This is a genomic window from Butyricicoccus pullicaecorum, from assembly GCF_002160355.1.
GTDB lineage: Bacteria > Bacillota > Clostridia > Oscillospirales > Butyricicoccaceae > Butyricicoccus > Butyricicoccus pullicaecorum.
The window spans coordinates 57,553-172,895 of the sequence record NZ_NFKK01000004.1; the positions used below are offsets into that span (position 1 = coordinate 57,553).

The following is a 115,343-nucleotide window of genomic DNA, read 5'->3' on the forward strand; positions in this document are numbered from 1 at the left end:
GCGAGCTATCTGAGTAAGCTGTTTAAAAGGGAAGTGGGACAGAATATCAGTGGCTATATCCAGCAGGTGCGTATCGAGCGTGCGAAGGTGTTGCTGCGCACGACGGCAATGAAAACGTATGAGATCGCCGAAGCGGTCGGCATTCCCGACCCGGTGTATTTCTCCAAGCTGTTTAAAAAAGCGACCGGACAGAAACCAAAGGATTTTCGATCGGAAGAGGAAAAGTAAGCACCCAAAATTGAAGTTTGGATCAAACCTTTTCAAAGGTTTGCGGGTTCTCAGGGCAGCGCCCTGAGTCGCGTCCCGCAGGACGCGAAACTCCCCTTTTGAAACCCGGTGTCCGACCCGGGTGGGGGCCGAAACAAACAAAAAAGAAAGACCGTCCCTTCGGACGGTCTTTCCCATGAGCGCACTTTGTGCGCGAAGTATTTCGCTCGCTGCGGCGAGCGATTATTTTTTTATTTTAGTTGATTTTCCCTCGCGGGGGATCGGGAAAATCAAAAGAAGATTCCGCCGTCTGCGGACGGCGGCCAGCCTGCGCGGCTGGACCGCGCCGGGCCTCAGGCCCGGACCCGTTTTCGCCTGCGGGCGGGTTTTCTTCCTTAACCCGCAAACTTTGTGATATAACCCATGACCAGAATCACCACAATCGCGATCGGGACGACGACTGTGCAATAGCCTCTTGCCCAATTCGGGAACTTTCGACCCTTACCGCTATTTGCCTCAGCCATGAAGTTCTTCCAGCCCCAGCCGTTCTTCAGGCAGCAGAACAGGACGTAAATGCACGAGCCGATGGGCAGGATGTTATTGGACACGAGGAAATCTTCGAAATCCAGGATATTACCGCCCAGCAGCTGGACATCGCTCCACAGGTTAAAGCCCAGGACTGCCGGAAGCGACAGAACAAACAGGCCGATGGTGCCGATGAGGCACATCTTTTTACGCGACAGGTTGGGGAACAGGTCGGTAAAGCACGAGATAATGTTCTCCATAACACCGATGACCGTGGACATAGCCGCGAAGATCATAAACAGGAAGAACAGCGCACCCCAGAAGCGGCCGCCCGGCATCTGCTCGAAAACGCTCGGCAGGGTGATGAAGATAAGCGGAGGGCCCGAGCCCGGGTCTACGTCAAAGGCAAAGCATGCCGGAATAACGATCAGACCGGAGCACAGTGCGACAAAGGTATCGAGTGCGGCAACGTTGATGGACTCACCGAGCAGCGAGCGCTCGCGGCCGATGTACGAGCCGAAGATCGCCATGCCGCCCATGCCGACCGACAGGGTAAAGAATGCCTGGCTCATCGCCTGGTACATGACGTTCCAAACACCGTTTTCGGTGATCTTGCTGAAATCCGGGATGAGGTAGTACTGCAGGCCGGCCTGTGCGCCGTCCAGCGTGATCGAACGGATGGCAAGGACTGCCATCAGCACGATCAGCAGCGCCATCATCTTCTTATTGACCGCCTCAACGCCTTCCTTAACGCCCAGCGAGCACACGGCAAAGCCCAGAACAACGGCGATACCCATTGCAATCGTGCTGACCACCGGGTCACCGGTCATCTTCTCAAACGCCTGTCCGACTTCGGCTGCGCTCATGGACGAGAACGAACCGGCAACGTACTTATAGAAGTAAATGAACATCCAGCCTGCAATGGTGGTGTAGAACATCATCAGGATGATATTGCCCGCGATGCCAAAGAAGCTCCACCAATGCCACTTGGTGCCCTTGGGTTCGAGCTCGTGGAACGAGCGCGAAATCGACCGGCGCGATGCGCGTCCGACCGAGAATTCCATCGTCATAACCGGAATACCGAACAGCAGCAGAAATGCCAGATACAGCAGGATAAATGCCGCGCCGCCATACTTACCCGTAATGTACGGGAATCGCCAGACGTTGCCCAGGCCGATTGCACAGCCCGCAGAGATCAGAATAAAGCCCAGTCGCGAGCCAAAGGTCTCTCGATTTTGCATAGTTTTTTTCCTCTCAGAATACAAAACACACGCAGGGGACACGCCCCTGCGTGTGTTCAAGGTCAATGTAACGCTTGATGTGCGCGATTATGCGCCAAACTTCTGGATGTAGCCCATCACGAAGATGAACAGGACGATCAGCGGCAGAATCCAGGTGAAGTAGAACCGCAGCTTGCTCGGGAACTTCAGACCGTTGCCAGTATCTGCCTCTGCGATGAAGTTCTTCCAGCCCCAGCCGTAACGCGAGGTGCAGAACAGCAGATAGACCACAGAACCCAGCGGCAGCAGGTTATTAGAGACGATGAAGTCTTCCAGATCCTGAATGTTGCCGACATGCGGTACCTGGAAACCGCTCCACAGATTGAAGCCCAGGATACACGGCATGGAGATGATCAGAATGAAGATCAGGTTGAGGATGATCGCCTTCTTACGGCTCCAGCCCCACAGGTCGATCGCAAACGAGATGATGTTCTCGAATACCGCGATGATGGTCGTGAAGGCAGCCGCTGCCATGAACATGAAGAACAGCGTGCCCCAGATGCGTCCGCCTGCCATCTGATTGAAGATGTTCGGCAGGGTGATGAACAGCAGGTTCGGGCCGGAGTCTGCCTGAATACCGAATGCCGAGCAGGCCGGGAAGATAATCATGCCCGCCATCAGTGCGACAAAGGTATCCAGAATGGTGATGGAGATCGCTTCGCCGGTCAGCGAGCGCTCCTTGTCAATGTACGAGCCGAAAATAGCCAGTGCGCCGATACCAAGCGACAGGGTGAAGAATGCCTGACCCATTGCAGCAAAGATGGACTCGAACAGGCCGCCCTTTGCCTCGTACAGCTTGGAGAAATCGGGCTTTAAGTAGAATTCCAGACCAGCCGCTGCGCCGTCCAGGGTGACCGAGCGGAACACCAGCACGACGATGATTGCCAGCAGGCCGAGCATGAGGATCTTATTGATCTTCTCAACGCCGCCGCGCAGGCCGAACGAGCAGACCGCGAAGCAAGCCAAAACGACAACTGCCATGCAGATGGTCATATAGCCCGGGCTTTGCAGCATGGTGCTGAACGAGCCGGTGATATAGTCCGGGTCAACGTTTACGAACTCGCCCTTCGCCATCTTATAGACGTAGGCGATCAGCCAGCCGCCGACGGTGGTATAGAATGCCATGAGCAGATAGTTGCCCAGCATCGCGCCGTAGCTGTACAGGTGCCATTTACTGCCCTTGGGTTCAAGCTTATGGAACGAGCGGGCGGCGGAGAGCTGACTTGCTCGGCCGACCGAGAACTCCATAACCATGATGGGCAGTCCGAGGATCAGCAGGAACAGCAGGTAGATGAACACGAAGGCTGCACCGCCATACTGGCCGGTGATGTACGGAAAGCGCCAGACGTTACCCAGACCGATGGCGCATCCGGCAGAGATCAGGATGAAGCCCAGTCTGGAACTAAACTTTTCTCTTTCTTTCATTGTTTGTTACCCCTTCTGCGGAAATCACACCGCGTGGCTCTATTCTAGCACAGTTTATTGCATCATTCAAGGGATAAGCTTGAAGTTGCTTTAACGCTGATGCGATAAAGAAATAAAGGGATACAGGGTGCGGAATGTTATGATTTTGCGTGGATAGGGCGCAAGAAAAAGTGGGTTTGGAGAGAGGAAAAGGGTTTCGGATTGGGAACGGGTTGGGGTGGGGGAGGAGAGGGGAAAGGGAGGAAATGGAAAAGACCGTCTCATGATGAGACGGTCTTTTCATGAGCCTTGCGGATTTAGAAAATACCCCGGTGGGGTATTTTCCCGTAAGGCTGTGGCCGACTTGCTCGGCCAAGCCATGAACGGAAAACGGAAAGTTAGCGCCGTCTGCGGACGGCGCTTGTGTTTTTAATTTGGTTGATTCCCGGGTCGGACACCGGGAATCAAAAGGGGATTCCGCTCGCTGCGGCGAGCGGCCAGCCTGCGCGGCTGGATCGCGCCGGGTCGCAGACCCGGACCCGCTTGTCACCTGCGGGCGGGATTGATTCGGTGATTACCTTACATGTGATATTCTTCTTTATCACTTGCACGGGGCGGTTCCATCGGTCTCAAATTATACGAGATCGCGACGTTCATTGCCGGATTTTCACGCTTAAAGTTACGGGTCAGGCGTTCGCACACCATCTGACCCATTTCATACGTGACCGTGGGCAGCATGACCACGATCTGAGCCGGGCTATATCTGGCGATCATATCGCCGCGGCGCAGGCTCATGCGTGCGCTCTCGATCAAACGCTCCATGACCTTCGCCAGCACGCGGCTTTCGGGCTGGCAGACGCGGTTATCGGTGACGGTCAGCAGACCGATGAACGCTCTGCCGCCATAGCGTGCCAGGCTGCGCGCTTCCAGGCGGTAAATATCCTTGAAAATCTCGTACGGGCATACAAATGCACCCGGCTGGGTATCGCTCTCACGCAGATCGGCGCAAATCGAGTCGATATCCGCACCCACTTTGCGTTCCACCGCTGCAATACGATGGTACAGACCGCGCAGTTCCTCGGACGGCTGCACGCCGAGCTGGTTGTAGTAAAGCTCGGTAATCTGGTTATAATGCTGGATGGCCTCCTGATTGCGGCCGCTCTCAGCCAGTGCAAAAATCAGCTCGCGGTTGATCGACTCGTCCATCTGGTCGATCTCCAGTGCGTCCCGGCACAGCGCGATGATCTGGTCGAACTGTCCGCGGCCGCGCAGAATCTCGATCAGGCGATGCACCGCGCGCAGGTAATAGGTGTGCATGCGGATTTCGGGGCCGGATGCCCACAGTTCTCCGCCTGCATCCGACAAAAATCGTCCGCGATAGCGCTTGCACGCGTCCAGCAGACGCACGCGTGCGGTTTCCTCACTCGCGCGGCCGGACAGGCCTGCCGTGCACAGTGCCTCGAAGTGCTCGAAGTCATAAATGCAGTCCAGCGCCGGATTCCATCGGCACGAACGCTGACGGGCAATGATGAACTCCATGTCTTCCGGCGCGCCGCCTGCTGCAAGCGTCATGCGCAGACGATGCACCAGAATCTTCAGCGCATTGCGCGGATTCTTGCTCTCCTGTCCCGGCCACAGCGCCTCAATAATCTCGTCATTCGGCACGGCGCGGTCGTGGTTTAAGATCAGGTATTCGGCCAGATGTTTGAGCTTTTTCGATCGGCCAATCTGACCGCTGACCAGCTGATCGTCCACATAGATTTCGAAACGTCCCAGCATGCGGACTTCCACCATAGGCATATCTTATTCTCCATTCCCTGTATTTTTCTGATGCATAGACGCATCCCTATTTGGATACATTCCCCGATGGCGTCGGGCGTTCTTTTTATAAATATAACTATATCATAGTTGTTCAGCAGAATCTACGAAATCCGAAAGTTTTTTGCAAATTTTTTGTTACGAAAGGCTGCATCCCTCTGTGGATAACTGTGGATAAACCTGTGGACATTGTTGATAACTTTCGGTTGAGGCTTTCTGTCGAACGCTCTGTTTTTCCCGCTTCTGTTCCCGATTCATTACCTTTCGTATAGTTTCCTGCCGCTTTCTGTCCCTCCCCGTTTGTGGATAACTCTGTGGACATTGTTGATAACTCGACGTTATCATCGCCTTTTTTCCACGGAAATTGACCCTTTTTTCATTACTTATGGTATAACCCCTTTTTTCCACAATACACATCTTCTCTGTGGATAACTTTGTGGACATTGTTGATAACTCTAAGTTAATGCGAACAAACGTACAAAATCACAAAAAAACAGGTATACAGAGCGTAAAATCGTCCATTTCCGCGCACAATATCAAATGATGCCCGGCGGCGCGCCGCCTGCATCCCACTTTTCGCCACTACTTGCAAGGAGGTCTTTTTCGCTATGGATCAGGAAGCCCAATCGTCCACACCTGTGGATAACATCGCCCAGACCGGCTCGGTCACCGCTCGCACCCGCCGCGGTGTCATCCACTCCATCACCATCGTCGGCCAGATCGAAGGCCACATGGAAGCGCCCCAGCAGACCAAAACCACCAAATACGAGCATATTATCCCTCAAATCACCGCGGTTGAGGAGTCCGACGAGATCGACGGCCTGCTCGTACTGCTCAATACGGTCGGCGGCGACGTCGAAGCCGGCCTCGCCATCGCCGAACTCATCGCAGGAATGCGAAAGCCTACTGTTTCCCTCGTCCTCGGCGGCGGTCACTCCATCGGCGTGCCGCTCGCCGTCGCGGCTAAACGCTCGTTTATCGCGCCCTCGGCTGCTATGACCATCCATCCGGTGCGCATGAGCGGTACGGTCATCGCTTCACCCCAGACTTACACCTATTTTCAGAAGATTCAGGAGCGGATTGTCGGGTTTATTACCGCACACAGTCATGTATCAGCAAAGGAATTCACCAGAATGATGATGGAGACCGCAGAATTGTCCGCGGATACCGGTACCATCGTGTCAGGGGAGGAGGCCGTCGCGTGTGGTCTGATCGATCAGGTGGGTAGTTTGTCGGATGCACTCGATGCTCTGCATCAGATGATCGACGCGAGACGACCACTGTGCCCGGTGTGTGGAGTCAGACACGGCGGTTAAAGTACCGCACCAATCACTGAAGCTTTCGCCAGCCTTTCTCGAAAGGCTGCGGGTTCTCAGGGCAGAGCCCTGAGACGCGCTCCGCAGAGCGCGGAACTCTTTCTTGATTTTCGCTTTGCGAAAATCAACTAAAAATAATAAAAAAGCGCGACCCGCAGGTCGCGCAATACTTCGCGCACAAAGTGCGCTCATTAGGAAAGACCGTCCGAAGGGACGGTCTTTCCTTTTTGGCTTGTTTTGGTTGAAACCCGGGGCGGACACCGGGTTTCAAAAGGGGAGTTTCGGACTCTGCGGAGTCCGACTCAGGGCTCTGCCCTGAGAACCCGCAAACCTTTGAAAAGGTTTGATCCAAACTTCAATTAGGAGTGCGGTGCTTTCCGTTACAAAAAAATCCCCGGGGATTTCTCCTCGGGGATTTTCGATTCAATCTTACTTGCCAGCCTTTGCAGCGCGGATTGCCTCGATCATCAGCGGAACTACCTTGAACAGGTCGCCGCAGATGCCGTAATCAGCTACGTCAAAGATCGGAGCGGTATCGTTCTTGTTAACCGCTACGATGCACTCGGAATCCTGCATACCAGCCTTGTGCTGGATTGCGCCCGAGATACCCAGAGCAATGTACAGCTTCGGATGTACGGTCTTACCAGTCTGACCAACCTGGTGGTCAGCGGTCAGCCAGCCGGAGTCGATTGCTGCACGGGAACCGCCCAGTACGCCGCCGAACTCTGCTGCCAGCTCCTTAGCCAGCTCGATGCCCTTCTCAACGTCCTTGGAAATACCACGGCCAACGGATACGACTACCTCAGCGCCGGTCAGGTCAACCAGCTCCTTAGCCTCCTTGACGACTTCCAGAACACGGGTCTTGATGTCAGCCTCAGAGATCGCTACCGGCAGCTTCTCAACAACAACTGCGTTTGCCTTCTCCTCGTTGTACTCGCCCTTCTTCAGTACGCCCGGACGAACGGTTGCCATCTGGGGACGGAAACGGGGGCAGATGATGGTTGCCATCAGGTGACCGCCGAATGCAGGACGGGTCATCTTCAGGTTGCGGTCTTCCTTGTTGATGGAAGCGTACTGTGCCTCGGGCAGAGTGGAGTTCTCCTTCAGGAATGCGATGTACTTCTCTACATCTACATCCAGATGGGTGCAGTCTGCGGTCAGACCGGTGTGCAGACGAGCTGCGCAGCGCGGGCCCAGATCGCGGCCAATGTTGGTTGCTGCGATCAGCATGATCTCAGGCTTCTTCTCCATTACGACGTCGCAGATAACCTTTGCGTAAGCGTCGGTGGTGTAGGTTGCCAGTGCCGGATCGTCGCAAACGTATACCTTGTCAGCACCGTATGCGCCCAGCTCCTTAGCCATGCCCTCGACCTTGTCGCCCAGCAGCAGGCCGCAAACCTCTACGCCCATGTCGTCAGCCAGCTTGCGTGCCTCGGAGATCAGCTCCAGCACGGTCGGCTGCAGCTCGCCCTGGCGCTGCTCGCAGAATACCCATACGCCGGAGAAATCAGCCAGATTGGTATTGTTAAATTCAGCCATTGTAAGTATCCCCTTTCAATCAGATGATGTGCTTCTTCAGCAGCTCTGCAGCCAGCTCGGCAGCAGTGTTCTTGTCTGCGCCTTCCAGCATGCGGCCCTGGCCCTTCTGCGGAGGCGTGAAGGACTTGAAGATGTTGGTCGGAGAGCCCTTCAGACCGATGGTGTCTACCTCGATCAGCGGATCATCCTTCAGGGTGTTGTAGTCGTATACTTCTACCGGCTTCTGGTAGCAGTCGAAGATACCGCCAACAGACATGTAGCGGGGCTCGTTGAGCTCCTTGATGCAGGTCAGCAGGCAGGGAGTCTGGGTCTCGATGGTCATGTAGCCGTCTTCCAGCATACGCTTAACGGTTACCTTCTTGCCCTCGATCTTAACGTCTGCTGCGTAGGAGATCTGCGGGATGTTCAGCTTCTCAGCGATCTGAGAACCTACCTGTGCGGTATCACCGTCGATTGCCTGACGGCCGCAGAATACAACGTCCTCAGCGTCTACGCCGATCTTCTTGATTGCAGCTGCCAGGATCTGGGAAGTTGCAAAGGTATCGGAACCACCGAACTCACGGCCGGATACCAGTACACCGCGGTCTGCGCCCATTGCGAGCAGCTCACGCAGCATGCCCTCTGCCGGAGGGGGACCCATGGTAACAACAACAACTTCGCAGCCGGTGTTGTCCTTCAGGGTCAGTGCAGCCTCGACTGCATTCTTGTCATCCGGGTTGATGATGGTCGCCATGGAGGCGCGGTTGAGGGTGCCGTCCGGATTAACTGCAACCTTACCGGAGGTATCAGGAACCTGCTTTACGCAAACGATAGCTTTCATAATTCAGTAAATCCTCCTTAAGTCTTACTTGCCGATAACCTGGCCGGAAATGACCATACGCTGTACCTGAGAAGTACCCTCGTAGATCTCGGTGATCTTAGCATCACGCATCATGCGCTCTACCGGATACTCACGGGTGTAGCCGTAGCCGCCGAAGATCTGAACACACTGGGTGGTGACCTTCATAGCAACCTCTGCAGCATACAGCTTTGCCATAGCGGCTTCCTTGGTGTAGGGGATGTCATGATCCTTGTTGAATGCAGCGCGGCGAACCAGCAGACGAGCTGCCTCGATTTCGGTTGCCATGTCGGCTACCATCCACTGCAGACCCTGCTTGGTAGCGATCGGCTTGCCGAACTGTACGCGCTCCTTCATGTATGCAATCGCCTTGTCCAGTGCGCCCTGAGCGATACCCAGTGCCTGTGCAGCGATACCGATACGGCCGCCGTCGAGGGTGGTCATAGCGATCTTGAAGCCGCCGTTCTCCTTGCCCAGCAGACGGTCAGCAGACAGACGCATGTCCTCGAAGATCAGCTCGCCGGTCTGGGAGCCGCGGATACCCATCTTATGCTCGATCTTGCCGATGGAGAAGCCCGGGTCATCCTTGTCTACGATGAAGGCAGAAATGCCCTTGTTGCCCTTGGACTTATCGGTCATAGCGAAGATGACGTAAGTATCAGCGCAGCCTGCGCCGGTGATGAAGACCTTAGAGCCGTTGATGATGTAGGAGCCGTCTTCCTGCTTCTCAGCGATGGTCTGCTGAGCAGCGGAGTCGGTGCCGGCATTGGGTTCGGTCAGACCGAATGCGCCAACCTTCTGGCCGGAAATCAGCGGGCGGAGCCACTTTTCCTTCTGCTCCGGGGTGCCGTACTTGAAGATCGGCCAGCAGCAGAGGGTTGCGTGGGACGACAGGATACAGCCGGTCGTGCCGCAGAACTTGGATGCTTCCTCGATGGCGATGGTGTAGCAGATGTTGTCGCCGCCGGAGCCGCCCAGCTCCTTGGGGAACTGAATGCCCAGCAGGCCGTACTTCTGCAGCTTGCGAACGGTCTCCCAGGGATAACGCTCTTCTGCGTCGATCTCAGCCGCGAGGGGCTCGATCTCGTTAACCGCGAACTCGCGGCAGAGCTTCTGCATCATTTCCTGCTCTTTGGTAAGCCTAAAATCCATGCTATGAAACCTCCCAAATAAATTGTTCAAATTTGTGTAACAGTCCACACCTGCGTGCCGCACGCCTGCCGCCCGGAACGTTTGGGCGCGTGCAGAACGCTGGGCAGACCGAAAAGATACGGGTCTTGCGGTATGGTTTTGGTAACGTGCGTTTTTGGCACATCTATAATCATTATACTGCTGGGAAAAAGATTGTCAAGAATTTAACGCGTATTTCTTTGTGTAAAAATTATAGGTTCTCGTTGCATATAGCTGCAAATTTGCAACAAGTTGTGGGGTTTGGGTAATTCTTGATGAAAAGGCGGTCATGTCTCGGACAGGTTTGCGGGTACGTGCACACATGCTGGAAGTTCAACCCAGAACTGGATGCCGCCCGGTACGTTTTCCGCTCCCGTTGTGCCGCCCAGAAGGGCAGCCGATGCGCGCACGATGGACAGTCCGACACCCGTTCCGCCCGATGCGCGCGAGCGCGCCTTGTCCGTTCGGTAGAACTTGTCCCACAGACGGGGCAGCTCTTCCTCGGCCACGCCCTCGCCCTCGTTGAACACGATCACTTTGGCGCCGCCCTGCGCGGTGCGCTGCACGCTCAGCGCAATGCGTCCGCCGTCCGGCGTGTAGCGAATGGCGTTTGTCATGTAGTTCATAATGATCTGGTCGATCTGGTGCGCGTCGCTCTCAATCGTCACGCTGCCCGTACAGGTCACGGTCAGGTCGCGTCCGGTGCGCAGCACCGCGGTCTTGTCCACCGCACGCCGCATGCACTCACCCAGGTCGACCGGCTCGCTCTGCACGCTCTCGCGTCCCAGTTCCAGCCGCGACAGGCTCAACAGCTGGCTCACCATGGTGTTCATGCGGTCGGCTTCCTCGGCAATCGTCGTGCAATAGAAGTCACGGTCTTCGGGCGACTCGGCAACTCCGGCTGTCAGACCCTCGGCGTAGCCCTGAATGAGCGCGATGGGTGTTTTCAGCTCGTGCGAAACGTTGATGATGAACTCACGGCGCATCTCGTCGACCTGTTCCTTCTTCTTGATCTCCTCGGCCAGCTTCTGGTTGGACGTGCGCAGCTCGCGGATGGATTCCTCCAGATGGTCGGACAGCAGGTTGAGCGACTCGCCCAGCTGCCCAATCTCGTCGGTGCGCCCACCCTCGTATTTCTTGGAGAAGTCCAGCCGGGTCATCGCCTTGGCCACCTCGCCCATCTCGATGAGCGGCTTGGTGAAGTGCGATGCCAAAAATGCACTCAGCGCCAGACAGATGAGCAGCGTCACCATGCCCGTGATGACCAAAAAGGTCATGTTGAACATGGAATTTTGCTTCATATAGGTGAACGGGACGCGCTCAACCAGATAATCGTCGCCCAGTTTGCCCACCAGACACAGGAAATTCTCGCGCAGATCACGCATCTGGACGGCCACAAAGTCCACCTCGCCCGCGTTCAGCTTTTGTGGGTCGGCTGCCGACAGCGCCGACTTGACCAGCTGTTCCATGCGCCAGTTGGCAAACACGTTGTGACCAAAAATGTTCTGGCTCTCCTGCGCCGTGTCTGAGTCGTAGATCATCTGTCCGGTCTCGTCGATGATGCTCAGGCGCACGCTGTCGCTGTTCTCGATGCGAAAGAGCACGTCCAGAAAGGCTTTGGAATCACCTGCGTGATAGCTCGTGCGCACTTCCTCGTAAATCTCGGTCAGCGAATTCTGTCGCTGCGCCATGTAATAGCTCTCATAAAAAAACAGGTTCAGACTGGTAATCACCAGAATGAACACCACTGCCACCGCCGCAATCGCCGCGAAAAACTTCACTTTGACCGACCGCATCCGCGCAAATCGCAGCGACAGACCGTTTAAAAATCGCTCGGGCATATCGTTTTTGCCTCCTGATTCTTCAATATAGGGACAAAAAAGGGGATGGCCTGCGGCCATCCCCCTCGCTCTGCCGGGTCAAACCGGCTCTTTTTCCTGATTTCAGACCTTAGTGCATGTCCTTCTCAGCTTCTGCGATTGCTTCTTCCGCAGTCTTGCCGCCGTACAGGATGGACAGCAGGCTCGGAACGTAACGGTCGAACATGCTGAAGCCAACATAGGTCAGACGACGGATGACGTCCAGACCGGGCATGGTGTTCTCGTCTGCAACACCGGTGGTCTTGTAGCGAACTTCACCGTCGGTCATGTCCATCTCGAAGTTACCAACATGCAGGCCGTAGTTTGCACGGGTCAGGTACTCTGCAACTGCTGCACGCTTGTCTTCCTCGACCTTCATGGGCAGGTAGGTCAAAAACAGCATGGTGTGCGGGTTTTCCTTGTATGCCATGAAGCGAACTTCCTTCATTGCCTCGGTATCCATGGAGAAACGAATGCGGTTGTTCTCCTCCTCGAGCGCGAAGTTAAGCTGCATATCTTCCTTATAGTACTTTGCGATTTGCTTCAGATCAAAAGCCATTGTTTTGTCCCTCACTTTTTCTTAGTTGTTGGATTTCGTAAAAGATTGGTATGCCTCCGCGGCAGTCTTTCCTCCGTATAGGATGGCCAGAATGCCCGGCGCATATTTATCGAGCATGCTGTTGCCCAGATAGAGCAGACGGCAAAATGCTTCCCGGTCAATCTCGTTCTCCCGTCCGAGTGCGCCGACAATCTTATAATTGACGTCGCCCTCGTCCAGGTTCATCTCGAACCCACCCAGCACAACACCGTAATTGACGCGGGTGATGTACTCGCACACGGCTGCGCGGTGCTCAGGCGGAACGCTCAGCGGCAGGCGGGAGAGAAAGAGCACGGTACGGCTGTTTAAAATCGTGATATCGAGCGAGACGTTGGACAGCGCTTTGGTCTGAAAGACCACCAGAATGCGGTCGGGGTCTTCCTCGTCAAGATGGTATTCAATGTCCTCTTTTTCCAGATAAGCTTCCAACTTTTCGCGTGACAGCACGGTTTTCACCTCCGTATCCGATATACCCCTAGCATACCACAGCCCGCAGGAAAAGTAAACCAATTTTGGTAGTTTTGACAGATTCCGGCAGGGGAAGGGCAGGGAAAAACCGGGTCAGTCGGCGTCGAAACGGTAGCCGTAGCCGCGTACCGTGCCGATGAGTGTACCGCATGTGCCGAGCTTTGCGCGCAGCTTCTTGATGTGGGTGTCAACCGTGCGCAGATCACCGAAGTAATCATAGCCCCAGACCGCGTTTAAAATGGTTTCACGCGACAGCGCGACCCGGCGGTTGTTCTTGAAGTACACCAGAAGCTCGTACTCCTTGGGGGTCAGCTCGACCGGATTGCCCGCGACCGATACCGCGCGGCTGCGCTCGTCTACGGTCAGATCACCGAAGCTCTCGGCCTCGTCAGCCGGTGCACCCGAACGCTTCAAAAGCGTCTTGACGCGTGCCGCCAGCACCAGCGGCGAAAACGGCTTTGCAACGTAGTCGTCTGCGCCCGATTCCAGACCGTGCAGCTCGTCGGTGTCCTCGGCGCGCGCGGTCAGCATCATCACCGGCAGCGGTTTGCCGTGATCGCCCGCGCGAATGGCCGAAAGCACGGCGAAGCCGTCCATCTTGGGCATCATCACGTCTAAAATCACCAGGGACAGTTCATTCCGGCGCTCGGTCACGATGTCCAGCGCTTCCGCGCCGTCTCCGGCCTCCAATATCGTATGACCGTCCCGGCGCAGAAAATCCGCAACCAGTCTGCGAATACGTGCCTCGTCGTCGGCAATCAGGATTAGTGCCATATATGCGGTCTCCTTCCAAGCGTACTTCATTATTATATCCGATTATACCGGATATTTTTGAATATTTCGTGACCAAATCCGAAATTTTTTGAATTTTTTATAAAAAGAGCACACCTGTCGGTCAGATGTGCTCGAAAAAAGGCTTTATTCTGCTGCGTAGGCTGCGACGATCTCACCGATGTACATGGTGTGATAGTTCTGATCGGCGTACCACTTATCCAGAGTCTCCTGATTGACAAAGTTTTCCTTGGGCATGTCCTGCACAAAGCGCTTGCGGCAAACCAGTACCAGCTCGGCTTCCTCGAACATGACTTCGCCGTCAACCTCGATCGGGGTCAGGCCGGAATCCTTCATCTTATCCATGTCGCGTCCCGACTTGCTGCCCAGTACGTTCAGCGCGTCGCGGTTGCCATCCTTCAGGAAGGTCAGGGTGAAGGTATCGCTCGAGTCGACGAACTCCTTGGTGTAGCGGGTCTGGCGGATGTAAGCGGTCACCGAGGGCTTGCCCCAGATGACACCAACTGCGCCCCAGCTGACCGTCATCATGTTGAACTTGTCCATGCTGCCTGCGCCCACGAGCGCCCACTGCTTGGAGAGCTTCTCAAAGGGGTTAAAGGTGAGCGTGCTTGCGTCGATTTTCTTGAGAGACATGGTAAAAAACCTCCTGTGAAGTGGATTTTTGGGGGTAGGGGAGAACTGATTCCCGCCCGCAGGCGACAATCGGGGTCCAGGGGACGAGTTCCCTGGCGCGGTCCAGCCGCGCAGGCTGGCCGGACTCCGCAGAGTCCGGAATCTCCTTTTGATTTTCCCGTCCCCCGCAAGGGAAAATCAACTAAAATATCGTTCTTTTCTTACGCGCAAAGCGCGTTCATGAAAACCAACCTACCGGATTGGTTTTCCTTCCTCTGTCCTGTCTGCGGTCTTTCCGTTTAAGGGTGCGCACAAAGGGCATAGTTTGGGGAATCCGTTCCGTGGGAACGGATTCCATGAGCGGCCATTGGCCGCAGAGTTTTGCGCGTCCTGCGGGACGCGCTTCTTTTTTATTTTTTAGTTGAAACCCGGGTCGGACACCGGGTTTCAAGTGGGGATTCCGGACTCTGCGGAGTCCGGCTCAGGGCTCTGCCCTGAGAACCCGCAGCCTTTCGAGAAAGGCTGGCGAAAGCTTCAATTATGGGTGCGGTGGCTTTTTAGGGAAGCTGTGCGCGGCGCATCTTCATTTCCCGCCAATCGTCCTTAGAAATCAGGATTTGACGCGGTTTACTGCCCTCAAACGGGCCAACGATGCCGCGTTCCTCCATCTGATCGACGATTCTTGCCGCGCGGGAATAGCCGAGTTTGAGTCTTCTCTGGAGCATGGACACCGATGCCTGACCGCAATCAAGCACCACGTCGATGGCTTCCATGAGCAGTTCGTCTTCCTCGCCGCTGCCGTCACCGCCGCCGCTGCCGCCGCCAGCGCTGTCGCCTGCGGCCTGCTTCTCGATGTGTTCCAAAATTTCCTCGCTGTACTCCGCCGAGCCGTTTTGCTTGACGAACTCGATGACGCGCTCGATCTCGTCATTGGAGATAAAGCAGCCCTGAATACGCTGGGGTTTGCCCTCGCCGAGCGGTGCGTACAGCATATCGCCCTTACCGATGAGTTTTTCCGCGCCGGTCTGGTCGAGGATAATACGCGACTCGATCTGGGACGCAACGGCAAACGCGATACGCGAGGGGATATTTGCCTTCATGATACCGGTGATGACATCAGACGACGGTCGCTGGGTTGCGACGATCAGGTACATACCGGCGGCACGCGCCTTCTGTGCGATACGGCAGATAGAAGTCTCGACTTCCTTAGCTGCGACCATCATAAGATCGGCCAGCTCGTCGATGACGATGACGATTTCGGGCAGAACCTGGTAAGCCTCGGGCGTTCCGCCCTCTATCTCAGCCGCTTCGGCCTTCTTTTTGCGCATGAGGGCGTTGAAGTCCTCGAGTTTACGCACCTGATGATCGGCAAACAGTTTATAGCGGCGCTCCATCTCGCCAACCGCCCAGTTGAGTGCGCCTGCGGCCTTTTTGGGGTCGGTGACGACCGGGATGAGCAGGTGAGGGATGCCGTTATAGTTGCCGAGTTCGACCATTTTGGGGTCGACCATAATCAAGCGAACCTCTTCGGGAGAGGATTTATACAGGAGCGAGATCAGCATGGAGTTGACACACACCGACTTGCCCGAACCGGTGGTACCTGCGATGAGCAAGTGGGGCATCTTTGCGATATTGCCGACGACCGGTGCGCCGGTGATGTCCTTACCGACCGAGAAGGAGACGTGCGACTTGGCCTTTTCGAAGGCTTCCGAGCCCAGAACCTCGCGGATATTGACCATAGTGACCGTTTTATTGGGCACCTCAATGCCGATTGCGACCTTGTCCGGGATGGGTGCGATACGCACCGACACCGCGCCGAGCGACAGGGCGATATCGTCGGACAGGGCAGTGATGCGGCTGAACTTGATGCCGCGCTCGATGGTCAGCTCAAAGCGGGTGACCGACGGGCCGCGCACGATGCCGATGATCTGCGCCTCGATGCCGAACGACTCCAGTGTATCGATCAGACGCTGGCTGTTCTCGGTCAGCTCGGCCTGCACGTTGCCCTTGGAACCGCCCTTGGGCGGGTCGAGCAGGTCAATCGGGGGATGTTCATAGACCGGGGCAGGAGCCTTCTGGCTCTCGTCCATCTGTGCCGACAGGGTGGCCTGCTCGTCCTCCGAGATTTTACCCGGCTTATCCGCAGGCTTGGGCTTGTCCGCGTGAGACGCGGGCTGCTCCCACGGCGGTGTATCGTCCTCTTCGGGTTCCAGTGCGTCGCGGTTTTCCAGCAGGGAAAGGATATCGCCAAAGGCGTTGTCCTCGTCCGCGTCGTCCTCCGCGGACGGTTCGGGGATGTGCACCGACTCGAAGTCCGACTGGTCGCGCACCGCGTCCATCACAAGTTCGGGGATGGACTGGGCGGTCTCGTCCGGCTCGGTCGGGGTGTCGTCCTTATGTACCGACTTGTGCGTCGGCTGGATGTCCTCGTCCTCGTCATCCAGTGCAATGTCGAACGCGGCGCGCTTTTCCGCACGCTGTGCGCGGCGGTTGGCGATGGCCTCGTGCACGTTGGGCAGCACGATCGGGCCGTCGTCGATCTCGTCCTCGTCGTAGTCAGCGTCGAGCGGTCTCAAAGCGTCCCACACCGCGCCCGGTGTGATGCGGCAGATGGTCATAATGTCCGCCAGCAGGCCGATGACGAGCAGGATATTCGCGCCGATGCCCGAAAATGCCCAGCGCAGAATGGTATACAGTCCGCCCGAAATCAGGCCGCCCGCTTGCAGCTTGGCGCCGTCGCCCAGCAGGCGGAAGAGCGTCATGCCGGCTGCGCTGTAATCAGCACCGCAGAAAAAGGCGTGCGCCAGTGCGCCGATGAAGATGGGCAAACAGGCGATGGCCGCACCGCGCAGACGCACCGCGCCGCGGCGGCGTGCAAACAGCAGGCCGCACAGGCCGAAGAGGGCGAACGGCCAGACGTACAGACCCCAGCCGAACAGTCCGCCCAGGGCGGTATGGATCATGCGCAGCACAAAGCCGTCGTTTTTGAGCACCGAGATCAGGCACAGCACGCCCAGCACGCCGTAAATGGCAGCCCAGACCTCACGCGGGATGGATTCCTCCTCGGGATGGGGCGTGGATACCCGTGCGCGGCGCTTTTCCTCCTGCACCGCCGGCATCTTGCGCGTCTTGCGCGAACCATCAGACGTGGATTTCCGGCTTGTATTCTTGTTCGCTGTCGCCGTGCGCTTCTGTCGCTCAGCCATGCACCGCACCCCCTCTCAAATCACAGGCGCTCTTCGCCTGGGATACATTCATAGTCACTTCTTCCTCCGTTTTTCAAAAATGTAATACGGTATCATAATACCACATTTCTGCGTCTTTTTCCAACCTTTTCTCTCCCCTCCATCCCCATCCTTCCCCGGATTTTTGACCGTATTCTCCCAGCAATTTTGAATTCTTTGCGTCGAATTCGTTAATTTTTTGCGAAACATTGTTTTTTCGGCCTACAGTGTGCTATAATGTGGTATCAGAATCGATATTACCCGTATCTCGATCCGCGGCACCCGGCCCCGTTTGGCCGCGCCGCACCACCGCCGTCCGCTTATCGCCCGACGGTCATCTATTAAGGAGGAAGTGCAACCGCAATGAAAGGTATTATCCTAGCGGCTGGTAAGGGTTCCAGACTCTATCCCATGACCCGCCCGACCTGCAAGCCGCTCTTGCCCGTCTACGACAAGCCCATGATCTACTATCCGCTTGCCGTGCTCATGCAGGCCGGTATTCGCGACATCCTCATCATCATCCCGCCCGGAGAAGAAGGCCCCTTCTACCGTCTGCTCGGCAACGGTGCGCGCTGGGGCGTCAACATCTCCTATGAAGTTCAGGAAGTCGCACGCGGCATCGCTGACGCTCTGCTCATCGGCGAACGCTTCATCGGCAAAGACCCCGTCTGTCTCGTGCTCGGCGACAACATCTTCCATAGCCTCACCCTGGAATCTACCCTCGCACGCGCCGTGCGTACCTCCCATCAGGGCGGTGCGACCGTATTCGGCTACTACGTCCACAATCCCCGCGCATTCGGCGTGGTCGAGTTCGACGAGGATGGCCGCGCCATCTCGATCGAAGAGAAACCCCGTCTGCCCAAGTCCAATTACATCATCCCCGGCCTCTACTTCTACGATAACTCGGTGATCGAGATCGCCAAGGGTATCAAGCCCTCGGCTCGCGGTGAGCTGGAAATCAGCGATGTCAATTTGGAATATCTCCGCAGAAATCAACTGCATGTAATCAAACTTGACCGCGATTTCGTCTGGCTCGACGCCGGAACCGCGGACAACCTGCTGACCGCCGGCATGGGCGTCAAGGAAGTGCAGGACGACACCGGCAGATATGTGGCTTGTCTGGAAGAAATCGCCCTCAATCGCGGCTACATCGACGTGGACGACGTGCACCGGATGGGCAATGAGCTCAGCCAGACCCTTTACGGACAGTATTTACTCTGTCTCTAATTACTTATTGTAAATCTCGCACAAAAAGGAATGTGACCCCCATGGCAGTCTACACCATGACCAAAACCTACAAGACCCGTGCTCACATGGGTATGATCGACATTACCGAGGACTTTCAGGCCGCTGTTACCGCTGCCTGCCAGGAAAAAGGCATCTCCTCGGGCACCATCACCGGTTTCACCACCGGCGGTGTCGCAGGTCTGACCACTCTGGAGTTTGAACCCGGTATGGTGCACCACGACCTCAAGGCCGCAATGGACATTTTCTCGCCCTACACCGACGAGACCGGCCGCGTGATCCACTATCATCATCACGATACCTGGCATGATGATAACGGTTCGTCGCATATCAAGGCCGCTCTGCTCTCGCCGTTTATCGTGATCCCGTTTGTGGACGGAAAATTGACGATTGGCCCGTGGCAGAATCTGACGTTGGTTGAATGCGATACCAGAAACCGCGTGCGTGACGTGGTGTTTCAGGTCATGGGCGAATAACCCCAAACCACCGCACCCCTAACTGAAGTTTCGATCAAACCTTTTCAAAGGTTTGCGGGTTCTCAGGGCAGAGCCCTGAGCCGGACTCCGCAGAGTCCGGAACCCCCCTTTTGATTTTCGCTTTGCGAAAATCAACCAAAAAATAATAAAAAAGCGCGTCCGCAGACGCGCAATACTCTGGAAAGACCGTCCGAAGGGACGGTCTTTCCTTTTTTGTATGTTTAGATTGATTCCCGGGTCGGACACCGGGAATCAAAAGGGGATTTCGCGCTCTGCGGGGCGCGACTTGAGGCAACAGTGCCCGCGTGTTAGGGCCTTGGCCGAACAAGTCGGCCACAGCCTTGCGGGAAAACGCCCCACAGGGGCCTTTTCTAGTTCCGCAAGGTTTCGAGAAAGGCTTGAGCGAAAGCTTCATTTCGCCTGCGGGCGGGATTGGTGCAGCGCTAACCTTTGGTCACAAAAAAGACACTTGACAAATCAACCTTCTTATTGTATCCTTGTATTAAGCTACTAATACACAAATACACAAGGAGGGATGAGCATGCAATGGAAACTGACTGACGATCGCCCGATCTGGACCCAGCTCACCGAACAGCTCACCGAGCGCATCGTCTCCGGTGTCTATCCGCTCGGCTCACGGATGCCATCCGTGCGCGATCTCGCCGCGCAGGCCGGTGTCAATCCGAACACCATGCAGCGTGCACTCGCGCAGCTGGAAACCGATGGACTGGTCGCGACCAATCGCACCGCCGGACGCACCGTCACCGAGGACGCAGACGCGGTCGAACACGTCCGCCTGAGTCTGGCAGAGGACAAAATGGAACTCTATGTATCCGGTATGGCCACACTCGGTTATACGGAAACGCAGGCAGCGCAAATGCTGCTAAACCGCAGAAAGGGGTAAATGATTCATGGAAGAAATGCGCACAGGCGCTGATTTCGTACAGGTCGACAAAAATGTCGATCCCGTACTCATTCGGCTGCAAAATCTGAGAAAAACATACGGCGCAAAGCCTGCGCTCAGCGGCCTCGACCTCGAACTTGGCCGCGGCAAAATTGTTGGTCTGCTCGGCCCCAATGGCTCGGGTAAGACGACCTTAATCAAGATCTTGAACGGTCTGCTCCGTCCCACCGAGGGTATCGCCCTCATCGACGGCTACGCACCCGGCGTCGAGACCAAGGCGCGTGTCAGCTACCTGCCCGACCGCATGTACTTCGCTGACTGGATGCGTGCCTGCGATCTGATGGACTTCTTTTCCGACTTCTACGCCGATTTCGACCGTCAGAAGGCTGCGGAAATGTTCTCCGCGCTGGGCATCCGTCCCACCGAGCGCATCAAGACCATGTCCAAGGGCACCAAGGAAAAAGTACAGCTCGTACTCGTCATGAGCCGCAAGGCTGAGCTCTATCTGCTCGACGAGCCCATCGCCGGCGTTGATCCCGCTGCCCGCGACTTTATCCTCAGCACCATCCTCACAAACTACAACGAGGACGGCACGGTCATCATCTCCACCCACCTCATTTCCGACATCGAGCGCGTACTCGATGAGGTCATCTTCCTGCAAAACGGTCAGATCGTCCGTCACGACACCGTCGACAACATCCGCGCCGTGGAAGGCAAGTCGGTCGATCAGCTCTTCCGCGAAGTCTTTCGCGCGGTACCCTATCAGGGAGGTGACTTCTAATGTTTGGTAAACTGATGAAATACGAGATGAAGTCGCTGTCCAAGGGACTCATCCCGCTCTACGGCGCAATCCTCGCCGTCGCGCTCATAAACTCCATCATGTGGTCGGTCAGCGGCAACGGTCCGACCTCCACCACCAGCACGATCAGCGGTCTGTCCCAGCTGACTGCCATGCTGGTCTACTTCGGTCTGTGCGTCGCCATCGCCGTCGTGACCTTCCTCGTCGTCATCCAGCGATTCTACAAGGGTCTGCTCGGTCAGGAAGGCTATCTGATGTTCACCCTGCCCGTGCCCACCTGGCAGCTCACCCTGTCCAAGCTGGTCGGCGCAACCATCATGACCATCCTGTCCGGCATCGTCGGCATCCTGTCGGTCATCATTCTGGGTTCGGTCGGCCTCGACTGGGGCGCATTCCTGCGCGGTCTGGGTCAGCTGCTCGCAAACTGGGATTTAGACATGACCTTCATCTGCATCGAGCTGTTCCTGCTCGGCGTCGTCGGCACCGCAAGCATGGTCACCGACATCTACATCGCAATGGCGCTCGGTCATCTGTCCAATAAGCACCGCGTTGCGATGAGCTTTGTCTGGTTCATCGTCATTCAGACCGCTCTGTCCTTCCTCACCGGTCTCATCGGCATCGTTCTGGGCAATATCCCGGCGTTCACGCTCTTTATCACGAACTTTTTCATTATTTCGCCCATCATCGGCACGCACAGCATGCTGTGGTTCAGCATTCTGGTTTGTCTGGTCGAGACCCTCATTTTCTACTTCGGTACGACCTGGGTGCTCAAAAACAAGCTCAATCTGGAATAAGCCGGAACATACAGAAAACCGCCCGAAAGGGCGGTTTTTTCATTCCTCGGTGAACCAAAAAAGCTCTTCTACCGTCGTCTCAAACACCCGGGCAATGTCCATTGCCAGTTTGAGCGACGGATTGTATCGGCCTTTCTCCAGGTTTCCAATCGTCTCGCGCCGCACGCCGACCAGTCCGGCCAGATCTTCCTGACTCATCTGGTACCGCGCGCGGTATTCCTTCATTCTGGTTTTGAGTGCCATCGCTCTCACTCCTCCGACTCGCGCAGGCTCTGTTTCTCACGATGGCGGAAAATCAGAAGCGAACCGGTGAAAACCACCAGCATGAGGATAAACGACAGCACAAAAGCCGCCGAGCCGAACAGCGCCTGCAAATAAAATTGCTCCGAAATCCGCGCGAAGCCGTCTGTAAACTGAAGTTCCCGGAAGCCGTAGTACATCGCACGGGGCACCATCACGGCCTGAGACAGGATGCCGAAGGCAAAACCGGACAGGAAAGCGCGAAATCCTGCCCGCCGGACGTTCTCCCAAAACATTTCATCGGCAATCATGTCACCATAGGCAAAAAACGTAAAGCAGAGCAGGAAGGAGCTCAGAATGGGCGAAGAAAAACAAAGCCCGATGATGCCCACAAAGCCCAGAAATCCCAGATAATAGAGCGGATTCTTGTGAAAAATCTTTCGCAAATTCACTTTCATGGCAGACAGCCTCCTCTCAGGTCGTATGTGGTGTATTTCTATCTTTATGAGGTAAATATACCACATGATTCCCAGAAAAGCAAGAGGGCTGCCAAAAGAAAAAACCGCTCCGAAGAGCGGTTTTTGGGGCTTTATATATCCTGTGCGCCGGGACGTGCCCACAGGAGCATAGTGTCGGTATCGGTGTAGCCCTGATCGTCAAACGTCATGGTGACGAGCAGGCTGTCCGCACTGTCCGACGCGCTCAGGTACATGGAATAGCCGTAATCATCCCAATTGGGGTACAAATCCACCTGATAATCGTACTGTGTCGTACCGTCGTCGTTGTCGAACGTGTCCATCTCGTAGATGAAGGCATAGCCATATTCCACTTCGCTCTGATCGTCCGGTGCATAGCTGTAATCCATGGTGTCCAGGTCGAGATACAGGTATCCGCCCTCGTCCAGTCCAACCCACTCGCCCTGCACGGTGTCATACGCCGAGGCAGGCACCTGATATTCGGGGCTGGCTTCCTCGATCGCAGGCGCGTTGTCCGGGATGTCCGGTTCGGCTTCCACGAAGGGGGAAGATGTGAAATCCAGATCGTTCACCACGTCGCCGACCGCCGAGATCACGGTCGGGATCAGGCTGATGATGACGACCGCGACCGATGCCACCGCGCCGATCTTAGCCGAGGACTTCTTATCCGAGCGATGGGTCTTGCCCTTGAGGTCGGCGCTCTCGACCGGCTTGGCCGTCGCGTGCGTCTCTTTATGCCGCACCGCGCTGTATTTCCGGTCGTCGCTCGCCTTGCTCGACTGCTTATACTTCTTGTTCACGCGCTGCTTGCCCGACCAGCGCTCGGGGTTGGGCGTGCCGCACATCGGGCATTCCCGGTCATCATCCATATAATGGATCTTACAGTAGGGGCATTTCATATCCGTCGCCCTCCTCTCCCGATTCCAGTCTTACCGCTCGCGGCCGAGCAGGTAATAGATGGCCTTGGCTACGCCGTCGTTGGCGTTGGTATCGGTGATATATTTTGCGATTGATTTGACTTCGTCGTTTGCATTGCCCATCGCAACCGGCATGCCAACTGCGTGCAGCATTTCCAGGTCGTTCTCGCTGTCTCCGATGGCGATGCAGCGGTCGATCGTCGTGCCCAGATGGGTGCACAGCATGGTCAATGCGCTGCCCTTATCGGCCAGGGGAGAGATAATCTCGATGTTATCGTCCGCCGAGCTCATGACCCGCACGCCCGGGATGGACGCAATCTGACGGCGTGCCATTTGCAGCATAAACGGTTCGCGCGAGCGGCAGAAGATCTTGTCGACCGACAGGTGATGGGTCGCGATGTACTCGGCGACCGAGGGCACGACCTGTTTGCTCGACAGAAAGCCCTCGTTGGTCTTATACTGGCTGAAAAACATCTCGTCGTAGGGCGTAATATACAGGTGCTCGCCGGCGTAGATCATCGAGGTCATGCCCACGCGCTCGACAACCGCTGCCGCGCGCACAGCCGGTTCCCACGGAATCGAAATGCGCATGGTACAGCCACCCTTGGACACGCTGGACAGGGTGGCTCCGCCCGACGTGACCATCTCATCGTTCGCGCCCATCATCTGCGCAAATTCTGCCGCTTCGCTGCAAATACGTCCGGTCGAGATGACGACATGGACACCGCAGCTGCGTGCCCAGGCGACGGCCTCGCGGACGGCGGGAGATACGGTGTTATGCGGGTTGAGCGCCGTGCCGTCCAGGTCAAGCGCAATCAGATCATACTTCATACGGGCTTTCCATCCTTACTTCTGTTACTAAAAATAGGATAAAGCATTTTGGCAAAAAAAGCAAGGGAAGGAGGGCGAGAATGATGGCGGGGAAGGGTGATACGAGGGGCGAAAATTATACGAAATGTATTATGATTGCAATTTGTTATATTCATAGGGTGAGCGGGTGGGAAATACGAAAAAGACCGCCCGATATAGGCGGTCTTGCGGTCAGTTCATCAGCATCAGCACGATCAGCGCCGCCATCGCGGCCGAGGCAAGGGTCGCGAGCACGTTGAGCACCGTTGCAGTTTTTTGTCCGCACAGCTTATAAAAGATTGCGTAAACACCAAGACCGACCAGTGCGCCCAGCGCGTTGCTGAGCAGGTCGGTGACATCCGATGCACCCAGCATGAATACAAATTGCAGACACTCGTATGCCAGGCTGGTCAGGACTGCCGGAAGCAGACGCAAGGCAAGCGGTCGACCGGGCAGGAGCAGTCCCAGATAGATGCCAAACGGCACAAAGGCGAGCAAGTTTTGCATCACCTCGCCGTAATCGGCTTGGCCGTTAACGCGCAGCGGGTCGCCCAAGGGGATGAGGTTCACCGTGCGCAGGTGCGGCAGGTCACTCGGGGACAGGGCGAGCTTGAACAGGATGATCCAGGTCAGCATGATGAAGTAAAAGACGAACAGGATGACCGTCCAGCGGTAGGTCTTTGTATGGAACATGAGCGTCAGCGCCTCCTTGCAGCATTTGGGATAGGTGTGCTATTAAGATAGAGGCGCGGAGGGCTGGGGCGGTTCAAAGATTTTGGAAAATTTATAGAAATTTTTGAGGGAGTAGGGAAGCATCTGAAACGGCAAAAGCCGCACCTGCCATCCGGGCGCGTAGATCGGCACCGAAAAAGCCGGTCGTACTGCCGCACTGAGCGCCCGAACTGCACAAAACCGGTACTTGGCTCGCAGTTGTCCCATAAAGTTGGCATTCCCAGCGCAGTCCCAGCTTAAACGGGAGCCTTGCGGATTTAGAAAATACCCCGGTGGGGTATTTTCCCGTAAGGCTGTGGCCGACTTGTTCGGCCAAGTCATGAACGGAGAACGGGAAAACAGGAAAACGGGTTCCCAAAGGGACGAGAGCACGCCTTAAAATACGCCGCAGGCGTGCGTGCTCGAGGTGAGCGGCGGTACGCGATTTTCGAGCGTACCGTAAACGATATGCCAGTGGCATATCGTTTAGCGATGGAGGAAAACCGTAGGTTGTCCATCCTTTGGTTTTCGGTTCCTTTTTTAAAGGAACCTTTCGTTCTCCTTCTAAGGGGAACCTTGTGGAATCAGAAAATGCCCCTGTGGGGCGTTTTCCCACAAGGCTGTGGCCGACTTGCTCGGCCAAGCCATGAACGGAGAACGGGGTGCGGCACCAGCCGCCATGGGAAAAACGCTTCAGGCGTTTTTCATGAGCGCGCTTTGCGCGCAAAAGAGTCTTGCTCGCTGCGGCGAGCGCTGAAAATCAAATTTTAGTTGATTTTCCCTTGCGGGAGACGGGAAAATCAAAAGGGGATTCCGCGCTCTGCGGAGCGCGGCTCAGGGCGCTGCCCTGAGAACCCGCAGCCTTTCGAGAAAGGCTGGCGAAAGCTTCAATTTCGCCTTCGGGCGGGATTTCCTCTTTTACATGCGAAAAGCACCGCTCTTTGACAAGCGGTGCTCTTCTTGGGATATTTGGACGATTCACGGAGGGCTAAATTAAGATAGGAGATTTCGCCGGTTTCCGCAATTCGATCCGGGCTCATTCAGTTTTGTCCCTGAGGCTTAGTCCTTGGGATACTTTACAGCTGCCTGTGCTGCTGCCAGACGTGCGATCGGCACGCGGTACGGCGAGCAGGATACGTAGGTCAGACCGATTCTATGGCAGAACTCAACCGAGGACAGGTCGCCGCCGTGCTCGCCGCAGATACCAAGCTTGATCTCCGGGCGGGTCTTACGGCCGTTCTCGACTGCCATCTTAACCAGCTGGCCGACGCCTTCCTGATCCAGGCGAGCGAACGGGTCGGACTCCAGGATCTTCTCTTCGAAGTAGCGATCGAGGATCTTGCCCACGTCGTCACGGGAGAAGCCGTAGGTCATCTGAGTCAGGTCGTTGGTACCGAAGGAGAAGAACTCTGCCTCCTGTGCGATCTGACCAGCGGTGATTGCTGCACGCGGGGTCTCGACCATGGTACCAACCATGTACTTCATCGGGATGCCAGCGTTCTCGATCAGCTGATCTGCGACTGCCTTGATCTTACGCTTTACAAAGCGCAGCTCCTTGACGTCGACAACCAGCGGAACCATGATTTCGGGGGTGATGCGCAGGCCGTCTTCCTTCCAGACGTTGATTGCTGCCGAGATGATTGCCTCGGTCTGCATCTCTGCGATTTCAGGATACAGAACGTCCAGACGGCAGCCGCGAGTACCCAGCATGGGGTTAAACTCGTGCAGGCCTTCGATGATACCCGTCAGCTTATCGACCTCGATGTTCATTTCAGAAGCCAGCTCTGCGATATCCTCGGGATCGGTCGGGAGGAACTCGTGGAGCGGGGGATCGAGCAGGCGGATGGTTACCGGCAGGCCGCCCATTGCGCGATAGATGGCTTCAAAGTCGCCGCGCTGCATGGGCAGGATCTTAGCCAGAGCCTTACGGCGCTGAGCCTCGTCCGGTGCGATAATCATTTCGCGGACAGCCTTGATGCGGCTCTCCTCGAAGAACATGTGCTCAGTGCGGCACAGACCGATGCCTTCTGCGCCGAACTTACGTGCCTGCGTTGCATCACGCGGGGTATCGCCGTTGGTGCGTACCTTGAGCACGCGCAGCTCGTCTGCCCAGCCCATGAAGCGGCCGAAATCACCGGTCAGCTCTGCTTCCTGGGTCTCGATCTTGCCGACATATACGTTGCCGGTCGAGCCGTCGAGCGAGATAAAGTCGCCCTCGTGCATAACCGTGCCGTTTGCAAAGGTAATGGTCTTGTTTTCCTCGGATACCTTGACGCCCGATACGCCTGCAACGCAGCAAGTACCCATGCCGCGTGCGACAACGGCTGCGTGCGAGGTCATGCCGCCGCGTGCGGTCATAACGCCCTCTGCCGATACCATGCCGTCGATATCCTCCGGCGAAGTCTCCTGACGAACCAGGACAACCTTGGCACCGGTCTTATGTGCTGCAACGGCTTCCTCTGCGGTGAAGTAAACGGCACCGCAAGCTGCGCCGGGCGATGCGGGCAGGCCGGTTGCGATCGGGGTTGCTGCCTTGAGGGCTGCGGGATTGAAGGTCGGGTGCAGCAGTGCGTCGAGCTGGTGCGGTTCTACCTTCAGAATCGCCTGCTCCTTGGTGCAGATGCCCTCGTCGACCAGATCAACGGCTACCTTCAGCGCTGCCTGTGCGGTACGCTTGCCGTTACGGGTCTGGAGCATGTAGAGCTTGCCATTCTCGATGGTGAACTCCATGTCCTGCATGTCCTTATAGTGCTGCTCGAGGCGCTGGGAAATGTCTACAAACTGCTGATAAACTTCGGGCATGGTGTCCTGCAGTGCGGAGATCGGCTGCGGGGTACGGATACCTGCAACAACGTCCTCGCCCTGTGCGTTCATCAGGAATTCGCCGTACAGCTTCTTCTCGCCGGTTGCCGGGTTACGGGTAAATGCAACGCCGGTACCCGAGGTCTCGCCCATGTTGCCGAAGACCATCGACTGTACGTTAACTGCGGTACCCCAGGAGTAGGGGATATCGTTCATGCGGCGGTAAGTATTTGCACGCGGGTTGTCCCAGGAGCGGAATACTGCGCGGACAGCTTCCATCAGCTGCTTCTTGGGGTCCTGCGGGAAGGGCTCGCCGATGTTCTTTTCGTAGTGGTCCTTGAACAGGTTGATCAGTTCGAGCATGTCGTTCTCGTCCAGCTCGTTGTCGTGGGTGACGCCGCGTTTTTCCTTGACCTGATCGATGAACTGCTCAAAGGTGCTCTTCGGCAGCTCCATAACGACATCCGAGAACATCTGGATGAAACGGCGGTACGAATCGCGTGCAAAGCGCGGGTTGCCGGTCAGCTTTGCAACGGCGTCGCAGATGACGTCGTTCATGCCGAGGTTCAGGATGGTATCCATCATACCGGGCATGGATGCGCGTGCGCCCGAGCGAACCGATACGAGCAGCGGGGAATCGGGATTGCCCAGGTGCTTGCCGGTCATCTTCTCGAGCTTATCGAGGTATTCCATGATCTGTTCCTGAATATCGGGATAGATCTGGCGGCCATCCTCATAGTAACGGGTGCAGGCCTCGGTGGTGATGGTAAAGCCCTGCGGCACAGGCATGCCCAGACCGGTCATTTCGGCCAGGTTTGCGCCCTTGCCGCCCAGCAGTTCACGCATGGAGCCGTTACCCTCAGAGAACAGATACACATATTTTTTCATATTCCGTTTGCCTCCGTTTCGTCCGTGTTCGATGAATCCTGAGTTGATTCGTCATTTCGTCCAAATTTCCGGTTCTCACCAGCACGTTTATTATAACATATATGAAAAGAAATAGGTTCTGGCAACTTCCACCTTTTTACTGTTTGTTCTTTGTGCATTTTGCACAGTTTTCAAGCCAAAAGCAATTTATTGACGGTTTTTCCTGCAAATAGATAGGTAAAATGACGGAGTATTATGCATTTTGTTTTGTAATATTGTGGTAATTTCCTGTCACGCAGCAAAAAATCGTCATTTTCTCCAATTTTCTCTTCTTTTGCCCTTGTTTATCCACAGGGTGGGGATAATTTTTCCCTACTTGGGAAAGAAAAAAGTCATGCACAGGCTGTGCATGACTCAGGTCGTCGAAAAACTCTGGTTTTTCGACGAGCAGACGTCCGCCGCGCAAAGCGCTCTGGACGCAGAATACCCGAAACCGCGCATAAATGAGCGGATTCGGGCATTTTTCTGTGTAAAAAGTCACGCGCATGTCGCGACTTTTTACGAAATTTTATACGCGCCACAGGCGCAGGAAATTTTTTCGTCGCTGCAAGCTGAAGATCAGCCGCGGTACAGGATGACCGACTCGTAGGGGCGCAGGTGGAGTTTGGGCTGCACTTCGGTGTCGGGGTAGTTACTCAGCAGGCAGGTAAAGCCGGTCAGGTCGATGGGGCACGTCCAGTCGGTCTCGGTGCGGTAGAAGTTATTGACGACCACGATCTGCTCGTCGCCCAAAGTACGGGTATAGGCGAGTACGCTGGGGTTTTTCTGGTCGAGAGGTGCAAAATCACCGGCAGAAATCACGTCGTACTGCTTACGCAGGGCGATGAGTTTGCGGTAGTGGTTGAAAATCGAGTCCGGGTCGTCGATCTGGCTTTCGGCGTTGATGGTCTTGGTATTGGGGTTGACCGACAGCCACGGCGTACCGCTCGTGAAGCCGCCCTGTGCGCTGTCGTCCCACTGCATCGGGGTACGGCTGTTATCGCGGGAATGCACGCGCAGGATATCGTAAACGCTGTCCTCATGCAGGCCGCGTGCGCGCAGGATGTGGTAATGGTTGATGCTCTCGACGTCGCGGTACTGGTCGAGCGAGGTAAAGCCGGCGTTGGTCATGCCCAGTTCCTCGCCCTGATAGACGTACGGTGTGCCGCGCAGGCAATGGATGACCGTGCCCAGCATCTTGGCCGACTGCTTCCAGTATTCGCCCTCGTCGCCAAATCGTGACACGACGCGGGGCTGGTCGTGGTTGCACCAGAAAACAGCGTTCCATGCGTTGTGTTCGGTCATGCCGGTCTGCCACGAGAACAGGATGTCCTTGAGTTTCTGGAAGTCGAAGGGGACGAGTACCCACTTCTCATTGCCCACAAAGTCTACCTTGAGGTGATGGAAGGAGAAGGTCATGGACAGCTCGCCGGTGTCCGCGCCCGCGTAGCGGTAGCAATTTTCCATGCTCGTGCTCGACATCTCGCCCACGGTCACGATCTCGGCATCGGTGCCGAAGGTGGCCTGGTTGAGTTCGTGCAGGTACTCATGCACGCGCGGGCCGTCGGTATAGAATCTGCGGCCATCGCCCTGATCGTCGCTCTCATACGAGCCCTTGCTGATGAGGTTGACCACGTCAAAGCGGAAGCCCTTGACTCCCTTGCTCATCCAGAAACGGATGACTTCCTGCACCTCATGCCGCACGTCCGGGTTTTCCCAGTTGAGGTCGGCCTGGGTGGGGTCGAACAGGTGCAAATACCACTTGCCCTTCTCCGGGACGTACGCCCACGCGCTGCCGCCGAACTTGCTCTGCCAGTTATTGGGCGGGGTGTCCGGGTCGCCGTCCTTCCAGATGTAGTAATTTTCGTACTTGGGGTCGCCTGCGAGTGCCTTGCGGAACCACTCGTGTTCGGTCGAGGTGTGGTTAAACACCATGTCCAGCATCACGCGGATATCGCGCGCCTTGGCCTCGCGGCACAGCGTCTCAAAGTCCTCCATCGTGCCGAATCTGGGGTCGATATTGCGGTAATCGGCCACGTCGTAGCCGTTATCGCGCTGGGGCGAGACGAAAAACGGGGTCATCCAGATATAGTCGACGCCCAGCGTTTTGAGGTAATCCAGCTTGGCGGTCACGCCGCGCAGATCGCCCAGTCCGTCGCCGTTCGTGTCACAGAACGACTTGGGATAAATCTGATAGACAACGCTTTTGCGGAAATCGTACATGGAAATTTTGCCTCCTAAAAAACAGGTGTCAGCCCAGTTCAGCGACCGGGGTCTCGCCGTGCTTGACCTCACGGCCGGTATGAGTGGTCAGGCTGTGTGCGCCCGGGTCGGTGACGATCAGCATGGTGGTCGTCGGGTGGCCTGCGGCTGCGATCTTGTTTGCGTCAAAGGTAATGAGTGCATCGCCGCGGCGCACCTTATCACCCTCGGATACGTGCAGGGTGAAGCCGTCGCCGCCCATGTCCACCGTATCTACGCCAACGTGGATGAGCAGTTCGGTGCCGTCGTTCATGCGCAGGCCGCATGCGTGCTTGGTATCGGCCATGACGACCGTGATTTCAGCGTCTGCCGGTGCGTAAATGGTATCGCCGGTCGGCTCGAAGGCCACGCCGTCGCCCATAACGCCCTGAGAAAATACTTCGTCGGGTACGTCGGACAGCGGAATGACGCGGCCATCTGCAATGGCGGTCAGGACGTTGTCTGCCTGCTGGGTGGTGGCCGGTGCAGGGGTCTGAGAAGTGGTTTCGGGTACGCTCTCTGCGGCTGCCGGTGCGCCTGCGGTCACAAGGCCGCGCTCCTCACGGCCAAGCTTGCGGCTGCCGACCACGATGGTCAGGACAAAGGGAACGACGATCGCGGTCAGCATCGCGAGCAGGAAGTTGACCCAATACTCGGGGAAGATAGACAGGATGCCCGGCAGGCCGCCGACACCGATGGAAATTGCGGTCACGCCCGTGCCGATCGAGATCATGGCCGCGCAGGCCGAGCCAATCATGCCGCACACCAGCGGGAATACATATTTCATATTAACACCGAACAGTGCAGGTTCGGTAACGCCGAGGTAGCAGGAGATACATGCCGGAATGTTGATCTGCTGGGCGCGCTCGTTGCGCTTTTGCAGGACGATCATGCCCAGAACAGCCGAGCCCTGCGCAATATTGGACAGCGCGATCATCGGCCAGAGGTTGGTGCCGCCGTAGGTGTTGACCAGCTGGGAGTCGATGGCATTGGTCATGTGGTGCAGACCGGTCATAACGATCGGCGCGTACAGCAGGCCGAACAGTGCGGCAAAGAGCAGCTTGACATTGGATGCAAGACCCATGTTGACGATATTTGCGATAAAATCACCGATTTTCCAGCCAATCGGGCCGACTACGGTGTGTGCGATGAGTACAGCGGGAACAAGTGCGCAGAAGGGAACGACAACCATGCGGATGACTTCCGGGCAAATCTTCTGGAAGAATTTCTCAAGATAAACTAGGACGAAGCCTGCCAAAATGGCCGCGATGACCTGACCCTGATAGCCGATCATCTGTACCTGTGCAAAGCCGAAATCCCAGACCGGAATGTCTTCGGCTGCGGTGGTTGCGACCGAGAAGCCGTTTAAGAGCTGGGGAGAGATGAGCGTCAGGCCGAGTACGATACCGAGAATCTGGGTCGTGCCCATCTTCTTGGTGATCGACCAGGTGATACCAACCGGCAGAAAGTGGAAGATGGCCTCACCGATCAGCCACAGGAAGTTATACAGTCCCGCCCAGAACTGGGATACATCGGTCAGCGACTGCGTGCCGCCGCCCAGCAAATTGACCTCACCGATGAGGTTGCGGAAACCCAAAATCAGACCGCCGCAGATCAGTGCCGGGATGATGGGGGCAAAGATTTCGCCCAGTGCGCCCACGACGCGCTGTACCGGGTTCTGGTTGGTCTTGGCCGCGCTCTTGACCGCGTCCTTACTCACGCCCTCGATGCCCGCGTACTTGGTAAATTCCTGATAGAAGGTCGCAACGTCGTTTCCGATGATGACCTGATACTGTCCGGCCTGGGTGAACGTACCCTTGACGCACGGGATGGCTTCGATGGCCTTTTCGTTGGCCTTTTTCGGGTCCACGAGCACGAAACGCATGCGCGTCATACAGTGGGAAACTGCCTGGATGTTGGCCTTGCCGCCAATTTCATCCAGCAGCGTTTGGACTGCCTGCTGGTATTTTGCCATAAATGGGGTTCCTCCTCTTTCATTTGTTTCCTTGTACTCAACTTGTTTAAACAAGTTATTTTGCTTGTACATAAGATACCCCTTTTTCATCCCGATTGCAAGGCGATTTTTGACCAAAAAATCAAATTCTTTTTTAGGCACTCTGACCAGTCGGTTTGCGCACAATTCCAGGATTGGCAAGCGCTCCTTTGTGCGATATAATAGGGTTTAGAATTCACATCCGGACGGCTTTCCGCGTCCGATGAGAGTGAGGGTCGTCCATGCCAAAGGCTATCTACGAACAAATTTATCGCGAACTGAAAAGCAGGATTGAGTCCGGTTTTTACCCCCCGCAGGAGCTGCTGCCCTCGGAAAACAAGCTCATCGTTGAGTTTGACTGCTCCCGCGGCACGCTCCGCCGTGCAGTCGCCGAGCTGGTCCGCGCCGGCTACGTCCAGACCATGCAGGGCAAGGGCGTGCGCTGCATCTTCCAGCCCTCCGGTCAGGCTACCTTTACCCTCGGCGGCATCGAATCCTTCGCCGAGTCCGCTGCCCGCAACCACTGGCGCGGCACCAGCACCATCCTGTGCTTTATGCCCCTCGAGGCCGACGAGTCGCTGGCGCGGCGCACCGGTTTTCCGGTCGGCACGCCGCTCTATTATCTGCGCCGTCTGCACTATCTAAACGATCGGCCGCTGATTCTAAACCACAGCTATTTTCGGCAGGATGTCGCGGTCGGGCTGACCGCTGAGATCGCGTCGGGCTCGATCTATCGCTATCTCGAGCAGGACTTGCACGTCGCCATTATCAACAGCAAGCGTGTGGTGACGGTTGAAAAGGCGGACGGACTTGACCTGCAATACCTCGACATGGATGACTGCAACTGTCTGGCTGTGGTCAGCAGTCAGACTTACAATGGGGACGGTGTGATGTTTGAGTACACGCAATCGCGCCACCATCCCAAGTTCTTCCGCTTCCAGGATAATGCGGTAAGAAAAACTGGAATTTAAAGGAGTGTGTCGGCTATGAAAAAAATCGCCATTCTCTGTCTGACCTTGCTGTGTGTGCTGCTCGCCGCCTGTCAATCGGGTGGGCAAGCGGAAACCTCTCCCGAGGACACGGTACAGGCCTTCTTTGCCGCGTTCGAGACCGCAAACTACCAGTCCATGCAGGATTACTGCACCGAGGACTGTGTAGACACGTATTTCCACGACGGCGATGTCTTCGGCATGGTCTGGGCCAAGGCCGAAAATATCCAGAAGCAGACCATCGAGGATAAAGAGGGTTTTCTGGTCGCTGTCCAGATGGAAACCGCGCCGACTTCGGCACTCTACCCCGACACCGAGACCTCGTTCTATGTCTGGCTGACCCAGAATGCGTCGGGCGACTGGCTGGTCGACTCGTTTACGACCGGGTAAAATTGCAAAATGGGTATAAAAAAAGACCGCTCGAAAGAGCGGTCTTTTGATATGCAGAAATGGAAGGGTAGGGAGGTGGGAATCCGTTCCGGTGGGAACGGATTCTATGAGCGCGCCAGGCGCGCAGAGAGTCTTGCTCGCTGCGGCGAGCGCTTTTTTTATTTTTTTGTTGAAACCCGGGTCGACACCGGGTTTCAAAAGGGGATTTCGCCCGTTGCGACGGGCGACTCAGGGCTCTGCCCTGAGGACCCGCAAGCCTTTCGAGAAAGGCTTGAGCGAAAGCTTCAATTTGGGTGCGAGCTTTCTTTTACAGTTCCCGGCGCGTCGAGCGGGTGAGGGCGCGATAAGCTGCGTCCGTAGCAGGCAGCAAAAACAGGGTGGTGGTGATGCACAGCACGTCGAAAAAGCATGCGCTCACGCCCCAGCCGAACAGCCATTCCGGTGACAGCCAGATCAAGGCACTCAGTCCCAAAGCTGCGCAGTCGAGTGCCGCGTGCAATGCGGTGCGGCGGCAGATGACCGCCGTGCCCAGCAGCATGAGCACAAAGCCCGGTGTGAACTGGGACAGGTCGATCGACGGTCCGTCCACCGTGAGCATGCTCAGCTGCACCACCGACAGGACAACCGCTACCGTCAGTCCAAGCAGATAGATGCGTCCGGTCTGGGTGCGCGTGCGTGCGCGGCAGGCCGCAAGTCCGGCGGCTGTCAGTCCCATGCACACAAGGCGTACCACCAGCAATTCGCCCACAAACAGCACCGCTCCGGTCTCCGGTCGGCGCACAAAGATAAATCCATCCGTAATCAGCGCTGCAAACAACAATCCTGCACCTACGGCGCACAGGATCGGGGTTCTCTGTCTCTCCATCCGTCCTTCACCCCTTCGGCTTTCTCGCCGTCAAAGCATCCAAAATATCAGCCACAGCAAAAGCGGCACAAAATCCAGCACGATCTTATACCATCGTCCCACCGGTCGGCGCAGCAGCAATCGCACGCCGTCGGCTGCCAAGATAATGGCTCCGACCACCGACGCTACCAGCGTCAGACCCAGTCCGCCGTATAAAACCACGGGCAGCGGGTGCAGAATCCAGCCCGACCGCAGATATAGCAGCATGAAGATTCCTGCAATCGCGAGCGATCCGTACGCAAACGCATACCCTGTCTTTCTTTTCATCGGTATCGGCATGATTCTTTCCCCCTCCGCCTGCATTTTTTCTCACTACTTATTAGACGATCCTTGATTCCATTTTGTTACCTGAATTGTAAAAAAATATCAACAAAATTTTAAGACGTTTTTTATCCATTTTGGCAGATATCTCCTGACTCCGGTCATTTCTCTGCCTTCTGCATGCCAGCCGTTCGACTTTTCACGAATCTGTGGTATAATACCCTTATCCGCTCTATTTCGAGAGTTAACAGAAAAGGTGAACGCTATTATGATTCAGATTACCGATAAAACCAAATGCTGCGGCTGCACCGCCTGCGTGTCGGTCTGCCCGCAAAACTGCATCACCATGCAGACAGATGACGAGGGTTTTTCCTATCCGGTCGTCAATCCTGACCTGTGCATCGGCTGCGACGCCTGCGAAGCCGTCTGCCCGTGCCTGAACCGCAAGCCCAATCCGCCCCAGCCGCAGGCTATGGCCGTACGCGCAAAGGACGACATCCTGCGCCGGTTCTCCTCGTCGGGCGGCGTGTTCTCGCTGCTGTCCACCGATGTTCTGAACCATGGCGGCGCGGTGTGCGGCGCGGTATTCGGCGACGATTTCCGCGTCCAGCACGTCATCGCCTGGGACGAAACCGGCGTGGAGCCCATGCGCGGCGCAAAATATGTGCAGTCCGACCTCGGCGACGTGTTCCGCCAGATTCGTGACCTCGTAGACAACAACACCCCGGTTCTGTTCTCGGGTACGCCCTGCCAGACCGCCGGTCTGCGTGCTTACCTCGGCGGCGACGCCGACAAGGTACTCACGGTCGCCATCGTCTGCCACGGCGTGCCGTCTCCTAAAATCTGGGAAAAGAACCTGCATGAACTGGGCACGGTCACCGACGTGCGCCTGCGCGACAAACGCCAGAGCTGGAAGCGATACGCAACCAACTACTTCGTCGATGGCAAGGAGATTCTGCGCCCGGTCATGGACGACCCGTATATGAAGGGCTTCCTGCGTGACCTCTATAACCGTCCCTCGTGCACCGATTGCCCAGCTAAAACCGGCGGCTACGCCGACCTCACCCTGGGCGACTTCTGGGGCATCGAAAAATTCCTGCCCGATATGGACGATGATAAGGGTACTTCGCTCGTGCTCGTGCAGACCGAACAGGGCAAAAAAGCCCTCGCGGCTATCGCGGATCGGGTGGAGAGTAAAGCCGTCACTTTTGCCCAGGCAACACAGTATAACCCCGCTGTCACCACCTCGGCGCACGATCACCCGCAGAGAAACGAGGCTATGAAGCGACTGGAAAATGAACCCCTCGCCGCCGTCGTCGCAGATTATACCAAGACAAGCGGCATGGAGAAACTCAAAGGCTTCGCGCGGAAATTGCTCGGTCGAAAGTAACGATAACCACCGCACCCATCACTGAAAGTTTCGCCAGCCTTTTCAAAGGCTGCGGGTTCTCAGGGCAGAGCCCTGAGTCGCCCGTCGCAACGGGCGAAATCCCCTCTTGAAACCCGGTGTTCGGCCCGGGTTTCAATTAAAAAATAACTAAAGAACGCTCGCCTCAGCGAGCAAGACCCTTTGCGCGCAAAGCGCGCTCATAAAAACCGTTCCCGCCGGGAACGGTTTTCTTTTTTCCCGCTTCGCTGCAAAAACGTCCGTCTCCCTCTGTTTCCATCATACCATTTTCTCTTAATAACTCCAATTAAGGACAGTTTAAGATTATTTTAAGATTTATTTAAGACTTTACACGACAAAATAGTTGACTTATCGAAATTTCTGTTATATACTCTCAGACAGTTAGCTATGACTAACTAATCGATCTCTCACACAAAGAAGGAGGAATGGTATGTACCCCTATATCCTGGTATCTCTCGTACTCACGCTCATTTTCGCCCTCGGCTGTCATGGCGCAATCCGCAAACACGCCGGCGCGTTTTACGCCCTCGCGGTGCTCATCGTCGTCGCTGAAGTCCTGTATTACCAGCTCGGCTGGCGCGATATCGCGCCCGAATGGCTCACCGACCACATCGTAAACCCCTTTAAGCGCGGCGCACTGTCCACCGCCATGTTTATGGTCATCATGTATGTGGGTGCGCTGGACGCAAAGCGTCCCGCTGTGCGCAAGCTCATGGGTGTACGCGGTCAGCTGTCCATCATCGCGTGCATCCTGACCCTCGGTCACAACATCATTTACGGCAAAAAGCACTTTGTGATGCTCTTTACCAATCCTGCCGAGATGAAGCCCCAGACCATGGCGGCAGCCATCATTTCGATTGTGATGATTGCGGTGATGCTCCCGCTGATGGTGACCTCGTTCAAGGCCATCCGCGGCAAGATGCGTGGGGGAGACTGGAAGAAGCTCCAGCGTTTGGCGTATCTGTTCTTTGGCCTCATCTACGTGCATGTTATGGTACTGTTTATCCCGAAATTTGAAAAGAAGTGGATGGATATTGTGCTGTACACGGTGATTTTCGGCGTTTATCTGGTGCTGAGAGTAGCTAAAGCAGTGAGAAAGCCGGTGCAGGTGTCGGCTGGATGTGGTGCGTGACAGGCTGCATGAAAAGAATAAAAAAAGACCCGATCTAATGATCGGGTCTATGAGCCTTACGGATTGAGAAAAGGCCCCTGTGGGGCGTTTTCCCGTAAGGCTGTGGCCGACTTGCTCGGCCAAGCCATGAACGGAGAAGAGTTGCGCGACCTGCGGGTCGCGCTTTTTCATTATTTTTGATTGATTCCGGTCAAAAGGCCGGAATCAAGAGGGGAGTTTCGCTCGCTGCGGCGAGCGATTGAAAACGAGAGTTTCATTGAAACCCGGGTCGGACACCGGGTTTCAAGAGGGGAGTTTCGGACTCTGCGGAGTCCGACTCAGGGCTCTGCCCTGAGAACCCGCAGCCTTTGAAAAGGCTGGCGAAACTTTCAGTAAGGGGTGCGGAGATTAGTCCTTATTTTCCTCAACGGTCTGAGTGGGTTTGAGAACCAGTTTACCGTCCTCCTCGTCCAAAGTAACGTGCTGACCGCGCTGGACATTGCCGCGCAGGAAGTCCTCAGCGACGAGGTCCTCGACCTCGGACTGGATGGCACGTCTGAGCGGACGAGCGCCGTAGATCGGGTCGAAACCAGCCTTGACCAGATGTGCACGCGCTGCCGGAGTCCAATCCATCGTCAGCTCCATCTCGTCCATGCGGGATGCAACCTGACGCAGCATGCCGTCTGCGATCTTACCGATTTCCTCCTCGGTCAGGCGGTTAAAGACGATGATCTCGTCGATACGGTTGATGAGTTCGGGGCGGAATGCCTCCTTAAGGTCGGACAGAACTTCCTTCTTGATGTCCTCGAAGCTCTGCTCGCCGGTGGGCTGCTCGTCGCCGCCGAAGCCCAGGGTTTTACGGCCCTTGCCGGTGATCTTCTGTGCGCCGATGTTGGAGGTCATGATGAGCACAGTGTTCTTGAAGTCCACCTTACGACCCTGGCCGTCGGTCAGCTGGCCATCTTCCAGAATCTGGAGCAGGATGTTAAAGACATCGGGGTGTGCCTTCTCGATCTCGTCGAACAGGACAACCGAGTACGGCTTTCTTCTGACCTTCTCGGTCAGCTGGCCGCCCTCGTCATAGCCGACGTATCCCGGAGGCGAACCGATCATGCGGGCAACGCTGTGTTTCTCCATATACTCGGACATATCGAAGCGCAGCATTGCGTTTTCGTCACCGAACAGGGCTTCTGCCAAGGTCTTGCACAGCTCGGTCTTGCCGACACCGGTGGGGCCGAGGAAGATAAACGAACCAATCGGGCGCTTGGGGTCGCGCAGGCCGACACGGCCACGGCGGATGGCGCGGGCAACGGCGTTCACAGCCTCGTCCTGGCCGATCACACGTGCATGCAGGGTATCCTCGAGCTGTAACAGGCGCTGGCCTTCGTCCTCGGTCAGGCGAGCTGCCGGAATACCCGTCCAGCCTGCGATGACCTCGGCAATATCGTCAGCCGATACCGTATCACGTGCGGTTGCCTTGGTGTCCTCCCATGCCTTGCGCTGCTTGTCAGCCTCGGCCTGCTTTGCTGTCTGCTCGTCGCGCAGCTTAGCAGCCTGCTCATAATCCTGCGCACGGACGGCCTCGTCCTTCTTGGCAGACAGGGCGGAAATTTCGTCCTCGAGGGTCTTGAGGTCGGGCGGAGGAGTCATGGCCTGCATGCGAACACGCGAGCATGCCTCATCGATCAGGTCGATTGCCTTATCCGGCAGCTGACGACCCGAAACATAGCGGACAGACAGCTTAACGGCTGCCTCGATGGCCTCGTCGGAAATCTTAATGCCGTGGTGTGCCTCGTAGCGGTCGCGCAGACCGGTCAGAATCTGCACAGCCTCCTCGGGCGACGGCTCGTTGACCGTGACCGGCTGGAAACGACGCTCGAGTGCTGCATCCTTCTCGATGTGCTTGCGGTACTCATCGAGCGTGGTTGCGCCGATGATCTGGATGTCACCGCGAGCGAGTGCGGGCTTTAAGATATTTGCAGCGTCGACTGCGCCCTCTGCGGCACCTGCGCCGACGATCATGTGCAGCTCATCGATGAAGAGGATGACGTTTTTATCCTTTTGCAGCTCCTCCAGAACGCTCTTGATGCGCTCCTCGAACTCGCCGCGGTACTTTGCGCCTGCGATCATGCCGGTCAGGTCAAGTGCGATCAGCTTTTTGTCCTTCAGGTTATCCGGTACGTCTCCCGACGCGATCTTCTGCGCCAGACCCTCGGCAACTGCGGTCTTGCCGACACCCGGGTCGCCAACCAGTGCCGGGTTATTCTTGGTACGGCGGGACAGAATCTGGATGACGCGGTCGATCTCGTTCTTACGGCCGATGACCGGGTCGAGCTGACCGTCACGGGCAGCCTTGGTCAGATCCTTGCCGTACTGTGCCAGCGCCTTGCCAGCGCCGCCGGCAGCTTCCGGTTCGGATGCGCTCTGACCGGCTGCGCCGCCGGTCGGCTGGTGCTCGCCCATGTGCTGCGACAGCGTCTGCATCAGGCTGCGGGAATCCACGCCGAGGGCGTTCAGGATGGTGATTGCGACATTCTGACCCTCGTACAGCAGGCCGTACAGAAGGTGCTCGGTGCCGACGTAGCTATGACCAAGCTGGGATGCGGCTGCGACTGCCAGTTCGACGATGCGCTTGGTGCGCGGGGTCAGACCCTGCGGTGCAGACGGGTCGGGTGCGCCGAAGCCGACCAGCTTCTCAATCTGCTGTTCGATTTTCTGAGCGGTCACACCGGCCTCGGTCAGCACTTTGGCAGCCATGCCGCCGCCTTCCAGTACAAGGCCGTCGAGCAGATGCTCGGAACCGACGTAGTTATGACCCATGCGTCCAGCGGCTTCCTGCGCAAGCTGGAGCGCCGAAGATGCACGGTCGGTGAAGCGGTTGTTGTAAAGCATATAGATACACTCCTTTCGGGAGAGAAAACGTAAATTTAGGATGAAATTTCAAAATGGGTCCGGGCCTGCGGCCCGGCGCAGTCCAGGCGCGCAGCCTGGCCCGTCCAGGTGGAACCTGGTCGCCATCCGCAGATGGCGAAATCTCTTCTTGATTCCGGCCTCAGCCGGAATCAACAAAAATTTTCATGAGAAGCGCGACCCGCGGGTCGCGCTTTTTTTGTTATTTTTGGGTTGAAACCCGGGTCGGACACCGGGTTTCAAGAGGGGAGTTCCGCGCTCTAGCACTCATTTTATCCGCGCACAGCGCGGAAATAAGGATAGTGACCTACGGGCCGGAGCGCGTCTCAGGGCTCTGCCCTGAGAACCCGCAGCCTTTCGAGAAAGGCTGGCGAAAGCTTTAATTCGCCTGCGGGCGGGATGTCGTTAGCCCTGAATTCTCAAGTTCTCAGTGACTTCACGCAATTTCTGTGCGCGGACGCGGTCGCGTTCATGCGGAGCGCCGGCGATCAAAGCCGGTTGAGTCATCTGTTCTGTCTCGATGAGTTCTTCCGGGGAAACACCGGTCAGATAACCCATCTGCAAGCCGATGAGCACATCGGAAATACAGGTAACAGCTTCCTGACTGGGCAGCAATCTTGCGTGGCGCAGGACGCCAGCCGAGCGAGCGATACGGTCAAACAATGCGTCTTCGTTCTGGCTTCTGAGCTGTTCGCGTGCCTTTTTCTCCTGATCGATGACCTCGGTTGCGGCGGTGATGAGTTTATCGACGATCGCGTCCTCGCTGAGACCCAGAGTGATCTGGTTGGAAATCTGATAGAAACCGCCTGCGGCGCGGGTGCCCTCGCCGTACGCACCGCGCACGGTGAAGCCCTGACGAGCCGCCCAGCCGACCAGTCGTTCGGCTGCGCCCGACTGGGTCAAAACAGGCAGGTGGAGCATAACCGACACGCGCAGGCCAGTGCCCAGATTGGACGGGCAAGCGGTGAGGTAGCCCAGCTGGTCGCTGTAATCAAAGGGGACACGGTTTTCGATCAGATCGGCAATGCGTTTTGCCGTCTCCATGCACTCCTTGGGGCACAAGCCGGTGCCCATGACCTGCAAGCGGATGTGATCTTCCTCGCCCAGCATAATGGCGATGTCACCGCTGTCTGAGGCGATCAGCTTGCCGCCCTTCTTGGCAAACTCCGGGGAAATCATGTGTTTCTCGATCAGCTGCATGGCTTCCTGACTGCCTGCGCGGACATCGGTCATGTGCAGGCCGTTTGCGACGGCCGGTGCGGCAGAAAGTGCGTCCCAGACCTTATTTGCAATCTCGCTCAGCTGGCCGGGTGTTAAATTGCGGTAGGGGTAACCCTTGACGTTACGCGCCAGACGGACGCGGGTAGAAGCGGCAAGTCCGGTAAAGCCGCCGTGAATGGCATAATTACGCATGGTTTTCACCCTCCAATCGACGAATTTCGTCGCGCAGCCGCGCGGCCTCCTCATAATTTTCCTGCCCTATGGCTTCGGTCAGTTTCTGCTTGAGCGAGGCCGTCGGGTTTTCCACAGGCTGTGCATCGTTTTGTGCCTTGGGCGCCTGACCGACGTGTGCGGTCGCGCCTTGCAGCTTGCGGATGTACGGCGTTAAGATGTCCTCGAAGGTCTTATAGCAGTCGGCGCAGCCTGCACGGCCACTCCGCTGCAGCTCCGATTCGGTCATGCCGCACGTCGGGCAGCGTCTGCCGCCGCCAAGCTGTGCGGTCTGCGAAAACGGTGCGCCGAACAGCGACTGGAACGGCTGGGTGAAAAACGGATCGTCGTCAAACCACGAACCGAACGGTTTTGCGAAACTGGAATGGAAATTTTGGGCGAACTGATTGTTTACGCCCAGCTGATCGGCACATTCCGGGCACAGATGCATCTCTTTGGTCTGCCCGTTGACCGTCTGTCTGAAATACATGGTTGCTTCATTCTTACCACAGTTCTGACACAGCATAAAGGCTCAACTCCTTTGATCTATACACGAAAAGATTTTGTTTACAACATTATTTTAAGTGGTGATGCCCAGGATCGCGCACCGGAACACGGCTGCGCGGATGCGGTCGCGGTGCTCCACCGGAATCTCGGACAGCGCACCGTCGGTACAGGCTCCCATCAGCAATTTTCCCTCGCGGGTGGTCAGCAGGCCGATGGACAGGAACGAACGGATGAGCCTTGCGGCCTCGTTCTGCGTCAGCTGTCCGCCCGCCGCCCTCGCGGCCTCGAGCAGCATGCGCTGTTTATCATCCTGTACGCGCACGATGCGGATATATCCGCCGCCGCCTCGCCGCGATTCGACCAGATAGCCGTTTTCCGGGGTGAAGCGGGTCTCGATGACGTAGTTGATCTGGCTGGGCACGCAGGAAAACCGCTCGGCCAAGCCGCGCCGCTGTAATTCCGCGACACCGCCGCCATCGGATAAGCAGTCCATAATAAAGGCTGCGATCGTATCTGACATTTTCATAAGCGTGACCTCGTTTCTTTTTCTCAAGGCTTTGGTTCGGTTCCTGACCTTTCCTGACCTTGTGATTCTTATTATAATCCTTCCCGCCAAAATTGCAAGCGAAATTTCTGACCTTTTCTGACCTTTGCGTTCGATCTGTTTTACAGAATCCGCTATTATCTCTCTTTTTCTCGCTGAATCTCGTTTTTTCTCACTTTTTCATTTTCTTGACCTTTTTCTGACCTTCTGACCTTTCTGACCTTAGTATACCCCTCGCCGGGGAGTGGGAAACGTCAGATTTTGGAACTTTTCCGACCCCTTTCAAGTTGCATATAGCTAACATTAAGCAAAACACTTGCCTTTTTGAAATCTTATGATAGAATAAGTATGTAATTTGAATTGGAGGTGCTATTCCCATGGCATACGTAATTTCTGGCGCTTGCATCAGCTGCGGTTCCTGCGCAGGTGAGTGCCCGGTAGGCGCAATCTCCGAGGGTGACGGCCAGTACGTAATCAACGCTGACGCTTGCGTTGACTGCGGTACCTGCGCTGGTGCTTGCCCGGTAGGTGCTATCTCTCAGGGCTAATTTCCTGAAGGATATCTGAACAAAAGTGAGAAACCTCTCTGTCCGTGCAGAGAGGTTTTTTCATGGTCAAAATTAGCACCGCACCCATAATTGAAGTTTTCGCTCGAGCCTTTTTCAAAAGGCTCGCGGAGTCTTGAGGCAGAGCCTCAAGTCGCCCGTCGCAACGGGCGAAACTCCTTTTTGATTCCCGGTGTCCGCCCCGGGAATCAATCAAAACAAACAAAAAAGGAAAGACCAACCGGATGGTTGGTCTTTCCAGAAATTTCGCGTCCTGCGGGACGCGATTATTTTTTCATTTTAGTTGATTTTCCCTCGCGGGGGATCGGGAAAATCAAAAGAGAGTTCCGCGCTCTGCGGAGCGCGGCCAGCCTGCGCGGCTGGATCGCGCCGGGCCTCAGGCCCGGACCCGTTTGTCGCCTGCGGGCGGGATTTTCTTTCCTTTCTCACAAAAAAAGACCGAGGAATTTCTTCCTCGGTCTTTCTATTTTCTCTTACAGCTTCATCGGGGTGAGCTTGCAATAGTCCTCGATCGTGCCGCCGCGGCGGAAGCAATCAATGATCTCACGACCCAGCGGGTCAAGATCGTCCGTATAGAACTTATCCAGCTCCTTCGCAAAGAAATCGGTCAGAATCTTTGCGCCTGCATCGTAGCCGTCCTTACCCATGCGGTCCTGAGTCTCAGTGCGCAGGTACTTGGAACGGATGGGCTGGCCCTCGATGACCATTTCCTTCAGTGCGTAACCGAGCAGCGGGCAGCGTGCCGGCTCGAGCTTATCCTTCTTAACATGGCCGTTATGACGTGCCAGCCATTCACGGCTGATCCATTCAGCAGAGAAGCCGACATGGTATACGCCAATGTGCTGGTTCGGAATCAGAACGTAACGGGTGTTCGGGCAGCTTACAATCTGCTGGAGCAGGAGGTTTGCCTGCTTGACGCGCAGACCGGTCGCAAACGGCCAGTAAGAGCCTACGCCCTCGCTCTTCAGCTCGCCGCCGCCAACGATGGACGGGTTCTTAAAGCCGCGCGGTGCGACCAGTCGCCACAGCCATGCCAGTGCGGGCGGGATGAAGTGCAGCATACCCATAATACCGTAGTTCGGGTCCTCACGGGTAGAGGGGGGCATACGGGTACCAAACGAGCGGATGTCGACCTCGACCGGCTCGTTGACGATGTGCGGTACCTTGGAACGCGGAACGATTGCACGCGGGTTCGGGCAGGGCTTGCCGTCAGAGTCCAGCGTGTGCTCCCAGATCAGGCTGGTCGCGCCGACCACGCCCTGAATGTTGAAGAATACCAGCGGCTCGTCCGGCTCGGTGCAGATGCGCTCGTATACCGGGTCGCAGCCGTAGTGGGTGACGCCGTCCATGCGCAGGAACCAGCCGTCCTCACCGTCTACCAGTACCAGCTTGCCGCTGTCGTTCTGGAGAGACGGATAGCAGGTTGCCATATCATCGCACACCGGCTCGATGTGGCTGGTGCGGCCCATGTTCATCAGCGTCTGCTCACCGGTCACGGTGTTGGTGGACAGGACGACACGACCATCTTCGGTGCGTGCGATGTCCTGCAGCATCTCGCTCTTACCGCCGCCCGATGCACCCTCGTGCATGATGACCAGCTCGTTATCGTACTGGGTAACCATTCTGCCGCACGATGCGTGTGCAGTGACCCAGTTTTCCTGCTCGCCGATGTCCAGCAGGACAGAGTATACACCCTTCTTTGCAGACGGGCCGGGATACAGATTATAAGAGAATACTTCATGGCAGTCGTCCAGGCGGTTGTGTACGACAACCTGACGGCCATTGAAGTGGGTATGACGGAACGGAGGCGCTACGTAAACGATGGCGCGGGGCTTGAAGCCCTCGGACTCCTCAGCAGAGACAAAGCCCTGCAGGTTTGCCATTGCGTACGCAAAGAATGCTGCGTTGCGCGGGCAGATCAGCATAGAACCGTAACCGTATGCGTTGCCGCCCGAACTGAAGGGCATTACGATCAGTTCCTGGGTCTTGAGCCATGCCAGGGTATCTGCCTTGCACTTTGCAAAGTCATAACCATAAACATCCTTAAAGCGCGGCTTGTCGGTCGGCTTGTCGTCACCGATGCGCATGCAGTCGGGATCGCGACGGCGCATGTAATCCTCAGGGTAGTTGACGACTACGCCGTTCTTTGCGCGTACGACGGTCGCTTCACACACCTCACCGCGGCCTGCTACGTCATATACAACATCGTACTTACCCGAACGGCCGGTACCGAATACCGACTCGTACAGCTCCTGCTTGCTGGTGGGTACGTACACGCCCTTGCACTCGTCCAGTAGTTCGACCAGTTCAGGCGTCCATGTGAACTTCTTCAAAAATCGATGCATATTCAGGTCCTCCTTACCGGGCCCGCCGGACGCTCGCCGCGGCCGCGGGATGTAAACACACAGCGCCGAAAAGCTCCGCGCCGGTGTTCCAATTCACTCCTGATATTATCATACTCGCAAATGCCCCCGCCGTCAATGGCTATTTTCACATTTTTGCAGGATTTTTATATTTCACTTGCATAAATTTTTAACAATTGCGACACCCTCCCAATCTAAACGGAAAATCCTCCCGCAAAAGCCGCAATTTTGGACAACTCTGTGAAAAGTCCACCGGTGAAAGACTGCTCGGTCTCTCTCCCGGTGGACGTTCTTCCGCAAGTTCTTTTGTCAAATTATGCGCGGTACTTCTTCCATTCTGCTACCGCAAGCTCGTCGCAGCGGTTATTATATGGATTGTCCGCATGGCCCTTTACCCAATGAAATGTTACCGCGTGCACCTCTAACAGCCCCAGCAGTCTGTCCCACAGCTCGGGATTCTTCGCCGGGGTCTTATCCGCTTTCTTCCAGCCGCGTGCCTTCCAGCCCTTCGCCCAGCCCTTGGTGATGCCGTCGATGACGTACTTGGAATCGGAATAAAGATCGATCTTGCACGGCTCTTTGAGCAGCTCGAGGGCGGAAATCACGCCCATGAGCTCCATTTTATTATTGGTCGTCATCGGGTCACCGCCCGAAATCTCCTTTTTTGCCGTGCCGTATTGCAAAATTGCTCCCCAACCGCCGGGTCCCGGATTGCCCGAGCACGCACCGTCGGTGTAAATCGTTACCTGTTTCATGCGTTGTCCTCCGCACTCGCGTTTTTTTTATAGTATAGCAAGAAATCGGGGAAAAGAAAAGCGAAACGACCAGCACCGCACCCATAATTAAAGCTTTCGCTCAAGCCTTTCTCGAAAGGCTTGCGGGTTCTCAGGGCAGAGCCCTGAGTCGCGGCTCGCAAGCCGCGAAATTCCCCCTTTGATTCCGGTCAAAGACCGGAATCAACTAAAATAGAAAATAAAAGCGCCGCCCGCAGGCGGCGCAATCTTTCGCGCACAAAGTGCGCTCATGGCGTCCGTTTCTTTGGAAACGGACGCCTCTCCCTAAACCCTTCTGCACACCCTCAATCTGTTCGTCCGCAGTTTGGGTAAAGTACAAAAGGAAAACCGTTCCTTTGGGAACGGTTTTCATGAGCGCGCTTGGCGCGCGGGGATATTTCGCGCTCTGCGGAGCGCGATTATTTTTTTGTTTTGGTTGATTTTCGCACAGCGAAAATCAAAAAGGGAGTTCCGCGCTCTGCGGAGCGCGGCTTGAGGCTCTGCCTCAAGACTCCGCAGCCTTTCGAGAAAGGCTGGCGAAAGCTTCAGCGTTGGGTGCGGTGCTTATTCGTTGACCGGCTTTCCTCTTTTGAGCTTCGGGCCTTCGGGTTCATCCGACAACGCCATACGGCTGAGCTGATATGCCAGCCACAGGGCGCAGATCACATAGCAACCCGCACGCGGGACGCGCTGCAAGTCGCTCAGATCGGTCATAACATACTGAATAATCAAACCGATACCGCCGGTCAGGCCGAAAACCGTACCGATTCCGGCAAATCCGGCGAGCAGGCGCGGACGAGGGGTAGAAAACAAAAATCTTGCGTATGCGTGCAGTGCGCACAGCAGGCCGCCGGCTGCCAGCAGTTCAAACACAAACTTGCCTTCCATCGGCACGTTGCCGTTCTCCTTAAAGGTATTCACGAGGTCAAGCGCTGCCCAAGCGATTGGAATAAAGATCATATTCGCGTCGTCCTCGGTCACCGTACCGCGTACTGCGCTGCCGCCCAGTCGCATGAAAGCCACGCACGACACAATGGCCAGCAGATACAAGGGAATCAGGGTGACGCGGTCAAACATGGTCATTTCCATGATGTGCGTCATGGTATAGTACAAACCGGCAAGGCCGAACACGATGAACAATTCACCGCTCAGCACCGCGACCGTCTTATGCCGCGTGCCGCCGCCGGTCAGGTAGGATTCGAATGCCTTGTATCGGTCGCTCGTCTTGCGGTAGGTGAATGCCGCTGCGACGCACAGAACCACCGCAATCGCACTCAATACGTATAACATCGTCAGCCACGGTGCACCCGTCGGCAGATCGGCGCTGTCATAGCCCTGCACAAGATCCAATCCGTGCAGCACGCCGCCGGTCGCGCCCAGCACGATCGCCAGCACCGGATATGCTTTCTTTAACGTCATGGTTTCACGTTCCTCCACAGTCTGTCAATTTTCTTACGCCACCCATTATAGCATGCTTTCCCCGGCAGTTCCAGTTTTTCTTCGGGCTTTTTGTGTGTATTTTTTGCATTCGGAACGCTGTTATGGTAAAATAAAATGATATCAAGTATTTTTCAGGGAGGTTCGATCTATGGCGCAAACCATCGCTGCGCTGTCCACCGCCCCCGGCGGTGCGATCGGTATCGTGCGCATCTCGGGCGATGCTGCCGAGTCCTGTCTGCGTGCGCTCTTCACCCCGGTCGGCTCACGCGATCTACAACCCCGCGTGCTGACCTACGGCGTGCTCACCGTGCACGGTCGGGTCATCGACCGGCCGATGGCCGTCTTTTTCCCCGCACCCGCGACCTACACCGGGGAACCTATGGCCGAAATCCACTGTCACGGCTCGTCCGCCGTCCTGCAAGCCGTCTTATCCGCGCTCTTTGACCTCGGTGCGCGTCAGGCCGAACCCGGTGAGTTCACCCGCCGTGCGTTTTTAAATGGCAAGCTGGACTTATTCGCCGCCGAAGCGGTCGGCGATCTGGTCACTGCACATTCCGAACAGGCTGCCGCGCTCGCGGTTTCCCAGCTCGGCGGGCACATGTCGACCGAATTTGCCGACATGCGTCAGCGTCTCGTTGCGGTCTGCGCCCAGTTCCTCGCCGTCATCGACTACCCCGATGAGGAGATCGAAGACCTGCCGCTCACCGAAATCGGCCAGACCCTGTCCGACATGCGCACCCGGCTGAACGCCCTCCACGAGAGCTATTCCCGTGGCCGCGCCCTGCGCGAGGGCTTGCCCTGCGCCATCATTGGCCGTCCCAATGCCGGAAAATCTACCCTGCTCAACGCGCTGCTCGGCTACGACCGCGCCATCGTCACCGATATCGCCGGTACGACCCGCGACACGGTCGAGGAAACGCTGTGCCTCGGCGGTCTGGTGCTTCGGCTCCAGGACACCGCCGGTCTGCGCGAGACCAACGACCCGGTCGAAAAAATCGGTGTGTCCCGTGCCCGTGACGCCGTGCGAACTGCTGCCGAGTCCGGTGTCGTACTCGCCGTGTTTGACGGCAGCAAGCCGGTGGGTGGGGAAGATCGCATGGTCATGCGCGAAGCCAAAAACGCTGCCCGTGCCGTCGCCATCTTAAACAAGGCTGACCTGCTCCGCGCAGAGGGCTGGGAAGAGCTGTCCGACTGCTTCCGCGCGGTCGTACCCCTGTCCGCCAAGCACCGCGAGGGCCTGTCCGAACTGACCGACACTCTACTCACGCTCACCGGCGTGCGTGATCTTCCTTCTGACGGCGGTTTGATTACCAATATCCGACAGGCGGAGACCTTGAAACGGACGGCGGAACGTCTGGAATTGGCTGCGGAACACTTAAAAGCCGGTTTTTCACCGGATGCCGTGGTATATGATATCGAGGGCGCGATTGAGAGCCTTGGAGAACTCACCGGTCAGAGTGTCCAGAATGATATCGTAGATCATATCTTCGCGAATTTCTGCGTCGGAAAATAAAGCACCGCACCAATTATTGAAGTTTTCGGTCAAGCCTTTTTCAAAAGGCTTGCGGAGTCTTGAGGCAGAGCCTCAAGCCGCGTCCCGCAGGACGCGGAACCCCCTTTTTGATTTTCGCGGAGCGAAAATCAACCAAAACAAACAAAAAAACCGCGTCCCGCAGGACGCGGAAGCCCTCGCGCACAAAGTGCGCTCATGGAATCCGTTCCCGTGGAACGGATTCCCAAATTCCTGCCGTTTCTGCGCACCCTGCGCTTTGCAAACCGCAATTTGGGTGACAGGGAAGTGGAAAACCAACCCGCAGGTTGGTTTTCATGAGCGCGCCTGGCGCGCAAGGGGAGTCTTGCCGCCTGCGGGCGGCGCTCTAAATAAGTTTTTGTTGATTCCGGCTTTGGCCGGAATCAATAGGGGATTCCGCCGTCTGCGGACGGCGGCCAGCCTGCGCGGCTGGACCGCGCCGGGCCTCAGGCCCGGACCCGTTTTCGCCTGCGGGCGGGTTTCTCTTCCCCAAAAAAGTTATCCACAATCCCCTTGTGCACATTGTGGACGCTCGTGCTTTTCTACCACAATTTTACATTACATTTCGACATACTCTATCTTTATATTACATTTCGTATTCTATTTTTCAGCTATCTATCCACAGTTATCCCAAGTATGCACAGAGTTATCAACAGATGTGCACAAAAATTTTCGGAGGAACATCCATGTATTTTGCTGGCACTTACGACATCGCGGTCATCGGTGCCGGTCACGCGGGCATTGAAGCTGCGCTGGCCGGTGCGCGTCTCGGACTGCGCACGCTGTGCTTTACCATCAACTTAGATGCCGTCGGCAATCTGCCCTGTAATCCCGCCATCGGCGGCACGGCAAAGGGGCATCTCGTACGCGAGATCGATGCCCTCGGCGGCGAAATGGGGCATGCAGCCGATGCGGCGTGCATTCAATACCGCATGCTCAACCGCGGCAAAGGCCCTGCGGTGCACTCCTTACGCGCGCAGGCCGACCGCGTGAAATATCGCTCGTACATGAAGCACGTACTCGAGACGACCGAAAATCTTTCGCTCAAGCAGGCCGAGGTCGTGTCGGTCGAGGTGGACGAAACCGGTGCGGTGTGTGGTGTGACCACGGCCACCGGTGCGCAGTATGCGGTCAAGGCCGCGATCATCTGCTCGGGTACCTTTCTCGGCGGGCGCATCATCATCGGTGAATTCACCCAGGAGAGCGGCCCGGACGGCATGTTCCCGGCCAAGGAGCTGACCGGCTGTTTACGCCGTCTCGGTCTGCGCCTCCAGCGGTTCAAGACCGGTACGCCGCCGCGCGTCAACCGTCGTTCGATCTGCTTCGACGGTCTGGAAGTGCAGGAGGGAGAGCAGGAGATCATCCCGTTTTCCTTCGATTCCGAGCACCCGCCTGCAAATCAGGCGGTCTGTCATCTGACGTACACCAATCTGGACACGCACGCGGTCATTCGCGACAATCTCGACCGCTCGCCCCTGTTTTCGGGCACGATCGAGGGTGTCGGCCCGCGCTACTGCCCGTCCATCGAGGACAAGGTCGTGCGCTTTGCCGACAAGCCCCGTCACCAGCTCTTTCTCGAGCCGATGGGATTGGAAACCGAGGAAATCTATGTGCAGGGCTTCTCGTCGTCCATGCCCGAGGACGTGCAGCTCAAAATGCTGCACACCATCAAAGGACTCGAACACGCCGAGGTCATGCGCCCGGCCTACGCCATCGAATACGACTGCGTAGACCCCACCGAGCTGCTTCCCACGCTGGAATGCCGAAAAGTACCCGGTTTATACGGTGCGGGACAGTTTAACGGCTCGTCCGGTTACGAGGAAGCCGCAGCGCAGGGTCTGATCGCGGGCATCAATGCCGCGCGCAAGATCAAGGGAGAATCCCCGCTCATCCTCGACCGCGCCGACGGCTACATTGGTACGCTGATCGACGATCTGGTCACCCGCGGCACGCGTGAACCCTACCGCATGATGACCTCGCGCTCGGAATACCGTCTGCTGCTCCGGCAGGACAATGCCGACGAGCGTCTGGTACCCATCGGTGCACGCGTCGGACTCAACAGTCCCGAGCGTCTGGCGCGTACCGAGGCAAAATATCAGCGCGTCCAGCAGGAAATCGACCGTTTGTGCACGGTCAGTGTGCAGCCCACCGACGAAATGCAGGACTTTTTGACCGCGCACCATTCCACGCCCCTCAAGGCCGGATGCCGCATGATCGATCTCTTGCGCCGTCCCGAGCTCGGCTATGACGATCTCGCGGTCTTTGACCCCGACCGCCCCGCGCTCGACCCCGCCATCCGCGAACAGGTCGAAATCCGCATCAAGTACGAGGGCTACATCGCCCGCCAGCAAAAGGACGTCGAGCAGTTCCGCAAGCTCGAAGCCCGCACGCTGCCCCAGGACATCGACTACGATGCCGTGCCCTCGCTCCGTCTGGAGGCACGACAGAAACTCAAGGACATCCGTCCGCTCAACTTCGGTCAGGCCGGTCGTATCTCGGGCGTTTCCCCCGCCGATATCACCGCTCTGATGATCTATCTCAACCTCGAAAAGGGAGGCAACGACGCATGACTGCTCATGAACTGCTTACTTCCGGTCTGGAACAACTCGGCCAGCACGATCCACAGGCTGTGGACAAATTGCTCGCCTTCTCCGACCTCTTACTCGAAAAAAATAAGGTCATGAACCTGACCGCCGTCACCGACCCCCTCGAGGTCGTGACCCGCCACTTCCTCGACTGCGCACCTCTCGCGTGCTATGCAGCTGGAAAAACCGTCATTGACGTGGGCTGCGGCGCGGGTTTCCCGGGTATCCCGGTCGCAATTCTGTCCGATGCAAAGGTGACCCTGCTTGACTCGCTCGGCAAGCGCATCAAGTTCTTGCAGGAAGTCATTGACGAACTGGGTCTGACCGGCACGCAGGCCGTCCACGCCCGCGCGGAGGAGTTCGACCACCGCGAAGAATTCGATCTTGCGACTTCCCGCGCTGTCGCACGACTCAATGTGCTCGCAGAGCTGTCCCTGCCGCTCGTCAAGGTCGGTGGATATTTCATCGCCATGAAGGCGGTCGGCTCGGATGAGGAAATCGAAGAGGCCAAGAACGCGATCACCATTCTGGGCGGCAGGTTAGAGCGCGTGATCGATTACACCGTACCCATGTCGGACGGAAGAAAGAGCCGTCTGGTGATCGTCAAGAAGATCAAGAGCACTCCGGCGAAGTATCCGAGAAGATTTCAGAAGATTTCGGCGGCACCGCTGTAAAGGAAACGGAATCTCGGCCGCAGCCGACAATCGGGGTCCAGGGGACGAGTTCCCTGGCGCGGTCCAGCCGCGCAGGCTGGCCGCCGTCCGCAGACGGCGGAATCCCCCTTTTGAAACCCGGTGTCCGCCCCGGGTTTCAACCTAAAAATAATAAAAAATCGCTCGCCGCAGCGAGCGAAATTCTCGGGAAAGACCGTCCGAAAGGACGGTCTTTTCCATGAGCGCACTTTGTGCGCGAAAATATTGCGCCGTCTGCGGACGGCGCTTTTATTTTTTGTTTTTGTTGATTTTCGCGAAGCGAAAATCAAGAGGGGATTTCGCCCGTTGCGACGGGCGACTTGAGGCTCTGCCTCAAGACTCCGCAAGCCTTTCGAGAAAGGCTTGAGCGAAAGCTTCAATTAGGGCTGCGGTGGTCGGGAATTATTTCCTGCCGAAAAATAGAAAATCTGCCGTTTTCTGCCCAAATGCCGCTGAATGCCGTCTTGAAAGTGCAACATCTGCGGACGATTTCCCTTTACATCCCGTCATTTTCTGGTAACCTTGTAGATAGAGCGAACCAAATCAACAAAGGAGGCTATTTCCCACCATGACACCGATGTTTAATCTGCCCGGAAACGGAAACGAACGACAGCTCAGGCGTATTAAAGCCGCGCTCATCTCTCGCAATCCCAACCAGCCACGGCGGTACTTTGAACCCGAGGCGATCAATCAGCTGGCAGACTCCATTCGCCAATACGGTGTGCTCAATCCCTTGACCGTGCGGCGCACGCCCGACGGCTACGAGCTGATTGCCGGCGAGCGCCGTCTACGGGCTGCGCGTGCGGCCGGGCTTTCCGAAGTGCCCTGTCTGGTAATGAACGCCACTGAGGCAGACTCTTCTGCCATCGCGCTGGTCGAAAATCTCCAGCGCCGTGATCTGGATTTTTTCGAGGAAGCTGCCGGGTATCGCCGTCTCATTGACCGCTACGGTCTGACGCAGGAGGAAGCGGCGCGCAAGGTGGGAAAAACGCAATCTGCCGTGGCAAACAAGCTGCGACTGCTCAAATTATCGCAGGAAAATATGCGCCTCATCCGCGAGGGTGGGTTATCCGAACGTCACGCCCGTGCGCTCCTGCGTCTGCCCACTGAGGAAGAACGATTAAAGGCAACCCAGGCCATCATCCAGCACCAATGGAACGTCAATCGCACCGAGCAGTACATCGAGCAGCTGCTCACAGCTCCGCCCGAAAAACCGGCTGGTACTATGCGGCGGCTCATCAAGGATGTGCGCTTGTTCCTCAATACAGTGGACAAAGCGGTGGGGATGATGAAGGAATCCGGGGTCAATACCAGTTATGAAAAGGAAGAGCGCGACGACGGGATTTTGGTCAAGATCTTGATTCCGCACGCGAGAAGATAAGAGTTTTGGGGAAAAATAAAACGAAATATCTGGTTTGATGCGTCATCCTCCGCGAAGCGGAGGTTTTTTTCTGGGAAAAAAGAGTAGGGGAGACCGCCCGAAGGGCGGCAATGAAGTTTCGATCAAACCTTTTCAAAGGTTTGCGGAGTCTTGAGGCAGAGCCTCAAGTCGCGCTCCGCAGAGCGCGAAACCCCTTTTTGATTTTCGCTTCGCGAAAATCAACTAAAATATACAAAAAAGAAAACCGTTCCGAATGGAACGGTTTTCATGAGCGTGCTAAGCACGCGGAGAATTGCGCGTCTGCGGACGCGCTTTTTTACGAGAGTTTTATTGAAACCCGGGCCGAACACCGGGTTTCAAAAGGGGATTCCGCCGTCTGCGGACGGCGGCCAGCCTGCGCGGCTGGACCGCGCCGGGCCTCAGGCCCGGACCCGTTTTCGCCTGCGGGCGGGATTCCTTTGTCCTTACTGCTGCGGACGCTGCGGTCTTTTACCCGCGTAGCGTCTGCCGCCTTCCGGCGAAATCACAACACGACGGTTGGGTTCGGTACCGGTCGAATGGGTGGTCACACCGCGGTAATCCTGCAGTGCAGAATGGATGATTCTGCGCTCATACGGATTCATCGGCTCCAGAGTCATGGGCTTATGATAGCGCGCAACCTTACCCGCCATCTTTCTTGCCAGTCTCTCCAGAGACTCAGCACGCTTACCGCGATAGTTCTCGGTATCGATGGTCAGGCGGATATGCTCCTCGGTACCGCGATTGAGCACCAGAGAAGTCAGGTACTGGATGGCGTCCAGCGTATCGCCGCGGCGGCCGATGACCGGGCCCATGTCCGGGCCTTCGATCTCAATGCGCAGGTGATCGTCCTCGGACTGTGCGGTCACGTATGCGCGGCCCTCAACGCCCAGCTTGACCAGCAGGCCGTCGATGAACTGTACCGCTGCCTTTGCCTCTGCGCTCCACTCGCCCTCGGGCTTTTCCTCGGGCTTGACGAAAACGGTCGGCTCAGCCTGCTCGCGGCGCGGCTTCTTGTTCTCGGTCGGCTTTGCTGCCGGCTGCTCGGCCTTCTCACCGCTTGCGCGGCGTACCAGGCGCGGCTTCTCCTCGTCCCGTGCCGGACGGGCTGCCGGACGCTGTACCGGCTTCTTATTCTCTGCACTCTGCGGTGCAGCCTTGACCAGACGCGGGGTGTCGTCCTGTGCCGGGCGCGGCTTTGCCTCGGTCTTGACCTCGGCCTTGGGTGCAGGCTTCTCCTCCACCTTTGCCGCCGGCTTCTCGGCCGGCTTTACCTCGTCCGGTACTTCATAGGTCACGCGGATCTTGGCGTCCGATGCGCCAATACCCAGAAAGCCCTTGCGGCCCATCTCGATGACCTCTACCGAAACAGCGTCGCGATCCATATGCAGCTCTGCAAGGGCCTTTTCAATCGCGCGGTCTACCGTGGCCGCGGAGAAAATCTGTTCCTTCTGCATCTTTACGCGTCTCCCTTCGGCAATTTCTTTTTCTTCTTCTTCGGATCTTCAACCTCAACCGGATGGTACTTATTCATGTACCAGGTCAGGCCGATTTCCTGGATCATGGTGAACAGGTTGTTGGTAATCCAGTACACTGCCAGTGCTGCCGGCAGGATGAAGCCCAGATATACAGAGAACAGCGGCATGATGTACAGCATGGTCTTCATCGAACCCTGCATCTGTGCAGCTGCCGGGTTGGTCTTCTGCTGCATCTTCTGCATAACCACCGAGGACAGCAGTGCGGTCACACCGGACAGGATGGGCAGCAACCAGATCAGACCCGGTTCCTTAATGTTCGGGGTCTGCGCCAGGTTGAAGCCAAAGAAGTCAAAGTTCAGCGGTACCAGATGCTGTGCGATCTCGGTAGACAGGCTGGTGATGGACTCCGGGAAGTTGCCCGCGGAATCTGCCAGCTTGTTGAGCGTCTCCATCAGCGGAATCTGGACGTAGTAATCATTGTACCCCGACAGGTCGGCAAGGCCGTTGTTCTGAACGTAGTTGATCAGAAGCTGTACCGAATCCGGGATGCCTTCGGTCACAAAGTCCTTGTCGGTAATGCCCATCATAAAGGTAATGGGCTTCTCGATCGCGTAGTACAGGCCCATCATGATGGGGAGCGGCAGGAAAGAGGGCAGACAGCCACTCATCGGGTTTACACCCTCCTGCTCGTACAGCTTCTGCATCTCCTCGTTGAGCTTGACGCGATTGTTTCCGTATTTCTTCTGCAATGCCTGCTGCTTCTGCGACAGTGCACTCATCTTGCGCATGCTCTTCTTACTGTGAATGGTGAGCGGCAGCAGGATGAACTTACAGAGCAGGGCAAAGAGGATGATCGCGAGGCCGTAGGAATCTACCAAATTGTAGATTGCCATCAGCAGCATACCAAACGGACGCACGATCAACAAACCAAAGAGCTTAGCCAAATCGTTGTTCCTCCAAATGGTTTTTCAGACGGGCGATTCTTCCCGTCCGTTCTTGTTCCTTCCGTACTTTTCCGGTCAGGATCTCCCCAAATGCTCAGGGTACGGGGTCGTAAGGGCCGCGCTTGGAGAAAGGATGACAGCGGCAGATGCGCTTGAACGCCAACCAGCCGCCTTTGCGTGCGCCGTATTTCTCGATTGCCTCTAGGGCATACTGCGAACAGGTCGGGATATAGCGGCACTTCGGTGCGGTATAAGGTGAAATGGCACGGCGGTAAAACCGGATCAGTGCCAATAGCAGCCGTTTCAACCGTTCATTCCTTCTTTCACGTCCTGTACGACGTGCAGATCACGGGCAGCCTTCAAAAGCGCCTTTTCCACGTCGGCGCAGGAAGCTCCCTGCATCCGTGCGCGTGCGACCAGCACGAAATCAAATCCCGGTTTGAACTCCGCCTCGTGCAGCCGGTAAGCCTCGCGGAACAGACGCTTTGCGCGGTTTCGCTCGACGGCGCAGCCGTATTTTGCACTCACTGTCAGACCAAGACGGTTATGTCCCAGCCGGTTTTTCAGGCAGTACAGCACAAGATAACGGTTTGCCACCGACTTGCCCCGGTGGTACAGTCTGCGGAATTCATGGTTTTGTTTGATCACATAGGTTTTCTTCATGTGTTTTGCTCCCAAAAGTCAGAAGCGTTCTTGCTTTTTTGTGAGAGGGAAGCGGGCCGATGCCCGGGCGCGCTCCCGCCGCGCCGAATCCGGAAAGGCAAATATATTGCCCTGCGCGGCCTGCCTGCCGCCGTTCCAAGGCTTCCAGAAGGGTCTGGGAAAGGGTCCGCGTGTCCGATGCGCCGGGTCTTGGGTGCGGCAGGCCGAAAAATACGACCCCCAGCGTGGACAACATAGAAAAAAGAGCCGCTCATACTGGGCGGCTCGATCTGTTTTTTCTTTTGCGCTGCGGAATGGGCAAAGATTACAGGGTCAGCTGCTTGCGGCCCTTCGCACGACGGCGAGCCAGCACCTTGCGGCCATTCTTCGTAGACATTCTCTTGCGGAAGCCATGCTCCTTGCTGCGCTGACGCTTCTTGGGCTGATAAGTTCTCAGCATTTACCACACACCTCCTATTATCCTAAGAATCTGAATGGGCACCGGCACAGGTCCAATAACCAGGTATCGGGCTTATGCCGCTGCCTGTCCGTAATACTCCGAATCAGATATATTATAGTCAGGTAACCGGGAGTTTGTCAAGGGCAATTTTTGAAAATCCGCAGTTTTGACGGGGGAAAAAGTTCCCCCTTTCACTGGCAAGGGGTTTTACTTTACTCTGTGTAATTTTTGTACCAAATATTCCCGAATTTCGGGACGGCAGACGAGGGGACGCAAGAGATCAAAAGCGGGAAGAGAGGGGATGAAAAGAAAGAGGAAGATAAAGAAGAAGATAAAGGAAAGATAAAAAGGACAAATAGGAAATGAGGAAAATAGAGAATACAGATGTGGAGGAAAAACACGAATGATACAAAATGCGATCAAATAGAAAAGAATACGACAAATTTTTTCGGAGACGCAGGGAAGTGCCAAACCAGGCGCGCAGATCAGCACCGCAAAAGCAGATCGTACTGCCGCACTGAGCGCCTAGACTTCCGTTCTCTGTTTATGACTTGACCGGACAAGCCGGTCACAGCCTTACGGGAAAACGTCCCACCGGGACATTTTCTATTTCCGTAAGGTCCCATAAACTTCGCGTTCGCAACGCAGTCCCAGCACAAACGGGAGCGCCGGACGACTCGCTCCCGCTGTGCGGAGTTCATACTTTCCCACCCTATCGGCGGTACACAGTAACCCTAACGAGGAAGGAAGACGGGTTCCCAAAGGGTGAGGAACCATGGGTTCCCCATCCTTTGGTTTTCGGTTCCTTTTTTAAAGGAACTTTTCGTTCTCCTTCTAAGGATAGTTTTCGGTCCTCCCGGCTGTTCGGGAAATGAAACGGCAAGGGTGCGGCGCCAGCCGCAAAATTGAAAACCAATCCGCAGGTTGGTTTTCATGAGCGCGCTTTGCGCGCAAAAGAGTCTTGCCGCCTGCGGGCGGCGCTTGAAACGAAAGTTTTGTTGAAACCCGGGCCGAACCCCGGGTTTCAAGAGGGGATTTCGCCCGTTGCGACGGGCGACTCAGGGCGCTGCCCTGAGAACCCGCAAACCTTTGAAAAGGTTTGATCCAAACTTTAATTTCGCCTGCGGGCGGGATGAAAGTTTATTTTTTCCACAACTGTGGACTCCCATGTGGATAACTTGAAATCCCTTGTCAAATATGATACTATGTACAGTGAATAAGAATCGGCAGAATTAGGAGGAAATGTTTTGAACAGCAACAACGACTTATTAAAAATGGCGTTGTCGCGCATGGAAGGTTCCTTCAGCCCGGTCACCCTTTCGGCCTGGTTTGACGACGCCGAAGCCGTCTCCCTCGAGGGCACTAGCTTCGTCCTGCGCGCTGCCAACCAATTCAAAAAAGAGATCATCGAATCTCGTTTCACCGCGCCTTTACAGCAGGCTTTGACCGAGCTGCTCGGTGAACCCATCACCCTTTCGGTCGTTTATGGCGATCAGGTTCCGTCCGCGGAGAAAACCGGTGAGTCCATCGGTCTCTCCCCCGACGAGGAATACACCTTTGAACACTTCATTGTTGGTTCGTCCAACAAGTTCGCCCATGCGGCTGCCGTTTCGGTCGCAAATCATCCGGCTGAAAACTACAACCCGCTCTTTATTTATGGTCAGTCCGGTCTGGGCAAAACCCACCTTTTGCATGCAATCGGCAATGTCATTCGCGGTACGCACCCGAATTTCCGCATTATTTATGTAAAAGGCGAGGATTTCACCAACGAGTTGGTCACCGCCATTCAGGAAGGCGATGTGCAGTCCTTCCGCGGCAAGTACCGTATGGCTGACCTGCTTTTGATCGACGATATTCAGTTTATCGCCGGCAAAGAGCGCACGCAGGAGGAATTTTTCCACACCTTTAATGCGCTTTATGAGGCTGGCCGTCAGATCGTTCTGACTTCCGACCGTCCGCCCAAGGAGATGAACACCCTCGAAGACCGCATGAAGACCCGTTTTGAATGGGGTCTTTTGGCCGACATTCAGCCGCCGGACTTTGAAACCCGTGTGGCCATCATCAATGCAAAGGCGGAAAAGCTCGGTTTCGATCTGCCCAAGGACGTCATTTACTGCATCGCAGAGAATTTGCAATCCAACGTCCGTCAGCTGGAAGGCACGGTCAAGAAAATCAAGGCAAAACACGAGCTCGGCGGCGAGGCCATCACCATCGACATGACCCAGAAGGTCATCGAAGAGGTCAAGTCCATCAGCCCCGGCTTAAATCCCACCCCGCCGATGATCTTACAGACCGTTTCTAACTTCTACTCGGTTCCGGTCGATCAGATTCTGTCCGATCGTCGTTCCAAAGATACCGTTCAGCCACGCCAGATGGCTATGTATCTGGTCAGAAAGATGACCAATTACTCACTGCCGGAAATTGGTAAGGTTTTTGGACGAGATCATACCACGGTCATGCATGCGTGCGATAAAATCGACGGTGATCGTAAGAAAAATGCAGAACTTGAAGATATCATCAAGACGCTGATTGAAAATATTCAGAATCTGTAACGAAAAACACCGCACCAATCACTGAAGTTTGGATCAAACCTTTTCAAAGGTTTGCGGGTCCTTAGGGCAGAGCCCTAAGTCGTGTCCCGCAGGACACGAAACCCCCCTTTTTGATTCCAGGCCGAAGGCCGGAATCAACCAAAAAATAAACAAAATCGCGCTCCGCAGAGCGCGAAATTCCCCTGCGCGCAAAGCGCGCTCATAAAAACCAACCTGCTGGATTGGTTTTTTCACCCCATCTTACCGCCAGTCCTCTATATTATATAGATACGAACGACAGGTAAATTGAATCCCGGGGCGAACACCGGGATTCAAAAAGAGTCTTGCCGCCTGTGGGCGGCGCTTCAAACGAGAGTTTCGTTGAAACCCGGACCGAATACCGGGTTTCAAAAGAGAATTTCGCACTCTGCGGAGTGCGACTCAGGGCGCTGCCCTGAGAACCCGCAGCCTTTGAAAAGGCTGGCGAAACTTTCAATGGGGGCTGCGGTGCTGGGATTTTTCGGCCGAAATTTTATCCACACCGCCTGTGGATTGTGGATGGACAAACTGTGGATAAACATTTCCCCAAATTTCTCCCCACAATTCGTCCAAATCCATCCACATCCGCATGGGGACAAAAAATCCCATGACGTTCATGGACTTTTTCGGCTTTTCCACAGCTTCCACAGCTCTACTACTACGACTATAAAATTATCCTTCTATTTCTTTCCGCCATTACCCGGGAAATGCGGCGTAATCTCCACATCTCCTGTGGATAAAGAAAGGACTACCAAACACCATGAAATTTTCCTGCGAAAAATCGGCATTCCTCGACGCAATCTCGATTGCATCTCGTGCCGTATCGACAAAATCCACCATCGCAATTCTCGAAGGTCTGCGCCTGACTGCGACCGACACCCTGACCCTGTCCGGCTACGATTTGTCGATGGGCATTCGTACCCAGGTCGATGCCGACGTTTTAGAACCCGGCGAGATCGTTTTGAGTGCAAAGCTGCTCGGCGACATCGTCCGCAAGCTGCCCAATGATGTTGTTTATGTCGAGACCGACGACAAACTGCTGACCACCATTAAGTGCGGCCGCTCGGTTTTCAACCTCGTGGCCTCGGCTTCCGACGATTTCCCGGCCATGCCCGAAGTTGACGCTGCCTGCGAAATTCCGATGCACGAAAAAGTGCTGAAATCCATGATTAACCAGACCGTTTTCGCGGTCTCCGACAACCAGGCCAAGCCCATTCACACCGGATGTTTGTTCGAGCTGACCGACGGCAAGCTGACCGTTGTCGCTGTCGACGGCTTCCGTCTGTCCATCCGCCGCGAAATGTTGGAAAATGCACCGGCTGAGGACATGAAATTCGTCGTTCCGGGCACCGCGCTGCGCGAAATCGAGCGCATTCTGCACGAGGACGGCGACTCGGTCGCGACCGTTTGCCCCGGCGAAAAACACATTTTGTTCGCTCTGGGCAAGACCACTCTGGTCTGCCGCCTGATCGATGGCGAATTTTTGAACTATAATGCCGCAATTCCGGCCTCTTTTGAGTACACCGTCACCGCAGATACCCGCGAACTCATCACCTGCCTCGAGCGCGTATCCCTGCTCGTGTCCGAAAAACTCAAAAATCCCGTCCGTATTACCTTCGATGGCTCGGTTATGAAGATGACCTGCATCACCGCCGTCGGCAAATCTTACGACGAATGCGCCATCAATGGCTCGGTTGACCCGCTGGAAATCGGCTTTAACAGCCGTTATCTGCTCGATGCGCTCCGCGCTTGCAGCGATGACACCATCCAGCTGTCCATCAAGGGCGCTCTCAACCCCATCGTTATCACCCCGACCGAGGGCGAAAAGTACACTTATCTCGTTCTGCCTGTGAGGTTGAAAGCCGATGCGTGAGATTCAGATTCAGAGCGAGTTTATTAAGCTCGATGCACTTTTGAAGTTTGCAAACCTGGTTTCGTCCGGCGGTGAGGCTAAAATCCGCATTTCTGAGGGCGAAATTCTGGTCAACGGTGAGCCTTGCCTCATGCGCGGCAAAAAGCTGCGCCCCGGCGATACGGTCACGCTGGACGGCGAAACCGTCAAAATCATCTAAAATCCCCATTGTTTCACGTGAAACAGTTCAAATTCTTCACCCGACAAGGAGGCCGGACGCTTGATCCGCACGCTGACGCTGGAAAATTTTCGTAATTATGAACGGGCTGACCTGTGCTTCGACCCGGCGGTCAATCTGATCGTCGGAGAAAATGCTCAGGGCAAGACCAACTTGCTCGAAGCTGCGGCGGCGCTGTCTACCATCAAGCTGTTCCGCACCGCGCAGAAAAAAGAAGGTCTGCGCTTCGGCTGCGATCACGGTCTGATTCGCGGTTCGTTCGACACCGAGGGCATGGAAGTCGAGCTGGAACTGCGCCTGCACCGCGACCGAGCCATGGAGCTCTACAAAAACGGCATCCGTCTGCGAAGGCAGGGTGAGGCGAGGGGATTATTACGCACTGTATTATTCTGCCCCGACGACCTGTTCCTCGTCCGCGCCGGTGCGGCTGCCAGACGTAAATTCCTGGACGCTGCCCTGTGCCAATTACGACCGCAATATGCAAGCGCACTTGCAGAATATGAAAGAGTGCTTGCGCACAAATTGCGTATTTTGAAGGACAGCGAGGAAAAACCTGCAATGCTGGATTTGCTTGACGACTTCACGCTGCGTCTGTGCCGTCTGGGTGCGCTCATCATCCGCTACCGCGCATACTATATCCGTAAGCTCGCAGGACGCGCTCAGACGCTCCACGCCGAGGCCGCACCCCATGAGACACTCGAATGCGTCTATCATACCGTCTCGAGCGTCTCAGACCCCTACGCATCGCCTGCCGTCATCGAGGCTCAGCTGCAAAGCCATGCCATGAATCACCGTGCGGCAGAGATCGCGGCCAAGTCCTGCCTGTCCGGCCCGCATAAGGATGATCTCATCCTAAACCTCGGCGGCGTGTCCGCTGCATCCTTCGCGTCGCAGGGTCAGGCCAGAACGGCTGCGCTCGCGCTTAAACTCGCAGAGCGGGAATTGTTCTTTGATGAGGATAATGTTTATCCTGTGTTGCTGCTCGATGACGTGCTCAGCGAGCTTGACCGCTCCCGCCAGGACTTCGTACTCAATCATTTGGGGCAGGGTCAGGTGATTATTACCTGCTGTGAAGAGGAGACTGCTGCGCGGTTCCACGCGGGTACTGTGTTCCACGTGGAAAAGGGAACGGTGAGGGGATAGGAATCCCGCCCGCAGGCGAAATGAAGTTTTCGCCAGCCTTTTTCAAAAGGCTGCGGGTTCTCAGGGCAGAGCCCTGAGCCGTGTCCCGCAGGACACGGAATTCCCCTTTGAAACCCGGTGTCCGACCCGGGTTTCAACCCAAACAAAAAAATAATCGCTCGCCGCAGCGAGCGAAATACTCCGCGCACAAAGTGCGCTCATGGGAAAGACCGTCCTCCGGGACGGTCTTTCCCGTTGTCCGTTGTCCTGACTGCGGCAGCACAAACGGAGGGAATGCAGAAACGGCAGGGAAGGGGAATCCGTTCCACGGGAACGGATTCCATGAGCGTCGCCCTGACTGCGGCAGCACAAACGGAGGGAATGCACGAAGGGCAGGGAAGGGGAATCCGTTCCGACGGGAACGGATTCCATGAGCGTCGTCCTGACTGCGGCAGCCGGAACGGAGAGAGCGCAGAAACGGCAGGGAAGGGGAATCCGTTCCACGGGAACGGATTCCATGAGCGTCGCCCTAACTGCGGCAGCCCAAACGGAGGGAATGCACGAAGGGCAGGGAAGGGGAATCCGTTCCACGGGAACGGATTCCATGAGCGTCGCCTTGACTGCGGCAGCCGAAACGGAGGGAATGCAGAAACGGCAGGGGAAGGGGAATCCGTTCCGACGGGAACGGATTCCATGAGCGTCGCCCTAACTGCGGCAGCACAAACGGAGGGAATGCAGAAACGGCAGGGGAAGGGGAAAACCAATCCGGCAGGTTGGTTTTCCATGAGCGCGCTTGGCGCGCAGGGGAATTGCGCTCGCTGCGGCGAGCGCTTTGAATTAGTTTTTGTTGATTCCGGCTTTGGCCGGAATCAAGAGGGGATTTCGCCCGTTGCGACGGGCGACTCAGGGCGCTGCCCTGAGAACCCGCAAGCCTTTTGAAAAAGGCTTGAGCGAAAACTTCTGTAGGGGTGCGGTGCTTTTTGGGGGATTTGGTTACATTTCGTTTCCTCCTGCCGTTTTTGTCCCTTTTTCTTACGCCTTTTTCCTCCCTTATGACAAGATAAACATGGAAATTTTTTTATTTTTATGCTATAATAATCTTGTGACTTGTGTCATACTTCTAAACTTTTCTAACCCCATCACGGAGCAGCTCTCTTCGCGGCATCTGCTCCCGCTTTTTTTCTATCAATCATTGGGAGGACGCACGCTTATGTATGTCCATATCGGTCAGGATTATATGCTCCCCGTGCGCGATATCGTCTCGGTTTTCGATCTCGATACCGCTACCTGGTCGAAGCATACGCGCTCCCTCATCGCCAGACTCTCTGACGAGGGACGCGTCGTGACCGCCTGCGAGGATCTGCCCAAGTCCGCTGTCCTGTGCGACGGCGCCCTTGGCGAGATCCTCTATATTTCCCAGCTCTCTCCCGCCGTCCTGGCACGCCGCATCCAGAACGGTACGACCGGCCTCTAAACCCAAACTTGGGCTTGCTCCGATCTGCTTCGGCGAAAGCCTTTTTTTCTGCCGGTCTCTCCCGATCCACCCCGAAAGAGGAATGAATATGAGTATTAGTGAAGAAATGTTAGACCTTAAGGTCACCCAGACCTATGACGAAAGTCAGATCCAGGTGCTCGAGGGTCTCGAGGCCGTGCGCAAACGCCCCGGCATGTACATCGGTTCTACCTCCGAACGCGGTCTGCATCATCTGGTCTACGAGATCGTCGATAACTCCATCGACGAGGCACTCGCCGGGTACTGTACCCACATCGAAGTCACCATCGAACCCGATGACGTCATCCGCGTCGCGGACAATGGCCGCGGTATCCCTGTCGGCATCCATCCCCAGATGGGCATTCCCACCCTCGAAGTCGTCCTCACCGTCCTGCATGCGGGCGGTAAGTTCGGCGGCGACGGCTACAAGGTCTCCGGCGGTCTGCACGGTGTCGGCTCCTCGGTCGTAAACGCGCTTTCCCTCTGGCTCGAAGCCGAAGTGCGCGACGGCCAGAACAAGCACATGATGCGCTTTGAACGCGGTCAGACCGTTCAGAAGATCCACTCGGTACCCTGCACCGAGGAGTGCGGTACGACCATCCGCTTTAAGGCCGATCCCGAGATCTTCGAGACCACAAACTACGATTACGAAGTCCTGCTCAAGCGTCTGCGCGAGGCTGCGTTCCTGAATGCTGGTATCCGCATCACCCTGCGCGACGAGCGCGACGGTGAAGTCCGCGAGGACGTCATGCACTACGACGGCGGTATCCGCCAGTTCGTCGCATACCTCAACGAGAACAAGAACCCCATCCATCCCGATGTCATCTACATGGAGGGCGCACGCGAAACCTCGATGGCTGAGGTCGCCATGCAGTACACCGACTCGTACAACGAGAGCATGATCTCCTTCGCCAACAACATCGAGACCACCGAGGGCGGTACTCACGAGACCGGCTTTAAGTCGGCGCTGACCAAGGTTTTAAACGACTACGGCAGAAAGTACAACCTCATCAAGGAAAACGACAAGAACCTGTCCGGCGACGACGTGCGCGAGGGTCTGACCGTCATTATCTCGGTCAAGCTCCAGGAAGCACAGTTCGAGGGTCAGACCAAGACCAAGCTGGGCAACAGCGACATGCGTACGCTGGTCGAGACCATGGTCGGCGAGCGTCTGCCCATCTTCCTCGAGGAAAATCCCTCGGTCGCCCGCGTCATCATCGACAAGGCGCAGACCGCGTCCCGCGCCCGTGAGGCTGCGCGCAAGGCGCGTGAGATGACCCGCCGCAAGTCGGCTCTGGAATCCAACTCGCTGCCCGGTAAGCTGGCCGACTGTCAGGAACGTGACCCCGCTCTCACCGAAATCTACATCGTCGAGGGTGATTCGGCAGGCGGCTCGGCAAAGGAAGGCCGTGACCGCCGTTATCAGGCCATCCTGCCGCTCTGGGGCAAGATGCTCAACGTTGAAAAGGCTCGCCTCGACCGCGTCTACGGCAACGATAAGCTCACCCCGATGATTACCGCCTTCGGCGCGGGCTTCGGTGAGGATTTCGATATCTCCAAACTGCGTTACGGCAAGATCATCCTCATGGCCGATGCCGACGTCGACGGCTCCCATATCCGTACCCTGCTTTTGACCTTCTTCTTCCGCTTTATGCGTCCGCTCATCGAACAGGGTCACGTCTATATCGCCCAGCCTCCGCTCTTTAAGAACGAAAAGGGCAATAACAAGAACAAAATCGTACGCTATACCTACGACGAGGGCGAACAGCGCCGCGTCATCGCTGAAATGGGCGAGGGCGTCCGCGTACAGCGCTATAAGGGTCTTGGTGAGATGGACCCCGAACAGCTTTGGGAAACTACAATGAACCCCGAAAACCGTATCTTGCTTCAGGTTACGCTGGACGATGCGTCCATGGCCGATCAAACGTTCACCCTGCTCATGGGTGAGAAGGTCGAACCCAGACGCGAGTTTATCGAGAAGAACGCAAGATACGTCGAGAATTTGGATATCTAACGATTGGCACCGCGCCAAACAATAAAGTTTTCGCTCAAGCCTTTTTCAAAAGGCTTGCGGGTTCTCAGGGCAGAGCCCTGAGTCGCACTCCGCAGAGTGCGAAATTCCCCTTTTTGATTTTCGCTTTGCGAAAATCAACCAAAACAAACAAAGAATCGCGTCCCGCAGGACGCGAAATACTCCGCGGCTGAAAGCCGCTTAGGGAATCCGTTCCACGGGAACGGATTCCAAAATCCCGATCTCTTCTGCGCACCCTGCGCTTCCAAAAACCGCAGTTTGGGTGACAGGGGAGGGGAAAACCAACCCGCAGGTTGGTTTTCCATGAGCGCGCCTGGCGCGCGAAAAAATTGCGCGACGTGCGCGTCGCGCTTTAAAATTATTTTTTGTTGATTCCGGCTGAGGCCGGAATCAATAGGGGATTCCGCCGTCTGCGGACGGCGGCCAGCCTGCGCGGCTGGACCGCGCCGGGCCTCAGGCCCGGACCCGTTTTCGCCTGCGGGCGGGATGGGTGCGTCCCCGAATGTCACACGCGGGCGGGAGTTTACCGTCCGCGGAAAACCCTCTCATTGGAGGTTACAAATGAGTCAAGAATACGAAAATCAAATCATCAAACCGGTCGATCTCGACCGCGAGATGCGTAAATCCTACATCGCGTATGCGATGAGTGTTATTGTTGGCCGTGCGCTGCCCGATGTGCGCGACGGCTTAAAGCCCGTTCATCGCCGTATTCTCTACGCGATGTACGAGGACAACTTAACCGTTGATAAGCCCTTCCGTAAGTCGGCAACGACGGTCGGTAACGTGCTGGGTCATTACCACCCGCACGGTGACGCGTCGGTCTATGACGCGATGGTACGTATGGCGCAGCCGTTCTCCCTCCGTTATCCGCTCATCGATGGTCACGGTAACTTCGGTTCCATCGACGGCGACCCCCCGGCGGCTTACCGTTACACCGAGGCGCGTATGGCTAAGATTGCAAACGTCATGCTCGCAGACATCAAGAAGGAAACCGTTGACTTCGTGCCCAACTTCGACGAGGAGCGCCGCGAGCCGGTGGTTCTGCCGTCCCGTATCCCCAACCTGCTCGTCAACGGCTCGTCGGGTATCGCGGTCGGTATGGCGACCAACATCCCGCCCCACAACCTCGGTGAGGTCATTGACGGCGTGTGCTACGTCATCGATCACCCCGAGGCCGATCTCGACGATCTGTGCGCCATCATCAAGGGACCTGACTTCCCGACCGGCGGTATCGTTATGGGTCGTGCCGGCATCCGTGCGGCTTACGCCACCGGCCGCGGCAAGATCAAGGTACGTGCGCGCTGCGAGATCGAGGACATGCCCGGCTCGTCCGGTCGTGAGCGCATCATCGTTACCGAGATTCCGTACATGGTCAACAAGGCGCGTCTGGTCGAGTCCATCGCAAATCAGGTGCGCGATAAGCGCATCGAAGGCATTTCCGACGTGCGCGATGAGTCCTCGCGTGAGGGTCTGCGCATCGTCATCGAGTGCAAGCGCGATGCAAACGCTCAGGTCGTCTTGAACCAGCTCTACAACTACACCCAGCTCCAGGACACCTGCTCGATGAACCACCTCGCCCTCGTGCCCATCCCGCACGCAGGCCCGGACAAGGTGCAGCCCAAGGTACTGTCGCTGCGCGAGATCATCGACTGGTACATCAGTTTCCAGAAGGACGTTGTTGCTCGCCGCACTCAGTTCGATCTCAATCGTGCCGGTGCGCGTGCGCACATCCTCGAAGGCCTCAAGGTTGCGACCGATCAGGACAACATCGACCGCATCATCGCCATCATCCGTGCGTCTCGCTCGGAGGCTGAGGCAAAGGAAAATCTGTGCAAGGAGCCGTTCTGGATTGACCAGATTGCTCTCCTTGGCATCGTAGATGGTTCCGAGCATTTCGAGTTCCACCTCGACGACGCACAGGCACAGGCGATCATCGATATGCGTCTGGGTCGTCTGTCCGGTCTGGAACAGGAGAAGCTCAACGAGGAATACCGCGAGATTGAGGGCAAGATTGCATCCTTCCGCGAAATTCTGTCCTCCGACTACAACGTGCTCGAGGTCGTCAAGGCCGAGCTGCGCGAAATCCGTGCACAGTATGCCGACGAGCGCCGCACCGAGATTACCGCTGCTGCTGACGACATCGACATCGAAGACCTCATCGAGGAACAGGACTCCACCTACACCCTGACCCATGCGGGCTACATCAAGCGCATGCCCACCTCGGCTTACCGCGCTCAGCGTCGCGGCGGTCGTGGTGTCAACGCGATGGCAACCCGTGAGGAGGACTTCGTCCGCAGCATCTTCAATGCTTCCACTCACGACAACATCCTGTTCTTCTCCAACCTCGGTAAGGTCTACAAGCTCAAGGGCTACCAGATTCCCGAGGCAGGCCGCGCGGCCAAGGGTCAGAACATCATCAACCTGCTCGAAATCGAACCCGGTGAGAAGATCACCGCGATGTTCCCCATCCGCGAGTTCACCGACGACAAGTACATGGTATTCGTCACCAAGTACGGTACCATCAAGCGCGTCGTGCTCAGCGACCTCCAGAACATCCGCAAGGTCGGTCTGCGTGCGCTCAGTCTGGCTGAGGGCGACCTGCTCGTAGACGTTCGCCTGACCGAGGGTCACGAAAACATCCTGATCGCTACCCATCAGGGCCGTGCTATCACCTTCGACGAGACCGAAGTCCGTGCAATGGGCCGTCAGGCTGCCGGTGTACGCGGTATCCGTCTGGCTGAGGGCGACTACGTCGTCGGCGCTGCCCGCGCAAGAAAGGGTGCTCAGGTTCTGTCGGTCACCGAAAATGGCTACGGCAAGCGCACCCCGGTTGAGGACTTCTCTATCCATCACCGCGGCGGCGGCGGCATCCTGCTGCACGGCCTGACCGATAAGACCGGTCTGGTCGCTGGTATCGCAGTCGTTGACCCCGAAAACGATATCATGATGATTACCGATGACGGTGTTATCATCCGTACCCCGGTTGAGGATATCCGTCAGTGCGGCAGAAATAGTCAGGGCGTTATCGTCATGCGTACCGGCGAGGACGTGAAGGTCATCTCGATCGCACGAACCGATAAGGAAGAAGAGGACGAGGAAGCCGAAACCCCGGCAGAGTCCTAAATGGAAGCTTTCGCCAGCCTTTCTCGAAAGGCTGCGGGTTCTTAGGGCAGAGCCCTGAGTCGTGTCCCGCAGGACACGAAATCCCCTTTTGAAACCCGGTGTCCGACCCGGGTTTCAACCTAAATTGATTTTTAGCGCGTCCGCAGACGCGCAATACTCCGCGCGCAAAGCGCGTTCATGAAAACCGTCCCCGATGGGGACGGTTTTCTTTTTGCGACTGGCACCGCAGCCGCTATCGCTGTATTTCCCGTGCAGTTGGGAGGACTGGAAACTCCCCTTAGAAGGGGAACGGAAAGCAAGGGATGGACAACCTACGGTTTTCCACCCCTTGCGACCCCGTTTTCCCTTTCCGTCAGATATGCATTTCAGCTGCCGAAAGGGTGGGAAAGTACGAACTCCGCACGGCGGGTGCGAGCAGTCCGGCGCTCCCGTTTGTGCTGGCACTACGCTGTGACAGTATATTTTATGGGACAACTGCGAGCCAAGTACCAGTTTTGTGCAGTCTGGGCGCTCAGTGCGGCAGTACGACCTGCTTTTGCGGTGCTGATTTACGCGCCCGAGCCGAGCGGGAAGGGCATAGCCATATTGCATGAAAACGCCTAAAACAATTTATCTATTTTATATATTGATTTTTCACTACTATAATTATATATTTTAAATACCTTTGCACGAAAAAATAGACAACAAAAGTTAAAAAATAGACGTAATTAGACCGGATATATTGAGTCATTCCCCAATATTTGAACAGGAAAGAAGATGAAAGGAGCACAGAATAATATGAAAAAAATCAACGCGAGCACGCTGCGCATGATTCAGCTCATCACCTTCATTTGCGGTATCATCCTTTTGCAGATGGTGCGTCTGGGCTACAAGAGCGGCAGCATTTCCGGCACGGTGGCGCTGGTCGTGAGCATGCTCATCGTGATCGTGGGTTCCTGGGTACTATCACGCAAGTCGGGAAAGCAGTGAGGCACGGAAAAGGGAAGGGCTTTGATTGGAGCTCTTCGTCTTGCCGGTTCGGCAATCCCTCTGGAAGAGTCTGTCGTTCAATATGCAGATGCGAGTAGCGTTTTATACAAATACCAACCGCCCTTTTTGGGCGGTTTTTCTTGTGCGCTATCGAAACTATAAAAGTTTCATATTTTCTTTGTAGATTCCTCTAAACGGTTTCAGAAAGATACATTCTTGCGCAGAGCGTTACACGGTTGCTCCGGTTGAAATCCATTCCCGTTTCCTGCGCTTTTTTTCTTCGCGTGGTTACAATTTTGCCCTTCTTTTCGTCATTTCCTACAATTACGAGCGGGTCGTTTTGTCTGTTATAATAATTCTCGTGGTCGAATGGACGGTCGGATTGCAAGACGCTGTTCGGCATTTTACACAAATTTTTCTGGAATTTATAGTCAAAAAGTACTTGTCCACCCAAACAAAAAAGTCTATAATAACGCTATACTGTTTAGAAAGGGTATTGGAGGGATTTACAACATGCAGTCTTATGAATTTCTGCTCATTCTGGCAGTCATCCTATTGTCTACCAAGGTCTTTGGCCTGATTTCTGAGCGCGTTCACATGCCCCAGGTCGTCGGTGCACTGCTCGCCGGCGTCGTCCTCGGCCCGTCCGTCTTGGGTCTTGTCGAGGAGACCGACTTCCTGCTCAAAACGTCCGAAATCGGCGTCATCCTCTTGATGTTCATGGCCGGTCTGGACACCGACCTCGAAGAACTCAAAAAAACCGGTCTTGCTTCCTTCGTCATCGCCCTCATCGGCGTTGTCGTTCCGCTGATCGCCGGCACCGGTCTTTACCTCGTATTTTTCCCCGACGCGGGTGAACCCCTGCACATGCTCAAGGCGCTCTTTATCGGCGTCGTGCTCACCGCAACCTCGGTCTCCATCACCGTCGAGACCCTGCGTGAAATGGGTCGGCTTAAAGGTAAGGTTGGCACGGCCATTCTGGGCGCTGCGATCATTGACGACATCATGGGCATCATCGTTCTGACGCTGGTTTCCGCGATGACCGACCCCACCGTCCAGCCCATCGCCGTCCTTGGCCGCATCGTTGCCTTCTTCATTCTAGTCGTCATCGTCGGTTTCGTCATGTACCGTCTGTTCCGCGCCATTACCAATGAATGGAGCAATCACCGCCGCATCGCGATTTACGCCCTGTCCTTCTGCCTCATCCTTTCCTTTGTCGCAGAACACTACTTCGGCATCGCGGACATCACCGGCGCGTACTTTGCCGGTCTGATTCTGTGCAATCTGCTCGAAGCCCGCGAGTATATCAATAAAAAGGTCAATATCCTGGCCTATATGTTCTTCTCGCCGGTATTCTTCGCATCCATGGGTATCAAAACCGAGCTCGACGGCATGACCGGCAGCCTGCTCATCTTCTCCTTTGCTCTGCTCGCCGTCGCTATCATCACCAAGATCGTCGGCTGTGGTCTGGGCGCAAAGCTCATGGGCTTTAATTGGAGCGATTCGCTGTCCATCGGTCTGGGCATGGTCTCCCGTGGTGAGGTCGCATTGATCGTCGCGCAGAAGGGTGCGCAGGTTGGTCTGATCGACAGCTCGCTGTTCCCGCCCATCGTGCTTGTGGTTATCGTTACGACGCTGATTACGCCTATCCTGCTTAAATTGTTTATGAAGTCGCCCGGTGAGGGAACACCGCCGAGCATTAGACATGATTTCATTTAAGTGGGAACGGAGAAAATGAAGCTTTCGCTCAAGCCTTTCTCGAAAGGCTTGCGGGTTCTCAGGGCAGAGCCCTGAGACGCGCTCCGCAGAGCGCGGAATCTCTTTTTGATTTTCGCCTTGCGAAAATCAACTAAAATGAAAAAGAAAAGCGCATCCTGCAGGATGCGCAATCTCTGGAAAGACCGTCCTTTCGGACGGTCTTTCCTTTTTTGTTTGTTTAGATTGATTCCCGGGGCGGACACCGGGAATCAAAAGGGGATTTCGCCCGTTGCGACGGGCGACTCAGGGCAACGGTGCCCGCGTGTTAGGGCCTTGGCCGAACAAGTCGGCCACAGCCTTGCGGGAAAACGCCCCACAGGGGCCTTTTCTAATTCCGCAAGGTTCGAGAAAGGCTGGCGAAAGCTTCAATTAGGGGTGCGGTGGTCGACGAAAGTCGAATACAATCGCCGGGAAATCCAGTGTTTCACGTGAAACATTTCCCGACTGCGGTTGCAATCTTAACCCGTTGTGTTATAATAATAGAGCATATCAAAATCGGCCCGAACGGTGCGAAAGCCGCTCTGCGGCCGGGAAAGGGCTACGCCAATGGCTAAAATCGTTGCGCTTATCAACCAGAAGGGCGGCGTCGGTAAAACCACGACCGCTGTCAATCTGGCCTGCGCTTTGACCGAAAAAGGGAAGAAAGTCCTGCTTTGCGACTTCGACCCGCAGGGCAACGCCACCTCGGGCGTCGGTCTCGAACCCCACGAACTCGAGACCTCTATTTATGAACTCATCATTTCCGACAAACCCGATGTCCGCGCCGCTATCGAACACACTGAGTGGGTCGATGTGCTCGGCTCCAATGTCGATCTGGCCGGTGCTGAGATCGATCTGATCTCGCTCCCGCGCCGCGAGTTCCGTCTCAAAGATGTGCTCGATCAGGTGCGCGATGACTACGACTTCATCATCGTCGATTGTCCGCCGTCGCTCGGCATTCTTACATTAAACTGTCTGTGTGCGGCTGACTCCTTTATGGTACCGCTCCAGACCGAGTATTACGCACTCGAAGGTCTGTCACAGCTCATGGCAACCGTGCGCTCGGTACAGCGCGGACTGAATAAAAAAATCCGCATCGAGGGCATCCTCTTAACCATGTACGACGGTCGTACCAATTTGGCCGTGCAGGTCGTCGAGGAAGTCAAAAAGCATTTCGGTGACCGCGTTTACGCTGCGGTCGTGCCGCGCAACGTGCGCCTGTCCGAGGCGCCCAGCCACGGCAAACCCATCACCGCATACGACCGTTCCTGCCGCGGTGCGGCAGCTTATCTCGCGGTCGCGGAGGAATTTCTGCAAAAGAACCCGTAAATAAGGAGGAGGGAGTCCCATGGCAAAAGCGAAAGGCGGTCTGGGCAAGGGCTTCGGCGCTCTGCTCGGCGAAAGCCTGATGGCGGCCGAGGAGGAATCAGGCGGTGTGTCCACGCTGCCCATGACCCTCGTCGAGCCAAACCGCGAACAGCCCCGCAAACGCTTCTCACCCGAGACCATGCAGGAGCTGACCCGCTCCATCGAGATGCACGGCGTGGTCACGCCCATCACCGTGCGCAAAACCGAGAACGGGTATTATCAGATCATCGCAGGCGAGCGCCGTTGGCGCGCTGCGCGGTCGGCTGGTTTGACCGAGATCCCGGCACTCGTGATCGAGGCCGATGACAAGACGGTCATGGAGCTGGCGCTCATCGAAAACTTACAGCGCGAAGACCTAAACCCCATCGAAGAAGCACAGGGCTATCACAGCCTGATGGAAGAGTACGGTCTGACCCAGGAACAGGTCGCAGAGCGCGTCGGACGTTCCCGTCCGGCTGTCGCAAATGCCCTGCGCCTGCTGTCCCTGCCCGATGAGGCGCAGGAACTGCTCGCAGACGGTACGCTGTCCGCAGGCCATGCCCGCGCCGTGCTCGCCATTAAGGACGAAGCGCTGCGCACCCATGACGTACTGGAAAAAATGGCGGGCATGAGCGTCCGTCAGGCTGAAAAGTACGCCAAGAGCCTGCAAAAAGAACCCGAACCCCAGTCCGAACCCGATCAGCCCGCGGAGTTTCAGCCCGATTACACCGCGGCACTCGCAGAACGACTGGAGCACACCCTCGGACGCCGCGTCCGCATCGAACAGGGCAAGTCATCGGGTACGGTATCACTCGCGTTCTACGGAGACGACGACCTCGAACGACTGGTCGCCGCTCTGGAAACACTGTCCGTATAAACAGGAGGCAAACGCATGGAAGAAAAAAACAACGCCCCGCAGCCGTGCGGCGAAAAACAGCCGGAATCTAAAAAGTTCCTGGTCTTTTACGTCATCGGTCTGTTCTGCGTTGCGCTTGCGCTCATTCTCTTGAGCTATATCGCGCAGGTGCGTTCCGATCGCAGGCTCAATGAGCTGACCAACCAGCTGAGCACACAGACCAGCGCCGCAGAGGGTGCAAACGCTCGCGTGCAGGTCTTGCAGCAGTCGGTCGAGGAGCAGACCAAGGTCCTGAGCCAGCTCATGCAGCAGACCGGCACCGAAAACACCGATGAGCTGCTCGCGGCAGTCGAAAAGCTGTCCGATCAGAAAAAGGTACTGTACGAAATGACCATGGCGCAGCAGGAGCTTAGCCAGAACAAGAACGCCGAGGCCAAGGAACGCATCGACGGTCTGGTCACGAACTACACCCTTGAGCGCCTCAACGGTACCGCACAGGATGCGCTGCTGACCGAGGAGTCCGCAGCCCTCTTCACTGCACTCTATCAGCAGACTCGCGTCGTTCCGTCCGAGGAAACCGCTGAGTAATCACACATTCTATTTCTGTCAATCTTTAATCCTACCAAGGGGGAGATTTATTATGTTAGATATCCGTTTTGTCCGCGAAAACCCGGACGCTGTCAAGGAAAACATCAAGAAGAAGTTCCAGGACGACAAGCTGCCGCTGGTCGATGAGGTCATCGAGCTCGACGCCAAGCTGCGCGCTGCCATCCAGGAGGCTGACGAGCTGCGCTCCAACCGCAAGAAGCTGTCCAAGCAGGTCGGCGCTCTGATGGGTCAGGCAAAGAAGGACCCGTCTAAGGCTGCTGAGGCTGAGGCCGTCAAGGCACAGGTTACCGCACAGGCTGCTCGTCTGGCTGAGCTCGAGGCGATGGAGTCCGAGCTGCAGGACAAGGTTCGCACCATCATGATGACCATTCCGCAGATGATCGACCCGTCCGTTCCGATCGGCCCGGACGACAGCGCAAACGTTGAGGTCGCTCGCTTCGGTGAGCCGGTCGTACCGGACTACGAGATCCCGTATCACACCCAGATCATGGAGAGCTTTAACGGCATCGATCTGGACAGCGCTGGACGCGTTGCTGGTAACGGTTTCTACTACCTGATGGGCGACATCGCTCGTCTGCACGAGGCTGTGATCGCTTACGCGCGTGACTTTATGATTGGCAAGGGCTTCACCTACTGCATCCCGCCCTTCATGATTCGCGGCAACGTCGTAACCGGTGTTATGTCCTTCGCTGAGATGGACGCGATGATGTACAAGATCGAGGGCGAGGACCTGTACCTGATCGGTACCTCCGAGCACTCGATGATCGGTAAGTTCATCGACCAGATCGTTCCCGAGTCCAGCCTGCCCCAGACCCTGACTTCTTACTCGCCCTGCTTCCGTAAGGAGAAGGGTGCGCACGGCATCGAGGAGCGCGGCGTTTACCGTATCCACCAGTTCGAGAAGCAGGAAATGGTCGTTGTCTGCCGTCCTGAGGAGTCTATGGACTGGTACGAGAAGATGTGGCGCTACTCGGTTGAGCTGTTCCGCAGTCTGGAAGTTCCGGTTCGTCAGCTTGAGTGCTGCTCCGGCGACCTGGCTGACCTCAAGGTTAAGTCCTGCGACATCGAGGCTTGGAGCCCCCGCCAGAAGAAGTACTTTGAGGTTTGCTCCTGCTCCAACCTGGGCGACGCACAGGCTCGCCGCCTGAAGATTCGTGTACGTGGTGAGGACGGTAAGCTGTACCTGGCTCATACCCTGAACAACACCGTTGTTGCTCCTCCGCGTATGCTGATCGCATTCCTGGAGAACCACCTCCAGGCAGACGGCACCGTCACCATCCCGAAGGTGCTCCAGCCGTATATGGGCGGCACCGAGGTTCTGGTTCCCAAGAAGTAAGAAGGGAACGGAAACCCGCCCGGCCCGTAGGTCACTATCCTTATTCCCGCGCTGTGCGCGGATAAGATGAGTGCTAGGCGAAAATAAAGCTTTCGCCGGCCTTTCTCGAAAGGCCGCGGGTTCTCAGGGCAGAGCCCTGAGTCGTGTCCCGCAGGACACGAAATCCCCTTTTGATTTTCGCCTTGCGAAAATCAACCAAAACAAAAATAGAAGCGCGACCCGCAGGTCGCGCAATACTCCGCGCACAAAGTGCGCTCATGAAAAGACCGTCCTCCGGGACGGTCTTTTCCTTTGCACGTTATCCAAACTGCGGTCTGACAAACGGAGGGTGCGCAGTAGGGATGGGAATAGGGGAATCCGTTCCACGGGAACGGATTCCATGAGCGTCGCCCAAAGTGCGGTCTGATAGATTGAGGGTGCGCAGTAAGGACAGGGATAGGGGAATCCGTTCCACGGGAACGGATTCCATGAGCGTCGCCGAAACTGCGGTCTGACAGGGAGAGGGTGCGCAGTAAGGACGGGGATAGGGGAATCCGTTCCACGGGAACGGATTCCATGAGCGCGCTTGGCGCGCAGAGAGTCTTGCCGCCTGCGGGCGGCGCTTTTAATTATTTTTGGTTGATTCCGGCAAAGCCGGAATCAATAGGGGAGTTTCGCGCTCTGCGGAGCGCGACTCAGGGCTCTGCCCTGAGAACCCGCAAGCCTTTCGAGAAAGGCTTGAGCGAAAGCTTCATTTCGCCTGCGGGCGGGACGGGGGATTGGTGCGGTGCTTTCGGTTATCCGCAGTTTTTATCCCCAACCTGTGGAGAACTTCTGTGAATTATGCTATCATTATCTTACATCAATTTCCCAGAAAGGGGTCGGTTCTCTTGCGTAAGACCCGCAACACCAAAGGTCGCATCGTCTCCGCCGCTTGGCGGTTATTCTATGAGCAGGGCTATGACAACACCACGGTCGACGAGATCATCCTCAAATCCGGCACGTCAAAGGGTTCCTTTTACCACTACTTCGAGGGCAAAGACGCGCTGTTAAGCTCTCTGTCCTATCTCTTCGATGAAAAATACGAGGCGTTAGTCTCGCAGATGGATGATTCCATGGACAGCTTCGACAAGCTCATCTATTTAAACCAAGAGCTCTTTTCCATGATCGAAAACAGCATCTCGCTCGATCTGTTAGCGCGTTTGTACTCCTCCCAGCTCATCACCCGCGGCGAAAAACATCTGCTCGACCGCTCCCGGTTTTACTATCGCCTGCTCCGGCAGATCATCCTCGAGGGACAGCAGGCCGGGCAGCTCTGCGACGATCTCTCGGTCAACGAGATGGTCAAAATGTACGCGCTCTGCGAGCGGGCGCTCATTTACGATTGGTGCATTTCGGGCGGGGAATACTCGCTGCGCGCCTACGGCAAGCAGATGATGCCCAGATTCCTTTCCACAATCCGAAAAAATCCTGCACCTGTTATTACCTGATTTCCTAATTTTCGTACAGCTATTTTTTCCCGGATTTCCATGCGGTTTTCCGGGTTTTCTTTTATCAAAGTATAGAATATAGTCTATACTTTGTTCTGCATTGCAGTCTATTTTTTGTCATGCTATAATAAACTAAATTGTCGCACAAGAACATTGGAAAGGGGTAACACTTCAACATGACAACTGCACAGATCGGCATTTCGGTCACGATCGTCGTGTATTTGATCGGTATGCTGCTCATCGGCGTCTGGTGTTCCAAAAAGAACAACGATACCGGTGATTTTTATTTGGGCGGACGTAAGCTCGGCCCGTTCGTCACCGCGATGAGCGCCGAGGCTTCGGATATGAGCTCCTGGCTGCTCATGGGTCTGCCCGGTCTGGCTTATCTGACCGGTATCGCAGACGCTGGCTGGACGGCGATCGGTCTGGCCATCGGTACTTACATCAACTGGCTGATCGTCGCAAAGCGCATTCGCCTGTACACCCACGTTGCGGGCAACTCCATCACCATCCCGGACTTCTTCCACAATCGCTTCCGCGATAAGAGCGGTCTTTTGATGGGTCTGTCGGCCATCGTCATCATCATCTTCTTCATTCCCTACACCGCGTCCGGTTTCGCTGCCTGCGGTAAGCTGTTCTCCAGCCTGTTTGGCGTGGACTACTTCTGGGCGATGGTGATTTCGGCCATCGTCATCGTGGGCTACACCGCAACCGGCGGTTTCCTCGCAGCTTCTACCACCGACTTTATTCAGTCCATCATCATGTCCCTTGCGCTGCTCGTCGTTCTGGGCTTCGGCGTATACTCGGCTGGCGGTATCGGCGCGGTACTGGACAACGCAAAGTCTCTGCCCGGTTACCTGAGCATGACGCAGACCTACGACCCGGCAACCGGTACGGCTTCCACCTACGGTGCGCTGAGCAGCTTCTCTATGCTGTGCTGGGGTCTTGGCTACTTCGGTATGCCGCACATCCTGCTTCGCTTCATGGCCATTGAGGACGAGAAAAAGCTCAAGCTGTCCCGCCGCGTGGCTTCGACTTGGGTCGTTATCTCGCTGTTCGTTGCACTGATGATCGGTGTGGTTGGTCTGGGCATGACCAAGGCAGGCAATCTGGCATTCCTGGAAGGCTCGACCTCCGAGACCATCATCGTTCGCATCGCTGACCTGCTCAGCCAGAACGGTCTCGTCTGTGCCGTGCTCGCCGGTCTGATCCTCGCCGGTATTCTGGCTTCCACCATGTCTACTGCCGACTCCCAGCTGCTCGCAGCTTCCTCTTCGGTTTCCGAGAACCTCATTCAGGGCGTCTTTGGCAAGAAGATGACCGTTAAGCAGAGCATGACCTGTGCACGTCTGACCCTGCTCGGTATCTCCATCATCGGCGTTTTCCTCGCACGCGACCCCAACAGCTCGGTCTTTAACATCGTTTCCTTTGCCTGGGCTGGCTTCGGCGCTTCCTTCGGTCCGGTCGTTCTGTTCGCGCTGTTCTGGCGCAGAACCAACCGCTATGGCGCAATCGCTGGTATGTTCGCCGGCGGCGTGATGGTTTTCGTTTGGAAGTACCTGATTGCTCCGATGGGCGGTCTGTGGGATATCTACGAGCTGATGCCCGCATTCGTCATCGCTTGCCTGGTCATCTGGATTGTGAGCGTGCTCACGCCTGCTCCGTCTGAGGAGATTACGCAGGAGTTTGATAAGGTTAAGGCGCTGAACGCTGAGGAATAAACAAGCACCGCAGCCAAAATTGAAGCTTTCGCTCAAGCCTTTCTCGAAAGGCTTGCGGAGTCTTGAGGCAGAGCCTCAAGTCGCCGTCCGCAGACGGCGAAACTCTCTTTTTGATTTTCGCAAAGCGAAAATCAACTAAAATAAAAAAATAATCGCTCGCCGCAGCGAGCGAAATACTCCGCGGCCATTGGCCGCTCATGGGAAAGACCGTCCGAAAGGACGGTCTTTCCTTTTTCTTTGCCCCGACTGCGGATATCCATGCGGAGAGTGTGCAGCTGCGGCAGGGATAGGGGAATCCGCTCCCTATGGGAGCGGATTCCATGAGCGCACTTTGTGCGCGGAGAGATTGCGCGACCTGCGGGTCGCGCTTTTTGTTTTTATTTTGGTTGATTCCGGTCTTTGACCGGAATCAAAAAGGGGAGTTTCGCCCGTTGCGACGGGCGACTCAGGGCTCTGCCCTGAGAACCCGCAAACCTTTGAAAAGGTTTGATCGAAACTTCAATATGGGTGCGGTGCTTATCCTTACAATGTTTCACGTGAAACTTTGTCCGCGGCTGAACATCAACGTGATCGCCTCCCACGTCTTTTCATCGGTCACGCCGTCCGGTGTTAATCCGCACGCACGCTGGATGCGCATGATCGATTGTCGGGTCGATTCATCATACTGGCCGGACGGTTTGGGTGGGTGGATGTTGATATAATGTCGGCCAATCGCCGACAGCATGGCTTGCAGCAGCCAGACGGCATCCGACTGGCTGCCCGGTTTGAGTGGGCCGTTGAAGGCGAGCGGGTAGGGTTGTTTCATGGGGTGACCTCCTGTGTTTGGCTTTGGATACGGGCGGCTTGGCGCGCCAGGGTATCCCAAGTGATCGGGCCGACAAAGCCGGTGGGTGTCAGGCCGAGGATGGACTGGGCGGTGGTGAGGGCTTGGGTGGTACGCGGGCCGAACATGCCGTCGGCGGTCAGTTTGGGAATGTCGGGAAATTCGGTCGACAGGATATTCAGCCACTCCTGCACCTGACGCACGTCGCTGCCCTGCATGCCCTCGACCAGTCGGCCGGGGAACAGGGGAGCGCCAGCGGCGGCTTCCCACTCGGGCAGGGCTGCGCCGATATCGTTATAGATCTCGGTGATCTTTGCCCAGGTCTGCGGGCCGACGATGCCGTCGACCGGTAAGCCGTAGTCGCGCTGGAAGATACGCACGGCTTGCTCGGTCAGGGTACCGAAATCGCCGTCGATCGGGATCTGGTCTTCTCCGGTGAAGAATACGCCGATGGCATTTAAGTAGTATTGCAGCACGCGCACATAGTCGCCCTTATCACCCCGACGCAGGTAGTCCGGGAAAATACCGGTCACGTCCTCCAGTCGCACGCCCTCGCTGTTGAGTTCGGCCAGCTTGGTGATCGCGGTATACAGGTAGGCGATGCGGTACCAGGTCGCCTTGCCCACGATGCCGTCCGGGGTCAGGTCGAATACCTGCTGGAATTTCTTGACCGCGTCCAGCGTGCCCTGATCGAACACGCCGTCGACCGGGTAAATCTTCGGGATGGCCGGATAGTTGTTTGAAATGCGGTTGAGGCGCAACTGGATGGTGCGCACGTCGTTGGACACGTCGCCCAGACGCAGGGGAGAGCCCGGATATGACCCCAGATTGGGCGCGGTCGGCGCGTCGCGCACGATGGCGAGGTCGGGACCGTAAAACTCGGTCAGAATTTCATAGGGCGACAGTCCAGCCTCTGCCAGCGGCACCGTGCCCCACTGGCTCAGGCCGTCGCACTGGACGCGGTCGCCGTCGCAATACTGCGCAAACAGCGGCTCGACCGAACCCGGTCTGACCAGATAGTCATTGAACAGCTCGTCGGCGATCTCTGAGATGTTGTCGAAAATATCACGCCCCTCGACGTACGCCTGATCGAACGCCGTCGAGTTGGTGATATCAAAATCATAGCCCTGCGAGCGGTACCACTCGGTGTAGATGCGGTTGAGCGCAAACGAAATCTGCGCGTACATGTTCGCCCGGATTGCCGCCTCCGGCCAGGTCGGATAGATCTCCGACGATGCCACGTTCTTGATGTAGTCGGGAAAGGGCACGGTCACATTGCGCGCCGTCGGGTCGTCCGGTCGCCCAAGATGTACCGTGATCGTCTCGGGAATATACGGTAATGCCATGTTCCGCTCACCGTCCTCTCTTGCTAAACTGCGTGTCCAGCAGCTCGGGCGGCAGGTCGGTGATCTCGGTTGAATTCCCGCTCGCCGTGGACGGCGTCAGCGGTACCGGCAGCGTCGACGCAATGCCCGGGAAAATCGAAATGTCCCGCACCTCTGCCGTCTGATACCCCGGCAGCGATACATTCACCGTATAGTTCAAATACGGCGTCGGTTGGTCGGGACTGAGCGAATCGGAAAGCGACGGCGCGGGAAGCTCCAACACCGGCGTGCGTCCCGATGTGTCCGTCCGCACGATTCGATACAAAACCGGCCCGTCCTCAGTCTGCGCCGATACCGTCACCAATGCCCCCGGAAGCGGGATTGTCCCTTGCGCGGTCGTCACCGCCACCACCAGCTTTCCTACTGCCTGCGTCACATCTGCCATCCAGACATCACTCCCTCTTTTTATGGTTAGAACCATTCTATGACCGGGCAGAGGATGGTATGTCTGGGGAAAGAAGGGGAAAAGAGAATGTTTCACGTGAAACATGGGAGAGTGAGGCACCGCACCCCTAGCTCGGGATTCTCAAGGGACGAGTCCCTTGAGTCCGTCCAGGTGAAACCTGGTCGAGCCCGCAGGCTCGAAACTCTCTTTTGAAACCCGGTGTTCGGCCCGGGTTTCAACAAACTCTCGTTCAAAGCGCTCGCCGCAGCGAGCAAGATTCTTTGCGCGCCGAGCGCGCTCATGAAAAACGCCTAAAGCGTTTTTCCTTTAGCGGCTGGCGCCGCTCACTTACCGTTGCATTTCCCGTTCAGTCGGGAGGACTGGAAAGTCCACTTGGAAGGGAAACGAAGGCCAAAGGATGGACAACCTACGGTTTTCCACCCTTTGGGAACCCGTTTTCCCTTTCCGTCAGATATACATTTCAGCTGCCGATAGGGAGGGAAAGTATGAACCCCGCACAGCGGGTGCGTGCTGTTCGGCGTTCCCGGTTATGCTGGCACTGCATAGTGACAAAGTTACATTTCTCCATCAATTTACACTTCGTTCAAACTTCATCCGCAATCCGTACATATTCCCCTGCTATAATCAATCTATACAGTAGGGGGGCACAGTCTATGCCCCGGAAATGAGGCAGTATTATTATGAAAGAAGTTAAACAGCCCGACAGAAAACGCATATTCTATTTCTATGCAATCGCAATCGCGCTTCTGTTCATCGCAAACATGCTCCTGCCCAGCCTCATCGCTCCAAAAACCCAATCGGTCAGCTATAACGAGTTTGTTACTATGGCTGAACAGGGTCAAATCAAAGAGGCTGAGATTCAGAGCAGTGAAAACCGTATCGTCTTCACAGCCGTCGGCGATACACAAAAAGAGCAAAACCAAGTCTATGTCACCGCGCTCGTCGATGACCCCGATCTGGTACAGCGCTTGCTCGACGCAGATGTAAACTTTACCAAGATCTGGCCGTCGACCCCGTCGCCCATCCTCACCGCATTCCTTCCGCTCGTTATCATCATCGGTTTCGGTGTTTGGATGACCCGCTCGATGCAGAAGAAAATGGGTGCCGGTGCGATGAGCTTCGGCAAGTCCAATGCCAAGGTATATGTTGCAAGTGAGACAGGCATCCATTTCTCCGATGTACAGGGTGAGGACGAGGCAAAGGAGCTCTTGACCGAGATCGTCGACTTCCTGCACAATCCCCAGCGCTACGCCGACATCGGTGCGCACATCCCCAAGGGTGCGCTGCTTGTCGGCCCTCCAGGTACCGGTAAAACCCTGCTGGCCAAGGCGGTCGCAGGCGAGGCAAACGTGCCCTTCTTCTCGATCTCCGGTTCGGAGTTCGTTGAGATGTTCGTCGGCATGGGTGCTGCCAAGGTACGCGATCTGTTTAAGCAGGCAAACGAGAAGGCGCCCTGCATCGTCTTTATCGATGAGATTGATACCATCGGTAAGAAGCGCGACGGTGCAGGCGGTATCAGCGGCGGCAACGATGAGCGCGAACAGACGCTCAACCAGTTGCTGACCGAGATGGATGGTTTCGACGGCAGCAAGGGTGTTGTCATTCTGGCTGCGACCAACCGCCCCGAATCTCTCGACCCTGCGCTGCTGCGTCCCGGTCGTTTCGACCGCCGTGTACCCGTTGAGCTGCCCGACCTCATCGGTCGAGAAGCCATCCTGCGTGTACATGCCAAGAAGGTCAAGTGCGAACCCGGTCTGGACTTCAATGCCATCGCGCGCATGGCTGCCGGTGCATCCGGTGCAGAGCTTGCCAACATGGTAAACGAAGCCGCGCTGCGTGCTGTCCGTGCTGGTCGCGACAAGATTTCCCAGTCCGACCTCGAAGAGAGCGTGGAAGTCGTCATTGCTGGCTATCAGAAGAAAAACAAGATTCTGTCCAACAAGGAAAAGCTCATCGTCTCCTATCACGAGATCGGTCACGCGCTGGTTGCTGCGCTCCAGACCCACTCAGCTCCGGTCACTAAGATTACCATTATTCCGCGTACCTCCGGTGCGCTCGGCTACACCATGCAGGTCGATCAGGAAGAGCACAACCTCATGAGCCGCGAGGAACTGGAAAACAAGATCGCAACCCTCACCGGCGGTCGTGTTGCGGAAGAGCTTGCCCTGCATTCGATCACCACCGGCGCGTCCAACGATATCGAACAGGCGACTCGTCTGGCACGTGCCCTCATCTCCCGTTTCGGTATGAGTGAGGCCTTCGGTATGGTCGCTTTCGAGCAGGTACACAATGCTTACCTCGGCGGCGATGCATCCATGGCTTGCGCTGACCAGACCGCTGCCGAAATCGATCGTATGGTCGTTGAGCTGGTGCGCCGTCAGTATGAGAAGGCAAGACAGCTGCTGAGTGATAATATGGATAAGCTGCATGCGCTGTCCAAGTATCTGTATGACCACGAGACCATCACGGGCGAAGAGTTTATGAAGCTCATGGAACAGCCCAAGCTCGAAATGGGAATCTCTGAGGAGAAAGAATAAGCACCGCACCCCTAATTGAAGCTTTCGCTCAAGCCTTTCTCGAAAGGCTTGCGGAGTCTTGAGGCAGAGCCTCAAGTCGCATCCCGCAGGATGCGAAATCCCCTCTTGAAACCCGGTGTCCGACCCGGGTTTCAACCTGAAAATTAAAAAAATCGCTCGCTTCAGCGAGCGAAATACTCTGCGGCCGTTGGCCGCTCATGAGAAAGACCGTCCGAAGGGACGGTCTTTCCTTTTTCTTTGCCCTGACTGCGGCAGCTTGAACGGAGGGAATGTACGAACGGCAGGAGAGGGGAAAACCAATCCGGCAGGTTGGTTTTCCATGAGCCTTACGGATTTAGAAAATACCCCGGTGGGGTATTTTCTAAATCCGTAAGGCTGTGGCCGACTTGTTCGGCCAAGCCATGAACGGAGAACGGAAGGTTTTCGCTCGCTGCGGCGAGCGCTTTTGTTTTTATTTTGGTTGATTTTCGCAAGGCGAAAATCAAAAAGGGGATTCCGTGTCCTGCGGGACACGGCTCAGGGCTCTGCCCTGAGAACCCGCAGTCTTTGAAAAGGCTGGCGAAACTTTCAGTAAGGGGTGCGGTGCATGGTTCGTTCAAACTCTACCGTTCGTCGATTGTCTTTTCTCGCGAAATCTGATAAGCTTTACAGGGTGATAGGTTTATGAATCAACAGAAATTCGGAGCGCTTATCCGCGTGCTGCGCCGCGAGAAAGGCATGACGCAAAAAGCTCTCGCTGACCGTCTCGGGCTCAGTGACAAGGCTGTTTCCAAGTGGGAGCGTGGACTCGGTTGTCCCGACGTTTCGCTCCTCGGTGATCTCTCGGTCATTCTCGGCGTCGATCTTGCGCGTATGCTCTCCGGTGAGCTTGCGCCCAACGATTTTGTAGGAGGAAATATGAAAAAAGCAAAGTTCTACGTCTGTCCGGTCTGCGGGAATCTTACTCTGTGCACCGGCAATGCATCGGTGTCCTGCTGTGGCCGTACCCTCGAAGCGCTTGAGCCGAAAAAGGCAGATGATACACAGAAACTGAAAGTCGAAGTGATCGAAAACGACTGGTATATCACAAGCGATCATCCCATGACCAAGGAAAATTATATCTCCTTTGTCGCGTTTGCAACCGGTGGTCAGATGAATCTCATCAAGCAGTACCCGGAGTGGGATTTACAGGTCAGATTGCAGAAGCGTGGGCATGGTATGCTGTATTGGTACGCGAGTGATCTGGGACTGATGTATCAGTTACTGTAAGGGACGGAATCCGGCACCGCACCCGTATTGAAGTTTTCGCCGGCCTTTTTCAAAAGGCCGCGGGTTCTCAGGGCAGAGCCCTGAGGCGCCATCCGCAGATGGCGAAATCCCCCATTGAAACCCGGTGTTCGACCCGGGTTTCAACCCAAACTTAAAAATAGGGAAAGACCGACCGAAAGGACGGTCTTTTCCATGAGCGCACTTTGTGCGCGAAAGTATTGCGCGACCTGCGGGTCGCGCTTTTTGTTTAGTTTAGTTGATTTTCGCAAGGCGAAAATCAAAAGGAGATTCCGGACTCTGCGGAGTCCGGCCAGCCTGCGCGGCTGGACCGCGCCGGGTCGCAGACCCGGACCCGATTGTCGCCTGCGGGCGGGATTGGTTCGGTGCTATCCGTTTCAGCGCAAAAAAAAAACAGCACGGTGTTCCATGCTGCGCAAAACAAAGCAAATCAAAATATTATTTTTTTCTCAGAACAAAAAAATCAGAACAGAACAATTCGCGTCAAATCAATTCCACGTCATAAGTACGGAACCAATGGTCGATTTGCAGCAGATACGCGAAAATCTGCGGCGTGCGCATGAGCTGACCATACCACGGCTCGGGCAGGTCGTTCGGGTGTTCCATCAAATCCTCCAGAACATCCCAGCGGAAGAACTGCGGCAGGATGGACGTTTTATCGTGCATCTTCTCGCGCAATGCGTCCGCGACAATTTGGGTATAAACAGGGGAGAAGGTCTTGGGATAGGGACTCTTTTTGCGCCAGGTGATTTCCTCGGGCAGGTCGTTTTCGAACGCCTTGCGCACGATGCCCTTTTCGCGTCCGTCCAGTGCCTTCATGCTCCACGGCATATTATAGGCATACTCCACGATGCGATGATCGCAGAACGGGACACGCACCTCCAAGCCTGAATACATGCTCGTGCGGTCTTTGCGGTCGAGCAGGGTTGCCATGAACCATTGCAGGTTGAGCACGAACATTTCACGCATGCGCGCATCCTTGGGACTATCGGAATCCAGCTTGGGTGCCGACTGGCAGGTGCAGGCGTAATGTGCGCGTACAAACTCCTCGCCGTCGCGGATGAGGCCATCGTGCAGCAGCGACTGTCTGAGGGCGGTGGAGCGCGACCAGGGGAAGCAATCCTCGAACAGGATCTCCTCGCGGTGGTACCACGGATAGCCGCCGAACAGCTCGTCGGCGCACTCGCCCGACTGGCACACGGTGAATCCTGCGTCCTTCACGGCCTTGCAGAACAGCAGCAGGGAAGAGTCCACGTCCGCCATGCCCGGCAGGTCGCGCGCTTCGGTGGCGTCCAGCAGTGCCCGTGCCAGTTCGTCCTGTTCGAGCACGACCGTGTGGTGCGTCGAACCGATGGCGTCCACCATGGTCTGAATATACGCACTGTCGGAATTTGGCTGAAAAATACTCTTTGTAAAGTACTTCTCATTGTCCCGGTAGTCCACCGAGAAGGTGTGCAGGGTCTCGCCCTTGTTCTTCATCTCCCGCGCGGCGAGCATGGACAGGATGGACGAGTCCAGACCGCCCGACAGGAAGGTACACAGCGGCACGTCGGACACCAGCTGTCGTTTTGCCGCGTCCTCGATGAGAAAACGGGTGTGTTCGATGGTTTGGTCAAGGGTTTCGGTGTGCTCCTTCGCGGTCAGCTTCCAATACAGCTGGTAATCAAGTCCGCTCTCGTCGAACACCAGATACTGTCCCGGTGTGACCGATCGAATCCCGTGGAACACGCCCGAAAATGGCGGTCGTGCAGGCCCCAAAAGCAGGATGCTGCGCAGGCCGTCTTCGTCCAGCTGGGCGCGCATTTCCGGGTGGCACAGGATGGCTTTCTGCTCCGACCCGAACACCAACATCTTGCCCCGGCGCGCGTAAAATAGTGGTTTTACCCCCAACCGGTCGCGGCACAGCGTCAAACGCCGTTTGTCCTTCTCCCAGATCGCAAAGGCGTAAATGCCGTTGAGCTTCCCAAAGGCTTTGCATCCCCAGGCAAGGTAGGCGTGCAGCACCACCTCGGTGTCCGAATGTCCGCGAAAACGATGACCAAGATCGGTCAGCGCTCGACGCAGTTCGTCAGTATTATATAACTCTCCGTTATATACTAAGACTGTATTCCCGTCCGGGCTGGTCATCGGCTGGCTGCCGCCTTCGGGGTCGACCACGATCAGGCGGCGGTGTACCAGCAGCGCACATGCATCCTGATACACACCTTCGGCATCCGGTCCGCGGCGCGTCAGCGCCTGCGCCATACGTCCGGGTAAATCGCTGAGTTCGCGCACGTCACGGGTAAAATCAATCGTTCCGGCAATTCCACACATAACTAGATCACTCCTTTTTTCATTGGTATCCTATGCGCGGTGCGGCGGTTATGCAACCGCCGGTCACCACGGTTCGCTCCAAAAATCTTTGGGCGGACGGACGGACAAGATCCGACGCACCTGCCGCTCGGACAGGTGATAGGTCGCGCACAGCTGCGTTACCGTTGCCCCGTGCGCCGCGTCCTGCCGGATCTGCCGGTTGCGGCTCGGTCGGTCAACGCCCTCCAGCTTGGGGATGTACAGCGTAGAGCCGCCGAACGCTCGGCACAACTTCCGCGCATTGCGTGTGCCGATGACCGCTTGCAAAGCAGCCAGGTTTTGCGGCGGCACAGCCGCGGTCGGTTTGACGGGTTTCATCGCAGGCCCTCCGTTTCTTTGGGATATCTACATGATAACGCATAGATCGCCCATTGTCCAGATATTTTTCAAACAAATGTTCGAGCACCTTCGACACAGCGGACAGTCTTACGACGGCAAACGACGGCGTCAAACCAAACACTACACAAGACATTTTGCCCCAAAATCTGACACCGGTCGGTTTTTGGGGGACAAAGACGGAAATATGCACAGGGCTGTGGATGGGCTCGCTTACGACCGAAAAAAGCTGTGGAAAAACCGCGCGTTCGGTCGTTTTTTTGTCCCTGCACCGCGACACCGTTCGACACCGCTTCCACACCCTGTGGACAAAAATCTCAGACATACGCCGGATAGACGGTGTCATAAAACCATGTTATGCTATTAACAACGAACACAAGTTCGAACACTTTGCGACAGGAGGTGAAACCTGATGGCCAATCGCCGGCAGGACGCAGCAGTCGAACAGGCGCTCTTCCGCAGTGCGGTCGGCGGCGTGCGGCCGGTCAGCAAGCTGTTTAAGGTCAAGCGCGTCGAGTACGACGATCAGACCGGCAAGAAACTGCGCGAGTACGAGGAGATCGTACAGGGAACCGAGGAAGTCTATGATTCCCCGTCCACCACCGCACAGCAGTTCTGGCTCAAAAACCGGATGCCCCGCGCCTGGGGCGGAGAACCCGCCGCGCAGGACGGCGAAGCCGAGGGCGGCGTCATCGAACTGCCCCAGCCCATGCCACCCGAAACCGAATCCTGACCCGGTTTTCCAAAATCACACATTTCCCGTGTTTTCCCGTTTTTGCAGGACATTATGTTACAAATTTCATGCATGCCGATTCTTTAGCATAATTATGCAAAACGGAAAACCATCGAAAGGAGGCGTAAAACGTGGTGCTCTGGAGCCCGCAGAAGCGGCAGGAAATCTTCCTCTCCCGCTTTGAGGACGAGGCACTGTACGGCGGCGCGGCGGGCGGCGGTAAGAGTGAAGCGCTGGTGGTTGAGGCGCTGCGGCAGGTGCAGATCCCGCACTACCGCGCACTCATCCTCAGAAAAACTTACCCCGAGCTGTCCGAGCTCATCGACAAGTCCCAGCGATACTACCGCGGCGCGTTTCCCGCTGCGCAGTGGAGTGAAGCCCGGCACGAGTGGCGTTTCCCGTCGGGCGCGAAGATCAGTTTCGGCGCGATGCAGCACACAAACGACCGTTTTAAATACCAAGGCCGCGCCTACGACTACATCGCGTTCGACGAGCTGACCCACTTTACCCAGGACGAATACCTCTATCTGCTCTCGCGAAACCGCGCGTCCGGTCCGGGTACGCGCGTCTATTTGCGGGCTTCGGCAAACCCCGGCGGCATCGGTCACGGATGGGTCAAAGCACGGTTTTTGACCCCGGCACCGCCCATGCAGACGATCTGGGAAGATGTGAGCATGCTCACGCCCGACGGTGCCGTGCTCAACGCAAAACGCAGCCGAATTTTCGTTCCCAGTACGGTTTTTGACAACCAAATCCTACTCAAAAACGACCCTGCTTACGCTGCTCGCCTGGCAGCCCTGCCCGATGCGGACAAACGTGCGTTGCTCTACGGTGACTGGGACGCGTTCGCCGGTCAGGTCTTTTCCGAGTGGCGTGCTGACCCGGCGCACTACGCCGATCGCCGCTACACCCACGTCGTCGACCCGTTCCCCATCCCCAAAAACTGGCGCATCGTCCGCGGCTTCGACTTCGGCTACTCCCGTCCGTTCTCAGTCGGCTGGTGGGCCATCAGCCCGGACGGCGCTCTATGCCGCATCCGCGAACTTTACGGCTGCACCGGCACGCCAAACGAGGGCGTTCGCTGGGAACCCGCTCGCATCGCACGCGAAATCAAACAAATCGAACAGGACGACCCCAATATCAAAGGCCGCACCGTGCGCGGCGTGGCTGACCCCTCCATCTTCGATGAAAGCCGCGGCGAAAGCGTCGCACAGATGATGGAACGCGAGGGCGTGTTCTTCGATCGCGGCGATAACGCCAGAATCGCGGGTAAAATGCAGGTGCATCATCGACTCGCGTTCGACCACAACGGCATCCCCGGCCTGACCGTGTTCCATACCTGCCGGCACTTTATCCGCACCGTGCCTGCACTTGTGTATGATTCGACCAATGTTGAGGACGTCAATACGTCGATGGAAGATCATATTTATGATGAAATGCGGTATGTTGTGATGGAGTTTTCGCAGTGAATCGATCAGCAGCGCACCCATTCCCGCCCGCAGGCGAAATGAAGTTTGGATCAAACCTTTTCAAAGGTTTGCGGGTTCTCAGGGCAGAGCCCTGAGGCGCGCTCCGCAGAGCGCGAAATACCCCTTTTGATTTCCCCGTCCCCCGCAAGGGGAAATCAACTTAACTTTCGTTTTTATCGCTCGCCGCAGCGAGCGAAATACTCTGCGCGCCAGGCGCGCTCATGGGGAATCCGTTCCCTGCGGAACGGATTCCCAAAACCGCAGCTGCATCTGCTGCCGCGTGGACTGAGCTGCACCGCGTGGGCGGGGAACGGCAGGGGAAAACCAACCGCAGGTTGGTTTTCCATGAGCGGCCAATGGCCGCAGGGGAGTCTTGCCGCCTGCGGGCGGCGCTTTGAAACGAGAGTTTTGTTGAAACCCGGGTCGGACACCGGGTTTCAATAGGGGATTTCGCGTCCTGCGGGACGCGACTCAGGGCGCTGCCCTGAGAACCCGCAGCCTTTGAAAAGGCTGGCGAAACTTTCAGTAAGGGGTGCGGTGATTCTTTATTAAAAAGGAGGTTCTTTCTTTCGTGCAATCCAAAAAACACGTGATCGGCAAGGCCGAAGTCCAACGCGCAGCCGATTTACTCGAGGCCTACCGGCGCGGCAAACAATCGCTCGACCGCCGCATTCTCGAAGATGAGCGATGGTATCGCTTACGTCACGGTGCATCCGTCCGTCCCGGTGAGCCTGCGCCGGCATCCGGCTGGCTGCTCAACAGCTTACTCGGCAAGCACGGCGACATGATGGACAACTACCCTGCGCCTGACGTCCTCCCCCGTGAGCCGTCGGATATGCAGGATGCCAAAACCCTATCACGCATTCTGCCGGTCATTCTGGAGCGGTCGGACTTCGAGGGTTTATACTCGCGCAATGCCTACCCAAAACTGCGTCACGGTACGGCGTGTTACGGTGTCTTCTGGGACCCTGAAGCCGAGGACGGACGGGGTGACGTACGGGTCACGGCGGTCGATCTCTTAAATCTCTTCTGGGAGCCCGGCGTGCGCGACATTCAGGACAGCCGCAATCTGTTCCTGGTCACCCAGTGCGACAACGACCTGCTCGACGCGGCCTATCCGGCTTTGCGCGGCAAGCTGCGCGCGCCCGTGGACAGCGTAAACCAGCGCATTCCCGAGGATGTGCTCGACCGCTCGGGCAAGTCGCAGGTCGTGGACTGGTACTACAAAAAACGTCTGCCGAACGGCAAGACCATCGTGCATTTCTGTAAGTTCGTCGGTTCGACCGTGCTTTACGCCTCTGAAAACGAACAAATGTTTATGAGCCAGGGGCTTTACGATCACGGACAGTATCCCTTTGTGCTCGACGTACTCTTTCCCCTCGAGGACAGCCCGGCCGGGTTCGGCTATGTCGATCTGATGAAGGGCACGCAGGGGTACATCGACCAGCTGGACGCGATCATCTTAAACAACGCCCGTCTTGCCGGTCGGCCGCGCTGGTTCTATCGCGATGCGTGCGGTGTCAACGAGCAGGAATTCGCCGACTTTACCCGCGATTTCGTCCACGTCACCGGCAGGCTTGACCCCGATGATCTGCGGCAGATTGAGGTCGAACCGCTGCCCGCGTTCATCGCGAACCACCTGCAAAATAAGGTCGAGGAACTTAAGGAGACCAGCGGCAACCGCGATTTTGCCCAGGGCGGCACCAACTCCGGTGTCACCGCGGCCTCGGCCATCGCTGCTTTGCAGGAGGCGGGCAGCAAGCTCAGCCGTGACCTCATCAAGGGCAGCTACCGCGCTTTCACACAGGTGTGCACGTTGGTCATCGAGCTCATTCGTCAGTTCTACGACGACAGCCGCGCCGTGCGCATCACCGGCGAGGACGGCAAGCCGGTATTCCTGACCCTCGGCGGTCTGGCGCGGCGCGATCGCCACGTCGCCTTCGACATTCAGGTGCGCGCACAGAAGGCAAGTCCCTTTACCCAGATGAGCCGCAACGAGCAGGCCAAAGAACTCTATCGGCTGGGCTTTTTCCGTCCCGATCTGGCCGGTCAGGCGCTGATTGCGCTCGAAATGATGGACTTCGACGGCATCGAGACCGTCAAAAAGCGCATCGCCGCGCAGGCCGGTGTCCAGCAATCAGCGGTCGATCCGCAGGGCACGACATCGACCACCAAACAGGGCGCACCGCTCACGGTCGCCCAACAGCTCATTCCAAAAACAGGCACGTCCGCAAGTCGGGCAGGGGAGGGTGAAACACCATGATTATGATTTTCGCGGGCAGGCGGGACGACCGCTGCGCCCTGCATGTTGCCGGTCACGCCGGCTACGATAACCGCGGACAGGACATCGTCTGCGCCGCCGTCAGCACACTGGTCAATACCCTGGCCGGTGCCCTCGCTGCCTTCGACTGCCGCGGCTTTCATGCCAAGCTCCAGCCCGGTGACGCGCGCATCACCTGTGCCGCCAGCGGTGCCACCGACGTGCTGTTCTACGCCGCCGTCATCGGTCTGGCGCAGCTGCAAAACACCTATCCAAACTACATCCAGATGCGCACCGAAGGGTATTTCTGTGCCGATCGAGAGGAGGAATCCGTTTGAAACAGTCCGTAAAATCCGACCCGTCCCGCGAGCGCCGCTTCCGCGCCCTCATTCAGGGCGAATTCCGACCGGAATTCAACCGCGAAGTCGCCATCGCTGTGCGCCGCGCGCTGCGTCAGGCGCGTGCCAAGCAGCAGGGCGTGTCCGATGAAACGGGAAAGACCGCGCTGCCCGTGCGTCTGGCAGCGGGTGACCGTCCGACAGGCGAGGGGCTGCGTCCGGGCGCTGACTCCATGCGTACGGTAGTCGACCCGGTTCGTCCGGGCGAGCAGCCCGACGAGCGTGTGCGCCAGACCGTGCACGATGCGCTCGTGCGTGCGCAGTACAAGGTCTGGCAGGCGCAGGAAGCCGAGGCCAAGCGGCGTTATCCCGCCATGTCGCTCGAGCGGGAGCTGCAAAACCCCGACTTCGTCCGTCTGCTCACCGACCCCAAGCGTCCCATGAGCGTATGCCGCGCCTATGAAGCCGTCCACCTCGACGACATCCAGGCCGACATCGCACGCGAAGCCGCCGTGCGCACCGCCGTCCGCATGGCTGCGCTGTCACGCCGTCCCCGCGAGAGCGGCGCCGCCCCGCAGGCCGGTCTGCCCATGCATTACGGTGCGTCCGACCCCAAGTCCCGCGCCGAAATCGCACGCCGTGCCCTGCGCGGTGAGCGCATCACGCTGTAAAAAATTCATGTTCCACACGAAAGGAGAAACATCTATGTCCTTTAAGTTTGATTATCAGCTGTTCGCCATCAACACCACCGAGACCATGCCGGACGAGATCAAGACCTACTACGACGACTATCTGATCGACTGCTCGATGCCTAAGCTGGTGCACGATCAGTTCGGCCAGAAGCGTCCCATCCCGGCAGGCCGCGGCAAGACCATCGAGTTCCGCAAGGTCAGCCCGCTGCCCGTGTCCACCACGCCGCTGACCGAGGGCGTGACCCCGGAAAGTCAGCAGCTGACCATCTCCACCGTCGAGGCTCCCGTGCAGCAGTACGGCGGCTATGTCGAGCTGTCCGATATGGTTGTGCTGACCGCCATCGACAACAATCTGGTCATTGCGGCCAAGCAGCTGGGCGCACAGGCCGGCAAGACGCTGGACGCCATCACCCGCGAGGTGCTGGCTGGCGGCACCAATGTGCAGTACGCCGAAGGTCAGGTCACCGAGAGAAACCAGCTGGTCGGCGGCAAGGCCGAGGGCAACCACTATCTGACCGTCGATGCTGTCCGCCGCGCCGTGCGCACGCTCAAAAAGCAGGATGCCGAGCCGATCGGCGACAGCTTCATCGGCATCATCCACCCCGATGTCGCCTACGACCTGATGAGTGACCCCAAGTGGGTGAACGTCAAGTCCTATTCCGACCCTGACGGCATCTACGAGGGCGAGATCGGCAAGATCGAGAACGTCCGCTTTGTCGAGACCTCCGAGGCCAAGGTGTTCGATGGTGCGGGCGCGGATGGCCGTGACGTGTACGCCACTCTGATTCTGGGCGACAACGCCTATGGTACCACCGAGATCGAGGGCGGCGGTCTGACGCTCATCGTCAAGCAGCTGGGCTCGGGCGGCGCGTCCGATCCGCTCGATCAGCGCGCGTCGGTCGCTTGGAAGGCAACCAAGGCCGCTGTCCGCTTACAGGAGGCGTACATGGTGCGCATCGAGACCACGTCCACGTTTACCGGCGAGTGATTTCGGAATATTTATCCGAAAGATGAATAACAGGATGCAGGAAGATTTTTAAAATCCTGCAAAATAAAAGCGACACACAAAAGGGAGGAGACTGACCCATGAACAAAGCCAACCAGAAGGAAGAAGAGCTCGTTGAGATCACCCTGTTTGCCGACGGCGACCGCTATCAGGACGATGTGTTCGTCTGCGTCAACGGTGAGAGCTGCCTGATTAAGCGCGGCGTACCGGTCAAGGTGCGTCCGATGTTTGCACGCGCCCTGGCCGACTCGGCTGAGCAGGACAAGCTCGCAGAGTCCATGATGCGTCGTGCGCACGAGCGAGGGGAGGCGGTCAGATGACCATGCAGCAGGCACTCGAGCAGCTCGCACGCCGCTGGCCCACCGCCCACGGCGACGACGAGGCGCTCCCGCTCGTCCTGCAAGCCGAAAATATCGCCCGCGCGGAAGTGCTCGGTCAGCAGCCGCTGACCGAAGCACCCGACGGTGCCCTGTCCATCCCCGCGCCCTACGACATGGCGTACGTCCATTTCGCCGCCGCCCTGCTCGCGCAGATGGATGGCGTATACGACCGCTACAACGCAGAACTTGCGCTCTATAACGGCCTGTACGAGACTTGGGCACGGGCACATCGACGCGAAAACCTGCCCCCGCGCGGCGCGGAGGTGGTCGCCTATGGCTGATTACCCCTACCTTTCGGGTACGTCTCCCGCGCGCACCCGCACGGACAGCTTTTCCGGTCTGGATCGCCGTGACCGCGCCTCTGCCGGTGCGGTGCGCGACGGTCTGCACCTGTCCACCGACGCGCTGCCCGCCCTGCGCGTCTGTCCGACCGACGAGAAAGTTCAGGATCTGACCGCGTGCACCGACCTGCTTTCGGCCTGCGGCTGTCTCATCTGGACGAGCGGCGGCAATCTGTACGTCGACGGCGTCAACAAGGGCGGCGTGCGCGATGAAAAACATCAGATGGTCGTGCTGGGCAAGCGCCTGTTCCTGTTCCCCGAAAAGCAGTATCTGACGCTGGGCGAGAGCGGCGGCTTGCAGAACATGGAAGCGCGCGTGGTCGGCGGTGCGACCTTCACCGACGATTCGCTCGAACTGACCACGACCAAGGGCTTTTCGGTCGGGGACGGCGTGACCATCGAAAAGTGCACCCGCTACCCGGAAAACAACAAGACCGCCGTCGTGCGCGAGATCGACGGCAATACCCTGATTTTCTCCGAGGGATGCTTTACCGCGGGTACTGAGAGTGCGATCATCGTCACCCGCAAGGTGCCCGACCTCGACTTTGTCTGCGAAAAGGACAACCGCCTGTGGGGCGTGCATGACAATGCCGTGTGCTGCTCGGTGCTCGGCGACCCGCTCAACTGGATGGTGTACGAGGGTTTGGCAACCGATGCGTTTGAGGCCGAGGTCGGCACCGACGGCGCGTTCACCGGCATTGCGGCGGCGTCCAGTCATGTGCTGTGCTTCAAGGAAAACTGCGTGCACAAGATCTACGGCGCGAAGCCGTCCAATTTTCAGGTGCAGGTAAGCAGCATTCCGGGCGTGCAGGCCGGGTGCGAACGCGCCATCCGCAACGTCGGGGAGACCGTTTACTGGTGGGCACGCGATGGCCTGATGGCCTACGGCGGCGGCATCCCCGACCGCCTGAGCGCACCGCTGGGCGATGCCGGATACACCGACATGTGCATGGGCGAGGACGGTCACAAACTGTGGCTGTCCGGCCTGCGAAACGGTCAGCCGGAGACCTTGGTCTACGACATCGAACAGGCCGCCTTTTTGCCCGTGGACAGCCGGAAAGCCGTGCAGTTTGCCTGCCACGACGGGGCACGGTATCTGGCAGAAGAAACGGCACTTTGGAAGACCGGCACCGACCGCAAAAACACCGACTTTGCCGCCGTGTTCGGCCCCTTCCGCCAGACTTCACCTGCCGTGCTGACCGGTCTGACCATCCTGGCTGACTGCGTGGGCGAGTGTACGCTGGCTTGTGCCGTGCGCACCGAGCGCGGCGACTGGATGCCGGTCTGGGCGAGCGGGAGACTGCATGACGGCAGAGCGCGCATCCCCGTACCCGCCGTGCGCGGCATGCAGTTCTGGCTGCGCGTGACCGGCAGGGGAGACGTGACCCTGCAATCGATCGTGCGCATTCTGCACCCCGACGGCCCGGACGATCTGTAAACCCGAAAGGAGTGATTTTCTCATGGCAGTCTTAACCACAGACGCGCTGCCCAAATACGACCCCAATGACCTGCCCGCGACGGTCAAAAAACTGCATGACTACACCACGTCGCTCACCGAAATGCTGCGCTTTGTGCTCATGAATCTGGACGAGGACAACGTGCAGGGACTGGACACACTAAACCGCGAGATGCAGGACGCACAGGGCAACCTGTCCCAGATCCAGCAGACCGCGCAGGGCATTCTCACCCGCGTGGAAAACGCCGAGGGCGATCTGTCCGCCGTCATGCAGACCGCCGACGGCCTGACCACCCGCGTCGAGTCGGCTGAGGGCAATTTGTCCACCCTCACCCAGACCGCAGATTCCCTCGCCGCCCGCGTCTACAACACCGAAATGGGTCTGACCTCGATCAATGTCACCGCCAACAAGATCGAGACCCGCGTCGAGGACTTAAACGGCAAATACTCCAGCCTTCAGCAGACCGTCGACGGCTTCGACTTCACCGGTATGGTTACCTTCCGCGCCCTCGAACGCGAGGGTGAAAGCGTCATCAATGGCAATAACATCACCACCGGCGACCTGCACGTCGCATCCGACGGCGTCGGCGCATTGTATTTCTACAACGGCGACGTTGCGATGGAGAACATCGTCGGCGCGATCGAGGTCTATTCGGGTACTTACCCCGACCTGTTCATCGAGAGCCGTTACGGCAATAATATCCGCATCCAGGCCGATGCCCAGCTGGCACTCGAAGCCGGATATCAGGGGCATATCTACATGAAAGCCGATGATTATATCCAGCTGCGTGCAGGCGGCGTGGATTATTACTTCCGCGCAGATGGCATCTATCGCGGAAGTGAGAAGGTGGTGTAAAAAACCATAGCACCGTATCTATTCCCGCCCGTAGGCGACAAGCGGGTCCGGGCCTGCGGCCCGGCGCGATCCAGCCGCGCAGGCTGGCCGCCGTCCGCAGACGGCGGAATTCCCCTTTTGATTTCCCCGTCCCCCGCAAGGGAAAATCAACTTAACTTTCGTTTTTATCGCTCGCCGGAGCGAGCGAAAAGCTTTGCGCGTCTGCGGACGCGCTTTGAAACGAGAGTTTTGTTGAAACCCGGGTCGGACACCGGGTTTCAAAAGGGGATTTCGCGGCTTGCGAGCCGCGACTCAGGGCTCTGCCCTGAGAACCCGCAGCCTTTGAAAAGGCTGGCGAAACTTTCAGTAAGGGGTGCGGTGCTGACTCATCCCAATCAATCCACAAAGGAGGAAATTTCTTTTTATGGCTTACCAAAGTTACGATCCCTCGGTCGACTATGCCGATCGCCTGCGCCGTATGATGCAGGCCGGTGCCAGTGCTGCCGAGGTCGAAAGTGTGCTGCGCCAGCGCGTCAACAAGGCGACCTCTGAGCCCGGTCACGAGCAATACGCCTACGACGCGTACTACACCGCCGCACGCGATTACATCAACCGCAACAGTACCTTCGGTGGTCTGTACAATACGGGCGCACAGACGGGCGCTGTGAGCGGCGGTACGGCATCGTATACCGATCCCTATGCCGAGCGTCTGGAAAGCGCTCTGAGCCGTCTGGAGTCCCGTGAGCCCTTTTCCTATGACCCGGAATCCGACCCGGTATTCCAGTCCTACCGCGACACCTACCGCAGAGAGGGCGACCGTGCGGCAAAGAACACCCTCGGAGAAGCGGCAGCGCTGACCGGTGGGCAGGCAAGCACGGCAGCCGTCGCGGCAGCCTCGCAGGCGCGGGATTATTACAACAGCAAGGTGGGCGATGTCGTGCCCGAGCTGTACCAGCTGGCGTGGCAGATGTACCAGTCCGAGCAGAACAGCCTGCTCGGTGAGATCGAGACCCTGGCCGGTCTGTCGGCTGCGGCCTACGACCGTCAGACCGACCGTCTGGCGCAGGATTACGCGATCTACAAGGACGAGCGGGACTTCGCCTACAACCAGTATCAGGACGTGCTCGATCGCGAGCAGACCGCCGCGCAGGACTGGTACGACCGCACCTACGATTACGACAAGCTCAGCCAGTCGGCGGCGCAGTCGGCTGAAAAGCAGGCGTACACCCGTGCGATGGCGTTCCTGAATGCCGGAGTCATGCCCACCGACCAGATGCTCAAGGCAGCCGGTATTGACAAGGAGACCGCGCGCTCGCTGCGCGCCGCAGCCCTGCGCAAGCTGGGTCAGTAACAACCGAAAGGAGAGAAAACGCGATGGAAGCACAGTACCGCACACTCGACGAGGTACCCGAATGGGGTCGGGACACCGTCCGCTATTTGCTGGCAAAAAATTACCTCAGACGGCAGGAGGACGGCACCTTGCCGCTCAACGACACCCTGCTCAATGCGCTGGTCATCAACGACCGCGCCGGTCTGTATGACCTGTGATGTGCGGTAGGCGGACGCGGCACAAAGCGGGAGCAAAACAGGCTGTGTACAGTCGAAATCTGTAGAAAAAGTCACAATATGACACAAAAAGACCGGTCACGCGATGGCCTGAACATCGACTGACCGGGACGGCAGGGAAGGGGAGAACACCGGAAAAACGGATACAAGATCCGACCGGTTTCTCCGTTCCTGACCGACAAAAACCATCTGAAATCGTGCGTACACGTCAAAAACCTGTTTGGTTCGGGCTGACATTTGTTCTGACATGTTCAGATAGAACATTTGACAATGTTTAAACACATGTCAAATGAAAGTCAAAAAATGTCAAACGGAATGTCAGAACATTGACAAGTTTTGTCAAATCCGGTATGATAGGGGAGAACAAAACCGGAACACAAAACGAACGCAGGAGGAACAGAACGTGTATGAGTCCAGCGGAGCCGGACGGCTCAAAACGCTGCGCGAACAGGCCGGACTGACCCAGCAGGAGCTGAGCCGTCAGACCGGTGTGTCCCGCAGTCTGATTTCCCAGTGGGAAAATGGGGTCATTTCGGTGTCCCTCGCCACCAAAAAGCGCGTCGCGTCCTACTTTGGTGTAGACGTGTCCGCGCTCGACGGCGAGGCGACCAGCGCACAGGCTGCGCCCCGTCCGTCCCAGACGGTGCGGGACAGTCTGCCGCCCAGAGTGGAGATGAGCGCAGCCGTGCGGCAGGAGATGAGCGAGCTTGCCGCACAGTATGCTGCACTCAATCACAAACTCGAACAGATGCTGGGTCGTCTGACCCAAGACGAGCTGACTGCCGTGCGCGAGAGCGCTGCACGCATGGCGCAGGCCGTCGAGACCGAACTTGTTTTCCGTCAGGTCAAGGCCTTTCAGGACAGACCGGACGCAGCCTCGCGCGATGAGGTACTGCGCGCGGTCGAAGCCCTCATGGGGCAGGGCAATGGGTAAGCTTTCCTTGCGCATCGCCCGCGCCGCCTATATAATATAGGTAGGCATTCAGGTCAATCTGAAGGAGGAACAACATGAAAGATGGTTTTTTGAAGGTCGCCGCCGCTACCCCGCGCATCCGCGTCGCCGACTGTGCTTATAATACCGCCCGCGTCATCGAGCTCATGGGAGAAGCCATGGACGCCGGTGTCTCGCTGTGCGTTTTCCCCGAGCTGGTACTGACCGGCTACACCTGCGGCGACCTGTTCTTACAGGAAGCCCTGCTGCGCGCCGCCGAGGACGGTCTGACCCGTATCCTCGAGCACTCGGCACGCTCGCCCATGGTCATCGCCGTCGGCCTGCCCATTCAGGTAGACAACGCACTCTATAACTGTGCCGCGATCTGCTGCCGCGGCCAGCTGCTCGGCCTCGTGCCCAAGCAGAACATTCCCAATTACAGCGAATTCTACGAGGCGCGCCACTTCACCTCGGGCGCTGGTATGGTGACCCGCACGGTCACCCTGTGTGGTCAGCAGGTACCCCTTGGAGTCGATCTGCTGTTCCGCTGCCGCACCATGCCCAGCCTGGTCATCGGCTGCGAGATCTGCGAAGACCTCTGGGTTCCCGCACCGCCGTCCGGCCAGCTGGCAGAGGCGGGTGCGACCGTCATCGTCAACCTGTCGGCTTCCGACGAGCTCATCGGCAAGGCGGCGTACCGCCGTCAGCTGGTGACCGGTCAGTCGGCGCGTCTGGCCTGCGGTTATCTGTACGCCGATGCAGGCCTCGGCGAGTCCACCCAGGATTTGGTCTTTGCCGGTCATAACCTCATCTGCGAAAACGGCACCATGCTGGCCGAGTCCGAGCGCTTCACCACCGGCCTGATTACGACCGAGCTTGACCTCGGACGCATCGCCCACGAGCGCCGCCGCATGAACACCTTTGGTCAGTCGCAGACCCGCATGACCGACATTTACTTCGACCTGCCCCTGCGCGAGACCCAGCTGACCCGTGTCTTTGCCCAGACTCCCTTCGTACCCGCCGACCAGAGTGATCTGGCTGCGCGCTGCGAGGAGATTCTGCACTTGCAGGCGGTCGGTCTGGCAACCCGTCTGCGCCACACCCGCGCCAAGTCCGCGGTCATCGGTCTGTCGGGCGGTCTGGATTCCACCCTTGCTTTGATTGTCACCGTGCACGCCTTCGATCTGCTCGGCTGGCCGCGCAGCAACATCCAGACGGTCACCATGCCCTGCTTCGGCACCACCCGCCGCACCAAGTCCAACGCCGAACAGCTGGCCGAGGCCTACGGCACCAGCCTGCGATGCGTGGACATCAAGGCAGCCGTCACCCAGCACTTTGCCGACATCGGTCACGACCCGGACACGCTGGATGTTACCTTTGAGAACGCACAGGCACGCCAGCGCACCTATATCTTAATGGACATCGCAAACAAGATGGGCGGTCTGGTCATCGGTACGGGCGACCTGTCCGAGCTGGCACTCGGCTGGGCGACCTATAACGGCGACCACATGTCCATGTACGGCGTCAACGCCTCCATCCCCAAGACGCTCGTGCGCTACCTGACCTCCTTCGAGGCATCCCGTGCACCCGACGGTCTGCGCGAGATCCTGCTCGACGTGCTGGGCACGCCGGTATCGCCCGAGCTGCTACCGCCCAAGGACGGCGAGATCAGCCAGAAGACCGAGGAATTGGTCGGCCCCTACGAGCTGCACGACTTCTTCCTCTATTATATGCTGCGCTTCGGCTACCCGCCGCGCAAGCTCTACCGCATCGCCTGCCGCGCCTTCGAGGGTGTGCACAGCCGTGCGACGGTCAAGAAGTGGCTCGTCACATTCATCCGCCGCTTCTTCGCCCAGCAGTTCAAGCGCTCCTGCCTGCCCGACGGCCCCAAGGTCGGTACGGTCACCCTGTCGCCCAGAGGCGACTGGCGCATGCCGTCTGACGCGGTGAGCGAGGTCTGGCTCAAGGAAGCCGAAAACCTGGAATAACAAAAGTTAAAAGTACGAAAATATAATAGTATATGCAGACAGTCGTCCGACGCGAGCGGGCGGCTGTCTTTTTTTGTGACACTCGTTATCATAAATTCGCTGTTATAACTATCCATATCAGAATACAAATGGTATAAAATTAGAACAAATAAACGGTTTAAAATAGATTTTTGTAATAAAATACACACAATAAATGACAAATGATTACGGTTATGTTACACATTGTCTGTAAATATTGAAAAGATAAAATCTCTCTGGTATGATACTGCCATACAAGAGGCGGGGCCGCTGCCCCCCAACGACCAAAAAGGAGGAAATATTCCTATGAAGAATCTGAAAAAGGTTCTTGCCATGGTTCTGGCTTTCGCATGCACTTTCAGCATGTTCGCCGGCGCTAAGGTGTTCGAGGATGTCAAGGCTGGCTCCGATTACTCCGAGGCGATCACCATGCTGTCCGATCTGGGCGTTATCCAGGGTAAGGACGATGGCAAGTATCATCCCGATGACACCATCACCCGTGCAGAGGCTTGCGCAATGATCGCTCGTCTGATGACCGGTGATCCGAACGTTTCTCAGTACGTTGGCGCACAGTCCTTCGTCGACGTTGCAAAGGGCTCCTGGAAGGACTCCGCAATCGGCTACTGCTACATCAACGGCATTGTTGTTGGTGTTGGCAACAACAAGTTCGAGCCCGACCGTGCAATCACTGACGCTGAGTTCGTTACCATGGTCGTTCGCGCAATGGGTTACGAGACCGCTGACATGAAGCAGAACTATCCGTTCTCTTACATGTCCAACGCACAGGCGATCGGCCTGCTGGACGGCGTTAAGATGGTAGCAAACACCGACGCACTGCGCGGTGAGGATGCACAGGTCATCTACAACGCTCTGTTCACCGACTACGCACGCGGCGCGAAGCTGGTCAACACTGCACATGGTACCTCTGTTGAGCAGTACCCGACCCTGGCTGAGTCCGTTTGGGGCCTCAACCGTGCAGGCGTTGGTACTTACACCGGTAAGGACGACGAGACCGCTACCCTGACCAACTGCAAGGCTCATACCTGGGTCGTTGTTGGCGCTGACAAGCAGAAGGAAGGCAACATCCTGGCTTACCCGATCGCTGACGACGAGACCGAGATCTACGAGTCCGGCCGAAATTCTTCCAACGGCACCAAGTACGTTCCGTACTCCTTCAAGTACGAGGGCGATGTTGCGGCAATCACCGGCTACGAAGTAGAGCTGTGGGGCCAGGGCAAGCACGGCCAGCCGACCTGGGAGAAGGGCGAAGGCAAGTTTGTCTTCTCCGACAACTGGACCATCAAGGCTGCTAAGACCGTTAAGGGCCAGACCGCTTACGAGTATGATTCTTCCAAGGCTGATTCCAAGTCCACCAACGGCACCATCGAGCTGGGCGAGAGCAAGCTGGATCTGAAGTCTGTTGCAGCAAATGCAAAGAATCTGGCAAAGGCAAACACCACCAAGACCGGCCTGACCACCTACCTGACCAAGGAGTCCTTCAACGGCGTTGAGACCACCTCGGACAAGAAGGTAGAAGAGGCACTGAACGTTCGCAACGGTGCACAGTACAAGCTGATGGACTGGAACTCTGACGGTGACATCGACTGGGTAGTTGTTTCTCAGGCAAACTACTACAAGGTAGAGTCTGTCAACTCCAAGCGTCTGACCGTTTCCACCATGTCCGCCAAGAACTCCGACAAGAAATCCGAGGAGACCAGCACCGATGAGGTTACCGCAACCTGGAAGCTGGACGACCTGAACGAGAAGAGCGATTACAAGATCAAGTATGAAGCTCCGGAAGGTCTGAAGGACGGCGACGTGATCGAAGTTACCTACAAGACTTCTTACGTCAAGAGCGAGAAGTGCGAGGTTGTCACCGCAACCATCAAGAAGGTTGAGGCAAACTCTCACGAGCTGGATAAGGTTTCCACCAAGGATACGCTGCAGCTGACCTTCGACGGCGACGTTATGAAGATTGCGCAGAATAAGAACGAGGGCGACGTTATTGTTCCGGCAAACCCGACCACCTACGGCGATTTCGACGACGAGGAGCTGGGCACCGAGTTCAACCTGTGGACCGACCGTAACGGCTTCATCGTTTACGCGGACTACGCGAAGGAGTCCTCCAACTACATGATGATTCTGGACACCAAGGACGGTTCCGATAAGACCGGCGACCGCAGCCTGGCTGTTGCAGACATCCTGCTGGCAGACAACTCGGTTAAGAAGGACGTGAAGTTCGCTTCCGACCTCAAGATCGACAGCAAGAACGACAAGTCTACCGGTTACAACAAGTCCGATCGTACTTGGGACGAGAAGCTGGTTGTTGGTAACGTATACAAGTACTGGACCGACGGCGACGGCGTTGTTACCAAGATGGAGTCCATGATCTCTGTTAAGGAAGCAAAGCACGACAAGAACTACTCTTACAACAAGAGCTCTGACCGTCTGAAGGACAGCAGCGACAACTACGTTGCATCTCTGGAAGGCGCAAAGGTTGTCTTCGCAGTTACTCAGGGCTACATCTCCGGCTCTGGCAGCGATCTGAAGGTAGATTCTGACAATGTAATGGCTGTTAAGAAGTCCGACATCCCGGATATCCGCAACGGCAACAACACCACCGGAACTGCTTACCTGACTCAGAATGCAGACAGCTGGCTGAAGGATGTCAAGGATACCAACGGTACCGACGGTGCACGTTTCATCGCAAACGTTGACAAGAACGGCGAGGCTTCTGCTGCAATTCTGGGTGTTGAGAACTTTAACAAGTTCAACGACGCTTCCACCAAGGTTGGTCTGGTTACCAGCGTATCCTACGACAAGAACAAGGTCGTATCCATCGACGTTGCTTACAACGGCAAGGTTGACACCCTGTCTTCCGCAGAGAAGAAGGACTTCGACGATATCGTTGAGGCTTACAACAAGACCAGCAAGAAGGACGAGAGCCTGTCCAGCCCGACCTCTACCGTTAACAACACCCTGTTCGGTGGCGCGAAGCTGTCCGACTACCTCAAGAAGAATGGCGCTTACGCTGAAATCACCACCGATGGCGATGGCAAGCTGACCGCTGTTACCTTCATGGATCAGGATGGCAGCAACAAGGTTGTTGGCCACTACTACGAGGTATCCCGCCGCATCATCACCAGCGTGAAGAACGGCAACGTTGCATTCGGCAACCAGGATGCTTACTTCTACAACAACAAGAACCTGTACTCTGTTGGCCGCCTGAACGTTTCCGATCTGGATCTGGCGAAGGATGTACAGTACTACTCCATCAGCGGCCGTCCGACCCGTCATGATGACAAGTACGACAACCAGATGCTGGCTGTTACCAATGGCTTCGACGGCACCCCGAGCATCAAGGCTGAGTCTGACTCCGTCCTGATCAACTCCTACATCAACGACAAGTTCGACACTGCTGATACCTATCAGGTAGCTGACCTGGCTCGCAAGATCGGCGGCGACATCGTTGCAGCATTCGCATTCGACGGCACTCTGGGTGAGGTTGACAAGGCTGTCAGCAACCTGGGCGACCAGACCATGAAGGCTGGCGAGAGCAAGACCCTGACCGTTACTGCTCCGGCAGGCCAGACCGTAACTGCTGTTAAGGACGTTAAGGTCAACGGCGGCAGCGTAAACGGCATCACTGCAAACGCACAGAGCACCAACGAGATCAAGATCGACCTGACTCGTGATGTTGCAGCAGGCAAGTACACCGTTTCTTACACCTACACCATCGACGGCAAGGACTACAACGGTTCCTTCGTTCTGACCGTTCAGGCTGCTGACGCTCTGAAGGTTAACACCGTAAAGCCGATGGCTGACGCAACCACCGAGGCAGTAGGCGGCTCTGTACAGGATGCAAGTGGCGCAACCTTCTTCACCCTGGCAGACGGCAACAACGCAGTAAGCAATGTCACCGGCATCACCTTCAAGGATGCACAGGGCTTTGACGTATCCGGCGTTTCCGTTGCAGCTGGCAACAATGGCGTATACAAGGCAACTGGCCTGACCGCAGGCAAGACCTACTCGATCCTGGTTGACGGCAAGGAAGTTGGTAAGCTGGACGTTATCGCAAACGGCGGCGCTTCTGTCAAGCTGGCAGGCGCAGCAAGCAAGTCCATCACTGACGCAACCATGCTGGATACTGTAAACGAAGAGTACTCTGTTGATCTGGCTGGCGTACCGGCAAATACTAAGATTGTAGTTGCTGAGAATACCATCGATCAGCACACCAGCACTACCTCCGCTACCAAGGACGGTATCACCGTTGAGGTTAAGGATGGCAAGGTTACCGTAAAGGGCACCCCGACCACCAATACCACCAAGGATACCTTTAAGGTTGGTTACTGGGATGGCGCGAAGGCTGTCGAGGCATCCGTTGAGGTTACCCCGAAGAAGCTGACCGCAACCGAGATTACCGCTACCTTTGCACTGGATAACACTGCAACTGGCGATAAGAACAAGAAGCTGTCTATCACCCTGTCGTACAAGGGCCAGCAGCTGACCACCGAGCAGGTTGCTCTGCTGACGCTGAACAGCACTGCTGGTAGCCACACCATTACTGGTGGCGGCTCTGCAAGCACTGTTGATGCAATCAATAGCTCTGCAAATCCGATTGTTCTGACTCTGAATGCAGCTGCTGACGCTCAGATTACTGCTGTTACTCTGAATGTCAATGGTAATGCAATGGTTGATAACCTGCAGTACAGCGGCCTGACGATTGATCAGAATCCGTAAGCGAGAAACTGTATAGTTTATTGCACCAATCCAAAAGGACACCCTTCGGGGTGTCCTTTTTCTATTCCCGCGCTCAGACTTCCCGCCAATAACCCGGGAAAAATTTCCGGTTTGGCGACTTTTTTTACAAATATATTTCATTTGCCACCGTCCTATTGTCCATTTGATGTGCGTTCGTTATACTGGAGATAAGCATAAAATCTGCAAATGGAGGTGTTCATTTCTATGCTGCGCAAAATATCCCGCATCGTGGTATTTTTCTGTGCGCTTGCGCTTGTGACGGTTGGTACAGCGCTGGCGGCAGCACCGGCGGGTTCTCTGTTTGCCGTGCCCAAGACCGGTATAGACGGCGTAGAGCGCTGGGGCTATATGGACGGAACGGGCAAGGTTGTGATTGAGTGTATGTACGCGGCGGCCGAACCGTTTGACGAGTCGGGCGTTGCGGCGGTGTATGATGACGCCGGACGGGCGGCACTGATCGACGCACAGGGCAAGGTGCTGACCGGCTGGCAGACTGCACCGCAGTCGATCGAGTACGAAAACAGCATCGCAGCCTTTCGGTATACCGACCGCACGATCTTTTTCACTGCTTCGGGCACGCGCATCGGTGAATATCCGGGCGCGATTGGTTTTCCGGTCAATGAGCGCGTGTGCGTCAAGACCGGAGAGGGAAAGGATGCACGATACGGATACGTCGACCTGAGCGGTACGTCGGTCATTGCACCGGTGTATCTGGAAGCCGGACAGTTTTCGGGTGGCCGCGCGCTGGTGCGCGACTTGCAGGGCAACTGCCATTTGATCGGCACCGACGGCCGGGAACTGGCGGCGCTGCCTGCGGGTGCAGACCCGGCGACGCTGACCATTTATAATGACTGCGTCATCATCTTGTATAACCGTGCCGACAAGTACGCGCTGTACTCGGTCGAGGACATGCGCTTTGCGACCAGTTATTCGTATGATGAGATTTTACCGTTCCACGAAGACCGCGCGATGGCGCGCGTGGGCACTGACTGGGGACTGCTGACCGTGGTCGGCACCGAGGCAGTCAAGCCGACCTACCCGTATATGAGCTATATGGGTGACGGCCTGTACGCTGTACGCGGCGTGGACGCGGGCGCGTCGGTCATCGACCATAACGGCAAGGAAGTTTACCGTACAGACACCTACGCGGGCGGTTTCCAGACCTTCCGGTACGGCATTTCGTGGCACGGAACAGCGAACGGCGACGTGGTGTTCTTCAATGCGTCGGGCAGTCTGAAAAAGACGGTGTCGGGCATTGAGACACCGGAGATCGTCGCGGAGACGGTCGCCAAGGTGTACAAGGACGGCACGACCCAGTACATCAACATTTACAATGGCCGTACCTTATATAATAATGTACGCGCATACGATCTCGAGGGCGGCATTCACGTGACGACCGAGACCTACGAGAAGTATCTGGGCATGCAGGAGGACGGCACCGAATACGGCTGGCACATCGAGTACCCGCGCCTGAGCGGGATGAAGAACGAGGCGGTGCAGACGCGCATCAACGACAGCATCCGCGCATTTTTCACGGCAGGGCCGAGCGGCCAGTCCGGACGCATTGCACTGACCGCGACCTACGGCATGTCGGTGGAAGGCGACGTGCTGGTGGTATGGGCGAGCGGCGTGAGCGACCTGGGCGAGGCGGCGACCATCTGGGACACGTCGATCGGTCTGGATTTGAACACGGGCGCACGCTACACAGCCGACAAGGACCTGTTTAACGACAAGCTGCTGGAGGTCACGAGCAAGCTGCTGCCGCAGAGTGCACCGTACTATGGCTCGCCGCGCATGGACAAGGACGGCGTGACATTTTTCCGTGACTACCCGGCGACGGGCACGGCGCAGCCGTACACCGAGAGCATGCACCTGACCTTCGACCAGCTGGCCGAGGCGATCAACTTTGACGGCGCGTGCTACCGTGCGCTGACCGGTTTTACGGGCACGGTGTACGCCGATGTGCCGTATAGTCACTGGGCGTTTGACTACGTGGCCGAGGTCTCGTCCAAGGGACTGATGACGGGCGACGAGCGCGGCTTCCGTCCGGAAAGTCCGATTTTGACGAGCGAGGTCTGCGCGACCGTGGCGCGCGTTTTGGAGCTGCCCGACGGCACGATGCCGGGTGTAGACGCGAGCAAGTGGTACGCGGGCGAGCTGGGCGCGGTGTACGAGGCCGGACTGCTGGACGGCTTCGACGTGTACTGGTTCGACCCGGACGCGGTGATGACGCGCGCGGACGCGATGCAGCTTTTGGCGAACGTGCTGACCTATCAGGGACGCGCGGGCACGGAGATGAGCGCGAACGAGGTTATGAGTAACATTTCGCACTTCCCGGACGCCGAGCGCGTGCCGGCAAACCGCCGCCGCGCGGCAGCGATTTGTGTCAGAGCCGGACTTGTGCAGGGCGATGAGAACGGTCTGCGTCCGTCCGACGCCTTTACGCGGGCGGAATTTGCCAAGATCGTGCTGTCGATCGCGGAAAACTGAACCAAAAGAGACTATCCCCCTTGAGCGGTGATCGATGGAAAATCGGTCGCTGTGTAATCAAGGGGGATTTTTTAACAAAGTGTTGTCACAAAACCTGTGTAATATTACACTTGTGTTACGTCTCGGGGTGTCACATTGACTTTGCGTTTTAAGACTGTTATGATGTATCCATAAAAGAGGCGGGGCAGGAATGTCCCGCGAGATCAAAAAGGAGGAAATATTCCTATGAAGAATCTGAAGAAGGTTCTTGCTATGGTACTGGCGTTTGCATGCACTTTCAGCATGTTCGCTGGCGCTAAGGTGTTTGAGGATGTCCCGGCGGGCTCCGATTACTCCGAGGCTATCACCATGCTGTCCGATCTGGGCGTTATCCAGGGTAAGGACGACGGCAAGTATCATCCGGAAGACACTATCACCCGTGCAGAGGCTTGCGCAATGATCGCTCGTCTGATGACTGGCGACCCGAACGTATCTCAGTACGTTGGCGCTCAGTCCTTCACCGACGTTGCAAAGGGCTCCTGGAAGGATTCCGCAATCGGCTACTGCTACATCAACGGCATCGTAATCGGTGTTGGCAACAACAAGTTCGAGCCGGACCGTGCAATCACCGATGCTGAGTTCGTAACCATGGTTGTTCGTGCAATGGGTTATGAGACCGCTGACATGAAGCAGAACTATCCGTTCTCCTACATGTCCAACGCTCAGGCTATCGGCCTGCTGGACGGCACCAACATGGTAGCTTCCACCGACGCTCTGCGTGGTGAGGACGCTCAGGTTATCTACAACGCTCTGTTCGCAGACTACGCTCGTGGCGCTAAGCTGGTTAACACCACCCACGGCACCTCTGTTGAGACCTACCCGACCCTGGCTGAGTCCGTTTGGGGTCTGGAGCGCGCAGCTGTTGGTACCTGGACCAAGGACAGCTCTGATGACGAGAATGTTACCCTGACCAACTGCAAGGCTCATACTTGGGTTGTAATCGGCGCTGATCCGGACGAGGATGGCCACATCCTGGCTTACCCGATCGATGACGACACCACCGATATGTATAACTCTAAGGAGTCTCACGCTTACACCGCTTACTCCTTCAAGTACGCTGGCGATGCTAATGCCATCAAGGGCTACCAGGTAGAGCTGTGGGGCGAAGGCAGCCACGGCGAGCCGACTTGGGAGAAGGGCGACGACAAGTTCGTTTACTCCGAGGATTGGGAAATCAAGGCAATCAAGACCGTAAAGGGTCAGACTGCTTACGATTACAACGCTTCCATGGCTGACTCCAAGTCCGACAACGGCACCATCGAGCTCGAGGATGCTTCTCTGGATCTGGAGTCCGTAGCAGACAATGCTGCAGTAATCTCCAACGAGGGTACTTACTCTGATCTGACCACCTACCTGTCCAAGGACGAGTACAACGGTGTTAAGACCACTTCCGACAAGAATGTTGAGAAGGCTCTGAACGTACGCGACGGCGCTCAGTACAAGCTGATGGACTGGGATTCCGACGGCGACGTTGATTGGGTAGTTGTTGACGAGGCTAACTACTACAAGGTAGAGTCCGTTACTTCTAAGCGCCTGACTGTTTCCTCGATGCTGAATGAGGGCAACGAGGATACTCAGATCTCTTCTAAGAATGTTACTTGGAAGCTGGATGACCTGAACGACGCAACTGACTATAAGGTCAACTACGTAGTTCCGGAAGATCTGGAAGAGGGCGACATCATTGAGGTAACCTACACCAACGCTTACGATAAGGGCGAGAAGAAGGAAGTAGTTACCGCTACCGTTACCAAGGTAGAGTCTGAGACCGCTGAGCTCGACAAGGTTTCCACTAAGGATGACCTGGAGCTGACCTTTGGCGACGACGTTCTGAAGATTGCAGAGAACACCGTTCTGGGCGACGTAGTTGTTCCGGCTAACCCGGCTAAGTACGAGGACTTCGACGATGAGGAGCTGGGCACTGAGTTCGCTCTGTGGCAGAACCGCAACGGCTTCATCGTTTACTCTGACTACGCTAACGAGACTTCCAACTACATGATGATTCTGGACACCAAGGACGGTTCCGACAAGACCGGCGACCGTAGCCTGGCTGTTGCAGACATCCTGCTGGCTGACAACTCTGTCAAGAAGGACGTAGAGTTCGCTTCCGATCTGAAGATCGACGGCGAGAGCAACGGTAACGGTTACGATAAGGACGAAGACCGTTCTTGGGATGAAAATAAGGTAGTTGGTAACGTCTACAAGTTCTGGCAGAATGAAGACGGCGTCATCACCAAGATGGAGTCCGTATTCAACACCAAAAATGTTACTAAGAATGCACAGGACAGCGATTACAGCTATGCTAAGAAGGCTGATCGTCTGAGCAATGAAGGCAATAAGAGTGGCACCGTTGCAGCTCTGGAGAATGCTGATGTTCTGTTCGCAGTAACTACTAACTACATCCATAAGGATGGCAACTCGGATGCAAATCTGAAGGTCGATGCAGAGGATGTTCTGGCTGTAGAACAGTCTGATATTCCGGAAATTGTTGCTAGCGATACTGTAAACACCAACGACACTAAGGCTGCTCAGATGACCGCCAATAAGGATAACTGGCTGACTGCTTCCAAGGGTACCGCTAACACAGCTGCATACATTGCAAATGTCGACGCGAGCGGCGATGCAACCGCAGCTATCCTGGGCGTTGAGAACTTCAACCAGTTCGATGCAGCTTCTACCAAGGTTGGTCTCGTAACCAGCGTATCTTACGACAAGAACGACGTTGTTGAGGTCGAGGTTGCTTACAACGGCGAGGTTACCACTGTTAAGTCCGCTGAGGATGTAGACTTCGAGGATGTTGTTGAGCAGTACAATGGTTCTTCTGACGACGATCTGACCACCAAGGAAGCAGCTGCTCTGCTGAAGAACAATGCTGCTTACGCTGAGATCACCACCAATGCTGATGGTGTTCTGACCAACGTTACCTTCATGGATGTCAATGGCAACACCGCTAAGGGCCATTACTACGAGGTAAATCGTGATGTTATCAAGGCTGTTAAGTCTGGCTACATCACCGTTGGTACCGATACCTACACCTTTGCAGACGATGAGAATCTGTACTCTGTTGGTTATCTGAACACCAAGAGCAAGGATCTGGCTGACGACGTTCTGTACTACAGCATTGATGGCACTCCGACCATCTATGACACCAAGAGCGCTGACTACACCGACAAGGTTCTGGCTATTGCTAACGGCTTCGACGGCAACCCGGATATCACTGCTGAGACCGCCTCCAACCTGGGTAACGGCTCTGACGTTGATGACGAGTTCAACGATGCAGATACCTATGTAATTGCCGATGTTGCTTCTAAGATTGGCGGCGACGTTGTTGCAGTTTACACCTTCGACGATACCCTCGGTGAGGTTGATGCAGAGGCAAATGCTAAGGCTATCCCGTCTGTCACCAAGCTGACCTTTGCAACTCCGGATGCAGATGATCAGAAGTTCACTTGGACTGAGATCGGCGGCGCTGATGTTGATAAGGTAGTTTCTTCCGACACTACTATTGCAACTGTCTCCTACACCTCTGGTAATGAGGCAACTGTAACCCCGAAGAAGGCTGGCAAGGTTGTTGTTGAGCTGTTCGACGGCGATACCAAGGTTGGTCAGGTTGAGGTAGAAGTTCAGAATATTGCACTTCCGGACTATACCCTCGGCGAGGCTACTCAGGGTAAGTCTGAGGTAACTGCTGTTGCAAATGCTAAGGTTGAGATCACTGTTGGTGGTACTGTAGTAGGTACCAGCAATAAGGCTTGCCGCCTGGTAATCGGCACCGATAGCGTAGCTTTCGATTCTGTTGTTAGCAACGCAGCTAACACTGCTACTGCTATCGCAGATGCAGTAAACGGTGATGATGCAATGGCTCGTAAGTACAGAGCTGAAGCTAATAGCGATAAGGTAACCATTACCGCTGTAACTTCGGATGTCAAGGAATTCACTGCAACTGTTTCTAAGCCGACTGCTGAGACTGGCACCTTTAATGCTGTTGCAACTCCGGTTACCGAAGCCTCTGCACAGCAGAAGGGTGTTGCAACTCTGACCATTACTTCCAGCGCAAAGACTAATGCTACTCTGCAGCTGGTTGTTGATGGCAATAAGTTCACTGGCACGGCTTCCATCAAGGAAGGCGACAGT

98 protein-coding genes (2 of these 98 only partly in view) are annotated in these 115,343 nt (G+C 56.5%); 54 read left to right on the plus strand and 44 right to left on the minus strand.

Going from position 1 to position 115,343, the window contains the following annotated elements:
* On the plus strand, positions 1–228 hold the end of the coding sequence (locus B5F17_RS04875) for a response regulator (protein WP_087371418.1). 1,317 nt of this gene lie to the left of the window's left edge; only the last 228 of its 1,545 coding nucleotides appear in the window; its start codon lies beyond the left edge, outside the window; it ends in the stop codon at positions 226–228.
* A gap of 374 nt (positions 229–602) precedes the next feature.
* Here B5F17_RS04875 and B5F17_RS04880 read toward each other — a convergent pair whose 3' ends face one another.
* The 3 genes from B5F17_RS04880 to B5F17_RS04890 all read right to left on the minus strand — a co-directional run bounded on the left by B5F17_RS04880 (position 603) and on the right by B5F17_RS04890 (position 5,216).
* Positions 603–1,973 carry a sodium-dependent transporter gene (locus B5F17_RS04880; protein ID WP_087371420.1) on the minus strand — a complete coding sequence of 457 codons (1,371 nt, stop codon included), beginning with the start codon at positions 1,971–1,973 and terminating at the stop codon, positions 603–605.
* A gap of 87 nt (positions 1,974–2,060) precedes the next feature.
* Entirely contained in the window at positions 2,061–3,437 is a 1,377-nt protein-coding gene (locus B5F17_RS04885) for a sodium-dependent transporter (protein WP_087371424.1), read from the minus strand.
* Between the two features lie 558 nt (positions 3,438–3,995).
* The gene (locus B5F17_RS04890; RefSeq protein ID WP_087371427.1) at positions 3,996–5,216 is read right to left on the minus strand and encodes an AfsR/SARP family transcriptional regulator; all 1,221 of its coding nucleotides are present in this window, start codon (positions 5,214–5,216) and stop codon (positions 3,996–3,998) included.
* A gap of 626 nt (positions 5,217–5,842) precedes the next feature.
* Between B5F17_RS04890 and B5F17_RS04895 the strand changes: the two genes are divergently transcribed.
* Entirely contained in the window at positions 5,843–6,550 is a 708-nt protein-coding gene (locus B5F17_RS04895) for a ClpP family protease (RefSeq protein ID WP_016148915.1), read from the plus strand.
* A gap of 429 nt (positions 6,551–6,979) precedes the next feature.
* Here the strand turns inward: B5F17_RS04895 and acrA are convergent, their stop codons facing one another.
* The 9 genes from acrA to B5F17_RS04940 all read right to left on the minus strand — a co-directional run bounded on the left by acrA (position 6,980) and on the right by B5F17_RS04940 (position 17,632).
* The gene (gene acrA / locus B5F17_RS04900; RefSeq protein WP_016146870.1) at positions 6,980–8,089 is read right to left on the minus strand and encodes an acryloyl-CoA reductase electron transfer subunit beta; all 1,110 of its coding nucleotides are present in this window, start codon (positions 8,087–8,089) and stop codon (positions 6,980–6,982) included.
* Between the two features lie 19 nt (positions 8,090–8,108).
* On the minus strand, positions 8,109–8,909 hold the full coding sequence (gene acrB / locus B5F17_RS04905) for an acryloyl-CoA reductase electron transfer subunit gamma (RefSeq protein WP_016148914.1): 801 nt from the start codon (positions 8,907–8,909) through the stop codon (positions 8,109–8,111).
* Between the two features lie 24 nt (positions 8,910–8,933).
* Positions 8,934–10,079, minus strand: coding sequence for an acyl-CoA dehydrogenase (locus tag B5F17_RS04910; protein ID WP_087371430.1), 1,146 nt, complete (start codon positions 10,077–10,079; stop codon positions 8,934–8,936).
* A 305-nt stretch (positions 10,080–10,384) separates the two neighbouring features.
* Positions 10,385–11,938 carry a HAMP domain-containing sensor histidine kinase gene (locus B5F17_RS04915; RefSeq protein ID WP_162608083.1) on the minus strand — a complete coding sequence of 518 codons (1,554 nt, stop codon included), beginning with the start codon at positions 11,936–11,938 and terminating at the stop codon, positions 10,385–10,387.
* A 109-nt stretch (positions 11,939–12,047) separates the two neighbouring features.
* Entirely contained in the window at positions 12,048–12,515 is a 468-nt protein-coding gene (locus B5F17_RS04920) for a YbjN domain-containing protein (protein ID WP_016148911.1), read from the minus strand.
* Positions 12,516–12,536: 21 nt separating this feature from the next.
* Positions 12,537–13,001, minus strand: a complete 465-nt coding sequence (locus tag B5F17_RS04925) for a YbjN domain-containing protein (protein WP_016148910.1) — start codon at positions 12,999–13,001, stop codon at positions 12,537–12,539.
* Between the two features lie 114 nt (positions 13,002–13,115).
* Positions 13,116–13,796 carry a response regulator transcription factor gene (locus tag B5F17_RS04930; RefSeq protein WP_016148909.1) on the minus strand — a complete coding sequence of 227 codons (681 nt, stop codon included), beginning with the start codon at positions 13,794–13,796 and terminating at the stop codon, positions 13,116–13,118.
* A gap of 144 nt (positions 13,797–13,940) precedes the next feature.
* Complete coding sequence (locus tag B5F17_RS04935) at positions 13,941–14,447, minus strand: flavin reductase family protein (RefSeq protein ID WP_016148908.1); 507 nt, start codon at positions 14,445–14,447, stop codon at positions 13,941–13,943.
* Positions 14,448–14,983: 536 nt separating this feature from the next.
* Entirely contained in the window at positions 14,984–17,632 is a 2,649-nt protein-coding gene (locus B5F17_RS04940; protein WP_242968704.1) for an FtsK/SpoIIIE family DNA translocase, read from the minus strand.
* 381 nt (positions 17,633–18,013) lie between these two features.
* Here B5F17_RS04940 and rfbA point away from each other — a divergent pair, with 381 nt between their 5' ends.
* The 5 genes from rfbA to B5F17_RS04965 all read left to right on the plus strand — a co-directional run bounded on the left by rfbA (position 18,014) and on the right by B5F17_RS04965 (position 21,868).
* A complete protein-coding gene (gene rfbA, locus B5F17_RS04945; RefSeq protein ID WP_016148906.1) occupies positions 18,014–18,877 on the plus strand; it encodes a glucose-1-phosphate thymidylyltransferase RfbA in 864 nt (287 codons plus the stop codon).
* A gap of 41 nt (positions 18,878–18,918) precedes the next feature.
* Entirely contained in the window at positions 18,919–19,371 is a 453-nt protein-coding gene (locus B5F17_RS04950; RefSeq protein ID WP_087371437.1) for a YjbQ family protein, read from the plus strand.
* Positions 19,372–19,912: 541 nt separating this feature from the next.
* Positions 19,913–20,275, plus strand: coding sequence for a GntR family transcriptional regulator (locus B5F17_RS04955; RefSeq protein WP_087371440.1), 363 nt, complete (start codon positions 19,913–19,915; stop codon positions 20,273–20,275).
* A gap of 7 nt (positions 20,276–20,282) precedes the next feature.
* Entirely contained in the window at positions 20,283–21,056 is a 774-nt protein-coding gene (locus B5F17_RS04960; protein WP_087371443.1) for an ABC transporter ATP-binding protein, read from the plus strand.
* Positions 21,056–21,868: a hypothetical protein gene (locus B5F17_RS04965; protein ID WP_087371445.1), complete on the plus strand. Its 813-nt coding sequence runs from the start codon at positions 21,056–21,058 to the stop codon at positions 21,866–21,868. Before B5F17_RS04960 ends, B5F17_RS04965 begins: the two co-directional genes overlap by 1 nt.
* 39 nt (positions 21,869–21,907) lie before the next feature.
* Here the strand turns inward: B5F17_RS04965 and B5F17_RS04970 are convergent, their stop codons facing one another.
* The 10 genes from B5F17_RS04970 to treP all read right to left on the minus strand — a co-directional run bounded on the left by B5F17_RS04970 (position 21,908) and on the right by treP (position 32,985).
* A complete protein-coding gene (locus B5F17_RS04970; RefSeq protein WP_016148901.1) occupies positions 21,908–22,111 on the minus strand; it encodes a helix-turn-helix transcriptional regulator in 204 nt (67 codons plus the stop codon).
* Between the two features lie 5 nt (positions 22,112–22,116).
* Positions 22,117–22,566 carry a DUF3796 domain-containing protein gene (locus tag B5F17_RS04975; RefSeq protein WP_087371448.1) on the minus strand — a complete coding sequence of 150 codons (450 nt, stop codon included), beginning with the start codon at positions 22,564–22,566 and terminating at the stop codon, positions 22,117–22,119.
* A 131-nt stretch (positions 22,567–22,697) separates the two neighbouring features.
* On the minus strand, positions 22,698–23,483 hold the full coding sequence (locus tag B5F17_RS04980; RefSeq protein WP_087371452.1) for a hypothetical protein: 786 nt from the start codon (positions 23,481–23,483) through the stop codon (positions 22,698–22,700).
* A gap of 30 nt (positions 23,484–23,513) precedes the next feature.
* On the minus strand, positions 23,514–24,332 hold the full coding sequence (locus B5F17_RS04985; RefSeq protein WP_016148898.1) for a Cof-type HAD-IIB family hydrolase: 819 nt from the start codon (positions 24,330–24,332) through the stop codon (positions 23,514–23,516).
* Between the two features lie 210 nt (positions 24,333–24,542).
* Positions 24,543–25,043 (minus strand): VanZ family protein, encoded by a 501-nt coding sequence (locus tag B5F17_RS04990; RefSeq protein ID WP_087371456.1) that lies wholly within the window; start codon positions 25,041–25,043, stop codon positions 24,543–24,545.
* A gap of 778 nt (positions 25,044–25,821) precedes the next feature.
* Entirely contained in the window at positions 25,822–26,043 is a 222-nt protein-coding gene (locus tag B5F17_RS14610; RefSeq protein WP_143287675.1) for a hypothetical protein, read from the minus strand.
* 77 nt (positions 26,044–26,120) lie between these two features.
* A complete protein-coding gene (gene ppdK / locus B5F17_RS04995) occupies positions 26,121–28,751 on the minus strand; it encodes a pyruvate, phosphate dikinase (protein WP_087371459.1) in 2,631 nt (876 codons plus the stop codon).
* A 232-nt stretch (positions 28,752–28,983) separates the two neighbouring features.
* Positions 28,984–29,277 (minus strand): hypothetical protein, encoded by a 294-nt coding sequence (locus B5F17_RS14615; protein WP_143287676.1) that lies wholly within the window; start codon positions 29,275–29,277, stop codon positions 28,984–28,986.
* Between the two features lie 71 nt (positions 29,278–29,348).
* Positions 29,349–30,992 (minus strand): alpha,alpha-phosphotrehalase, encoded by a 1,644-nt coding sequence (gene treC, locus B5F17_RS05005; RefSeq protein WP_087371465.1) that lies wholly within the window; start codon positions 30,990–30,992, stop codon positions 29,349–29,351.
* A 28-nt stretch (positions 30,993–31,020) separates the two neighbouring features.
* Positions 31,021–32,985: a PTS system trehalose-specific EIIBC component gene (gene treP / locus B5F17_RS05010; RefSeq protein ID WP_087371467.1), complete on the minus strand. Its 1,965-nt coding sequence runs from the start codon at positions 32,983–32,985 to the stop codon at positions 31,021–31,023.
* Positions 32,986–33,245: 260 nt separating this feature from the next.
* On the opposite strand from treP, the gene B5F17_RS05015 reads away from it, so the two are divergent.
* Entirely contained in the window at positions 33,246–33,974 is a 729-nt protein-coding gene (locus B5F17_RS05015; protein ID WP_087371470.1) for a GntR family transcriptional regulator, read from the plus strand.
* A 15-nt stretch (positions 33,975–33,989) separates the two neighbouring features.
* Positions 33,990–34,382: a nuclear transport factor 2-like protein gene (locus B5F17_RS05020; RefSeq protein WP_087371473.1), complete on the plus strand. Its 393-nt coding sequence runs from the start codon at positions 33,990–33,992 to the stop codon at positions 34,380–34,382.
* A gap of 307 nt (positions 34,383–34,689) precedes the next feature.
* Here B5F17_RS05020 and B5F17_RS05025 read toward each other — a convergent pair whose 3' ends face one another.
* Together B5F17_RS05025 and B5F17_RS05030 are read right to left on the minus strand one after the other, a co-directional pair.
* Entirely contained in the window at positions 34,690–35,247 is a 558-nt protein-coding gene (locus B5F17_RS05025; RefSeq protein WP_087371476.1) for a hypothetical protein, read from the minus strand.
* A 30-nt stretch (positions 35,248–35,277) separates the two neighbouring features.
* Entirely contained in the window at positions 35,278–35,553 is a 276-nt protein-coding gene (locus B5F17_RS05030; protein WP_143287677.1) for a hypothetical protein, read from the minus strand.
* Positions 35,554–35,815: 262 nt separating this feature from the next.
* Between B5F17_RS05030 and B5F17_RS05035 the strand changes: the two genes are divergently transcribed.
* Entirely contained in the window at positions 35,816–36,937 is a 1,122-nt protein-coding gene (locus tag B5F17_RS05035) for a Coenzyme F420 hydrogenase/dehydrogenase, beta subunit C-terminal domain (RefSeq protein ID WP_087371481.1), read from the plus strand.
* 448 nt (positions 36,938–37,385) lie between these two features.
* Positions 37,386–38,087 carry a hypothetical protein gene (locus tag B5F17_RS05040; protein WP_087371484.1) on the plus strand — a complete coding sequence of 234 codons (702 nt, stop codon included), beginning with the start codon at positions 37,386–37,388 and terminating at the stop codon, positions 38,085–38,087.
* 387 nt (positions 38,088–38,474) lie between these two features.
* Here B5F17_RS05040 and B5F17_RS05045 read toward each other — a convergent pair whose 3' ends face one another.
* The 4 genes from B5F17_RS05045 to B5F17_RS05060 form a co-directional block, all read right to left on the minus strand.
* On the minus strand, positions 38,475–40,958 hold the full coding sequence (locus B5F17_RS05045; protein ID WP_087371487.1) for an ATP-dependent Clp protease ATP-binding subunit: 2,484 nt from the start codon (positions 40,956–40,958) through the stop codon (positions 38,475–38,477).
* 423 nt (positions 40,959–41,381) lie between these two features.
* Complete coding sequence (locus B5F17_RS05050; RefSeq protein ID WP_162608084.1) at positions 41,382–42,389, minus strand: ATP--guanido phosphotransferase; 1,008 nt, start codon at positions 42,387–42,389, stop codon at positions 41,382–41,384.
* Positions 42,382–42,933 carry a UvrB/UvrC motif-containing protein gene (locus tag B5F17_RS05055; RefSeq protein ID WP_087371492.1) on the minus strand — a complete coding sequence of 184 codons (552 nt, stop codon included), beginning with the start codon at positions 42,931–42,933 and terminating at the stop codon, positions 42,382–42,384. Before B5F17_RS05055 ends, B5F17_RS05050 begins: the two co-directional genes overlap by 8 nt.
* Positions 42,934–42,987: 54 nt before the next feature.
* Positions 42,988–43,440, minus strand: a complete 453-nt coding sequence (locus tag B5F17_RS05060) for a CtsR family transcriptional regulator (RefSeq protein ID WP_087371496.1) — start codon at positions 43,438–43,440, stop codon at positions 42,988–42,990.
* Between the two features lie 395 nt (positions 43,441–43,835).
* Between B5F17_RS05060 and B5F17_RS05065 the strand changes: the two genes are divergently transcribed.
* Entirely contained in the window at positions 43,836–44,006 is a 171-nt protein-coding gene (locus B5F17_RS05065; RefSeq protein ID WP_016148882.1) for a 4Fe-4S ferredoxin, read from the plus strand.
* Between the two features lie 90 nt (positions 44,007–44,096).
* The gene (locus B5F17_RS14790; RefSeq protein WP_162608085.1) at positions 44,097–44,528 is read left to right on the plus strand and encodes a hypothetical protein; all 432 of its coding nucleotides are present in this window, start codon (positions 44,097–44,099) and stop codon (positions 44,526–44,528) included.
* Here the strand turns inward: B5F17_RS14790 and B5F17_RS05070 are convergent.
* The 3 genes from B5F17_RS05070 to B5F17_RS05080 form a co-directional block, all read right to left on the minus strand.
* A complete protein-coding gene (locus tag B5F17_RS05070) occupies positions 44,498–46,369 on the minus strand; it encodes a DUF4914 family protein (RefSeq protein WP_087371499.1) in 1,872 nt (623 codons plus the stop codon). The two genes, B5F17_RS14790 and B5F17_RS05070, sit on opposite strands and share 31 nt — an antisense overlap.
* A gap of 332 nt (positions 46,370–46,701) precedes the next feature.
* Positions 46,702–47,142, minus strand: coding sequence for a ribonuclease HI (gene rnhA, locus B5F17_RS05075; protein ID WP_016148880.1), 441 nt, complete (start codon positions 47,140–47,142; stop codon positions 46,702–46,704).
* 582 nt (positions 47,143–47,724) lie between these two features.
* Entirely contained in the window at positions 47,725–48,579 is an 855-nt protein-coding gene (locus tag B5F17_RS05080) for a hypothetical protein (RefSeq protein ID WP_016148879.1), read from the minus strand.
* 169 nt (positions 48,580–48,748) lie between these two features.
* Here B5F17_RS05080 and mnmE point away from each other — a divergent pair, with 169 nt between their 5' ends.
* From mnmE to B5F17_RS05100, 5 genes are all read left to right on the plus strand, one after another.
* A complete protein-coding gene (gene mnmE, locus B5F17_RS05085) occupies positions 48,749–50,113 on the plus strand; it encodes a tRNA uridine-5-carboxymethylaminomethyl(34) synthesis GTPase MnmE (RefSeq protein ID WP_087371502.1) in 1,365 nt (454 codons plus the stop codon).
* 195 nt (positions 50,114–50,308) lie between these two features.
* Positions 50,309–50,431: a hypothetical protein gene (locus B5F17_RS15215; RefSeq protein ID WP_275532117.1), complete on the plus strand. Its 123-nt coding sequence runs from the start codon at positions 50,309–50,311 to the stop codon at positions 50,429–50,431.
* A gap of 386 nt (positions 50,432–50,817) precedes the next feature.
* Positions 50,818–52,701, plus strand: coding sequence for a tRNA uridine-5-carboxymethylaminomethyl(34) synthesis enzyme MnmG (gene mnmG / locus B5F17_RS05090; RefSeq protein WP_087371505.1), 1,884 nt, complete (start codon positions 50,818–50,820; stop codon positions 52,699–52,701).
* Positions 52,698–53,390, plus strand: a complete 693-nt coding sequence (gene rsmG, locus B5F17_RS05095) for a 16S rRNA (guanine(527)-N(7))-methyltransferase RsmG (RefSeq protein WP_087371508.1) — start codon at positions 52,698–52,700, stop codon at positions 53,388–53,390. Before mnmG ends, rsmG begins: the two co-directional genes overlap by 4 nt.
* A 586-nt stretch (positions 53,391–53,976) precedes the next feature.
* Positions 53,977–54,789, plus strand: a complete 813-nt coding sequence (locus B5F17_RS05100; protein ID WP_206396701.1) for a ParB/RepB/Spo0J family partition protein — start codon at positions 53,977–53,979, stop codon at positions 54,787–54,789.
* Positions 54,790–55,253: 464 nt separating this feature from the next.
* Here the strand turns inward: B5F17_RS05100 and jag are convergent, their stop codons facing one another.
* From jag to rpmH, 5 genes are all read right to left on the minus strand, one after another.
* Positions 55,254–56,264: an RNA-binding cell elongation regulator Jag/EloR gene (gene jag / locus B5F17_RS05105; RefSeq protein WP_087371511.1), complete on the minus strand. Its 1,011-nt coding sequence runs from the start codon at positions 56,262–56,264 to the stop codon at positions 55,254–55,256.
* Between the two features lie 2 nt (positions 56,265–56,266).
* Entirely contained in the window at positions 56,267–57,229 is a 963-nt protein-coding gene (locus B5F17_RS05110; protein ID WP_087371514.1) for a YidC/Oxa1 family membrane protein insertase, read from the minus strand.
* 94 nt (positions 57,230–57,323) lie between these two features.
* Positions 57,324–57,536 carry a membrane protein insertion efficiency factor YidD gene (gene yidD / locus B5F17_RS05115; protein ID WP_016148872.1) on the minus strand — a complete coding sequence of 71 codons (213 nt, stop codon included), beginning with the start codon at positions 57,534–57,536 and terminating at the stop codon, positions 57,324–57,326.
* Positions 57,533–57,892: a ribonuclease P protein component gene (gene rnpA / locus B5F17_RS05120; protein ID WP_016148871.1), complete on the minus strand. Its 360-nt coding sequence runs from the start codon at positions 57,890–57,892 to the stop codon at positions 57,533–57,535. The genes yidD and rnpA overlap by 4 nt, the downstream gene beginning before the upstream one ends.
* 304 nt (positions 57,893–58,196) lie before the next feature.
* Positions 58,197–58,331, minus strand: a complete 135-nt coding sequence (rpmH, locus tag B5F17_RS05125) for a 50S ribosomal protein L34 (protein ID WP_016148870.1) — start codon at positions 58,329–58,331, stop codon at positions 58,197–58,199.
* Positions 58,332–59,236: 905 nt separating this feature from the next.
* Between rpmH and B5F17_RS14620 the strand changes: the two genes are divergently transcribed.
* Together B5F17_RS14620 and dnaA are read left to right on the plus strand one after the other, a co-directional pair.
* A complete protein-coding gene (locus B5F17_RS14620; RefSeq protein ID WP_143287678.1) occupies positions 59,237–59,434 on the plus strand; it encodes a hypothetical protein in 198 nt (65 codons plus the stop codon).
* A 144-nt stretch (positions 59,435–59,578) separates the two neighbouring features.
* Entirely contained in the window at positions 59,579–60,883 is a 1,305-nt protein-coding gene (dnaA, locus tag B5F17_RS05130) for a chromosomal replication initiator protein DnaA (RefSeq protein WP_016148868.1), read from the plus strand.
* A 471-nt stretch (positions 60,884–61,354) separates the two neighbouring features.
* Here dnaA and B5F17_RS14625 read toward each other — a convergent pair whose 3' ends face one another.
* Positions 61,355–61,549 (minus strand): hypothetical protein, encoded by a 195-nt coding sequence (locus B5F17_RS14625; RefSeq protein ID WP_143287679.1) that lies wholly within the window; start codon positions 61,547–61,549, stop codon positions 61,355–61,357.
* A 112-nt stretch (positions 61,550–61,661) separates the two neighbouring features.
* Here B5F17_RS14625 and dnaN point away from each other — a divergent pair, with 112 nt between their 5' ends.
* The 15 genes from dnaN (at position 61,662) to putP (ending at position 80,804) form a co-directional block, all read left to right on the plus strand.
* Positions 61,662–62,774, plus strand: a complete 1,113-nt coding sequence (gene dnaN / locus B5F17_RS05135) for a DNA polymerase III subunit beta (protein WP_087371516.1) — start codon at positions 61,662–61,664, stop codon at positions 62,772–62,774.
* The gene (locus tag B5F17_RS05140) at positions 62,767–62,973 is read left to right on the plus strand and encodes an RNA-binding S4 domain-containing protein (RefSeq protein ID WP_087371519.1); all 207 of its coding nucleotides are present in this window, start codon (positions 62,767–62,769) and stop codon (positions 62,971–62,973) included. The genes dnaN and B5F17_RS05140 overlap by 8 nt, the downstream gene beginning before the upstream one ends.
* A gap of 60 nt (positions 62,974–63,033) precedes the next feature.
* Entirely contained in the window at positions 63,034–64,134 is a 1,101-nt protein-coding gene (gene recF / locus B5F17_RS05145) for a DNA replication/repair protein RecF (protein ID WP_087371521.1), read from the plus strand.
* 672 nt (positions 64,135–64,806) lie between these two features.
* The gene (locus B5F17_RS14795) at positions 64,807–65,052 is read left to right on the plus strand and encodes a hypothetical protein (RefSeq protein WP_162608086.1); all 246 of its coding nucleotides are present in this window, start codon (positions 64,807–64,809) and stop codon (positions 65,050–65,052) included.
* A gap of 271 nt (positions 65,053–65,323) precedes the next feature.
* Positions 65,324–65,587 (plus strand): extracellular matrix regulator RemB, encoded by a 264-nt coding sequence (gene remB, locus B5F17_RS14800; protein ID WP_016148863.1) that lies wholly within the window; start codon positions 65,324–65,326, stop codon positions 65,585–65,587.
* A gap of 88 nt (positions 65,588–65,675) precedes the next feature.
* Entirely contained in the window at positions 65,676–67,619 is a 1,944-nt protein-coding gene (gyrB, locus tag B5F17_RS05160) for a DNA topoisomerase (ATP-hydrolyzing) subunit B (protein ID WP_087371527.1), read from the plus strand.
* Positions 67,620–68,198: 579 nt separating this feature from the next.
* Positions 68,199–70,760, plus strand: a complete 2,562-nt coding sequence (gene gyrA, locus B5F17_RS05165) for a DNA gyrase subunit A (RefSeq protein WP_087371530.1) — start codon at positions 68,199–68,201, stop codon at positions 70,758–70,760.
* A 777-nt stretch (positions 70,761–71,537) separates the two neighbouring features.
* Positions 71,538–71,729: a hypothetical protein gene (locus B5F17_RS05170; RefSeq protein ID WP_087371533.1), complete on the plus strand. Its 192-nt coding sequence runs from the start codon at positions 71,538–71,540 to the stop codon at positions 71,727–71,729.
* 513 nt (positions 71,730–72,242) lie between these two features.
* Positions 72,243–73,448 (plus strand): cation:proton antiporter, encoded by a 1,206-nt coding sequence (locus B5F17_RS05175; RefSeq protein WP_087371536.1) that lies wholly within the window; start codon positions 72,243–72,245, stop codon positions 73,446–73,448.
* A 585-nt stretch (positions 73,449–74,033) separates the two neighbouring features.
* Complete coding sequence (locus B5F17_RS05180) at positions 74,034–74,795, plus strand: ParA family protein (protein ID WP_016148858.1); 762 nt, start codon at positions 74,034–74,036, stop codon at positions 74,793–74,795.
* A 19-nt stretch (positions 74,796–74,814) separates the two neighbouring features.
* On the plus strand, positions 74,815–75,690 hold the full coding sequence (locus B5F17_RS05185; RefSeq protein ID WP_016148857.1) for a ParB/RepB/Spo0J family partition protein: 876 nt from the start codon (positions 74,815–74,817) through the stop codon (positions 75,688–75,690).
* A 15-nt stretch (positions 75,691–75,705) separates the two neighbouring features.
* The gene (locus tag B5F17_RS05190; protein ID WP_016148856.1) at positions 75,706–76,257 is read left to right on the plus strand and encodes a hypothetical protein; all 552 of its coding nucleotides are present in this window, start codon (positions 75,706–75,708) and stop codon (positions 76,255–76,257) included.
* 52 nt (positions 76,258–76,309) lie between these two features.
* Positions 76,310–77,614, plus strand: a complete 1,305-nt coding sequence (gene serS / locus B5F17_RS05195; protein WP_016148855.1) for a serine--tRNA ligase — start codon at positions 76,310–76,312, stop codon at positions 77,612–77,614.
* An 869-nt stretch (positions 77,615–78,483) separates the two neighbouring features.
* Entirely contained in the window at positions 78,484–79,083 is a 600-nt protein-coding gene (locus B5F17_RS05205) for a TetR/AcrR family transcriptional regulator (protein WP_087371542.1), read from the plus strand.
* Positions 79,084–79,259: 176 nt separating this feature from the next.
* Positions 79,260–80,804, plus strand: coding sequence for a sodium/proline symporter PutP (putP, locus tag B5F17_RS05210; protein ID WP_087371546.1), 1,545 nt, complete (start codon positions 79,260–79,262; stop codon positions 80,802–80,804).
* On the opposite strand, the gene B5F17_RS14805 is transcribed toward putP, so the two are convergent.
* From B5F17_RS14805 to B5F17_RS05225, 4 genes are all read right to left on the minus strand, one after another.
* Positions 80,779–81,003 carry a hypothetical protein gene (locus tag B5F17_RS14805; protein ID WP_162608087.1) on the minus strand — a complete coding sequence of 75 codons (225 nt, stop codon included), beginning with the start codon at positions 81,001–81,003 and terminating at the stop codon, positions 80,779–80,781. The two genes, putP and B5F17_RS14805, sit on opposite strands and share 26 nt — an antisense overlap.
* A 333-nt stretch (positions 81,004–81,336) precedes the next feature.
* Positions 81,337–81,609: a peptidoglycan-binding domain-containing protein gene (locus B5F17_RS05215; RefSeq protein WP_087371548.1), complete on the minus strand. Its 273-nt coding sequence runs from the start codon at positions 81,607–81,609 to the stop codon at positions 81,337–81,339.
* On the minus strand, positions 81,606–82,973 hold the full coding sequence (locus B5F17_RS05220) for a peptidoglycan-binding protein (RefSeq protein WP_087371551.1): 1,368 nt from the start codon (positions 82,971–82,973) through the stop codon (positions 81,606–81,608). The genes B5F17_RS05215 and B5F17_RS05220 overlap by 4 nt, the downstream gene beginning before the upstream one ends.
* Before the next feature lie 7 nt (positions 82,974–82,980).
* Positions 82,981–83,397, minus strand: coding sequence for a carboxypeptidase regulatory-like domain-containing protein (locus B5F17_RS05225; RefSeq protein WP_016148849.1), 417 nt, complete (start codon positions 83,395–83,397; stop codon positions 82,981–82,983).
* 701 nt (positions 83,398–84,098) lie between these two features.
* Between B5F17_RS05225 and ftsH the strand changes: the two genes are divergently transcribed.
* Complete coding sequence (gene ftsH, locus B5F17_RS05230) at positions 84,099–85,955, plus strand: ATP-dependent zinc metalloprotease FtsH (RefSeq protein ID WP_087371553.1); 1,857 nt, start codon at positions 84,099–84,101, stop codon at positions 85,953–85,955.
* Positions 85,956–86,281: 326 nt separating this feature from the next.
* Here ftsH and B5F17_RS14635 read toward each other — a convergent pair whose 3' ends face one another.
* Positions 86,282–86,554: a hypothetical protein gene (locus B5F17_RS14635; protein WP_143287681.1), complete on the minus strand. Its 273-nt coding sequence runs from the start codon at positions 86,552–86,554 to the stop codon at positions 86,282–86,284.
* Positions 86,555–86,618: 64 nt separating this feature from the next.
* Between B5F17_RS14635 and B5F17_RS05235 the strand changes: the two genes are divergently transcribed.
* Positions 86,619–87,203, plus strand: a complete 585-nt coding sequence (locus B5F17_RS05235; protein WP_087371556.1) for a helix-turn-helix domain-containing protein — start codon at positions 86,619–86,621, stop codon at positions 87,201–87,203.
* 501 nt (positions 87,204–87,704) lie between these two features.
* Here B5F17_RS05235 and asnB read toward each other — a convergent pair.
* Entirely contained in the window at positions 87,705–89,534 is a 1,830-nt protein-coding gene (gene asnB, locus B5F17_RS05240) for an asparagine synthase (glutamine-hydrolyzing) (protein WP_087371559.1), read from the minus strand.
* Between the two features lie 63 nt (positions 89,535–89,597).
* A complete protein-coding gene (locus B5F17_RS05245; protein ID WP_087371562.1) occupies positions 89,598–89,891 on the minus strand; it encodes a Mor transcription activator family protein in 294 nt (97 codons plus the stop codon).
* Between the two features lie 430 nt (positions 89,892–90,321).
* On the opposite strand from B5F17_RS05245, the gene B5F17_RS05250 reads away from it, so the two are divergent.
* The 17 genes from B5F17_RS05250 to B5F17_RS05325 all read left to right on the plus strand — a co-directional run.
* Positions 90,322–90,642 (plus strand): hypothetical protein, encoded by a 321-nt coding sequence (locus B5F17_RS05250; RefSeq protein WP_087371565.1) that lies wholly within the window; start codon positions 90,322–90,324, stop codon positions 90,640–90,642.
* Positions 90,643–90,773: 131 nt separating this feature from the next.
* Positions 90,774–92,111 carry a terminase large subunit domain-containing protein gene (locus tag B5F17_RS05255; protein ID WP_087371568.1) on the plus strand — a complete coding sequence of 446 codons (1,338 nt, stop codon included), beginning with the start codon at positions 90,774–90,776 and terminating at the stop codon, positions 92,109–92,111.
* Positions 92,112–92,682: 571 nt separating this feature from the next.
* Positions 92,683–94,374 (plus strand): portal protein, encoded by a 1,692-nt coding sequence (locus tag B5F17_RS05260; protein ID WP_087371571.1) that lies wholly within the window; start codon positions 92,683–92,685, stop codon positions 94,372–94,374.
* Complete coding sequence (locus B5F17_RS05265) at positions 94,371–94,709, plus strand: ribosomal-processing cysteine protease Prp (RefSeq protein WP_016148841.1); 339 nt, start codon at positions 94,371–94,373, stop codon at positions 94,707–94,709. The genes B5F17_RS05260 and B5F17_RS05265 overlap by 4 nt, the downstream gene beginning before the upstream one ends.
* On the plus strand, positions 94,706–95,380 hold the full coding sequence (locus tag B5F17_RS05270; RefSeq protein WP_087371574.1) for a hypothetical protein: 675 nt from the start codon (positions 94,706–94,708) through the stop codon (positions 95,378–95,380). The genes B5F17_RS05265 and B5F17_RS05270 overlap by 4 nt, the downstream gene beginning before the upstream one ends.
* 34 nt (positions 95,381–95,414) lie before the next feature.
* Positions 95,415–96,389: a N4-gp56 family major capsid protein gene (locus B5F17_RS05275; protein WP_087371577.1), complete on the plus strand. Its 975-nt coding sequence runs from the start codon at positions 95,415–95,417 to the stop codon at positions 96,387–96,389.
* Between the two features lie 98 nt (positions 96,390–96,487).
* On the plus strand, positions 96,488–96,727 hold the full coding sequence (locus B5F17_RS05280; RefSeq protein WP_087371580.1) for a hypothetical protein: 240 nt from the start codon (positions 96,488–96,490) through the stop codon (positions 96,725–96,727).
* Positions 96,724–97,068 (plus strand): hypothetical protein, encoded by a 345-nt coding sequence (locus B5F17_RS05285; RefSeq protein WP_087371583.1) that lies wholly within the window; start codon positions 96,724–96,726, stop codon positions 97,066–97,068. The genes B5F17_RS05280 and B5F17_RS05285 overlap by 4 nt, the downstream gene beginning before the upstream one ends.
* Positions 97,061–98,566: a hypothetical protein gene (locus tag B5F17_RS05290; RefSeq protein WP_087371586.1), complete on the plus strand. Its 1,506-nt coding sequence runs from the start codon at positions 97,061–97,063 to the stop codon at positions 98,564–98,566. Before B5F17_RS05285 ends, B5F17_RS05290 begins: the two co-directional genes overlap by 8 nt.
* A gap of 22 nt (positions 98,567–98,588) precedes the next feature.
* Positions 98,589–99,440, plus strand: coding sequence for a gp58-like family protein (locus tag B5F17_RS05295; RefSeq protein ID WP_087371589.1), 852 nt, complete (start codon positions 98,589–98,591; stop codon positions 99,438–99,440).
* 403 nt (positions 99,441–99,843) lie between these two features.
* Entirely contained in the window at positions 99,844–100,770 is a 927-nt protein-coding gene (locus B5F17_RS05300; protein ID WP_087371592.1) for a hypothetical protein, read from the plus strand.
* Between the two features lie 23 nt (positions 100,771–100,793).
* A complete protein-coding gene (locus B5F17_RS14810; protein ID WP_016148833.1) occupies positions 100,794–100,967 on the plus strand; it encodes a hypothetical protein in 174 nt (57 codons plus the stop codon).
* A 421-nt stretch (positions 100,968–101,388) separates the two neighbouring features.
* Positions 101,389–101,919, plus strand: coding sequence for a type II toxin-antitoxin system RelB family anti-toxin (locus B5F17_RS05305; protein WP_206396702.1), 531 nt, complete (start codon positions 101,389–101,391; stop codon positions 101,917–101,919).
* A 74-nt stretch (positions 101,920–101,993) separates the two neighbouring features.
* Entirely contained in the window at positions 101,994–103,904 is a 1,911-nt protein-coding gene (locus tag B5F17_RS05310) for an NAD(+) synthase (RefSeq protein WP_087371598.1), read from the plus strand.
* Positions 103,905–104,228: 324 nt separating this feature from the next.
* Positions 104,229–108,662, plus strand: coding sequence for an S-layer homology domain-containing protein (locus B5F17_RS05315; protein ID WP_087371601.1), 4,434 nt, complete (start codon positions 104,229–104,231; stop codon positions 108,660–108,662).
* Between the two features lie 225 nt (positions 108,663–108,887).
* Complete coding sequence (locus B5F17_RS05320; RefSeq protein ID WP_162608088.1) at positions 108,888–111,173, plus strand: S-layer homology domain-containing protein; 2,286 nt, start codon at positions 108,888–108,890, stop codon at positions 111,171–111,173.
* A 225-nt stretch (positions 111,174–111,398) separates the two neighbouring features.
* A protein-coding gene (locus B5F17_RS05325; RefSeq protein WP_087371610.1) for an S-layer homology domain-containing protein crosses the window boundary here: on the plus strand, positions 111,399–115,343 show its 5' portion. 147 nt of this gene lie beyond the right edge of the window; the window shows 3,945 of its 4,092 coding nt (coding positions 1–3,945); its start codon is at positions 111,399–111,401; its stop codon lies beyond the right edge, outside the window.

Bases quoted from the DNA above. Each gene is read 5' to 3' on its own strand.
- B5F17_RS04880 (WP_087371420.1), bottom strand. From the start codon at position 1,973: ATGCAAAATCGAGAGACCTTTGGCTCGCGACTGGGCTTTATTCTGATC.
- B5F17_RS04885 (WP_087371424.1), bottom strand. From the start codon at position 3,437: ATGAAAGAAAGAGAAAAGTTTAGTTCCAGACTGGGCTTCATCCTGATC.
- B5F17_RS04890 (WP_087371427.1), bottom strand. From the start codon at position 5,216: ATGCCTATGGTGGAAGTCCGCATGCTGGGACGTTTCGAAATCTATGTG.
- B5F17_RS04895 (WP_016148915.1), top strand. From the start codon at position 5,843: ATGGATCAGGAAGCCCAATCGTCCACACCTGTGGATAACATCGCCCAG.
- acrA (WP_016146870.1), bottom strand. From the start codon at position 8,089: ATGGCTGAATTTAACAATACCAATCTGGCTGATTTCTCCGGCGTATGG.
- acrB (WP_016148914.1), bottom strand. From the start codon at position 8,909: ATGAAAGCTATCGTTTGCGTAAAGCAGGTTCCTGATACCTCCGGTAAG.
- B5F17_RS04910 (WP_087371430.1), bottom strand. From the start codon at position 10,079: ATGGATTTTAGGCTTACCAAAGAGCAGGAAATGATGCAGAAGCTCTGC.
- B5F17_RS04915 (WP_162608083.1), bottom strand. From the start codon at position 11,938: ATGCCCGAGCGATTTTTAAACGGTCTGTCGCTGCGATTTGCGCGGATG.
- B5F17_RS04920 (WP_016148911.1), bottom strand. From the start codon at position 12,515: ATGGCTTTTGATCTGAAGCAAATCGCAAAGTACTATAAGGAAGATATG.
- B5F17_RS04930 (WP_016148909.1), bottom strand. From the start codon at position 13,796: ATGGCACTAATCCTGATTGCCGACGACGAGGCACGTATTCGCAGACTG.
- B5F17_RS04935 (WP_016148908.1), bottom strand. From the start codon at position 14,447: ATGTCTCTCAAGAAAATCGACGCAAGCACGCTCACCTTTAACCCCTTT.
- B5F17_RS04940 (WP_242968704.1), bottom strand. From the start codon at position 17,632: ATGGCTGAGCGACAGAAGCGCACGGCGACAGCGAACAAGAATACAAGC.
- rfbA (WP_016148906.1), top strand. From the start codon at position 18,014: ATGAAAGGTATTATCCTAGCGGCTGGTAAGGGTTCCAGACTCTATCCC.
- B5F17_RS04950 (WP_087371437.1), top strand. From the start codon at position 18,919: ATGGCAGTCTACACCATGACCAAAACCTACAAGACCCGTGCTCACATG.
- B5F17_RS04955 (WP_087371440.1), top strand. From the start codon at position 19,913: ATGCAATGGAAACTGACTGACGATCGCCCGATCTGGACCCAGCTCACC.
- B5F17_RS04960 (WP_087371443.1), top strand. From the start codon at position 20,283: ATGGAAGAAATGCGCACAGGCGCTGATTTCGTACAGGTCGACAAAAAT.
- B5F17_RS04965 (WP_087371445.1), top strand. From the start codon at position 21,056: ATGTTTGGTAAACTGATGAAATACGAGATGAAGTCGCTGTCCAAGGGA.
- B5F17_RS04970 (WP_016148901.1), bottom strand. From the start codon at position 22,111: ATGGCACTCAAAACCAGAATGAAGGAATACCGCGCGCGGTACCAGATG.
- B5F17_RS04975 (WP_087371448.1), bottom strand. From the start codon at position 22,566: ATGAAAGTGAATTTGCGAAAGATTTTTCACAAGAATCCGCTCTATTAT.
- B5F17_RS04980 (WP_087371452.1), bottom strand. From the start codon at position 23,483: ATGAAATGCCCCTACTGTAAGATCCATTATATGGATGATGACCGGGAA.
- B5F17_RS04985 (WP_016148898.1), bottom strand. From the start codon at position 24,332: ATGAAGTATGATCTGATTGCGCTTGACCTGGACGGCACGGCGCTCAAC.
- B5F17_RS04990 (WP_087371456.1), bottom strand. From the start codon at position 25,043: ATGTTCCATACAAAGACCTACCGCTGGACGGTCATCCTGTTCGTCTTT.
- ppdK (WP_087371459.1), bottom strand. From the start codon at position 28,751: ATGAAAAAATATGTGTATCTGTTCTCTGAGGGTAACGGCTCCATGCGT.
- B5F17_RS14615 (WP_143287676.1), bottom strand. From the start codon at position 29,277: ATGCGCGTGACTTTTTACACAGAAAAATGCCCGAATCCGCTCATTTAT.
- treC (WP_087371465.1), bottom strand. From the start codon at position 30,992: ATGTACGATTTCCGCAAAAGCGTTGTCTATCAGATTTATCCCAAGTCG.
- treP (WP_087371467.1), bottom strand. From the start codon at position 32,985: ATGGCAAAATACCAGCAGGCAGTCCAAACGCTGCTGGATGAAATTGGC.
- B5F17_RS05015 (WP_087371470.1), top strand. From the start codon at position 33,246: ATGCCAAAGGCTATCTACGAACAAATTTATCGCGAACTGAAAAGCAGG.
- B5F17_RS05020 (WP_087371473.1), top strand. From the start codon at position 33,990: ATGAAAAAAATCGCCATTCTCTGTCTGACCTTGCTGTGTGTGCTGCTC.
- B5F17_RS05025 (WP_087371476.1), bottom strand. From the start codon at position 35,247: ATGGAGAGACAGAGAACCCCGATCCTGTGCGCCGTAGGTGCAGGATTG.
- B5F17_RS05030 (WP_143287677.1), bottom strand. From the start codon at position 35,553: ATGAAAAGAAAGACAGGGTATGCGTTTGCGTACGGATCGCTCGCGATT.
- B5F17_RS05035 (WP_087371481.1), top strand. From the start codon at position 35,816: ATGATTCAGATTACCGATAAAACCAAATGCTGCGGCTGCACCGCCTGC.
- B5F17_RS05040 (WP_087371484.1), top strand. From the start codon at position 37,386: ATGTACCCCTATATCCTGGTATCTCTCGTACTCACGCTCATTTTCGCC.
- B5F17_RS05045 (WP_087371487.1), bottom strand. From the start codon at position 40,958: ATGCTTTACAACAACCGCTTCACCGACCGTGCATCTTCGGCGCTCCAG.
- B5F17_RS05050 (WP_162608084.1), bottom strand. From the start codon at position 42,389: ATGCGTAATTATGCCATTCACGGCGGCTTTACCGGACTTGCCGCTTCT.
- B5F17_RS05055 (WP_087371492.1), bottom strand. From the start codon at position 42,933: ATGCTGTGTCAGAACTGTGGTAAGAATGAAGCAACCATGTATTTCAGA.
- B5F17_RS05060 (WP_087371496.1), bottom strand. From the start codon at position 43,440: ATGAAAATGTCAGATACGATCGCAGCCTTTATTATGGACTGCTTATCC.
- B5F17_RS05065 (WP_016148882.1), top strand. From the start codon at position 43,836: ATGGCATACGTAATTTCTGGCGCTTGCATCAGCTGCGGTTCCTGCGCA.
- B5F17_RS05070 (WP_087371499.1), bottom strand. From the start codon at position 46,369: ATGCATCGATTTTTGAAGAAGTTCACATGGACGCCTGAACTGGTCGAA.
- rnhA (WP_016148880.1), bottom strand. From the start codon at position 47,142: ATGAAACAGGTAACGATTTACACCGACGGTGCGTGCTCGGGCAATCCG.
- B5F17_RS05080 (WP_016148879.1), bottom strand. From the start codon at position 48,579: ATGACGTTAAAGAAAGCATATCCGGTGCTGGCGATCGTGCTGGGCGCG.
- mnmE (WP_087371502.1), top strand. From the start codon at position 48,749: ATGGCGCAAACCATCGCTGCGCTGTCCACCGCCCCCGGCGGTGCGATC.
- B5F17_RS15215 (WP_275532117.1), top strand. From the start codon at position 50,309: ATGGAATCCGTTCCCGTGGAACGGATTCCCAAATTCCTGCCGTTTCTG.
- mnmG (WP_087371505.1), top strand. From the start codon at position 50,818: ATGTATTTTGCTGGCACTTACGACATCGCGGTCATCGGTGCCGGTCAC.
- rsmG (WP_087371508.1), top strand. From the start codon at position 52,698: ATGACTGCTCATGAACTGCTTACTTCCGGTCTGGAACAACTCGGCCAG.
- B5F17_RS05100 (WP_206396701.1), top strand. From the start codon at position 53,977: ATGACACCGATGTTTAATCTGCCCGGAAACGGAAACGAACGACAGCTC.
- jag (WP_087371511.1), bottom strand. From the start codon at position 56,264: ATGCAGAAGGAACAGATTTTCTCCGCGGCCACGGTAGACCGCGCGATT.
- rnpA (WP_016148871.1), bottom strand. From the start codon at position 57,892: ATGAAGAAAACCTATGTGATCAAACAAAACCATGAATTCCGCAGACTG.
- rpmH (WP_016148870.1), bottom strand. From the start codon at position 58,331: ATGCTGAGAACTTATCAGCCCAAGAAGCGTCAGCGCAGCAAGGAGCAT.
- dnaN (WP_087371516.1), top strand. From the start codon at position 61,662: ATGAAATTTTCCTGCGAAAAATCGGCATTCCTCGACGCAATCTCGATT.
- B5F17_RS05140 (WP_087371519.1), top strand. From the start codon at position 62,767: ATGCGTGAGATTCAGATTCAGAGCGAGTTTATTAAGCTCGATGCACTT.
- B5F17_RS14795 (WP_162608086.1), top strand. From the start codon at position 64,807: ATGAGCGTCGCCCTAACTGCGGCAGCACAAACGGAGGGAATGCAGAAA.
- remB (WP_016148863.1), top strand. From the start codon at position 65,324: ATGTATGTCCATATCGGTCAGGATTATATGCTCCCCGTGCGCGATATC.
- gyrB (WP_087371527.1), top strand. From the start codon at position 65,676: ATGAGTATTAGTGAAGAAATGTTAGACCTTAAGGTCACCCAGACCTAT.
- gyrA (WP_087371530.1), top strand. From the start codon at position 68,199: ATGAGTCAAGAATACGAAAATCAAATCATCAAACCGGTCGATCTCGAC.
- B5F17_RS05170 (WP_087371533.1), top strand. From the start codon at position 71,538: ATGAAAAAAATCAACGCGAGCACGCTGCGCATGATTCAGCTCATCACC.
- B5F17_RS05175 (WP_087371536.1), top strand. From the start codon at position 72,243: ATGCAGTCTTATGAATTTCTGCTCATTCTGGCAGTCATCCTATTGTCT.
- B5F17_RS05180 (WP_016148858.1), top strand. From the start codon at position 74,034: ATGGCTAAAATCGTTGCGCTTATCAACCAGAAGGGCGGCGTCGGTAAA.
- B5F17_RS05185 (WP_016148857.1), top strand. From the start codon at position 74,815: ATGGCAAAAGCGAAAGGCGGTCTGGGCAAGGGCTTCGGCGCTCTGCTC.
- B5F17_RS05190 (WP_016148856.1), top strand. From the start codon at position 75,706: ATGGAAGAAAAAAACAACGCCCCGCAGCCGTGCGGCGAAAAACAGCCG.
- serS (WP_016148855.1), top strand. From the start codon at position 76,310: ATGTTAGATATCCGTTTTGTCCGCGAAAACCCGGACGCTGTCAAGGAA.
- putP (WP_087371546.1), top strand. From the start codon at position 79,260: ATGACAACTGCACAGATCGGCATTTCGGTCACGATCGTCGTGTATTTG.
- B5F17_RS14805 (WP_162608087.1), bottom strand. From the start codon at position 81,003: ATGAGCGGCCAATGGCCGCGGAGTATTTCGCTCGCTGCGGCGAGCGAT.
- B5F17_RS05215 (WP_087371548.1), bottom strand. From the start codon at position 81,609: ATGAAACAACCCTACCCGCTCGCCTTCAACGGCCCACTCAAACCGGGC.
- B5F17_RS05220 (WP_087371551.1), bottom strand. From the start codon at position 82,973: ATGGCATTACCGTATATTCCCGAGACGATCACGGTACATCTTGGGCGA.
- B5F17_RS05225 (WP_016148849.1), bottom strand. From the start codon at position 83,397: ATGGCAGATGTGACGCAGGCAGTAGGAAAGCTGGTGGTGGCGGTGACG.
- ftsH (WP_087371553.1), top strand. From the start codon at position 84,099: ATGAAAGAAGTTAAACAGCCCGACAGAAAACGCATATTCTATTTCTAT.
- B5F17_RS05235 (WP_087371556.1), top strand. From the start codon at position 86,619: ATGAATCAACAGAAATTCGGAGCGCTTATCCGCGTGCTGCGCCGCGAG.
- asnB (WP_087371559.1), bottom strand. From the start codon at position 89,534: ATGTGTGGAATTGCCGGAACGATTGATTTTACCCGTGACGTGCGCGAA.
- B5F17_RS05245 (WP_087371562.1), bottom strand. From the start codon at position 89,891: ATGAAACCCGTCAAACCGACCGCGGCTGTGCCGCCGCAAAACCTGGCT.
- B5F17_RS05250 (WP_087371565.1), top strand. From the start codon at position 90,322: ATGGCCAATCGCCGGCAGGACGCAGCAGTCGAACAGGCGCTCTTCCGC.
- B5F17_RS05265 (WP_016148841.1), top strand. From the start codon at position 94,371: ATGATTATGATTTTCGCGGGCAGGCGGGACGACCGCTGCGCCCTGCAT.
- B5F17_RS05275 (WP_087371577.1), top strand. From the start codon at position 95,415: ATGTCCTTTAAGTTTGATTATCAGCTGTTCGCCATCAACACCACCGAG.
- B5F17_RS05280 (WP_087371580.1), top strand. From the start codon at position 96,488: ATGAACAAAGCCAACCAGAAGGAAGAAGAGCTCGTTGAGATCACCCTG.
- B5F17_RS05285 (WP_087371583.1), top strand. From the start codon at position 96,724: ATGACCATGCAGCAGGCACTCGAGCAGCTCGCACGCCGCTGGCCCACC.
- B5F17_RS05290 (WP_087371586.1), top strand. From the start codon at position 97,061: ATGGCTGATTACCCCTACCTTTCGGGTACGTCTCCCGCGCGCACCCGC.
- B5F17_RS05295 (WP_087371589.1), top strand. From the start codon at position 98,589: ATGGCAGTCTTAACCACAGACGCGCTGCCCAAATACGACCCCAATGAC.
- B5F17_RS05300 (WP_087371592.1), top strand. From the start codon at position 99,844: ATGGCTTACCAAAGTTACGATCCCTCGGTCGACTATGCCGATCGCCTG.
- B5F17_RS14810 (WP_016148833.1), top strand. From the start codon at position 100,794: ATGGAAGCACAGTACCGCACACTCGACGAGGTACCCGAATGGGGTCGG.
- B5F17_RS05310 (WP_087371598.1), top strand. From the start codon at position 101,994: ATGAAAGATGGTTTTTTGAAGGTCGCCGCCGCTACCCCGCGCATCCGC.
- B5F17_RS05315 (WP_087371601.1), top strand. From the start codon at position 104,229: ATGAAGAATCTGAAAAAGGTTCTTGCCATGGTTCTGGCTTTCGCATGC.
- B5F17_RS05320 (WP_162608088.1), top strand. From the start codon at position 108,888: ATGCTGCGCAAAATATCCCGCATCGTGGTATTTTTCTGTGCGCTTGCG.